The sequence below is a fragment of the Methanocalculus pumilus genome, assembly GCF_055382585.1.
Genome location: NZ_AP042393.1, coordinates 509,113 through 622,061 on the forward strand (window position 1 = coordinate 509,113; position 112,949 = coordinate 622,061).

Annotated in this window: 119 protein-coding genes and 1 tRNA gene (1 of these 120 running past the window's edge); 62 read left to right on the forward strand and 58 right to left on the reverse strand. The window is 51.0% G+C overall.

What is annotated here, in order from left to right; genetic code table 11:
• The 4 genes from fdhF (ACZ44I_RS02720) to ACZ44I_RS02735 form a co-directional block, all read left to right on the forward strand.
• Positions 1-452, forward strand: the 3' portion of a protein-coding gene (fdhF, locus tag ACZ44I_RS02720) for a formate dehydrogenase subunit alpha (protein WP_460373882.1). Its footprint begins 1,612 nt before the window's first position; the window shows 452 of its 2,064 coding nt (coding positions 1,613-2,064); its start codon lies beyond the left edge, outside the window; it ends in the stop codon at positions 450-452.
• 5 nt (positions 453-457) lie between these two features.
• Positions 458-1,609 (forward strand): Coenzyme F420 hydrogenase/dehydrogenase, beta subunit C-terminal domain, encoded by a 1,152-nt coding sequence (locus ACZ44I_RS02725; protein ID WP_460373880.1) that lies wholly within the window; start codon positions 458-460, stop codon positions 1,607-1,609.
• A 453-nt stretch (positions 1,610-2,062) separates the two neighbouring features.
• Positions 2,063-4,126 (forward strand): formate dehydrogenase subunit alpha, encoded by a 2,064-nt coding sequence (gene fdhF / locus ACZ44I_RS02730; protein WP_460373878.1) that lies wholly within the window; start codon positions 2,063-2,065, stop codon positions 4,124-4,126.
• A gap of 5 nt (positions 4,127-4,131) precedes the next feature.
• Complete coding sequence (locus ACZ44I_RS02735; protein WP_460373875.1) at positions 4,132-5,373, forward strand: Coenzyme F420 hydrogenase/dehydrogenase, beta subunit C-terminal domain; 1,242 nt, start codon at positions 4,132-4,134, stop codon at positions 5,371-5,373.
• A 129-nt stretch (positions 5,374-5,502) separates the two neighbouring features.
• Here the strand turns inward: ACZ44I_RS02735 and ACZ44I_RS02740 are convergent, their stop codons facing one another.
• The 33 genes from ACZ44I_RS02740 to ACZ44I_RS02900 form a co-directional block, all read right to left on the reverse strand.
• Positions 5,503-7,323, reverse strand: a complete 1,821-nt coding sequence (locus tag ACZ44I_RS02740) for a molybdopterin-binding protein (RefSeq protein ID WP_464551664.1) — start codon at positions 7,321-7,323, stop codon at positions 5,503-5,505.
• Positions 7,324-7,346: 23 nt separating this feature from the next.
• Entirely contained in the window at positions 7,347-8,555 is a 1,209-nt protein-coding gene (locus ACZ44I_RS02745; protein ID WP_464548973.1) for a molybdenum cofactor synthesis domain-containing protein, read from the reverse strand.
• 115 nt (positions 8,556-8,670) lie between these two features.
• On the reverse strand, positions 8,671-9,486 hold the full coding sequence (locus ACZ44I_RS02750) for an ABC transporter permease (protein ID WP_464548971.1): 816 nt from the start codon (positions 9,484-9,486) through the stop codon (positions 8,671-8,673).
• 6 nt (positions 9,487-9,492) lie between these two features.
• Positions 9,493-10,308: a molybdate ABC transporter substrate-binding protein gene (gene modA / locus ACZ44I_RS02755; protein ID WP_464548969.1), complete on the reverse strand. Its 816-nt coding sequence runs from the start codon at positions 10,306-10,308 to the stop codon at positions 9,493-9,495.
• A gap of 359 nt (positions 10,309-10,667) precedes the next feature.
• Positions 10,668-11,726: a tungstate ABC transporter ATP-binding protein WtpC gene (wtpC, locus tag ACZ44I_RS02760; RefSeq protein WP_464548967.1), complete on the reverse strand. Its 1,059-nt coding sequence runs from the start codon at positions 11,724-11,726 to the stop codon at positions 10,668-10,670.
• A 216-nt stretch (positions 11,727-11,942) separates the two neighbouring features.
• Positions 11,943-12,626 (reverse strand): sulfate/molybdate ABC transporter ATP-binding protein, encoded by a 684-nt coding sequence (locus ACZ44I_RS02765; protein ID WP_464548965.1) that lies wholly within the window; start codon positions 12,624-12,626, stop codon positions 11,943-11,945.
• Positions 12,619-13,443 carry an ABC transporter permease gene (locus ACZ44I_RS02770; protein ID WP_464548963.1) on the reverse strand — a complete coding sequence of 275 codons (825 nt, stop codon included), beginning with the start codon at positions 13,441-13,443 and terminating at the stop codon, positions 12,619-12,621. The genes ACZ44I_RS02765 and ACZ44I_RS02770 overlap by 8 nt, the downstream gene beginning before the upstream one ends.
• Before the next feature lie 17 nt (positions 13,444-13,460).
• Positions 13,461-14,306 carry a molybdate ABC transporter substrate-binding protein gene (gene modA, locus ACZ44I_RS02775; RefSeq protein ID WP_464548961.1) on the reverse strand — a complete coding sequence of 282 codons (846 nt, stop codon included), beginning with the start codon at positions 14,304-14,306 and terminating at the stop codon, positions 13,461-13,463.
• 237 nt (positions 14,307-14,543) lie between these two features.
• Complete coding sequence (locus tag ACZ44I_RS02780) at positions 14,544-16,346, reverse strand: formylmethanofuran dehydrogenase subunit B (protein WP_464548959.1); 1,803 nt, start codon at positions 16,344-16,346, stop codon at positions 14,544-14,546.
• Positions 16,347-16,411: 65 nt separating this feature from the next.
• Complete coding sequence (gene tsaA / locus ACZ44I_RS02785) at positions 16,412-16,948, reverse strand: tRNA (N6-threonylcarbamoyladenosine(37)-N6)-methyltransferase TrmO (RefSeq protein ID WP_464548957.1); 537 nt, start codon at positions 16,946-16,948, stop codon at positions 16,412-16,414.
• Positions 16,949-16,972: 24 nt separating this feature from the next.
• Positions 16,973-17,857: a 4Fe-4S binding protein gene (locus tag ACZ44I_RS02790; RefSeq protein WP_464548955.1), complete on the reverse strand. Its 885-nt coding sequence runs from the start codon at positions 17,855-17,857 to the stop codon at positions 16,973-16,975.
• Positions 17,858-17,879: 22 nt separating this feature from the next.
• Positions 17,880-19,235: a hypothetical protein gene (locus ACZ44I_RS02795; RefSeq protein ID WP_464548953.1), complete on the reverse strand. Its 1,356-nt coding sequence runs from the start codon at positions 19,233-19,235 to the stop codon at positions 17,880-17,882.
• 23 nt (positions 19,236-19,258) lie between these two features.
• On the reverse strand, positions 19,259-20,005 hold the full coding sequence (locus ACZ44I_RS02800) for a SagB/ThcOx family dehydrogenase (RefSeq protein WP_464548951.1): 747 nt from the start codon (positions 20,003-20,005) through the stop codon (positions 19,259-19,261).
• Between the two features lie 78 nt (positions 20,006-20,083).
• On the reverse strand, positions 20,084-20,887 hold the full coding sequence (locus tag ACZ44I_RS02805; protein WP_300328390.1) for a formylmethanofuran dehydrogenase subunit C: 804 nt from the start codon (positions 20,885-20,887) through the stop codon (positions 20,084-20,086).
• Between the two features lie 8 nt (positions 20,888-20,895).
• Positions 20,896-22,602, reverse strand: a complete 1,707-nt coding sequence (locus ACZ44I_RS02810) for a formylmethanofuran dehydrogenase subunit A (protein WP_464548949.1) — start codon at positions 22,600-22,602, stop codon at positions 20,896-20,898.
• 2 nt (positions 22,603-22,604) lie between these two features.
• The gene (locus ACZ44I_RS02815; protein ID WP_464548947.1) at positions 22,605-23,978 is read right to left on the reverse strand and encodes a formylmethanofuran dehydrogenase subunit B; all 1,374 of its coding nucleotides are present in this window, start codon (positions 23,976-23,978) and stop codon (positions 22,605-22,607) included.
• A 2-nt stretch (positions 23,979-23,980) separates the two neighbouring features.
• Entirely contained in the window at positions 23,981-24,394 is a 414-nt protein-coding gene (locus ACZ44I_RS02820; protein WP_464548945.1) for a molybdopterin dinucleotide binding domain-containing protein, read from the reverse strand.
• Between the two features lie 14 nt (positions 24,395-24,408).
• Positions 24,409-24,831 carry a hydrogenase iron-sulfur subunit gene (locus tag ACZ44I_RS02825; protein WP_464548933.1) on the reverse strand — a complete coding sequence of 141 codons (423 nt, stop codon included), beginning with the start codon at positions 24,829-24,831 and terminating at the stop codon, positions 24,409-24,411.
• Positions 24,832-26,853: a 4Fe-4S dicluster domain-containing protein gene (locus ACZ44I_RS02830; RefSeq protein WP_464548931.1), complete on the reverse strand. Its 2,022-nt coding sequence runs from the start codon at positions 26,851-26,853 to the stop codon at positions 24,832-24,834.
• An 8-nt stretch (positions 26,854-26,861) separates the two neighbouring features.
• Positions 26,862-27,779, reverse strand: a complete 918-nt coding sequence (gene hdrB / locus ACZ44I_RS02835) for a CoB--CoM heterodisulfide reductase subunit B (protein ID WP_464548929.1) — start codon at positions 27,777-27,779, stop codon at positions 26,862-26,864.
• Complete coding sequence (gene hdrC / locus ACZ44I_RS02840; protein WP_464548927.1) at positions 27,779-28,360, reverse strand: CoB--CoM heterodisulfide reductase subunit C; 582 nt, start codon at positions 28,358-28,360, stop codon at positions 27,779-27,781. Before hdrC (ACZ44I_RS02840) ends, hdrB (ACZ44I_RS02835) begins: the two co-directional genes overlap by 1 nt.
• A gap of 9 nt (positions 28,361-28,369) precedes the next feature.
• The gene (locus tag ACZ44I_RS02845) at positions 28,370-29,545 is read right to left on the reverse strand and encodes a 4Fe-4S binding protein (RefSeq protein ID WP_464551663.1); all 1,176 of its coding nucleotides are present in this window, start codon (positions 29,543-29,545) and stop codon (positions 28,370-28,372) included.
• Positions 29,546-29,577: 32 nt separating this feature from the next.
• Positions 29,578-29,859 (reverse strand): 4Fe-4S binding protein, encoded by a 282-nt coding sequence (locus tag ACZ44I_RS02850; protein WP_464548943.1) that lies wholly within the window; start codon positions 29,857-29,859, stop codon positions 29,578-29,580.
• Positions 29,860-30,305: 446 nt separating this feature from the next.
• Positions 30,306-31,106 carry a formylmethanofuran dehydrogenase subunit C gene (locus tag ACZ44I_RS02855; protein ID WP_464548941.1) on the reverse strand — a complete coding sequence of 267 codons (801 nt, stop codon included), beginning with the start codon at positions 31,104-31,106 and terminating at the stop codon, positions 30,306-30,308.
• Between the two features lie 12 nt (positions 31,107-31,118).
• On the reverse strand, positions 31,119-32,828 hold the full coding sequence (locus tag ACZ44I_RS02860) for a formylmethanofuran dehydrogenase subunit A (RefSeq protein WP_464548939.1): 1,710 nt from the start codon (positions 32,826-32,828) through the stop codon (positions 31,119-31,121).
• Positions 32,829-32,834: 6 nt separating this feature from the next.
• A complete protein-coding gene (locus tag ACZ44I_RS02865) occupies positions 32,835-34,148 on the reverse strand; it encodes a formylmethanofuran dehydrogenase subunit B (protein WP_464548937.1) in 1,314 nt (437 codons plus the stop codon).
• A gap of 9 nt (positions 34,149-34,157) precedes the next feature.
• Positions 34,158-34,559: a molybdopterin dinucleotide binding domain-containing protein gene (locus tag ACZ44I_RS02870; RefSeq protein ID WP_464548935.1), complete on the reverse strand. Its 402-nt coding sequence runs from the start codon at positions 34,557-34,559 to the stop codon at positions 34,158-34,160.
• A 15-nt stretch (positions 34,560-34,574) separates the two neighbouring features.
• Complete coding sequence (locus ACZ44I_RS02875; protein ID WP_464548933.1) at positions 34,575-34,997, reverse strand: hydrogenase iron-sulfur subunit; 423 nt, start codon at positions 34,995-34,997, stop codon at positions 34,575-34,577.
• Complete coding sequence (locus tag ACZ44I_RS02880) at positions 34,998-37,019, reverse strand: 4Fe-4S dicluster domain-containing protein (RefSeq protein WP_464576572.1); 2,022 nt, start codon at positions 37,017-37,019, stop codon at positions 34,998-35,000.
• 8 nt (positions 37,020-37,027) lie between these two features.
• Positions 37,028-37,945: a CoB--CoM heterodisulfide reductase subunit B gene (hdrB, locus tag ACZ44I_RS02885; RefSeq protein ID WP_464548929.1), complete on the reverse strand. Its 918-nt coding sequence runs from the start codon at positions 37,943-37,945 to the stop codon at positions 37,028-37,030.
• Positions 37,945-38,526, reverse strand: coding sequence for a CoB--CoM heterodisulfide reductase subunit C (gene hdrC / locus ACZ44I_RS02890; RefSeq protein ID WP_464548927.1), 582 nt, complete (start codon positions 38,524-38,526; stop codon positions 37,945-37,947). Before hdrC (ACZ44I_RS02890) ends, hdrB (ACZ44I_RS02885) begins: the two co-directional genes overlap by 1 nt.
• A gap of 9 nt (positions 38,527-38,535) precedes the next feature.
• Entirely contained in the window at positions 38,536-39,711 is a 1,176-nt protein-coding gene (locus ACZ44I_RS02895) for a 4Fe-4S binding protein (protein ID WP_464551662.1), read from the reverse strand.
• Between the two features lie 32 nt (positions 39,712-39,743).
• Positions 39,744-40,025: a 4Fe-4S binding protein gene (locus ACZ44I_RS02900; protein ID WP_464548925.1), complete on the reverse strand. Its 282-nt coding sequence runs from the start codon at positions 40,023-40,025 to the stop codon at positions 39,744-39,746.
• A gap of 512 nt (positions 40,026-40,537) precedes the next feature.
• Between ACZ44I_RS02900 and fhcD the strand changes: the two genes are divergently transcribed.
• The 10 genes from fhcD (at position 40,538) to ACZ44I_RS02950 (ending at position 50,231) form a co-directional block, all read left to right on the forward strand.
• Positions 40,538-41,419: a formylmethanofuran--tetrahydromethanopterin N-formyltransferase gene (gene fhcD / locus ACZ44I_RS02905; RefSeq protein ID WP_464548923.1), complete on the forward strand. Its 882-nt coding sequence runs from the start codon at positions 40,538-40,540 to the stop codon at positions 41,417-41,419.
• Between the two features lie 244 nt (positions 41,420-41,663).
• Entirely contained in the window at positions 41,664-42,554 is an 891-nt protein-coding gene (gene mmp11 / locus ACZ44I_RS02910; protein WP_464548921.1) for a methanogenesis marker protein 11, read from the forward strand.
• Positions 42,536-43,507 carry a radical SAM protein gene (locus ACZ44I_RS02915; protein WP_464548919.1) on the forward strand — a complete coding sequence of 324 codons (972 nt, stop codon included), beginning with the start codon at positions 42,536-42,538 and terminating at the stop codon, positions 43,505-43,507. The genes mmp11 and ACZ44I_RS02915 overlap by 19 nt, the downstream gene beginning before the upstream one ends.
• Positions 43,504-44,781, forward strand: coding sequence for a thiamine pyrophosphate-dependent enzyme (locus ACZ44I_RS02920; protein ID WP_464548917.1), 1,278 nt, complete (start codon positions 43,504-43,506; stop codon positions 44,779-44,781). Before ACZ44I_RS02915 ends, ACZ44I_RS02920 begins: the two co-directional genes overlap by 4 nt.
• Entirely contained in the window at positions 44,762-45,892 is a 1,131-nt protein-coding gene (locus ACZ44I_RS02925; protein ID WP_464548915.1) for a homocitrate synthase family protein, read from the forward strand. Before ACZ44I_RS02920 ends, ACZ44I_RS02925 begins: the two co-directional genes overlap by 20 nt.
• Positions 45,889-47,106 (forward strand): 3-isopropylmalate dehydratase/homoaconitate hydratase family large subunit, encoded by a 1,218-nt coding sequence (locus tag ACZ44I_RS02930; RefSeq protein ID WP_464548913.1) that lies wholly within the window; start codon positions 45,889-45,891, stop codon positions 47,104-47,106. The genes ACZ44I_RS02925 and ACZ44I_RS02930 overlap by 4 nt, the downstream gene beginning before the upstream one ends.
• The gene (locus ACZ44I_RS02935; RefSeq protein WP_464548911.1) at positions 47,103-47,570 is read left to right on the forward strand and encodes a LeuD/DmdB family oxidoreductase small subunit; all 468 of its coding nucleotides are present in this window, start codon (positions 47,103-47,105) and stop codon (positions 47,568-47,570) included. Before ACZ44I_RS02930 ends, ACZ44I_RS02935 begins: the two co-directional genes overlap by 4 nt.
• Positions 47,567-48,370 carry a DUF7714 family protein gene (locus ACZ44I_RS02940; protein ID WP_464548909.1) on the forward strand — a complete coding sequence of 268 codons (804 nt, stop codon included), beginning with the start codon at positions 47,567-47,569 and terminating at the stop codon, positions 48,368-48,370. Before ACZ44I_RS02935 ends, ACZ44I_RS02940 begins: the two co-directional genes overlap by 4 nt.
• The gene (locus tag ACZ44I_RS02945; protein WP_464548907.1) at positions 48,367-49,329 is read left to right on the forward strand and encodes an isocitrate/isopropylmalate dehydrogenase family protein; all 963 of its coding nucleotides are present in this window, start codon (positions 48,367-48,369) and stop codon (positions 49,327-49,329) included. The genes ACZ44I_RS02940 and ACZ44I_RS02945 overlap by 4 nt, the downstream gene beginning before the upstream one ends.
• 59 nt (positions 49,330-49,388) lie before the next feature.
• Entirely contained in the window at positions 49,389-50,231 is an 843-nt protein-coding gene (locus tag ACZ44I_RS02950; RefSeq protein ID WP_464548905.1) for a deoxyribonuclease IV, read from the forward strand.
• On the opposite strand, the gene ACZ44I_RS02955 is transcribed toward ACZ44I_RS02950, so the two are convergent.
• The gene (locus tag ACZ44I_RS02955; RefSeq protein ID WP_464548903.1) at positions 50,228-51,358 is read right to left on the reverse strand and encodes a hypothetical protein; all 1,131 of its coding nucleotides are present in this window, start codon (positions 51,356-51,358) and stop codon (positions 50,228-50,230) included. The genes ACZ44I_RS02950 and ACZ44I_RS02955 overlap by 4 nt on opposite strands.
• Before the next feature lie 212 nt (positions 51,359-51,570).
• Here ACZ44I_RS02955 and endA point away from each other — a divergent pair, with 212 nt between their 5' ends.
• The 4 genes from endA to pheT are packed head-to-tail and all read left to right on the forward strand — an operon-like array spanning position 51,571 to position 56,904.
• Complete coding sequence (endA, locus tag ACZ44I_RS02960) at positions 51,571-52,584, forward strand: tRNA-intron lyase (protein WP_464548901.1); 1,014 nt, start codon at positions 51,571-51,573, stop codon at positions 52,582-52,584.
• A gap of 10 nt (positions 52,585-52,594) precedes the next feature.
• The gene (locus ACZ44I_RS02965) at positions 52,595-53,845 is read left to right on the forward strand and encodes a tryptophan--tRNA ligase (protein WP_464548899.1); all 1,251 of its coding nucleotides are present in this window, start codon (positions 52,595-52,597) and stop codon (positions 53,843-53,845) included.
• Between the two features lie 3 nt (positions 53,846-53,848).
• Positions 53,849-55,285 carry a phenylalanine--tRNA ligase subunit alpha gene (gene pheS, locus ACZ44I_RS02970; RefSeq protein WP_464548897.1) on the forward strand — a complete coding sequence of 479 codons (1,437 nt, stop codon included), beginning with the start codon at positions 53,849-53,851 and terminating at the stop codon, positions 55,283-55,285.
• 2 nt (positions 55,286-55,287) lie between these two features.
• On the forward strand, positions 55,288-56,904 hold the full coding sequence (pheT, locus tag ACZ44I_RS02975; protein WP_464548895.1) for a phenylalanine--tRNA ligase subunit beta: 1,617 nt from the start codon (positions 55,288-55,290) through the stop codon (positions 56,902-56,904).
• 7 nt (positions 56,905-56,911) lie between these two features.
• On the opposite strand, the gene hisF is transcribed toward pheT, so the two are convergent.
• Complete coding sequence (gene hisF / locus ACZ44I_RS02980) at positions 56,912-57,718, reverse strand: imidazole glycerol phosphate synthase subunit HisF (protein WP_464548893.1); 807 nt, start codon at positions 57,716-57,718, stop codon at positions 56,912-56,914.
• A gap of 96 nt (positions 57,719-57,814) precedes the next feature.
• Here hisF and ACZ44I_RS02985 point away from each other — a divergent pair, with 96 nt between their 5' ends.
• Positions 57,815-59,038 carry an adenosylhomocysteinase gene (locus ACZ44I_RS02985; protein ID WP_464548891.1) on the forward strand — a complete coding sequence of 408 codons (1,224 nt, stop codon included), beginning with the start codon at positions 57,815-57,817 and terminating at the stop codon, positions 59,036-59,038.
• A 6-nt stretch (positions 59,039-59,044) separates the two neighbouring features.
• Here the strand turns inward: ACZ44I_RS02985 and ACZ44I_RS02990 are convergent, their stop codons facing one another.
• Positions 59,045-59,896 (reverse strand): DNA-3-methyladenine glycosylase family protein, encoded by an 852-nt coding sequence (locus ACZ44I_RS02990; protein WP_464548889.1) that lies wholly within the window; start codon positions 59,894-59,896, stop codon positions 59,045-59,047.
• Between the two features lie 2 nt (positions 59,897-59,898).
• Positions 59,899-61,938: a restriction endonuclease subunit S domain-containing protein gene (locus tag ACZ44I_RS02995; protein WP_464548887.1), complete on the reverse strand. Its 2,040-nt coding sequence runs from the start codon at positions 61,936-61,938 to the stop codon at positions 59,899-59,901.
• A 70-nt stretch (positions 61,939-62,008) separates the two neighbouring features.
• On the opposite strand from ACZ44I_RS02995, the gene ACZ44I_RS03000 reads away from it, so the two are divergent.
• On the forward strand, positions 62,009-62,614 hold the full coding sequence (locus ACZ44I_RS03000; RefSeq protein ID WP_464548885.1) for a hypothetical protein: 606 nt from the start codon (positions 62,009-62,011) through the stop codon (positions 62,612-62,614).
• A 4-nt stretch (positions 62,615-62,618) separates the two neighbouring features.
• Here the strand turns inward: ACZ44I_RS03000 and ACZ44I_RS03005 are convergent, their stop codons facing one another.
• Positions 62,619-62,801 carry a hypothetical protein gene (locus ACZ44I_RS03005; protein WP_464548883.1) on the reverse strand — a complete coding sequence of 61 codons (183 nt, stop codon included), beginning with the start codon at positions 62,799-62,801 and terminating at the stop codon, positions 62,619-62,621.
• 123 nt (positions 62,802-62,924) lie between these two features.
• Here ACZ44I_RS03005 and ACZ44I_RS03010 point away from each other — a divergent pair, with 123 nt between their 5' ends.
• The 3 genes from ACZ44I_RS03010 to ACZ44I_RS03020 are packed head-to-tail and all read left to right on the forward strand — an operon-like array spanning position 62,925 to position 65,946.
• Positions 62,925-64,214: a phenylacetate--CoA ligase family protein gene (locus tag ACZ44I_RS03010; protein ID WP_464548881.1), complete on the forward strand. Its 1,290-nt coding sequence runs from the start codon at positions 62,925-62,927 to the stop codon at positions 64,212-64,214.
• Entirely contained in the window at positions 64,214-65,515 is a 1,302-nt protein-coding gene (locus ACZ44I_RS03015) for a phenylacetate--CoA ligase family protein (protein WP_464548879.1), read from the forward strand. Before ACZ44I_RS03010 ends, ACZ44I_RS03015 begins: the two co-directional genes overlap by 1 nt.
• A complete protein-coding gene (locus ACZ44I_RS03020; RefSeq protein WP_464548877.1) occupies positions 65,515-65,946 on the forward strand; it encodes an ACT domain-containing protein in 432 nt (143 codons plus the stop codon). The genes ACZ44I_RS03015 and ACZ44I_RS03020 overlap by 1 nt, the downstream gene beginning before the upstream one ends.
• A 2-nt stretch (positions 65,947-65,948) precedes the next feature.
• Here ACZ44I_RS03020 and ACZ44I_RS03025 read toward each other — a convergent pair whose 3' ends face one another.
• From ACZ44I_RS03025 to cobT, 10 genes are all read right to left on the reverse strand, one after another.
• Positions 65,949-66,290, reverse strand: a complete 342-nt coding sequence (locus ACZ44I_RS03025; protein WP_464548875.1) for a P-II family nitrogen regulator — start codon at positions 66,288-66,290, stop codon at positions 65,949-65,951.
• Positions 66,287-67,021: a DUF1538 domain-containing protein gene (locus ACZ44I_RS03030; RefSeq protein WP_464548873.1), complete on the reverse strand. Its 735-nt coding sequence runs from the start codon at positions 67,019-67,021 to the stop codon at positions 66,287-66,289. Before ACZ44I_RS03030 ends, ACZ44I_RS03025 begins: the two co-directional genes overlap by 4 nt.
• A complete protein-coding gene (locus tag ACZ44I_RS03035) occupies positions 67,018-67,710 on the reverse strand; it encodes a DUF1538 domain-containing protein (RefSeq protein ID WP_464548871.1) in 693 nt (230 codons plus the stop codon). Before ACZ44I_RS03035 ends, ACZ44I_RS03030 begins: the two co-directional genes overlap by 4 nt.
• Positions 67,711-67,863: 153 nt before the next feature.
• The gene (locus tag ACZ44I_RS03040) at positions 67,864-69,150 is read right to left on the reverse strand and encodes an orotidine 5'-phosphate decarboxylase / HUMPS family protein (RefSeq protein WP_464548869.1); all 1,287 of its coding nucleotides are present in this window, start codon (positions 69,148-69,150) and stop codon (positions 67,864-67,866) included.
• Between the two features lie 63 nt (positions 69,151-69,213).
• A complete protein-coding gene (locus ACZ44I_RS03045) occupies positions 69,214-69,747 on the reverse strand; it encodes a nitroreductase family protein (protein ID WP_464548867.1) in 534 nt (177 codons plus the stop codon).
• Positions 69,748-69,773: 26 nt separating this feature from the next.
• Positions 69,774-70,748 carry a DUF3821 domain-containing protein gene (locus ACZ44I_RS03050; RefSeq protein WP_464548866.1) on the reverse strand — a complete coding sequence of 325 codons (975 nt, stop codon included), beginning with the start codon at positions 70,746-70,748 and terminating at the stop codon, positions 69,774-69,776.
• A 60-nt stretch (positions 70,749-70,808) separates the two neighbouring features.
• Positions 70,809-72,014, reverse strand: coding sequence for a TraB/GumN family protein (locus tag ACZ44I_RS03055; protein ID WP_464548864.1), 1,206 nt, complete (start codon positions 72,012-72,014; stop codon positions 70,809-70,811).
• Positions 72,007-72,549: a YkgJ family cysteine cluster protein gene (locus tag ACZ44I_RS03060; RefSeq protein WP_464548862.1), complete on the reverse strand. Its 543-nt coding sequence runs from the start codon at positions 72,547-72,549 to the stop codon at positions 72,007-72,009. The genes ACZ44I_RS03055 and ACZ44I_RS03060 overlap by 8 nt, the downstream gene beginning before the upstream one ends.
• On the reverse strand, positions 72,537-73,091 hold the full coding sequence (locus ACZ44I_RS03065) for a GMP synthase subunit A (protein ID WP_464548860.1): 555 nt from the start codon (positions 73,089-73,091) through the stop codon (positions 72,537-72,539). The genes ACZ44I_RS03060 and ACZ44I_RS03065 overlap by 13 nt, the downstream gene beginning before the upstream one ends.
• A gap of 37 nt (positions 73,092-73,128) precedes the next feature.
• Positions 73,129-74,139 (reverse strand): nicotinate mononucleotide-dependent phosphoribosyltransferase CobT, encoded by a 1,011-nt coding sequence (gene cobT, locus ACZ44I_RS03070; protein WP_464548858.1) that lies wholly within the window; start codon positions 74,137-74,139, stop codon positions 73,129-73,131.
• 39 nt (positions 74,140-74,178) lie between these two features.
• Between cobT and ACZ44I_RS03075 the strand changes: the two genes are divergently transcribed.
• Positions 74,179-74,613, forward strand: coding sequence for a phosphatidylglycerophosphatase A (locus ACZ44I_RS03075; protein ID WP_464551661.1), 435 nt, complete (start codon positions 74,179-74,181; stop codon positions 74,611-74,613).
• Positions 74,610-75,332 (forward strand): adenosylcobinamide-GDP ribazoletransferase, encoded by a 723-nt coding sequence (cobS, locus tag ACZ44I_RS03080; protein ID WP_464548857.1) that lies wholly within the window; start codon positions 74,610-74,612, stop codon positions 75,330-75,332. The genes ACZ44I_RS03075 and cobS overlap by 4 nt, the downstream gene beginning before the upstream one ends.
• Before the next feature lie 16 nt (positions 75,333-75,348).
• On the opposite strand, the gene ACZ44I_RS03085 is transcribed toward cobS, so the two are convergent.
• Positions 75,349-75,654, reverse strand: a complete 306-nt coding sequence (locus ACZ44I_RS03085) for a hypothetical protein (RefSeq protein WP_464548855.1) — start codon at positions 75,652-75,654, stop codon at positions 75,349-75,351.
• 159 nt (positions 75,655-75,813) lie between these two features.
• Between ACZ44I_RS03085 and tuf the strand changes: the two genes are divergently transcribed.
• The 3 genes from tuf to ACZ44I_RS03100 are packed head-to-tail and all read left to right on the forward strand — an operon-like array spanning position 75,814 to position 79,078.
• Positions 75,814-77,091 carry a translation elongation factor EF-1 subunit alpha gene (tuf, locus tag ACZ44I_RS03090; RefSeq protein WP_464548853.1) on the forward strand — a complete coding sequence of 426 codons (1,278 nt, stop codon included), beginning with the start codon at positions 75,814-75,816 and terminating at the stop codon, positions 77,089-77,091.
• Positions 77,092-77,119: 28 nt separating this feature from the next.
• Positions 77,120-77,428 (forward strand): 30S ribosomal protein S10, encoded by a 309-nt coding sequence (gene rpsJ, locus ACZ44I_RS03095; RefSeq protein ID WP_255333248.1) that lies wholly within the window; start codon positions 77,120-77,122, stop codon positions 77,426-77,428.
• A gap of 18 nt (positions 77,429-77,446) precedes the next feature.
• Positions 77,447-79,078, forward strand: a complete 1,632-nt coding sequence (locus ACZ44I_RS03100; protein ID WP_464548851.1) for a flippase activity-associated protein Agl23 — start codon at positions 77,447-77,449, stop codon at positions 79,076-79,078.
• Between the two features lie 280 nt (positions 79,079-79,358).
• Here the strand turns inward: ACZ44I_RS03100 and ACZ44I_RS03105 are convergent, their stop codons facing one another.
• Both ACZ44I_RS03105 and ACZ44I_RS03110 read right to left on the reverse strand, forming a co-directional pair.
• The gene (locus ACZ44I_RS03105; protein ID WP_464548849.1) at positions 79,359-80,471 is read right to left on the reverse strand and encodes a hypothetical protein; all 1,113 of its coding nucleotides are present in this window, start codon (positions 80,469-80,471) and stop codon (positions 79,359-79,361) included.
• A 10-nt stretch (positions 80,472-80,481) separates the two neighbouring features.
• A complete protein-coding gene (locus tag ACZ44I_RS03110; RefSeq protein WP_464548847.1) occupies positions 80,482-81,642 on the reverse strand; it encodes a tubulin/FtsZ family protein in 1,161 nt (386 codons plus the stop codon).
• A 122-nt stretch (positions 81,643-81,764) separates the two neighbouring features.
• On the opposite strand from ACZ44I_RS03110, the gene ACZ44I_RS03115 reads away from it, so the two are divergent.
• The 13 genes from ACZ44I_RS03115 (at position 81,765) to ACZ44I_RS03175 (ending at position 91,504) form a co-directional block, all read left to right on the forward strand.
• Entirely contained in the window at positions 81,765-82,994 is a 1,230-nt protein-coding gene (locus tag ACZ44I_RS03115) for an FAD-dependent oxidoreductase (RefSeq protein ID WP_464548845.1), read from the forward strand.
• Positions 82,991-83,707, forward strand: coding sequence for a dolichyl-phosphate beta-glucosyltransferase (locus ACZ44I_RS03120; protein WP_464548844.1), 717 nt, complete (start codon positions 82,991-82,993; stop codon positions 83,705-83,707). Before ACZ44I_RS03115 ends, ACZ44I_RS03120 begins: the two co-directional genes overlap by 4 nt.
• Positions 83,691-84,662 carry a lysylphosphatidylglycerol synthase transmembrane domain-containing protein gene (locus tag ACZ44I_RS03125; protein ID WP_464548842.1) on the forward strand — a complete coding sequence of 324 codons (972 nt, stop codon included), beginning with the start codon at positions 83,691-83,693 and terminating at the stop codon, positions 84,660-84,662. The genes ACZ44I_RS03120 and ACZ44I_RS03125 overlap by 17 nt, the downstream gene beginning before the upstream one ends.
• A complete protein-coding gene (locus ACZ44I_RS03130; RefSeq protein WP_464548841.1) occupies positions 84,649-86,643 on the forward strand; it encodes a DUF2298 domain-containing protein in 1,995 nt (664 codons plus the stop codon). Before ACZ44I_RS03125 ends, ACZ44I_RS03130 begins: the two co-directional genes overlap by 14 nt.
• 124 nt (positions 86,644-86,767) lie before the next feature.
• On the forward strand, positions 86,768-87,136 hold the full coding sequence (gene rpl7ae, locus ACZ44I_RS03135) for a 50S ribosomal protein L7Ae (RefSeq protein WP_292736721.1): 369 nt from the start codon (positions 86,768-86,770) through the stop codon (positions 87,134-87,136).
• Between the two features lie 7 nt (positions 87,137-87,143).
• Positions 87,144-87,353 (forward strand): 30S ribosomal protein S28e, encoded by a 210-nt coding sequence (locus ACZ44I_RS03140; RefSeq protein WP_211530851.1) that lies wholly within the window; start codon positions 87,144-87,146, stop codon positions 87,351-87,353.
• 5 nt (positions 87,354-87,358) lie between these two features.
• Positions 87,359-87,550 (forward strand): 50S ribosomal protein L24e, encoded by a 192-nt coding sequence (locus tag ACZ44I_RS03145; RefSeq protein WP_464548838.1) that lies wholly within the window; start codon positions 87,359-87,361, stop codon positions 87,548-87,550.
• 7 nt (positions 87,551-87,557) lie between these two features.
• On the forward strand, positions 87,558-88,007 hold the full coding sequence (gene ndk / locus ACZ44I_RS03150; RefSeq protein WP_464548836.1) for a nucleoside-diphosphate kinase: 450 nt from the start codon (positions 87,558-87,560) through the stop codon (positions 88,005-88,007).
• Positions 88,008-88,073: 66 nt separating this feature from the next.
• Positions 88,074-88,727, forward strand: a complete 654-nt coding sequence (locus ACZ44I_RS03155; protein WP_464548835.1) for a MarC family protein — start codon at positions 88,074-88,076, stop codon at positions 88,725-88,727.
• Positions 88,724-88,933 (forward strand): hypothetical protein, encoded by a 210-nt coding sequence (locus ACZ44I_RS03160; protein WP_464548833.1) that lies wholly within the window; start codon positions 88,724-88,726, stop codon positions 88,931-88,933. Before ACZ44I_RS03155 ends, ACZ44I_RS03160 begins: the two co-directional genes overlap by 4 nt.
• A 1-nt stretch (position 88,934) precedes the next feature.
• Entirely contained in the window at positions 88,935-89,708 is a 774-nt protein-coding gene (locus ACZ44I_RS03165; RefSeq protein WP_464548831.1) for a nitrilase-related carbon-nitrogen hydrolase, read from the forward strand.
• 39 nt (positions 89,709-89,747) lie between these two features.
• The gene (thrC, locus tag ACZ44I_RS03170) at positions 89,748-90,953 is read left to right on the forward strand and encodes a threonine synthase (protein WP_464548829.1); all 1,206 of its coding nucleotides are present in this window, start codon (positions 89,748-89,750) and stop codon (positions 90,951-90,953) included.
• Positions 90,890-91,504, forward strand: a complete 615-nt coding sequence (locus tag ACZ44I_RS03175) for a DUF5803 family protein (RefSeq protein WP_464548827.1) — start codon at positions 90,890-90,892, stop codon at positions 91,502-91,504. Before thrC ends, ACZ44I_RS03175 begins: the two co-directional genes overlap by 64 nt.
• 82 nt (positions 91,505-91,586) lie before the next feature.
• Here the strand turns inward: ACZ44I_RS03175 and ACZ44I_RS03180 are convergent, their stop codons facing one another.
• The 5 genes from ACZ44I_RS03180 to ACZ44I_RS03200 all read right to left on the reverse strand — a co-directional run bounded on the left by ACZ44I_RS03180 (position 91,587) and on the right by ACZ44I_RS03200 (position 95,387).
• On the reverse strand, positions 91,587-92,468 hold the full coding sequence (locus ACZ44I_RS03180) for a thiamine pyrophosphate-dependent enzyme (protein WP_464548826.1): 882 nt from the start codon (positions 92,466-92,468) through the stop codon (positions 91,587-91,589).
• Entirely contained in the window at positions 92,469-93,623 is a 1,155-nt protein-coding gene (gene porA / locus ACZ44I_RS03185; RefSeq protein ID WP_464548824.1) for a pyruvate synthase subunit PorA, read from the reverse strand.
• Complete coding sequence (locus ACZ44I_RS03190) at positions 93,623-93,883, reverse strand: 4Fe-4S binding protein (protein WP_464548822.1); 261 nt, start codon at positions 93,881-93,883, stop codon at positions 93,623-93,625. Before ACZ44I_RS03190 ends, porA begins: the two co-directional genes overlap by 1 nt.
• A complete protein-coding gene (locus ACZ44I_RS03195) occupies positions 93,883-94,428 on the reverse strand; it encodes a pyruvate ferredoxin oxidoreductase subunit gamma (RefSeq protein ID WP_464548820.1) in 546 nt (181 codons plus the stop codon). Before ACZ44I_RS03195 ends, ACZ44I_RS03190 begins: the two co-directional genes overlap by 1 nt.
• 77 nt (positions 94,429-94,505) lie before the next feature.
• Complete coding sequence (locus ACZ44I_RS03200) at positions 94,506-95,387, reverse strand: methanogenesis marker 12 protein (RefSeq protein ID WP_464548818.1); 882 nt, start codon at positions 95,385-95,387, stop codon at positions 94,506-94,508.
• 38 nt (positions 95,388-95,425) lie between these two features.
• Between ACZ44I_RS03200 and ACZ44I_RS03205 the strand changes: the two genes are divergently transcribed.
• From ACZ44I_RS03205 to ACZ44I_RS03215, 3 genes are all read left to right on the forward strand, one after another.
• Positions 95,426-96,361: an NAD-dependent epimerase/dehydratase family protein gene (locus ACZ44I_RS03205; RefSeq protein WP_464548816.1), complete on the forward strand. Its 936-nt coding sequence runs from the start codon at positions 95,426-95,428 to the stop codon at positions 96,359-96,361.
• Between the two features lie 192 nt (positions 96,362-96,553).
• A complete protein-coding gene (locus ACZ44I_RS03210) occupies positions 96,554-96,802 on the forward strand; it encodes a type II toxin-antitoxin system HicB family antitoxin (protein WP_464548814.1) in 249 nt (82 codons plus the stop codon).
• Positions 96,803-96,806: 4 nt separating this feature from the next.
• Positions 96,807-97,034 (forward strand): type II toxin-antitoxin system HicA family toxin, encoded by a 228-nt coding sequence (locus tag ACZ44I_RS03215; protein ID WP_464548812.1) that lies wholly within the window; start codon positions 96,807-96,809, stop codon positions 97,032-97,034.
• A 72-nt stretch (positions 97,035-97,106) separates the two neighbouring features.
• On the opposite strand, the gene ACZ44I_RS03220 is transcribed toward ACZ44I_RS03215, so the two are convergent.
• Entirely contained in the window at positions 97,107-97,988 is an 882-nt protein-coding gene (locus tag ACZ44I_RS03220; RefSeq protein ID WP_464548810.1) for a DUF368 domain-containing protein, read from the reverse strand.
• 56 nt (positions 97,989-98,044) lie between these two features.
• Here ACZ44I_RS03220 and ACZ44I_RS03225 point away from each other — a divergent pair, with 56 nt between their 5' ends.
• The 6 genes from ACZ44I_RS03225 to ACZ44I_RS03250 all read left to right on the forward strand — a co-directional run bounded on the left by ACZ44I_RS03225 (position 98,045) and on the right by ACZ44I_RS03250 (position 102,888).
• Entirely contained in the window at positions 98,045-99,232 is a 1,188-nt protein-coding gene (locus tag ACZ44I_RS03225; protein ID WP_464548808.1) for a cofactor-independent phosphoglycerate mutase, read from the forward strand.
• 134 nt (positions 99,233-99,366) lie between these two features.
• Positions 99,367-100,014 (forward strand): hypothetical protein, encoded by a 648-nt coding sequence (locus ACZ44I_RS03230; protein WP_464548806.1) that lies wholly within the window; start codon positions 99,367-99,369, stop codon positions 100,012-100,014.
• A 16-nt stretch (positions 100,015-100,030) separates the two neighbouring features.
• Entirely contained in the window at positions 100,031-101,155 is a 1,125-nt protein-coding gene (locus ACZ44I_RS03235; RefSeq protein WP_464548804.1) for an ORC1-type DNA replication protein, read from the forward strand.
• An 85-nt stretch (positions 101,156-101,240) separates the two neighbouring features.
• Positions 101,241-102,185 (forward strand): methenyltetrahydromethanopterin cyclohydrolase, encoded by a 945-nt coding sequence (gene mch, locus ACZ44I_RS03240; RefSeq protein ID WP_464548802.1) that lies wholly within the window; start codon positions 101,241-101,243, stop codon positions 102,183-102,185.
• Positions 102,186-102,331: 146 nt separating this feature from the next.
• Positions 102,332-102,405 (forward strand) — tRNA-Val (locus tag ACZ44I_RS03245).
• A 309-nt stretch (positions 102,406-102,714) separates the two neighbouring features.
• A complete protein-coding gene (locus tag ACZ44I_RS03250; protein ID WP_464548800.1) occupies positions 102,715-102,888 on the forward strand; it encodes a hypothetical protein in 174 nt (57 codons plus the stop codon).
• On the opposite strand, the gene ACZ44I_RS03255 is transcribed toward ACZ44I_RS03250, so the two are convergent.
• Complete coding sequence (locus ACZ44I_RS03255) at positions 102,866-103,801, reverse strand: SDR family oxidoreductase (RefSeq protein ID WP_464548798.1); 936 nt, start codon at positions 103,799-103,801, stop codon at positions 102,866-102,868. The two genes, ACZ44I_RS03250 and ACZ44I_RS03255, sit on opposite strands and share 23 nt — an antisense overlap.
• Positions 103,802-104,010: 209 nt before the next feature.
• Between ACZ44I_RS03255 and ACZ44I_RS03260 the strand changes: the two genes are divergently transcribed.
• From ACZ44I_RS03260 to ACZ44I_RS03315, 12 genes are all read left to right on the forward strand, one after another.
• Positions 104,011-105,276, forward strand: a complete 1,266-nt coding sequence (locus ACZ44I_RS03260) for a UDP-glucose dehydrogenase family protein (protein ID WP_464548796.1) — start codon at positions 104,011-104,013, stop codon at positions 105,274-105,276.
• Positions 105,277-105,406: 130 nt separating this feature from the next.
• On the forward strand, positions 105,407-105,583 hold the full coding sequence (locus tag ACZ44I_RS03265; RefSeq protein WP_464548794.1) for a hypothetical protein: 177 nt from the start codon (positions 105,407-105,409) through the stop codon (positions 105,581-105,583).
• 22 nt (positions 105,584-105,605) lie between these two features.
• Positions 105,606-106,061 (forward strand): hypothetical protein, encoded by a 456-nt coding sequence (locus ACZ44I_RS03270; RefSeq protein WP_464548793.1) that lies wholly within the window; start codon positions 105,606-105,608, stop codon positions 106,059-106,061.
• Positions 106,062-106,142: 81 nt separating this feature from the next.
• On the forward strand, positions 106,143-107,348 hold the full coding sequence (locus tag ACZ44I_RS03275) for an RNA-guided endonuclease TnpB family protein (protein WP_464548791.1): 1,206 nt from the start codon (positions 106,143-106,145) through the stop codon (positions 107,346-107,348).
• A gap of 195 nt (positions 107,349-107,543) precedes the next feature.
• Positions 107,544-108,413: a UTP--glucose-1-phosphate uridylyltransferase GalU gene (gene galU / locus ACZ44I_RS03280; protein WP_464548789.1), complete on the forward strand. Its 870-nt coding sequence runs from the start codon at positions 107,544-107,546 to the stop codon at positions 108,411-108,413.
• Positions 108,410-109,378: a GDP-mannose 4,6-dehydratase gene (locus tag ACZ44I_RS03285; RefSeq protein ID WP_464548787.1), complete on the forward strand. Its 969-nt coding sequence runs from the start codon at positions 108,410-108,412 to the stop codon at positions 109,376-109,378. Before galU ends, ACZ44I_RS03285 begins: the two co-directional genes overlap by 4 nt.
• Positions 109,379-109,689: 311 nt before the next feature.
• The gene (locus ACZ44I_RS03290; protein WP_464548785.1) at positions 109,690-109,902 is read left to right on the forward strand and encodes a type II toxin-antitoxin system HicB family antitoxin; all 213 of its coding nucleotides are present in this window, start codon (positions 109,690-109,692) and stop codon (positions 109,900-109,902) included.
• Complete coding sequence (locus ACZ44I_RS03295) at positions 109,886-110,122, forward strand: type II toxin-antitoxin system HicA family toxin (RefSeq protein ID WP_464548784.1); 237 nt, start codon at positions 109,886-109,888, stop codon at positions 110,120-110,122. Before ACZ44I_RS03290 ends, ACZ44I_RS03295 begins: the two co-directional genes overlap by 17 nt.
• A 686-nt stretch (positions 110,123-110,808) precedes the next feature.
• A complete protein-coding gene (locus ACZ44I_RS03300; protein ID WP_464548782.1) occupies positions 110,809-110,931 on the forward strand; it encodes a hypothetical protein in 123 nt (40 codons plus the stop codon).
• Entirely contained in the window at positions 110,928-112,049 is a 1,122-nt protein-coding gene (locus tag ACZ44I_RS03305; RefSeq protein WP_464548781.1) for a PDDEXK nuclease domain-containing protein, read from the forward strand. The genes ACZ44I_RS03300 and ACZ44I_RS03305 overlap by 4 nt, the downstream gene beginning before the upstream one ends.
• Positions 112,046-112,291, forward strand: coding sequence for a type II toxin-antitoxin system MqsA family antitoxin (locus tag ACZ44I_RS03310; protein WP_292735507.1), 246 nt, complete (start codon positions 112,046-112,048; stop codon positions 112,289-112,291). Before ACZ44I_RS03305 ends, ACZ44I_RS03310 begins: the two co-directional genes overlap by 4 nt.
• Positions 112,292-112,346: 55 nt before the next feature.
• The gene (locus ACZ44I_RS03315) at positions 112,347-112,685 is read left to right on the forward strand and encodes a hypothetical protein (protein ID WP_464548779.1); all 339 of its coding nucleotides are present in this window, start codon (positions 112,347-112,349) and stop codon (positions 112,683-112,685) included.
• The last annotated feature ends 264 nt before the right edge of the window (positions 112,686-112,949 follow it).

A 112,949-nucleotide genomic window follows, 5' to 3' on the forward strand; every position in this document is an offset into this window, starting at 1 on the left:
CGATCCTGCACCGTGAAAAGTTCTCTTCAGCAGACGGGCTTGGCGCCTTCTTCGGTATCGAATACCGCGAACCAGCCGAAGTTGCAGATGCCGAGTATCCGTTCACCCTGATGACCGGCCGGATTATCTTCCACTATCACACCCGGACACAGACTGACCGGTGCGCCGCACTGCATTATGATGCACCGGAAGGCTTTATCCAGATGAATGTGGAGGATGCCAAACGGCTGAACATCAAAGATGGTGAGAAGATCCACATCCGGAGCCGTCGTGGTGAGACCGATACCATTGCCCATGTCGGCACCGATGTTGCACCCGGCGTTCTGTACATGTCAATGCACTATGGCAATGCTCCTGCAAACAAACTGACCAACACCGCTCTTGATCCGCTCTCGAAGATGCCTGAGCTGAAACACTGTGCTGTGGCTATTGAAAAGATTGAGGAGGCCTGATTACGATGGTAGCAAAAGGCGATATGCTGTATGCATGGACACCCGATTCCGGCCTTCTTGAGAAAGCCGAATGCGGTGGCGCAGTCACAGCACTCTTAAAGTATGCCCTTGAGAACAAGATCGTTGATGCGGTTCTTGCCATTAAGAAAGGGGCTGATCTCTATGATGCTGTGCCAACAATCATCACCAATCCCGAAGAGATCGGCGGATCAGCAGGATCACTTCACTGCGGAACACTTCTTGTCTCGAAGCTGATTACAAAATATCTTGATGGAGCAAAGAACCAGAAGCTCGGTATCACGGTAAAAGGATGCGACCTGATGGGTATCATTGAACTTGCCAAAAGAGATCTGATCAACCTTGACAACATCATCATGATTGGTGTCAACTGTGGTGGGACAGTTAATCCTGTAACTGCCCGAAAGATGATCGGCGAGAAATTTGGTATCGATTCAAATACTGTTCGCAAGGAAGAGATCGACAAGGGCCAGTTCATCATCGAGTATGAGGGCGGTCACAAGGGCATCTCCATCGACGAGCTTGAAGAAGAGGGATATGGCCGGAGAAGCAACTGCCGCCGGTGTCTCTATAAGATCCCCCGTCAGGCCGATCTTGCCTGTGGAAACTGGGGCGTCATTGGTGACAAGGCAGGAAAGGCTACTTTTGTCGAGGTCTGCTCTGATAAGGGTGCAAAACTCGTTGATGGTGCTGTAAAGGCAGGTGCTCTGGAAACCTCGGCAGCAGATCCAAAAGGCCTTGCAATCCGTGCCAAAGTCGAAGGAGCAATGCTGAAACTTGGTGAAAAGTGGAGAAAGCATGATTTCCATGCCTTATCAGAGAATCTGTGGGATACCATCAGAGATGAAACATCCCGGTGTATCAAATGCTATTCCTGCATTGACAACTGTCCGGTCTGCCAACCGATTTCAATTGAACTTACTTCTGGGACGACTATGGTTCCTGTTGGCCAGCTTCCCCCGAAGCCGATGTTCCATATGCGCAGGTTTGCCCATATCTCTGATTCCTGTGTGAACTGCGGCCAGTGTGAGGAACTATGCCCGATGGAAATCCCACTTGCCCTCTTCTCCCATGCGATCAGGGTAGAGGCGGATGCTACATATATTCCAAAATTCGGTGAAGCACCATATAAAAATTAGGTGCCTGTGCGAAAAAAAGAAAATGGTTCCCGGGATTTTTCCCGCATATTTTTTATAAAATTAAATTAATACTCATATCCGGCCAGATAACAGAGTTTTCTGGTTGTATCCGGATTTCTTCTTCAGGTCTGCAAAATCCAATTTGAATCTCTTATCTCTTGTATTATTCTCACATTAAGGCTTTTTGGGTGCTATGAATGGATTGAAAGCGCTCTCATACCGATCCTATATATAATTATGGTTATTGTTTTATATTTTGGTTTTGCGCGGCATTGTATGGTTTAAAAAGCGAAGCGGGTGAGAAGTCAATCGAAGTTGAAAATGTTAATCAAATCAATTGAACTTATATGAATATTCTGGTACTTTATGTTTATATATTCAAAGAATAGAGTTATACTTGATCTCAAAGGGTGTCCCATCGGTGCCTGAAGATCAATAGAACGGAGAATAGGCATGAGTGATAATACAGAAATGATGAGGTATGTCCCAACCACCTGCCCCTATTGCGGTGTTGGCTGCGGACTGAACCTCGTTGTGAATAATGGGAAAGTTGTCGGTGTCGAGCCTTTTAAGCGCTCACCTGTCAACGAAGGCAAACTCTGTCCAAAAGGTATGACCTGCTGGGAGTTTGTGCACAGCCCTGACAGGCTGACAAGCCCGTTGATCAAGAAGGACGGGAAGTTTGTCGAAGCGAGCTGGGACGAGGCACTTGATCTCGTTGCCTCGAAGTTCACTGAGGCTTATGAGAAGGGAGGGCCCAAGGCTCTTGGTTTCCATGTCTCGTGCCGGACACCGAACGAGGAGTGTTATGCACTTCAGAAACTGGCTCGTGTTGCGTTCAAGACGAACAACATCGACAACTGTGCCCGTATCTGCCATGGTCCGTCTGTTGCCGGATTATCTCTTTCCTTTGGTTCAGGTGCTGCCACCAACCCGTTTGAGGACGTTCTGAACTCCGATCTGATCTTAATGGTTGGATCGAATGCAGTTGAAGCCCACCCCCTTGCCGGGAGGCGTATTGCCCAGGCAAAATTAAAGGGCATTCCGATCATCGTTGCTGACCCCCGGTTTACCCCTACCGCCCGTCTGGCAGATGAATGGCTTCAATATAATCCCTCGACCCATATTGCGCTGATCAACTCGATGATGTACTGGATCATCAAAGAAGGAAAGCACGACAAGGAGTTCATCGAGAAGCGGACGAAAGGATTTGAAGACCTGAAGAAGACCGTTGAGCAGTATGCGGATGTCGAGTCTGTCACCGGTGTACCGACTGAGAGGGTCAGGGAGCTTGCTCTGAAGTATGCTGCCGCAAAGAATGCAGTCATCATCTACTGCCTTGGTATCACTGAATTAACCACAGGAACAGACAACGTCCGTTCTCTTGGGAACCTTTCGATGCTCTGCGGCAATATCGGCCGTCCCGGCGTCGGTGTAAACCCGCTCCGTGGCCAGAACAATGTGCAGGGCGCCTGTGACATGGGGGCATATCCGAATGTCTTCTCAGGATACCAGAAATGCGAGGATGAAGCTACCCGGAAGAAGATGGAGGAGCTCTGGGGTGTCACCGGACTTGCATCTGAATATGGTGTCACGCTCACCGAGCAGATCACCCAGTGCGGGGACCCGATCAAGGCGATGTACATGTTCGCTCTGAACCCGGTCGTCTCGTATCCAGATTCAAACCATGTGATGCGTTCGCTTGAAAAGCTTGACTTCCTGGTTGTGCAGGATATCTTCTGGACCGAGACCTGCGAGTTTGCGGATGTTGTTCTTCCCGGTGCCAGCTTTGCCGAGAAGGATGGTACCTTTACGAGCGGTGAACGCCGTATCAACCGTGTGAGAAAAGCAGTTGATCCCCCCGGCAATGCAAAAGCTGACTGGGAGATCTTTGTGATGCTTGCAGAGAAGCTTGGCATCCATGGCTTTGACTTCAAATCTGCCGAGGATATCTGGAATGATGTCCGGCGAGTCACCCCGTCTATGGCTGGTATCAGCTATGCCCGTATGGAGAAACCCGAATCGGTTCACTGGCCGTGTCCGGCAGACGATCACCCGGGCACCCCGATCCTGCACCGTGAAAAGTTCTCTTCAGCAGACGGGCTTGGCGCCTTCTTCGGTATCGAATACCGCGAACCAGCCGAAGTTGCAGATGCCGAGTATCCGTTCACCCTGATGACCGGCCGGATTATCTTCCACTATCACACCCGGACACAGACTGACCGGTGCGCCGCACTGCATTATGATGCACCGGAAGGCTTTATCCAGATGAATGTGGAGGATGCCAAACGGCTGAACATCAAAGATGGTGAGAAGATTCACATCCGGAGCCGTCGTGGTGAGACCGATACCATTGCCCATGTCGGCACCGATGTTGCACCCGGCGTTCTGTACATGTCAATGCACTATGGCAATGCTCCTGCAAACAAACTGACCAATACCGCTCTTGATCCGCTCTCGAAGATGCCTGAGCTGAAACACTGTGCTGTGGCTATTGAAAAGATTGAGGAGGCCTGATTACGATGGTAGCAAAAGGCGATATGCTGTATGCATGGACCCCGGATTCCGGCCTTCTTGAGAAAGCCGAATGCGGTGGCGCAGTTACTGCACTCTTAAAGTATGCCCTTGAGAACAAGATCGTTGATGCGGTTCTTGCCATTAAGAAAGGGGCTGATCTCTATGATGCTGTGCCAACAATCATCACCAATCCCGAAGAGATCGGCGGATCAGCAGGATCACTTCACTGCGGAACACTTCTTGTCTCAAAACTTGTGAAGAAATACCTTGATGGTGCTTTTAACATGAAACTAGGTGTCACAGTGAAAGGCTGTGATGCAATGGCGTTTTATGAACTGGCAAAACGCAATCAGGTAAACCTTGACAACATCATCATGATCGGTGTCAACTGTGGTGGAACTGTTCCACCGGTTCTTGCCCGGAAGATGATTGCTGAAAAGTATGAGGTTGATCCAAACTCGGTCCATAAGGAAGAGATCGACAAGGGCCAGTTCATCATCGAGTATGAGGGTGGCCACAAGGGTATCTCCATCGACGAGCTTGAAGAAGAGGGATATGGCCGGAGAAGCAACTGCCGCCGGTGCAAGATGAAGATCCCCCGTCAGGCCGATCTTGCCTGCGGAAACTGGGGTGTCATCGGTGACAAGGCAGGAAAGGCTACTTTTGTCGAGGTCTGCTCTGATAAGGGTGCAAACCTCGTTGACCGTGCTGTTAAGGCCGGCGCTCTGGAAACCTCGGCAGCAGATCCAAAAGGTCTTGCAATCCGTGCCAAAGTCGAAGGAGCAATGCTGAAGCTCGGGGATAAGTGGCGGAAGCATGACTTCGAAGCACTTGGAATCGGTCGTGAACGCCTTCAGTTCATCATGAAGGAGACCTCACGGTGTATCAAATGTTATGCCTGTATTGAGAACTGCCCGATCTGTTACTGTGTCGAATGCAGTACCAAGAAACCGTATCTTGTCAAGCCAGGCCAGATCCCGCCGGACTTCATGTTCCATATGATCCGGTTTGCCCATATCTCTGACTCCTGTGTGAACTGTGGCCAGTGCGAAGAGAACTGCCCGATGGAGATTCCAAATACACTCTTCATGCACGCCCAGCAGGTTGAACTGGAGAAGATGTACGGCTTTACTCCGGGTATCAACATGGAGCCTCCGGTTCTTGCTTATGCTGAAGAGAAAGTCGAGCGGAAGCGTCTTGATGACACCGGCTCAGACCAGATCTTTGACAATATCTTCAGAGAATAACTGCAATGGAGAATGGAGAAAAACTCCAATATTTTTTCACCGTTTTCTTCACGTTGGTTTGATTAGTAGAAGAGCAAATTGTTGATCTTCGTTTACGAACAAGGGCACCATTCTCTGGTATGTTGTCGCTTACCGGATCTCCTCGATAGTACCTGTCCCGGACGTATCATAACCGGCATCATGCAATTGCTGGATGAGTGTGCTCGTGCGTACTGACTCAATGAGTTGCTGAATTCTGTAATCCTCAGAATGGCCCTTCATCAGGAGGATCTCAAACTGTTTGGTTTCGAGAGGTGTAAAGCAAAGGTTATGGAGATCAGCTGTCTTTTGATCTCCAATACATATATCGGCAAGATTTTGCCGTACTGCTTCCGCCGGCGTTTGTCTTTGTGTGATCTCTTTATCGGTTATGGTGACCAGATTGTGGGCATCAAACCTGGTATGAAGATGGTGAAGAAGAGTTTGTGGCAATACCTTTTCTGTATCCTCAATAAACCGTATTTTATCTGATCCAATGGTATCCAGTGAATTACATGAGAGAATTCCATACTGCTTTTGTGCAATGTGGAGTGTGGCAAGTTCTCCCTTGTCAAAATAATCGGTAATATAGGGTATCTGTGCACAGCCTGATGATCCATAAAAACTGAGCGGGGTTGCATGGCAGGCTTTTTTTCGGAGTGAGAGTATCCCTCCCAAAATGCCAGAATTCCTCACATACAATGAAATGTGTCTGTTGCTGATACAATTTGAAAGCCAGTCGAGGTATGGATGATATTGGCCGGATAATAGTAAGCTCCGTTCAACTTCGCTTCGTTTACCGGTAAGATGAATATCGACGATACTTCCTGCCTGATACCCTTCGATATGTTGTGGAATATGGATGTATCCATTTGCAGTAAGTGCTGATCGTTGCATACCCGGGGCTCTTGAGAGGGGAGAAGCAACCATTTCATTATTGAGGTTTCCAATGATAAGTGGCACAAACTCATCAAATCCTGTCTCTGATGTAATTGCCTGTGTCAGGCGAACAGTACATTGGTTATCATCATTACCTGACATACCCCATTCAGTGCAAAGGGGGATAACAAGTTCTCTGAGGACTGTCTGGGCAGCTTGTGGAGATCCCGGGAGTCCGATGACCGGTTTCCCGGAGACTCTGCCGATAATTGTTGGTTTGCCTGGTATCATGGCAATACCGTGGACAAGAATCTCCCCGATTTCTGTTAGTATCCGGGCAGTGTAATCCCGTGATCCGGCGGAGGTGCCGGCAGAAATGATGATCAGATCATTCTCTGAAACTGCCTCTTCTATGGCATTTTTGATGCTTTCTGGTTGATCTCCTGTGATGGGATAGCGTCTGCATGCTACCCCGATTCCGCTGAGCCACACGTCTGCCATCACCGTATTGCTCTCAACAACCTGCCCCGGACCCGGGATCATTCCGGAAGAGACGAGTTCACTTCCTGTTGGGATCAAACCGACAGAAATGCTCGCAACATCAACTGATGTAATGCCATAGGTCACAAGGGGGGCGATATCGTATTTTCGGATACAATGGCCCGATGGCAGGATCATTCTCTCTTTCTGTATCTCAGATCCCATCTTTCTGATATTCTGCCCCTGAAGTACGGTATTTCTGGTGAAGAGGTTCCCATTGTCTGAATATACATCTTCAACTGCTATAACTGCGTTATATCCAGGTGGAATGCTGTTGCCGGTATTGACCCAGACTTCGCCACATAACATGACAGGGTTTCTATCTGATGCATCAGCAAAGTCTTCCGCAGATACTGCATATCCATCCATTGTAGATACATCCGTGTTTGGAACGGTGAAAGAAGAATAGAGTGGTTTTATGGTGAGTCTACCTCCTGATTTAGTTACAGGGATCGCTTCACTTTTTTCAGGATGGCAAAAGCTCTTTTTAAGGATATTTAGCGCTTCCTCCATGCTGGTAAGTGAGAGGTACCGTTTCACCAGTAGATCACCTCAACCCCTTCACCAGCTTCTATTCCTTCTTTATCCTGTGGAATGCGAATGAAACCATCACTTTCCACAAGTGTTCTCACAAGCCCGGATTTTCCGGGAAGAGGGGTGATGGTATCTCCGCTTCGTGCAACCCTGAACCACTCTTCTCTTCCACGCTCGGAGGTGATGTTCTCCTGTAATCTGCCATATCCGGTAGCAGGCCTGAATCTGGTGGTGCCGGAAAACTGTGCAATCATAGGAGTGGCGAGCACATTCAGCACGATATAGGTGGATGAGGGATGTCCCGGGACTCCGATAACAGGCTTTCCCCTGCATGTACCAATGATTGTCGGTTTTCCCGGTGCAAGAGCAAGCCCGTGGGCGAGAATCTTTCCCAAACGGGTAATTATTGATGCGGTAATATCCTTTGTATCCTTGGAACTTCCGCCTGATATCAGGACGGCATCACATTCATCAAGAGCCGTTGAGAGGATGGAATACCCTTCTTCAGGATCGTCCCTGACAATCCCGTACATCTTTGGTATGCCGCCGTGTTCTGTTAGAAAGGCGGCAATAACCCAGGAATTTACGTCTCTCACTTCCCCTCTGCGAGGATTTGCTGTTGTTTCAACCAATTCTATCCCTGTCGAGATAATTCCAATAACGGGCTTTCTTATGACCGGAACCGAAAAGACTCCGCTCGCAGCCAACACTCCAATCTCACGCGGGGAGATGGTGGTTCCCTGCTGAATGAGTCTTTCACCAATTCTGAAGTCTTCATCCGGGAGAAGAACGTTTTCGTTTGGTTTTACGCTTTTTGTGATGACTACCCGGGGTCCTGCCCCCTCGGTATATTCAACCATCACAACTGCATCAGCACCACCCGGTAACTCCGCACCGGTTGGTATATACATACATTCGCCCTCATTGATGGTTCTGACTTCATTTTGAAAACCCATTGTGGTGGGTCTGAGTTTTTTCAGGATTGCGGGGGATACTTCAGAGGCAGTTCTTATATCCTGTGATCGAACCGCATATCCGTCTTTTATCGATCGCCTGAAACCAGGTATATCTTCGGATGAGGTGATATCGGATGCTGTGACACGGCCAAGGCTTTCCAGTAATGGTACTGTTTCCAGGTCTAATGTTGGCGTGATAGTCCGGATTATGTCTATTGCTTCATCAACCCTAATTACTTCAAAGAACAGAACCATCCGAATACACCTGTTGATAATATATTTCTATTTACTAATGTATATTGTTTATGATAAGGTGTGAACAATACCACTCCCTTTTATATGAGTCTTTGTATTTCGGGAGTGTTGATCCTCACCAATGGGTGGACTTGCCGTTTTCCAGATAATCAAAGATGATAAGGACGACAAGGGAGATACCCATAAGTATTGTAGCGGCGGCGATCGCCATATTCAGATCTCCTGTAGACATATTGATGAATAGGGCAATTGGAAGCGTCTCGGTTTTCATCTGTGTTGCACCGGCGAGCATCAACACTGCGCCAAATTCTCCCATCGCTTTTGACCATGTGATAACGGTTCCGGATAGAATCCCTCTTCGTGCCATCGGAAGCGTAACTCTCCAGAAGGCTCCGGCATCAGTGCATCCAAGGGTTCGTGCAATATGTTCGTATCGTGGATTGATGCCGGAAAAAGTTCCGTTGAGCACTCTGATGAGGTATGGGACATTCACAAAAAACTGTGCGACAATGATACCAAGAGGAGTGAATATGACATGCACTCCAAAATCCTCAAGCACTTTTCCAGCCGGGTTTGTGGCGAAAAACATCAATAAGGCTATGCCTGCTACGAGTGGCGGGAGGGTGAGAGGTACATTGGTTACGGTACTCAAAATCCGTTTCCCTCTAAAATCGAAACGTGCAAGTGCATAAGCTGCCGGGATTGCAGCGCAGAGGCAGAGAGCTGTGGAGATGAGTCCGGTGAGTACGCTCAGTTCTATTGCAAAAAGGATCTCATGGTCAGCCAGGTTCCTGATCAGATCTCCTGGCTCAACGGACCAGATGAGGTTTCCAAGGATGATAACCGTGCTGATTGAGATTGAGAGTATTATAATAATGAAAATAAAACGGAGATTGGATTTCATCTCTGGTGCATGCTCCACTTCTTTCATCTGTTATTATAGTGAAATGGTGCCGTACTGCGGATCCGGATAGGGAACGAAGTTATGATCGGCAAATATTTGTTTTCCTGTATCTGATAAAACAAATTCAAGGAATATCTCTGCCATGTCTTTTTTCTCAGAAAATGTCAAGACACTGATAGGAATGACAGAGATAACATTATCCTCATTTGATAATCTGATGCAATCCATGGTTTCGGGATTAAAGAGATCCTCCATCATGATCGCCACATCGGCAGTACCCAGAGTGATATATGTGACGAGCTCATTGACGGTGGCGGTTCTGGCGACGACATTTTTATTCACTTCCTGAAGAATCCCCTTATTTTGAAGAATTTTATTTGCCTGCTTTCCAACAGCTGTTGCATTTGCATCTCCTAATGCAACTTTAATGCCTGGTTTGCCAAGATCTTCGATTGATCTGATCTGAGCCGGGTTTCCTTTAGGGGTGACGATAATCGGGACATGGTATGCAACAAGCTCACAATCGGTGACAAGCCCCTTCTTCAATGCAGCCTCATATGCTGGCATGCCGCCTGCAATAAAGAGATCTCCTTTTTGTGTAATCTCCATCTGGGGTAGCAGTGTTCCGCTTCCTCCGAAACTATATTCGATTGTCACTCCATGTTCTTCTTCAAATGCTGTCTTGATGGCTTTCATCGGAGCACTCAGTCCGGCGCCTGAATAGACAAGGAGTGTCTGCTCGCCGGATGAGCTTTCATGTTCCTGTGAGAACGCTGTGAGGCATCCTGCAGAGAGGGACAATCCCATTAACAGCAGGATTACAATAGATGCAATTCGTTTGTTATTCATAAGGATCTCGTCATTTCTTTAAAATTTAATGTTTTCTATATGATATTTATTAATAATATTCATTTAACCTGGTTAAGAATAATGAAAGAAGGAGATCGTGTCAGTTTATTCAGATCTTTTCAGATTCTGTTTTGGTGTTGGGGGTTAATTGAACCTTCAATTTATCCTGATAAAAACTACCCCCGCGCGAACCAGTCATTCATGATCATTTTGCCCGGATTTGATCTCAGAGTGATCTGAATCCGCATCATCCAAAAAGTGTACAAATAACCTGTTTCTGAAGAGCTGGTCTCCTTCGATATCAATAAAAAGTGGAGGGCAAAGTATACTGCCTGTGGCTCATGTTTATTTCTCTTTGGTTAGGCTCCTTTCCCGGAAAATATATGCACAGACGTTGCTTTGAATGCAATGAAGACCGAATCGCCGGTGGTAAGATTTGCCTCTTCAAAGCCCTGCCGTGTGATTGCAACAACACATTCGACTCCGATGTCAACAATAAGCCTGTTCATCGCACCGCAATGGTGGACTTCGCGGATCGTTCCGGAAAAAGTGTTCCTGACAGGAGAAGCAATAGGCGTTGTTGAGACCAGGATCTCTTCCGGGCGAACCGAGATATACACATTTCCCTCCTCTTCTGAGTGTGCCCTGATCACAATGTTTCCAATTGTGACATGGGCAATTCCATTCTCAACGATTGATGTTCCTTTGAATATGTTGGTGGCACCAACAAATTCTGCGACAAAATGGTTCTTTGGCTTTCTGAAGATCTCATCTGGTGTCCCTACCTGAATGATCCTCCCTTTATTCATGATGGCAATACGATCCGCGAGATCGAAGACCTCCTCGAAGTTATGGGTGATATGGATAATGGTTGTTCGTGTGATCCTGTGGAGGGATCTCAGTTCTTTCCTGAGCATTTCCCTGGTCTTTGCATCAAGTGCGCTGAGTGGCTCATCCAGAAGGAGCGCCCGGGGTTTCATCACCATCGCCCGTGCAATAGCTGTCCGCTGTTGTTCACCTCCGGAGAGTGTATCTGGATAACGGTTGAGAAGGTGGTCGATATGGAGTATCTCCGCGTACTTCAACACCGCCTTTGCTATCTCCTCTGTAGGAACCTTCTTTGATTTCAGTCCGAATCCGATATTCTCCCTCACTGTGAGGTGAGGGAAGAGCATGTAATCCTGATAGACCATACTAATATTCCGGTTCTTTGGAGGTTTGTGTGTAATGTCATTGCCTTCCAGTAGGATACTGCCGCAATCAGGCTCATAAATACCTGCAACAGTTTCAAGAAGGATTGTTTTTCCCGCTCCGGTCGGACCAAGGATCACAATATACTCTCCTTTTCGAATATCAAGAGAGATGGAATCAAGGAAGAATTCCCCCATATCCTTGGATATATCCTGTATCTGTAGCAAATACTCCTCCTTACAACTGGTGGATCTTCCTGTACCGTTCAGAGATTGAGAGCGAAACGTTTTTGATGGTGATCAAAGTTGGTGTTCCTGTTGATCATCTGGCTTGGGAATCCAGGTGTTTCTCTCCTCATAAACTATATGTGGGTTTATCTTCGATATGGTCCGGGTTATCCATATCTGCCGGTATTCTCGAATTTCCGGCAATTGCGTCTGCTTTCATGCGGCATTATCAGAATATCTGCAAATATTATCATCCTCAAAAATCCGGCCGCGATCGATGACGCAGACGGAATCGCCCACTGCTTCAGCATCGCCGGGATTATGGGTTACCAGCAGGCAGGGAATATTCTGCTCACGTACACAGAGAGAGATCCACTCCCTGACAGCAATCTGGTTTTTTTGATCAAGTGCGGTAAATGGCTCATCAAGCATCAGGAGATCCGGTTCGATGACCATGGCACGGGCAAGGGCGACACGTTGCATCTGCCCGCCTGAGAGGTGGCCTGCATGGACTGTTGCAAGATCGGATATGGCAAGGCGGTCCATCCATTCGTCTGTCCGATTGGTTAGTGTCTGAGAATCGACGCGACGGGCTCTCAGTCCGAATGCGACATTATCATAGACACTCATATGCGGAAACACTGCTGCATTCTGAAAGACATACCCGATATTCCTGTTCTGTACCGGACAATTGATCTTTGACTGATGATGATAGAGAATCTTCTTTTTGGTTTCTATCATTCCGGCATCCGGGGTGAGCAGTCCTGCTGTCAGCCTTAGAACAGTCGTTTTTCCGGCACCGTTTCCACCCATCAGAACCATGATCTCCCCATCTGCAACCTGAAGGGAGAGATCAAGGGTGAAATCCCTGAGTTCTTTTCTGGCAGCGAATTTAAACATTGTACCTCCATTTCTCGGTCAGTAGTCTGACAGTCAGCATGATTGTAAGTGATATCGCTACAAGCAGAACTGAGATTGTGATTGCCACATCGAAATCTCCCTGCATAGCAGCATATATGGCAAGGGGCATCGTCTGGGTAATGCCGGGCAGATTTCCTGCGAACATAATGGTTGCCCCAAATTCCCCGAGTGCACGGGCAAATGTCATGATCGCGCCGGAGGTGAGTCCGGTTGCACAGAGTGGCAGAATGATGAAGAGAAATGTCCGCAGGGATGATGAACCAAGTGTCTTTGCCGTCTCTTCGTATGCAGGATCCAGCTGTTCGAAGAGTGCTTTTGCCTGCCTGATGTAGAATGGTGAGGCAACGAAGATCTGTGCCAGAATAACGGCGATGGTCGTGAATGCAATATCAATTCCGATCATATTCAGGTACTTCCCAAGGAGCCCGGTTCTCCCAAAGAGGAGGAGAAGTGCAAGACCAGCCACTGCCGGAGGAAGGACAAGGGGGAGATCGATGAGTGTGTCAACGAACGATTTTCCCAGGTAGCATGTTCGGGAATGAAAGTAGGCAGCCGGTGTTCCTATCAGAATCACGATGGCCATTGAGATGATTGATGTCGTAATGCTGAGCCAGAGCGCTTTTTGTACGGTTTCATTCGGGATATAGGTGATCAGCAGTTCAGGTGTAACCCGTAGCAGAAGGGCGATGAGAGGTAGCGAGAGAAAGAGGCAGACAATAAGAATGAGGAATGCACCAACTCCCCGCCCAAACCATATCTCCATTGTCAGCCGCATAACATCAGGTCTGTTGTTCATTCGAACGTAATCAAAAATCAGGTGGTGGAGATTGATGTAAAGCCATAATCTTTCAGGATCTTCTGCCCCTCATCTGAGAGGATAAACTCAATGAACATCTCACCTGTCTTTTTATTTGTGCTGTCTGTCAGAATACCAAGGGTATAAATCTGGAGTGCATTGTATTCCCCGGGGATCGGAATGAGTTCAAGACTGCCGGTTTTTGCTGCACTGAACGATGATTCGTACACAAATCCTGCATCCACCTCACCGAGGCTGACCTTGGTTACAACACCCGGCTCGGTTGTCTCGTAGGTGACAACATTCTGAAATACAGCGTCTTTCCATCCATCAGGAGTATCAGGTGAAGCGGACAGCTTATCGAGAACAATACGGGTATTGATACCTACCGGCACCTCTTCGGTTCCCATGGCAATCTTTAGTCCTGGCCTTGTGAGATCAGTGTACGATTGTATATTCCCTGGATTTCCTGACGGAACAATGATGACGATATAATTAGAAGTAAATTTTTTGACGGTATCATTTACCAGGTATCCTCCACCCATTAACTCATTTGTATAGCGGGTTGAAGCTGACATGAAGACATCGGCGTAAGCTCCCATTTGGATCTGGTTTTTAATGGTCTGGGTTCCTGCGAGATTAAACGTGATCTTTGTACCGGGATACCTGCTCTCAAATTCACTGCCGAGATCTTTTGATACTCCGGTCAGTGATGCTGCTGTATATACAATCAATTCTCCCTGTGCTCCAGTTTCAACTGGCTTCTCTTCTCCCTGTATTCCGGTACATCCGGCAATGATGAGGGATGCTGCCAGAAGAATGAGTATAAGGAGGCAGGTGTTTTTGTTCATTATTTTTAACATAATCCATATGTATCAATTTAGTTGTAATAAATTTTCTTAAATGAATTAAATATTTATTTATATTAAGTGAACGTTGTTTACACAAAATCCGATGGTTTCCATTGGATTTGTATAGTGTTTGTTGTTGATTGGATGGGGTGAATGAATGGGTTAAATGAATGTGGTTATTTTTTTCATCAGATCCGGTTTGTGCATGTTCGCATACCAGAGCCGATCATATGCAGAAAAATGAGTATTTCATGATTCCGACAGGTGGGGGCGGCGGCCATCATCAACCGGTATGACTGTGGATTGGGCATCGATCTCTGAAGCTTGAGTAGCTGTTTGTTGTGCATTTTCCTCCTGTATTGCTTTTAGGATCCGTCTGAGTAATTCAGCATCATCGGGTTGGATGGAGTCCATCACCTTTTTGACCATGAGCGGTACAGTATCCATCCGGTATGCAATTCCCTCCGCATCAACTCCTGTCATCGCAACCGGTATGTGAAGGGTGGCAACAGCTGTACTCATTATCGGGAAGGGGTCGATAACAATTGTTGGGATTGTTGCAAGGTGTTCATTACAGGCTCGTGGGAAATGGGCACCCGGATCGCTTCCGATGATCACACATGCATCAACCTCTTTCCTTGCGAGCAGATCAATGGCAGAGGTTTCACCGGGATTAAAATAGGTGACTCCCCGGGCAAAATCAACAGCATACGGATACCCGGTCAGGAAAGTAAAAGTCTGATTGGTTCCATTGACATTCCAGTGGCCACGCATCGGGGTGAGAGTATATTTTGTGTGCCGGTTTAGTTCATCAATGAGTTCGATTGCGTTTCTGACATTTTTATATTTTCCCCTGGATTGAGTTAGTCCGATACCGGTGAAAAATGCTCCGAATTTTGCGTTGAGTAATGTCCGGGCGAGGTTGATTAATGTATCTTTTGGAACCCCGGCAACGCTGTCAGGAAGAACGCCCTCTTTCCCAAGGATAATGGCCCTGAGGGCAGAAAATACTGCATAGTCACCACCGGATTTTATCTGGATGAATTCATCGGCAACCTTTGCAGTTTCGGACTCCCTCACATCGACGACGATTATTGTTCTGTCACAACTGGCATTTTCCAGAAAGTGGCTGTCAGAAAAGGTTGAATATCGGCTTAAATGCCGTGGATGGGCTGCAAGTGGATTGGCACCCCAATAGACGACAACATCAGCACGGTGACGCACCTGACCAAGCGTACATCCGGGATGCCCAACCTCCTGGATCGCCATTATTGAAGGGCCATGGCATTCAGAAGAACAGTTATCGATGATGCCTCCGATACATTCTGCAATTTTGATGCCCGCACATTGCGCCTCACTGTGTGTTCCACTCCATCCAAAGAGCAAAGGCCGTTTTGCATTCCTGAGAACGTCTGCTGTGTATTGTATCGCCTCCTCATAGCTGGTCTCTTCCCATGCGTCTCCAACCTTTTTGATTGGTTTCATGAGGCGATTTTGAGCTAAGAATTTGGCATTTCCAACAGAACAGGCATTTTGACAAGCCACAACGCGGTTGTTCTGAAGTGTCAGTTTAATATCGTCGCAGAGGCACCCGCAAAGAGGGCATGTAACGTCCTGTACTGTTGTTGTGCCTTCAGGAGAGATGGTTGGACATCCACTCGAAGGCTGGTCATATCTGATTCCCCCCTCCTCCTCAAGCAGATCCCATGCGGATACCAGTTCTTTTGATGTTGGCCGGATCTCCACCATGAGTGTTTTAAAATCGGGGGCGCCGACCGAGTGTGTACCCGGGGGCAGGATAAAATTTGCATATGGACCACATGGGAGAAAAACCTCCCCTGGGGCAACATCCGGAGATGCAACAGTTTTAAAAACGGTTTTTCCAGTGACTGTCTCTATCTCGACATTATCTCCATCTTCAATCCCCATATCGAAGAGATCAGCCGGGTGTATGAAGCAGAGTGATGTCTGCTTGGAGTATTCAGAACTCTCTTTATAATACAGTTGTTCCCCCTGTTTGATCGTTCTCCCACTGTTCATCATCATTTTCATGTTTTTCCCTCGAAAATGCCCCCTCTTCATCGCATATAATGAAAAAGGAGAGTGTCAGTAGAGTATCAGCCGATATTCGTTCGCTTGCGATTCCTCAGCTCTTTTGGAGTGCAGTTCCAGTCAGAAATCTCATCCAGATGCTGGCTATCGACCCATCCGCTTGATACCTCTTCACGGTTATCAAACTGGTGGACATACGGCTTGATATCAAGGAGGGGTGTCCCATCAAGGATATCAACGCCCTGTATCCGCAGTATATTTCCTTTGACTTCAAGCAGTCGGACTATTGAGATTCCAATTGGATTTGGCCGCTTGAAATGCCGGATTGCAAAGATGCCTCGTGCATGTTCATTGTCGAGAAAGGGCCGCTGTAAGAGGGAATATCCATCTGCCCTGTCAAAATGGTACAGGAGAATGAGGTGGCTGAACGATTCGATCTCAGTCAGCCCCTCTTCAAACTCCGGTAAGAGTTCAATCGTTCCAATGGCATTATTAAAAATTCCCTGGATTGGTGTTTGTTCCTGTTCGGTGAACTCTGTTCTGACAACACCGATTGGGCGATAGATAACCTCTCTGTCTCTGATTTGTTGGTTGTTGTTCATATGTACACCTCTTTTGTGTGTTGTTCATTCTGTTGTGAATGATGGAAAATCTCGCTGTATCCGGTTTTGAAAATCTGTAAATTTCATGGCATCCATCTGATTTGTAAGAATCTTTCCGCTATAGGCAAATCTGTATATCCAGTCAATAACCCGTTCCACAACAGCTACAGCCTTTTCTTCCGAATCCACCACAATAAGCTCCCTTCCCTGCACCATATGGCGTCCCCGCCGTCCTCCCACTGTGATCATATACCGGGGGGGGTGGCCTTTGATGATGTGGAACGGGCAGGAGTCAATGCACATTCCACAGTTCACACAGAGTGATTCGTCCAGGTGCAGAGAACCATTGACCATTATAATCGCTTTCTCTTTGCAGGTATGTGCACATGTCCCGCATCCCGTGCATAATCCCTCGTTCCGAATCGGAGTGCGAAGACCGGTGATGCCGATCTCACTTGCCCGTTCGCTTGTGCAGCCGTTTGGGCATGAAGAGATGGCGATACGAACCCTGATTGGCATATCCCGCCCATGATGATTTTTATCAAGCTGGAATAGGATATTTCGTGTATCAATGATGGAAAAACGGCATCTGTCAGTCCCCGGACAGGCAGTAATATTCACAACCTCTTCATATTCTGCCCCTAGGAACACCTCTTGTTTCTCAAGATCCCTGAGAAGTCCGGGGATTTTATCAGATGGGACGTGGGGTATTTCTATTGTCTGGCGTATCGTCAGGTGAACAGTATCAATACCAATTTTTTTAGCGGCTTTTCCTACTGCTACCAGCTGATCAGGGGAAATGATTCCCCCTGGTATTCGGAGACGAACTATCCGGCATTCTTTATTCAGCTCGGATATAACTCCTCCACTTTTTTCAAGTTTGTTTTCGATCTCAGGTCTGACTGACATGGTTACCTCGTGTGTTGTTGTATCAGAGTTGTTCTTTGGGATTGAGGGGAGATAGTGTATGAACCGGCATAAGCTCACGGAATGTCATGGTTTCATCCATTGTCTTTACGAGATCATCGATCTCACTCATCGGGATTGGGCGATAGCCAATCATTTCAGCGCTCACGTTGATTGTTTTTGTTTTTGGATTGAAGAAAGGATACCGGGTAAGATCCTTGTTATGTACATGACCATGAATCACCCATCCATCAAACGGCCTGATGAGCTCCTCTGGATCGTGAATAAAAAGATATGGGATCTCCCGGTATTGCATAAGAAGGCAATGAGACATAAATGGCCGGTAGGGATCGTGGTTTCCTTCAAGAAAGCTTATCCTTCCATTCAGCTGGTCAAGATAATATTCGGCCGGGTTCAGACTCTTATAGGCAAGATCTCCAAGGAATAGTACTCTGTCGGTCTTTTTTACGGTCCAGTTCCAGTTCCGGATGAGAATACGATTCATCTCTCCGGGATCACTCTGTAAAAACGGTCGCTTATAGCGGGGAATGCTGTTTTCATGACCAAGGTGGAGATCACTGATCGTGAAGATCTCTCCATCATCCCGTTTATGCGGCCTTGTTATCTGATATCCCCTTTGAATTCTATATTCCCGGAGGGTTCTGCGTGCGTTTTTTCGTTGAACAGCCTGAAGAGGTGTGAGCCAGCGATCAAGTGGCAGATCGTATTCAGCAACAGTTTTCCTGTCCCTCCGCAGAACCATCCTCAGAATGTCAATCCGGACGGGCTTGCGAGGAAGATCATGGGGATAGAGAGTACGTGCATCTCCGGATTTCTTTCTGCTTTCTGCTATTCTGTTTTTTACCCTTTTATTCAGGCGAATTGCTACTCTCACGTCATTTTCAGGCACTAATGGCGGGATGGTTGTCATAGTTGCAGGGATTCCTGATACCATTGCATCCGCAAATGTATTCCCTCCGAGACTTATCGGTATTGTCCGGGAGAGATAATAGAAAAACGAACGTAAGCCTGGATTTGGGTGGAAAAGATAGAAGGAAACACTATCCTCTCCGGAAACAACAGGAGTTTCAAATGCCGATACCTGAATCTGTCCGGATCTCTGGCATGCATATGAAACAGCGATCATGATATCTTTCAGACTGCACCATTCATCTCCTGAGATAACAGCTCCGACAAGATAGGGATGTTGATCCGATCTCCTGCATAATCCGGAATCTCCACCCCACCATTCGAGTGCTCCAGGCAGCTTGGCATGCGGGATACCAAGTCGTAGATCCAGCTGGAACTTCTCATTTTCCCTCGTATTGGAAGCTATGCCTTGAATTTCAGAAATATTTGTATCGCTTGTTCCGCTGATCATGATCGGTCTGTCTTTGCTAAATCCTAATATTCAGGAACCGTCTTTCCGACTGCAGCTATATAAAGTGGCCATTCTGAATTTGGATCATTACCTATCAGCTGTGTAACCATTTGATCGTGGAAGAGATCGATTGGATGGACTTTATAATCGATACTTGCAGATGCCATAATCAGGGCCTGGCAGACGTGTCCTGCTTCAATCAGGACATTCCGGTATCCTCTGTTACCAAGTGCCCATACTGATCGGTAGGGAACTGCTGTCCAGATGAAGGTCACCGGAGCACGGGTGATCATCTTGAAATTCATGCTGGCAGTACCCATGGCAAATGGGAGGTCAGAATCCTCTCTGAGTAATACAATCTGATGTTTTGAAGGTATATACTGGTACAGGCCTGTTGGAATCCCCTCAATTTCCCCGGCAACAAAATAGGTATTTATCGGGTACCGTCTCCCGGATGAGGGTACATTTCTTATTATTGTCTCCCTGTCCTGAACAGTTTTAACTCCCTGCATACACCAGAGCAGGTAGGAGAGTTCCTTCAGGTTCATGGACGATCGTGAGAAGAACTCGACAGGCTCCCAATATTCAAGTGCATCCCGTGCAGAAACCTCCGGGAATTTGATCCGTTTTGGACTTGGCAGTTTTATTATCTTTGCATCTTCTGGAATGGAATTTTCCTTTCGCGGCTCTGGAACTCTCAATATCATATCAAATGTTGAGAAGTCCGGATAGCTGGTATTTTCCATGAATTCTTTCCCGGGATTGGTCATAGATCACCTGATTGCTGGTTGATTTGTTTTACTGTATTGAGGGGGAAACCCTCGGATTTTGTTAAAAAAAGTGTATGTTCAAGCTTCCTGAACATAGAGATTTGCATACACTTCCTTTCCCTTGGATTTCGGATGGCGTTCTCCGAGATCGCCTATATAATGGGTGAAGGTTGCCTCAGTTCCATCTATCTTCTGCTCGACAGAACCCACTTTTTTGAATCCCGGGAGCATGTACTGGACAGATCCAAGGACATAAATGTCTCCTTTTACCATCTGCCCTCCTACACGCCCCTGGACATTGCCTTTGATGACAACTGTTCCACCTTCTGCGTGGGTTGAAACATGGATGAAGGCATCTTTCTCGATGATGATGGTTCCCCCGAGCATAAATGTCCCGATGTCATTTCCAGCGCTTCCCCTGATTCGGATTGTTCCTCCCCTCATGCCGCGCCAGTCGCCACGATATGCGCACCCGACATGGTTCTGGGCGTTGCCTTCGACAACGATCTCTCCTCCTTCCATTGCAATGCCGCAGAATGAGTCAACATTCCCCATAACATGGATCTTTCCACCTTTCATCCATCCGCCGACATACATATCGGCGTTTCCCTTTACAGTGATGGATCCGGCAGTCATTTTGTTGCCGATATACTTAATTCTGGAACAATCTCCATCAATGAGTATAGCCGTCTCTTCAGCCGTGTTTCCGGACTGCCCGGCGATCTCAAAGTAATCACCAAGTGTTACTTTTGTTTTTCCCTCATGTGCATCCAGATCTGCAATCTGCTTCAGCGACTTTCCAGCGAACGCATCAGGGGTGATATTATAGCACTCAAGATAGAGTTCAGGCACTTTCGTTGGTTTTAATGTAATCTGAGCCATAATGCACCTCAGGCCTCCACATCAAATTCTATCACGTAGGGGTTTGGAGCCAGATAATCCCGTACCTGGTACGTGTCAGATCCAACGGTATAGTCCTTCAGGAATTTATCCTGAATATCCCGTATGACCTGCGGATTCTCTGCAACATTCGGCTTCACCCAGATCGTTCTCTTGTTGCCATGGCTGACGATATCGCCATCCTTCACAATAATCTCTCCGGATTTGATGAACCAGCATGCCCGGGCAAAAGCGTTCTCGATTGCTTCCGGATCAGATGGCATGTCCTTAACATTCAGGTCAAAGATACCAACATTGGCATCCATTCCCACACCAAGCCCGCCGAACATACTGGAGAGACCAAGTGCCTTCGCAGGGCCGGCTCTTGTCATCTGGGCAATCTCAAAGAGTGAGAGTTCCCTGTCTATGGAATGGATATTTGTTGCATCAATTACCTTGTCGGTATACTTGAATGATTCGAGGGTCTCTTCCCTGGCCTGCTTGCTCATCAGCCATTTGATGATCCGTGGATAACGGGTGAAGGGACCAGCATTTGGATGATCAGTGGTGATGAATGTCCGCATTGGATCAGCGGCATACAAGCCCATCTCAAGGCCGATTGCCCACTGGATGCCACTTACTTTGATGTTCTTGTCATAGACATAGGGAACAACTCCGGCGGCAGTCTCAACCTCCACATCGGTATTTGCCCATTTCAGATGGTTTAAGTTGGTGATGTGGTGCTCAAATGGTCCGTCGGCGGTCATGGTTGTGGTTTCATCAAGTGTCACACAGCCAAGATCAATGCTGATATTCTTCTGCTTGTTGACATAATCCATGACTTCCCGGGCTTTCGACTCGAAAGTCCCCCAGGAGTCTCCACCATATGAATGGAACTGGATGTGGGTGGAATGCATAACAGTGTCGCGTCCAAAGTTATTCTTTGCCGCAACCCCTTCTGCAAGACGGAGTGACTCCAGGGTAATCTCGTAGTTACCGGGATTTCCAAGATCGTTCTGGTGTATATGCATCGAATGTGGCAATCCAAGATACTCGTTTGTCTTCATCAGGCCGGTGATGATCTCAGCCGGAGTGATATCAAAGTACGGTACCGGATCGTTAAGAGTCAGGCAGTTTAATCCCCAGGCCCATGCTGCTGTGCCGCCGGGGTTGACGACTTTTATTCCATACCCTTTTGTCGCCTTGAGAAGCCATGCAATATAGGCTGCGGTATTCTCGATCTCGCCGTTTCTCAGATATTCAAACACAAACCAGTTGTTTGCAAAGACCGGAAGTGCTGCCTGATCGATAATTGGCGTATCATGAATTTCCTCATGCACGTGAGGTGAATGGAGCGGGGGCATTGCAGCCTCCATAACGAAGGCATATCCCATCCTCGCATAGTCATACCCGGTTTTAAAGGTGCTTGGAATCGAAAAACCACTCTCCATACGGTAGTTTTTCTGGGCATGAGGGCTCTTGAAGAGTTTATCCTCAGGCCTCATCAGGCGGCCGACATTCACTTTTGGTCCTGCAACATGGGCGTGGATATCCACGCCACCGGCCATTACCACCTTTCCACTGGCATCAATGACCTTTGCATTTGATCCAACACTCTCAACAATCTGACCATCCTTAATGGCGATATCTGTTACATCTCCATTGATGTTGCGGGTCGGATCAATTACAAATCCATTTTTGATCAGTATTTCCGCCATATTTACTGCTCCGCATTGGTTGCTGCCTTCGCATGATCTTTTGCAAGGAGCCAGATTGGTTCGGTCTCGGTGAGTTCGCACATCCGTTCATAGACTCTGTCGAACAGTTCTTCATCGCTTGGAACTCCCTCGGGTCCGTCAACGACCTTCTTGAACTGGATTGGAACGTTATCCATCCGGTAGACAACTCCTGGCTCTTCTACCCCGACAACCCGGACAGGGATATGAAGATCAGAGATCTCACTTGCCATGCAGATGTTTGGATCGACGGTGATAAACGGATGCTTCTTCAGCTGCTCGACGGCTCGAATCGGGAAATGTGCCCCTGCATCTGTTCCGACATTCACAAAGCAGTCAACCTCGCCTCTCATTGCAAGATCAATGGAACTTGTCTCACCCGGATTCATGTGTGCATGGGTTCCCTTGGAGAGATCGATACAATATGGGAAGCCAAACTGCCATGACCATACCTGGCCGGGTCCTGCAATGTTGTAATGTCCACGCATTGCCATAATCGAGGCCTTTGTATGGGCATTCAGGTCACGGGTCAGGCTGATTGCAATATCGACATTATGATTCCTCCCATCAGTATGGGTACATCCCATCCCGAAGAAGATCATGACGAAACGGGCGTTCTTCATGACTTTAGCCGCATCCACAATTCTTTTCTTTGGGATTCCGGCAACTTCATCAGGGATGTCATGTCCGCGGATTACGGTCCTGAATGCATCAAAGAGGTCATAATCCTGCCCCTGCTTCACCATCAGATGGTGGTCAGCCAGTTTGGCCGTCTCAGTCTCCCTTGGATCCACGCTGATAATAGTCCGGGTCATCTGGCCTTTGGCAGTAAAGGTTCCTCTTGGGAAGATTGAATATCTGGAGGTGTGGCGCGGGTGGGCATGCATCGGATTGCAGCCCCAGAATACGACCACATCAGCCCTGTTCTTTACTTCTCCAAGGGTACAGCTTGGGTAGCCGTTGTCAAAGATGGCAAGGAACGAAGGTCCATGGCAGATCGAGGCACAGTTGTCAAGGACCGCCCCTCCTTTTTCTGCAACACGCGCAACTGCACTCATACCCTCGCAGTTTGTCGATCCAAAGCCGTAAATAAGGGGCTTCTTCGCGGCGAGCAGTGTCTTTGCGGTATAATCGATGGCTTCATCATATGAAACTTCCTTCATACTGCCATCAGGCTGCCTCATTCTGGGCAGCTTCGGACGGCTGGGGCTTTGGGCATGGTGGAAGATTTCATTTCCAATTGCACACGCATTTCGGGTTTCAAGGACTCTCTTTCCGTCATCAGAGACAAGAACTTCTAGGTCATCACAGGATGCCCCACAATAAGGGCATCCGACCTGGGTGATCCATTTTGGCATAGTTAATTACCTCCTTTCCAGAGCCCGACAGCCCCCTGAACAAGTTCGAGAGCCGTCTTCACTTTTTCATTAATTGCGGGTTCGATTGTCACCGGAAAACCACTGTACTGTGGTGTTCCGGTTGACTGGGTTCGGGGGGGTACTACCTGATTTGCCCATACTCCCTGTCGGATATGTGCAAGTCCGGGAGGGCAGAACTGCGTCGGTTCAATTGCCGTCACAATGACTTCCCCCACCTCGCTCTTCACAAGGACATTGGTATTTTTCCATATGCCGAGTTTCTTCATATCCTCAGGATTCATCTCAACAATCGAACAGGCCTTGAAATATTCTGGAGTGGTCTTCCCTTTTTCCATGGCCACTCCCTCTTCAATGGATCGCTGTGTGATCATATTCAGCACGATCTTTTTCGTCATATTTCACCCTCCCTCTACTGCCGAAACTCCTTCAGCGGGCTTGGCCCGAGTTCTGTTACTGTCCTGACGACATCTTCTACGACCTTTGCCCACTTTGCACCCTCAGATGCCGAGACAAATGTCATTCTGAACCTTTTGTCTTCGATACCCATGTTCTTGAGGACACTCTTTATGAGGAACATCCTCTTTGCCGCCTTGAAGTTCCCTTCAAGGTAGTGGCAGTCACCGAAGTGGCATCCTGAAACGAGCACACCATCTGCACCGTTTGCAAACGCCTTCATGATGAAGAGGGTATCGACACGCCCGGTACACATGACCCTTATCGTCCTGATATCGGGTGGGTATTGTGTCCTTGCACTTCCTGCGAGGTCTGCTCCTGCATAGGAACACCAGTTGCAGATGATGCCGAGAATCTTTGGTTTCCATTCATCAGTCATTTACTGCTCACCTCCAAGGAGGAACGCATCAATCTGTGCAACAATCTGTGGTGTAGCAAAATGCTGCATCCAGATAGCACCACCCGGGCAGAACCCTCCGCAGGTCCCGCATCCTTTACATTTCGCTTCTGTGACCTGCATCACGGTTCGTCCGTTCTTCTCGACGAGATCAAGTGCCGCATATGGGCAGAGGTTCACACACATCCCGCATCCTGCACACTTCTCTTCAATACACATGGCAAAGTATGGTTCGAGCTCGACCTCTCCGACATGAATCGGAATCGATGCTGCTGCTGCTGCTCCTTCTGCCTGTGCCACGGTATCGGGGATATCCTTTGGTCCCTGGCAGACCCCTGCGAGGAATACGCCTGCTGTGGTTGTTCCACAGGGGTTCAGCTTCGGGTGAGCCTCGAGGAGCCATCCGTCCATGGACTGTGACACACCGAAGAGGTGGCGTACATGGTTTGTCTCTTCCGTTGGCTGGACCGCAGATGCCAGTACAACCATATCGAGTTCGATATCGACCGGCTGGCCAAGCAGCGTGTCTTCAGTGAGAACATGTGGGTTCTTCGTGATTGGATCCTCTTCAATCTTGGCCACACGTCCCCGGATGAACTTCGCTCCCTCATCCTGGATACGGTAATAGAACTCCTCGTACATCTTTCCAAACGATCGGATATCCATGTAGAAGAGATACGACTGTGATCCGGGAATCTTCTCATGCAGCTGATGTGCATGTTTCAGCGAATACATACAGCAGAACCTGCTGCAATATGGCTTGCCGATCCCGGTGTTGTCACGTGACCCTGCACAGAGGACAAACCCGATCTTCTTTGGTGTCTCTCCATCGCTCGGCCGTATCACCTTGCCGCCGGTTGGTCCGGACGCACAGATGAGCCGCTCGAATTCGAGTGAAGTGATGACGTTATCATACCGTTTGTATCCCCACTCGGTCTTCTTCTCGATCGGGAAGAGTTCGTATCCGACTGCAAGCACAGCGGTACCGACCTTGACGGTGACAAACTCGTCTTCCTGTTCGAGATCGATCGCCTTCTTCTCGCCGCAGATATCAACACAGAGTTCGCATTTCACACATGAATCGAAATCTATCGTGTAGATAAGCGGTACAACCTGCGGGTGGTAGATATAGATCGCCTTTCTGGGTGCCATCCCCATCTCGAACGGATTCGGCTTGATAACGGGACAGACCGCATCACAGTCTCCGCATCCGTTGCATCCTCCACCGACGATCCCGCGTGCCTCAGCCTCGGCCGGTGTGAGGACACCTCGTGCTTTCTTCCTGAGTGTGATATCGAAGTTGCCGATGTATCCCTCGACCTTCTCGACCTCGGTATACGTCATCAGCTCGATGTTTGGGTGCCTGCCGACATCCACCATCTTGGGTGTCAGGATACACTGTGAACAGTCGAGTGTCGGGAACGTCTTGTCGAGTTGTGACATCCTGCCGCCGATTGTGGGTGCCTTCTCGATGAGATAGGTCTTGATCCCCGAGCTTGCAAGATCGAGTGCTGCCTGGATACCACCGACACCTGCGCCGACAACCATTGCGGAATGCTCGACCGGTACCGACTTTGGGAACAGGTCTTCAAGGAGCGATGCCTTGGCAACTGCCATCCTGATCGCATCCTTTGCCTTATCCGTTGCTCCCTGGCGGTCATGCATATGTACCCACGAGTTCTGTTCGCGGATGTTTGCCATCTCGAACCTGAACGGGTTCAGTCCACCCTCTTTTGTCGCGGTACGGAACGTCGGTTCGTGCAGCCGTGGTGAACATGCCGCAACGACAATCCCGGTGAGATCATGTTCTTTGATCGCATCTTCGATCTTCTTCTGGCCGGGTGTCGAACACATGTACTGGTATTCGTCTGCCAAAACGACATTTGGAATCGTCTGTGCAAAATCCTGCAGTTCCTTGATATCAATGGAACCAGCGATGTTGGTACCACAGTGGCAGATATACACACCGACTCTTGGTTTTTGTGATTTTGTTTCATCAACCATAGTACACCTCACTGGAGTTTGTTCAGGAAAGGTTCACAGGAGATCCCATGGAGATCAAGTGCAAGATCCTGCGGGCTCATCCCCTGTGCAAGGCCGAGCAGTTCGTTGTAGTGGAGAACAGGAATTTTCCATTCAACACCGAACTTCTCTTTGATCTCGATCTGACCACGGTCAAACTGAAGCTGGCAGAACGGGCAGACCTCGGTTATTGCGTCGGCTCCCGCCTCGTTCATGTTGATCAGCTTCTCGTTTGTGATGTCAAGTGCATGTGCAATATCATATCCACGCACACCGCCACCGGCACCACAGCACTGCATCTTGTTCCGGTACTGCACCGGTTCTGCACCCAGTGCAGCAACAAGCTCCTCCATCCACATCGGGTTCTCGGTATCGCCGACACCTTCCGCTTCAAACTCACGCTCTTTGCGTGGCTTGAGCAGGTGGCATCCATAATGGACGGCAATCTTCACTCCTTTGAGTGGTGTTGTGATACTGTCTGCGAGCTTTGCCACGCCACAGATCTTCTCATCATAATAGATCTCGGCAAGGTGGCGGACATTGATCGTTCCCTTGAACTCCATGTCGATCTCTTTCAAGACCTCGTTGACGTCATCGCGGAGTTCGTCATGGTGTTTGAGTTTGTGGTTTACTTCCCAGATTGACTTGTAACATCCATTGCAGATGAGTGCGATATCGGTATTCATCTGCTCTGCAAGGACAAGGTTGCGTGCAGCCATTGCGTACCATACTTTGAGATCGATCGAGCCGAATGCTCCCGGTGCAGGACAGCATGATGCGCCCTTCAGTGGGAGGAGTTCGATCCCGAGATTTCTGCTGGTTTTAATGGCTGCGGACTCGATACCGGGATACCGGTTCGGTGCGATACACCCGAGGAAAAATGCGTATTGGTGTGTCTTTCCTGACATTACTGACCCTCCGCCAGAATTTCATCTGCTTTATCTTTCAGGCCGTAGTGGTCGAGAATCTTCTGGATACCCGGTATAAACTCAGCATATTTTGCTGTGGTCTCCGGCTCGGCTTCAAGTCCGAGTCTGACACGTGCTGCACGGTTCACATCGTTATTGGGGACACCATGTCCTGTCTTGTATATGAACTGGACGGTGTTTAAGAAGTTCCGTGGCACAATCTCGCGTTTGAATGCCAGATTTCTCATTGCCATGATAATATCGGTCGGTGCGATATCCCGTGGACACCGGTCGGTGCACGAATAACAGGTTGTGCAGAGCCAGAGGTCCGGGTCGGTGAGCGAATCGTTCTCGAGCCCGAGCACTGCCCGCCGGACAAACTTCCTGATCCGGTATGAGCTTCTCGGTGCCGAGGGGCATGACCCTGTACAGGTGCCACACTGGTAGCACATGTGTGCAATTGTCATCCCTATCTTCTCGACATTCTTGAGAAAATCAGGTGATGCATCTTCTGTGCGGTAATACCGGTCTGCCAGACGGACAGACAGGTTTTCATCGGAGTAACCCTTTGCTTTTGCCATAATGAAACCTCACGCCGTCTCCAATGCCTTCAGCTGGACTTCTCCGGCCTTATCTGCATCTTCACGCACCTGTGATGTCCGTGGAGTCAGAAGCTTCGCTTTGATCTTGTTGAACAGGTCGGTCTCTTTTCCTTTGACCCGGATGCCGGTCCGCCTCAGTATAATAATATCCTCGCCGGGACAGGCATTGACACAGGCGCCACAGAACATGCAGAAATCCTTGTTCACTGCAATGACGGGTTCAAGTTCGCGTTTCAGATCCTTTGCGGGCCTGGGTGTCGGCAGATAAATCGCATTACAGGGGCAGACCTCGACACAGGTTGAACACCCGGATGGGCATTTCTCTGCATTGAAGGTGATATCTCCCTCGAAGATCTTCTCGACAGTGATCGCCTCTTCCGGACAGTTCTGTGAACACCAGGTACAGGTACAACAGTCCTCTTGGACAATTGCAACCTTACCGGGCAGTTTCTTTGACTCGACTGTCCTTTCGACGGTGATTGCCTCTTCCGGACATGCCTCGACACAGACCTTGCAGGCGTCGCAGAGATCTTCATCCCAGACAACCTCGCCATCCACGGTTCCGGTTTCTGCCGTGAAGGGTTTGTGCTTGACATCGATTGCGGGACAGAGTGCACCACAGATGCCACAGTAGTTGCACTTCTCGTCATCAACCACAAACTCGGTCTTTGCAGTGAGTGCATTCTGCCGAAGAAGCCCTTCGTCGTCTGCTCCTTCAAATAATGGAACATCGCGGTCGATCGCTTCTCGTGGACAGACCTCGTCACAGATAGTACATCGGACACATTTCTCGTCATCGATCGTTGTGACCATATCGTACTCTGGGAACCCTTCCTTCTCAAGAATCGGGAGTTTCTCTTCGCCGTCTATCTCCAGGCTCAGCGCATTGAACGGGCACATAATGACGCATACGCCACAGTACGAGCATTTCTCCGCCTCGATGCTAACTGGTGCATCATCGACGGTTGAAACTACTCCTCTGCGAACGGCGCCGACCAGTCCCAGAGAGATTGCCTCTTCCGGACAGGCATCGACACATATGCCGCATCCCGTGCAGGTTTCGCTGTCTAAGATCAGGTGGTTGGTCTGTTTCAGGAGTCTCTGCTCCATTACGACCCTGACACCTTCTCTTGTCCTGGAGAATTTTGGAAACAAATTGCTCATAGCCATTGATGAATCCCTCTCTTCTCCTCCATTTAGTGGTGAGCTCCGACACCCTCAACAGGTGCCCGGTTCGTCTCCCACGGTCCTACCAGTCGAATGACATCGTAAGGACATGCCTCAACGCACACGCCGCATCCGGCGCAGAGCTCGTTATTGACGTCAAGAACAATCGCCTTTCCGTCCCGGACACTGTAGATCTTGTCGTTGGTGACAGGATCAACTGTGTACAGCTCCAATGCGTTTACCGGGCATGCAACAACACAATTGTTACAACCAGTACAACGCTCCAAATTGATATGCATTGCAAACGCCATGCTATCAGCACCAGCCTTTCTATCGATTTTAATCGATTACTGATCATGTTGTGGGATAATACAGATAAATCTTCGTGATCAATTTAGAATATAAGTTAACTATATCTAATTAACTAATTTGAACTCAAAATCTCTATTTGGAGGTTAATATTGGTTAAATGATGGCTGTATTAAGCCTGAATCCAAAAATGTTAATGGTGTAAAGTTATTATTTCATATGACTGTATGGTTAATTATTAATATTTGATAAAATGTACCGTCACTATTCTGTAAAAGGATTGATTAAATTAATTTAATGGGCTTTTTGCCGAATTTAAATTTTTATTGTTTCATAAATATCGATGTCCTCCAGTTCTCGCGAATTGTGTGGACAAAGAGGGCAGTGATTATAATCCCCAAAATGAGTGATTTTATCGTGGAAAAGTAAAAAAATTGGGTGTAATTATTTATTTCTTGATATAGATCTTGCCGTAGATCATCTTGCCCTTGGACTTTGGGTGCCGTTCGCCAGTGTCGCCGATGTACTCCGCGAACGTTGCTGTGACTCCCTCAACCTCAAGCTCGACATCACCGACATAGTTGAAGCCCGGCATCATGACATCGACGGATCCGAAGAGATAGATCTCTCCCCGAACCATCTGTCCGCCAAGGCGGCTCTTGGCATTGCCTTTGATGACAGTCTTTCCGCCATCTGCATGGGTCATGACATGGACATCGACATTGCCGTCGATGACGATCTCTCCGCCCATCATGTAATAACCGATGTCGGATCCTGCATTGCCTTTGACGTGAATCCGTCCGCCCTGCATCCCCCTCCAGTCACCACGATATGCGGCGGCGAGGTAGTTGCCTGCATCGCCTTCGACGATAATCTCTCCGCCCTTCATGGCGGTTGCGGCAAAGTGGCCGATATTGCCTTTTGCAGTGATCTTTCCGCCGATCATCCAGGCACCGACATACATGTCGGCATTGCCGTTGATGACAACTTCACCGGCACTCATGTGTGCGCCGATGTACTTCACCTTGGTAAGATCTCCGTTCACAACGACTTTCGTCTCTGCTGCGGTTGCTCCACCGCTTCCGGTGACAGTAAAGTAGTCTCCGACCTTGCAGGTTGTGTTTCCCATTGCAAGGGGAAGTGCAGCGATATCATCGGCCTTCCTGCCCGCAAGTGCATCGGGGTTGAAGACCTCAGCCTCAAGATACAGCGGGGGCTGTTCTTTGATGGTTAATGTTACAGTATCCATTCTTCACCCACCTCACTGTGTTGCATCGATCTCGAATACGTACGGGTTTGGCACATAGTGGTGTGCATAGACCTCGTAGTTCTTCTGGGAGACTGTGTAGAACTTGTTGAACTTCAGGGCGATATCGCGCTCGACCTGCGTGTTCTCATTCGTCTTCACATCCACCCAGAGTGTTCTCTTGTTGCCGTTGGAGACGATCTCGCCGTCATTGATGATCAGCTCGCCCTGCTTGAAGAGGAACGCAGCATTGCTAAATGCCGTCTCGATTGCTTCGGGATCAGATGCTGTCTCGGGGTTGTAATCGTAGATGGCGACATCGCCGCAGAGTCCGGGTGTCAGTGAACCATACATATGGGAGAGGCCCAGTGCCTTTGCCGTTCCTGCACGGGTCATCATCGCGATCTCATAGAGCGAGAGTTCGCGATCCATCGTGCTCAGGCCGGTTCTGTCACGGACCTTGTCCTCGTTCTTCATCCCCGCAAACACCTCGTCACGGGCCTTTGCGCTCATCAGCCATTTCATCACGCGGGGATACCGGGTGAAGGGACCTGCATTCGGATGATCGGTCGTCATGTGGAACCGCATGGAATCCTTTGCAAGGAGCGCGATCTCAAGACCGATCGCCCACTGGATACCGCAGACAAAGACATCGGGGCTGTAGACATACGGCACAACACCGGAGCCCGTCTCGAGCTCGACATCTGTGTTTGCCCATTTCAGGTGGTTCAGCTCACAGAGATGGTGTTCAAACGGACCGTCAGCAGTCATCGTCGTCGTCTCATCCAGCGTCACAAACCCGATATCACAGGTGATGTTCTTCTGAGAGTTGACGTAATCGGCGATTTCTTTTGCTTTTGACTCGAAATCGCCCCAGGTGGTACCGCCATACGAATGGAACTGGATATGGGTGTGGTGGAGCACCTGTTCACGACCAAAGTCGTTCTTCGCCGGGATACCTTCAGCAAGTTTCAGGGTATCAAGGGTGGTCTCGTAGTTTCCGGGGTTGCCGAGATTGTTGCCGTGCACATGCATGCTGTGCGGGAGCCTGAGGTATTCGTTTGCATCGATTAACCCTTTCACAATCTCAGCAGGGGTGATATCAAAGTAGGGTACCGGGTCATGGACACTTGTACAGTTCAGACCCCAGCCCCAGGCTTCGGTACCGCCGGGGTTGACGCATTTTATCGCAAAACCCTTCGTCATCCGAAGCAGCCATGCGATATATGCCGCAGTGTTCTCAGCTTCGCCATTTTTGAGGTATTCGAGGACAAACCAGTTGTTCCCAAACACCGGGTAGGCACCCTGGTCAATGATCGGGGTATCCCGCATCTCTTCATGGACATGTTTTGCATAGAACGGGGGCATCGCCGCTTCCATGACGGTGGTATACCCCATATCTGCATATTTGTAGCCTGTCTTGAAGACGGTCGGTACCGAGAACCCGCCGGACATCCGCTTGATGCCCTTGCCGGGTTCGTAGGTTGCCTGTCTCTTATCTTCAGGACGGAAGTTCCGGCCGATATTCACCTTCGGTCCGGCAACATGGGCATGGATATCCACGCCGCCAGCCATCACGGTCTTCCCGGCAGCATCGATCACCTTTGCTGAAGCGCCGACACTCTCGACAATTTTTCCGTCTTTGATGGCGATATCTTTCTTATCTCCGTTGATTCCCTGGACCGGGTCGAAGACAAAACCGTTTTTGATAAGGTATTCTGCCATTGTGGTCTACACTCCCTTGCATTTCCTGACTTCAGCGAGCACCATCTCGAGGAACTCCTGGTCGGTGAGCATGCCTTCCGGCGGGTCAACAACCTTCCTTGACTCGATCGGGACATTGTCCATACGATAACAACAGCCACCAACCTCGACACCGACGAAGGCGACCGGTACATGGAGTTTACAGACCGCGGTCGTCGGGGTGAGGTGGGGATCGATTGCAACTGAAGGCAGCTCTGAGATCTTCTTCACTGATCCGATCGGGAAGTGTGCGCCGGGATCTGAGCCGAGCACAAAGACTGCATCAACCTCACCCCTGACCAGCAGATCATTTGAACTGGTCTCACCGGGGTTATACCGGGCAATACCGCGTGACAGATCAACACAGAACGGGAACCCGTACTGCCAGCCGAGCACTTCGCCGGAGCCGGTAACGTTGTAGTGGCCCCGCATCGGCATGATGGCGGCTTTTGTGTAATCATTTAAGTCACGGGTGACTGAGATTGCCATATCGATGTTGTGATTCTTTCCAAGTGACTGGGTCACACCCATCCCGAAGTAGATGATCACAAACCGGCCGCTCTTCAGGAGATCGGCTGCTTCATAGATCTGGTCTTTTGGGATGCCTGCAACGAAATCAGGCAGCTTCTCGCCACGGAACGCGACACGGAGCGCCGAGAGGAGTTCGTAATCGCGGCCCTGCTCAAGCTGGAGATGCACATCGGCAAGCGATGCGGTATCGGTCTTCCTCGGGTCAATCACAAAGACTTTCCTGCTCTTTGACCCTTTCCCGGTGAAGAATCCACGGGGATAGACCGAGTATCTCGACATGTGCCGGGGATGAGCATGTGCCGGGTTGCATCCCCAGAAGACGACACGGTCGGCACGGTTCATTGCCTCGCCGAGTGTGCATGAGGGAATTCCGACATCCTGGACGGCGATGAGCGAGCTGCCGTGGCAGACGGTTGCGGTGTTGTCGACGATACCGCCGACAGCTTCTGCAATCGAATGGCCGACACTCTGCGCCTCGCAGGAGGTTGAGGACCATCCATACATCAGGGGTTTCTTTGCTTCGCAGAGGATCTTTGCGGTATATTTTGCCGCTTCCTCGTAGGAGACCTCTTTGGTGGTTCCATCTTCCTGCATCATCCGGGGCCGGGTGATCCGGTCCTCGGCCTGCGAGTGGAGGAACTTCTCTGCACCGATTGCGCAGGCATGATAGACCTCGAGGATCTTCTTGCCGTCGTCACTCAGCTCGACCTCAAGGTCGTCGCAGAGTGTCCCGCAGAAGGGGCATATTACATCAGATACGATATTTGCCATAGACTTTCCTCACACCTTGAGTCCGCATGCCTTGCGGACAAGTTCCTGGGAGTCAAAGATCGGCTCGTTGGTTGCTACTTCGACTTCAATAGGAACTCCCTTGAATGTCGGCATACCCATTGAGTAGGTATTTGGGTCAACAACCATGTTTGCCCAGGGTCCCATCGGAATATAAGCAAGGCCAGGGTGTGGACCCTGGGTTGCCTCGACAGCCTTCACGATGACAGTTCCAAATTCGCTTGTAACGCGGACATTGGTGTTCTTCCAGACGTTCAGCTTCTTCATGTCGGAGGGATCCATCTCGATGATGCCGCATGCCTTTGTATAGGCCTTCTTTTCTTTGCCGCCTTCCATCGAGACACCCTGCTGAATGGTACGTCCGGTGATAAGGTTCAGTAAAATCTTGGTCACGCTTACTCCCTCCCTCTACTGCCGAAACTCCTTCAGCGGGCTTGGCCCGAGTTCTGTTACTGTCCTGACGACATCTTCTACGACCTTTGCCCACTTTGCACCCTCAGATGCCGAGACAAATGTCATTCTGAACCTTTTGTCTTCGATACCCATGTTCTTGAGGACACTCTTTATGAGGAACATCCTCTTTGCCGCCTTGAAGTTCCCTTCAAGGTAGTGGCAGTCACCGAAGTGGCATCCTGAAACGAGCACACCATCTGCACCGTTTGCAAACGCCTTCATGATGAAGAGGGTATCGACACGCCCGGTACACATGACCCTTATCGTCCTGATATCGGGTGGGTATTGTGTCCTTGCACTTCCTGCGAGGTCTGCTCCTGCATAGGAACACCAGTTGCAGATGATGCCGAGAATCTTTGGTTTCCATTCATCAGTCATTTACTGCTCACCTCCAAGGAGGAACGCATCAATCTGTGCAACAATCTGTGGTGTAGCAAAATGCTGCATCCAGATAGCACCACCCGGGCAGAACCCTCCGCAGGTCCCGCATCCTTTACATTTCGCTTCTGTGACCTGCATCACGGTTCGTCCGTTCTTCTCGACGAGATCAAGTGCCGCATATGGGCAGAGGTTCACACACATCCCGCATCCTGCACACTTCTCTTCAATACACATGGCAAAGTATGGTTCGAGCTCGACCTCTCCGACATGAATCGGAATCGATGCTGCTGCTGCTGCTCCTTCTGCCTGTGCCACGGTATCGGGGATATCCTTTGGTCCCTGGCAGACCCCTGCGAGGAATACGCCTGCTGTGGTTGTTCCACAGGGGTTCAGCTTCGGGTGAGCCTCGAGGAGCCATCCGTCCATGGACTGTGATACGCCAAAGAGTTTGCGTGTCACATTGGTCTCTTCGGTTGGCACGACTGCTGATGCCAGTACAACCATATCGAGTTCGATATTGACCGGCTGGCCGAGGAGTGTATCTTCGGTCATGACGTAGAGATTCTTGTTGATGGGATCCTCTTCAATCTTGGCCACACGTCCCCGGATGAACTTCGCTCCCTCATCCTGGATACGGTAATAGAACTCCTCGTACATCTTTCCAAACGATCGGATATCCATGTAGAAGAGATACGACTGTGATCCGGGAATCTTCTCATGCAGCTGATGTGCATGTTTCAGCGAATACATACAGCAGAACCTGCTGCAATATGGCTTGCCGATCCCGGTGTTGTCACGTGACCCTGCACAGAGGACAAACCCGATCTTCTTTGGTGTCTCTCCATCGCTCGGCCGTATCACCTTGCCGCCGGTTGGTCCGGACGCACAGATGAGCCGCTCGAATTCGAGTGAAGTGATGACGTTATCATACCGTTTGTATCCCCACTCGGTCTTCTTCTCGATCGGGAAGAGTTCGTATCCGACTGCAAGCACAGCGGTACCGACCTTGACGGTGACAAACTCGTCTTCCTGTTCGAGATCGATCGCCTTCTTCTCGCCGCAGATATCAACACAGAGTTCGCATTTCACACATGAATCGAAATCTATCGTGTAGATAAGCGGTACAACCTGCGGGTGGTAGATATAGATCGCCTTTCTGGGTGCCATCCCCATCTCGAACGGATTCGGCTTGATAACGGGACAGACCGCATCACAGTCTCCGCATCCGTTGCATCCTCCACCGACGATCCCGCGTGCCTCAGCCTCGGCCGGTGTGAGGACACCTCGTGCTTTCTTCCTGAGTGTGATATCGAAGTTGCCGATGTATCCCTCGACCTTCTCGACCTCGGTATACGTCATCAGCTCGATGTTTGGGTGCCTGCCGACATCCACCATCTTGGGTGTCAGGATACACTGTGAACAGTCGAGTGTCGGGAACGTCTTGTCGAGTTGTGACATCCTGCCGCCGATTGTGGGTGCCTTCTCGATGAGATAGGTCTTGATCCCCGAGCTTGCAAGATCGAGTGCTGCCTGGATACCACCGACACCTGCGCCGACAACCATTGCGGAATGCTCGACCGGTACCGACTTTGGGAACAGGTCTTCAAGGAGCGATGCCTTGGCCACCGCCATTTTGAGTGCATCCTTTGCCTTATCCGTTGCTCCCTGGCGGTCATGCATATGTACCCACGAGTTCTGTTCGCGGATGTTTGCCATCTCGAACCTGAACGGGTTCAGTCCACCCTCTTTTGTCGCGGTACGGAACGTCGGTTCGTGCAGCCGTGGTGAACATGCCGCAACGACAATCCCGGTGAGATCATGTTCTTTGATCGCATCTTCGATCTTCTTCTGGCCGGGTGTCGAACACATGTACTGGTATTCGTCTGCCAAAACGACATTTGGAATCGTCTGTGCAAAATCCTGCAGTTCCTTGATATCAATGGAACCAGCGATGTTGGTACCACAGTGGCAGATATACACACCGACTCTTGGTTTTTGTGATTTTGTTTCATCAACCATAGTACACCTCACTGGAGTTTGTTCAGGAAAGGTTCACAGGAGATCCCATGGAGATCAAGTGCAAGATCCTGCGGGCTCATCCCCTGTGCAAGGCCGAGCAGTTCGTTGTAGTGGAGAACAGGAATTTTCCATTCAACACCGAACTTCTCTTTGATCTCGATCTGACCACGGTCAAACTGAAGCTGGCAGAACGGGCAGACCTCGGTTATTGCGTCGGCTCCCGCCTCGTTCATGTTGATCAGCTTCTCGTTTGTGATGTCAAGTGCATGTGCAATATCATATCCACGCACACCGCCACCGGCACCACAGCACTGCATCTTGTTCCGGTACTGCACCGGTTCTGCACCCAGTGCAGCAACAAGCTCCTCCATCCACATCGGGTTCTCGGTATCGCCGACACCTTCCGCTTCAAACTCACGCTCTTTGCGTGGCTTGAGCAGGTGGCATCCATAATGGACGGCAATCTTCACTCCTTTGAGTGGTGTTGTGATACTGTCTGCGAGCTTTGCCACGCCACAGATCTTCTCATCATAATAGATCTCGGCAAGGTGGCGGACATTGATCGTTCCCTTGAACTCCATGTCGATCTCTTTCAAGACCTCGTTGACGTCATCCCTGAGTTCGTCATGGTGTTTGAGTTTGTGGTTTACTTCCCAGATTGACTTGTAACATCCATTGCAGATGAGTGCGATATCGGTATTCATCTGCTCTGCAAGGACAAGGTTGCGTGCAGCCATTGCGTACCATACTTTGAGATCGATCGAGCCGAATGCTCCCGGTGCAGGACAGCATGATGCGCCCTTCAGTGGGAGGAGTTCGATCCCGAGATTTCTGCTGGTTTTAATGGCTGCGGACTCGATACCGGGATACCGGTTCGGTGCGATACACCCGAGGAAAAATGCGTATTGGTGTGTCTTTCCTGACATTACTGACCCTCCGCCAGAATTTCATCTGCTTTATCTTTCAGGCCGTAGTGGTCGAGAATCTTCTGGATACCCGGTATAAACTCAGCATATTTTGCTGTGGTCTCCGGCTCGGCTTCAAGTCCGAGTCTGACACGTGCTGCACGGTTCACATCGTTATTGGGGACACCATGTCCTGTCTTGTATATGAACTGGACGGTGTTTAAGAAGTTCCGTGGCACAATCTCGCGTTTGAATGCCAGATTTCTCATTGCCATGATAATATCGGTCGGTGCGATATCCCGTGGACACCGGTCGGTGCACGAATAACAGGTTGTGCAGAGCCAGAGGTCCGGGTCGGTGAGCGAATCGTTCTCGAGCCCGAGCACTGCCCGCCGGACAAACTTCCTGATCCGGTATGAGCTTCTCGGTGCCGAGGGGCATGACCCTGTACAGGTGCCACACTGGTAGCACATGTGTGCAATTGTCATCCCTATCTTCTCGACATTCTTGAGAAAATCAGGTGATGCATCTTCTGTGCGGTAATACCGGTCTGCCAGACGGACAGACAGGTTTTCATCGGAGTAACCCTTTGCTTTTGCCATAATGAAACCTCACGCCGTCTCCAATGCCTTCAGCTGGACTTCTCCGGCCTTATCTGCATCTTCACGCACCTGTGATGTCCGTGGAGTCAGAAGCTTCGCTTTGATCTTGTTGAACAGGTCGGTCTCTTTTCCTTTGACCCGGATGCCGGTCCGCCTCAGTATAATAATATCCTCGCCGGGACAGGCATTGACACAGGCGCCACAGAACATGCAGAAATCCTTGTTCACTGCAATGACGGGTTCAAGTTCGCGTTTCAGATCCTTTGCGGGCCTGGGTGTCGGCAGATAAATCGCATTACAGGGGCAGACCTCGACACAGGTTGAACACCCGGATGGGCATTTCTCTGCATTGAAGGTGATATCTCCCTCGAAGATCTTCTCGACAGTGATCGCCTCTTCCGGACAGTTCTGTGAACACCAGGTACAGGTACAACAGTCCTCTTGGACAATTGCAACCTTACCGGGCAGTTTCTTTGACTCGACTGTCCTTTCGACGGTGATTGCCTCTTCCGGACATGCCTCGACACAGACCTTGCAGGCGTCGCAGAGATCTTCATCCCAGACAACCTTGCCATCCACGGTTCCGGTTTCTGCCGTGAAGGGTTTGTGCTTGACATCGATTGCGGGACAGAGTGCACCACAGATGCCACAGTAGTTGCACTTCTCGTCATCAACCACAAACTCGGTCTTTGCAGTGAGTGCATTCTGCCGAAGAAGCCCTTCATCGTCTGCTCCTTCAAATAATGGAACATCGCGGTCGATCGCTTCTCGTGGACAGACCTCGTCACAGATAGTACATCGGACACATTTCTCGTCATCGATCGTTGTGACCATATCGTACTCTGGGAACCCTTCCTTCTCAAGAATCGGGAGTTTCTCTTCGCCGTCTATCTCCAGGCTCAGCGCATTGAACGGGCACATAATGACGCATACGCCACAGTAGGAGCATTTCTCCGCCTCGATGCTAACAGGTGCATCATCGACGGTTGAAACTACTCCTCTGCGAACGGCGCCGACCAGTCCCAGAGAGATTGCCTCTTCCGGACAGGCATCGACACATATGCCGCATCCCGTGCAGGTTTCGCTGTCTAAGATCAGGTGATTGGTCTGTTTCAGGAGACGCTGCTCCATTACGACCCTGACACCTTCTCTTGTCCTGGAGAATTTTGGAAACAAATTGCTCATAGCCATTGATGAATCCCTCTCTTCTCCTCCATTTAGTGGTGAGCTCCGACACCCTCAACAGGTGCCCGGTTCGTCTCCCACGGTCCTACCAGTCGAATGACATCGTAAGGACATGCCTCAACGCACACGCCGCATCCGGCGCAGAGCTCGTTTTTGACGTCAAGAACAATCGCCTTTCCGTCCTGAACAAGGTAGATCTTGTCTTTTGTGACCGGATCAACTGTGTACAGCTCCAATGCGTTTACCGGGCATGCAACAACACAATTGTTACAACCAGTACAACGCTCCAAATTGATATGCATTGCAAACGCCATGCTATCAGCACCAGCCTTTCTATCGATTTTAATCGATTACTGAAATGGTTGTTAGATAAGATAGATAAACTTTCTTAATTCATTATACTACAAACATTCCTGATAGTGAGTTGATATTAATGGATAGTGGTTAATAATGCCACTGTGAAATGGGACAGACTCTGAATGAATAGCATATTCTATGCGCTTTTCCGGTTTTTTTATACTGTTGTTATTATACTGGGATGCCGCCCATCTCTCTCATTTATATCTTTAAATTATGCTTATTTTGCGAAAACATTGTATTGTGAAGGATTCTTTTTGCTTCAGATCAGATAGTTCTATTAAATAATATATCGATAATTTACTTAAAATTTTTATCCGTTCGCTGTCTTCCTGATTGACACATTTTTTACTATCTCCCCCTTCTCTGTTCCAGATACATGTTTTTCAAACTGCCAGATGGGGTGCCGGATGAAAAAGAAATCTTCTTATATCCATCTCCCTCACATACTCATATAGAAGGTGTTTCTATGGAATACAACGGTGTCATCATCGACAATACCTACGCAGAGGGATTCCCCACCTGGGTCTCCCGTGTCATAGTAACAGCAGTCACAAAGGAATGGGCATACAAGGCAGCAGTTGAAGCAACCGGTTTTGCCACATCAACGATCGGATGTCCTGCAGAGGCAGGCATCGAGCGGTTCGTTCCTGCCGACGAAACTCCTGATGGACGGCCGGGATATGCAATACTCATCTGTGTCGGTAAGAAGAAGCTCAAGGAACAGCTTGTTGAGCGTATTGCAGAGTGCATCCTTACCGCACCAACAACTGCTGCCTTCAACGGGCTTGATGCCGAAGAAAAACTTCCGGTAAAGCTCCACTTCTTTGGAGACGGCTTTGAATCCAAAGTCACCGTCGGTGGCCGCGAATGCTGGTCCATTCCGATCATGGGTGGTGACTTCATTATTGAAGAGGAATATGGAGCAGTCAAGGGTGTTGCAGGTGGGAACTTCCTGATAATGGGAGAGAACCAGATGAGTGCACTCGTTGCAGCAGAAGCAGCAGTTGATGCTATCGCGGATGTGCCGGGTGTCATCACTCCGTTCCCGGGCGGTGTCGTTTCCAGCGGTTCAAAGGTCGGAAGCAACAAATACAAGTTCATGGGAGCATCCACAAACGAGGCATTCTGCCCGACAATCCGTGAGAAGGTTGAAGGTACCGGTGTTCCAGCCGGAATCGGTGCAATCTATGAGATAGTCATTGATGGTGTTGACGAAGCCTCAGTGAAAGCGGCAATGGCAGCCGGTGTGAAAGCTGCCTGCAAGGTGCCTGGTGTGAAGCAGATTACAGCCGGAAATTATGGCGGCTCTCTTGGACCATTCAAGTTCCAGCTTCACGAACTCTTCTAATCTTTTTTCTCCCGTCTGCGATCGATCACCTTATATTCTGTTGCAGCCGATTATCCTGTTAACGAAAATTTCGGTTGCAGGATATGTGCCTATCTCACTCACTCCACCAGTTATTCAGCCCTGGTTACCAGTTCACTGAGGTATCCGTTTGTATCGGATGGATGGGATCTCTACACCTGTGTAGCATGTATAATAGGAGTATATCGTCTTTCATGTATTTTCCAGATAGGTATGGCGGGTTTTTATGAAGCATACTCATGATCCCTATTCGATAATTTATCCTGAGATCCTTGCGATCGCATCAGATGATGGTACAGCAGTTGAGCTTATCGAGCGGTTTGACTGTATCGGCGGTGCAATGTGGGTGAAGCGACATTATGGACAGAGCCCTCTTGTGCAGCAGGTGCGGACAGTCGGACAGACAACCCGGTATCTCCTCTCTCCCGGAGCAGTCGATCTCGACCTTGTTGGATCCCGATTTCCGGCAGGGATCGCCCGGGTGGCGGTATCTGAGAACGAGATCGGTATCACCTATCTCGGCATGGGTGGTGGCGGTGTTGGGGCATCCATCTGCCGTGCAAACGCGACCGGGGTGATCCGGTCGGAATCAGATCCCTGCGGGGGTGGGAAGGTGGCTGGCTCACGGATTGTGCTACCAAGGCTTCAACGTCTCATCATCGGTGTAGATGATACTGATACGCCGGAAGCCGGTGCCACCTGGACGCTCTGCCATAATATTGCCCGTTCTATTGAGGACGAGAAGACCCGGTATCTCTCCCACACAATCGTACAGCTCTACCCAGTTGTATTCAGGACAAAGAACTGTGTTGCGGTGGCATGCGAGTTTGCGACATCGGACCCGGCCGGATGCATCGATCGCTTCGAGAAATTATTGCGTGAACATACCCTCTCGGATGAGACCGGTATGGCCGCATACACCGGATTTGATCCCTCCCCTCTTGAAGAGTACGCATGGAAGGTAAAGCGGGGCGAGATCACCCGTTCTGAACTGGATACTCTTCTTCCCCTCCTTGATGTCCGGCTCTCCGGCCGTGGCCTGATCGGTGCGGTTGCAGCGATCCCGTTTATAACCAGATTTGAGGAGGCTTTGGAATTATGCGATGGGTCGAACTGAAGGCGGAACTCCTCGCCATCGGTTCATGCAGGCTCACCGGAGTGGATGCATCCGGCTATATCGAATCTTCCGCAGCAGGTCCCGGAGCCGGGGGTGCGGGCTCGATCTTCTTCTCTAAGGGTGGGAAACGGGTCAGGCTGTCTGTCTCTTCAGACTCTCCTGTTGAAATCAGGCACGACGGCGATGGGCAGGTTCACCTTGTGTTTGGCAACATAGAAACAACCGGTATCCTTGAGCAGCCTGCCCTTCACTGCCCGCGCCAGGCATATATCACCGTTTCCGGCCGGTGCATCTTCTCCTGCAGGTACTGCCCGGTGCCGCTCAACGAGGGGCGGGTGAAAACTCCTGAAGAGATTGCAAAGATGATTGAATCTGCCAGGGATCGGATCGATGCAATATCAATCACAAGCGGGGTTGTCGGTTCCATTGAAGACGAAGAGCATCGGGTAACTGAGGTGCTGAAGCGGATCGGAAAACAGGATGTACCAATCGGGGTTTCGATCTACCCCACCCCCCATACTCCCGATCTTCTCTATTCCGAAGGTGTCAGCGAGGTGAAATTTAATCTTGAAGCGGCAACACCCGCACTCTTTGGGGAGATGTGCCCCGGACTCTCATGGGATGAAATCATCGATTCGCTTGACAGCTCCGTTGCCCTCTTCGGACGTGACAGGGTCTACTCGAATGTGATCCTCGGTCTTGGCGAGACTGATGAAGAGATGGAAAGCTGCATCCGGCTGCTTACAGGACGTGGTGTCATTCCGGTCATCCGGCCGCTCACCCCGGCAGTAGCAGTTGCATCATACAGGCGGCCGTCAGCCGAACGCCTGCTCAGAATTGCTGATGTCCACTATGATGCCCTGAAGAAAGCAGGTCTGGATACAACAAAAGCCCGCACGATGTGCACGTATTGCACAGGCTGTGATATTGTTCCCGGGAGGGATTATGAATGAAAGGATATGAAGCCGTAGCAGAAGCCCTGAGAGATTGTGTTGATACCATCTATACCGTACCGGGGTATCCGGTGACAGAGATTGGTGATTGTGTCTCTGCCCTGATGGTCATAAACGAGAAGACCGCCCTTGAATATGCACTTGGAGATTCTCTCTCCGGGCGACGTTCCTGTGTGATTGTGAAACATGTCGGGATGAATGCCCTCTGCGATCCCCTTATCAATGCGACAACACAGGGCCTTGTATCCGGCGTTGTCATCATTGCTGGTGACGATCCCGAGGCTTTATTCTCCCAAAATGCCCAAGACTCCCGGTATTTCGGCGAACTTGCACAATGCCCGGTGATCGAGCCTGATAGAGAGACACTATCTGCTGCCGTAGCAGCTGCTTTTGAGGCATCAGAACGTTTCTCACGGGTGGCTATTCTCCGCATCACCCCAACCCTCCTGAACGAGGAGATCCAGCCGATAGAAGCAGTCCAGATGATACGGCATGGCAGGCTTGCCGATTCTGATCTCACAATCGCAGGCCGGATTACCAGGGCTGATAAGGGGACTGCCGGACTCTTTGCATGGGCAGAGCGCTCACCACTCAATCGGATCAAAGGCGGTGCCAAAGAGATCGGCGTTGGCGCAGTCGGGGGTGAGTCTCATATTGCAATTCCCTATCCGCCCCCCCCGGTCCCGGCCGGATCACGGATCATCGAGATCGGAAGGCCATTTGTGAGGGAACACCAGCAGCTGCTCCCCCCACAGGCAGGACGTTCATTGGAGCGTTTCACCGATCGTGGGTTTTTCCGGACATTCTGTTCCGGCTGCCCCTTCAAACCACTCTTTTCGCTTATGAAAGAGCGGAAGATGCAGGTGATCCCGGATATCGGATGCTCATTCCTCCTGATGAATCCTCCGTACTCGCTCGGTATTGCCAGCTATTGTCTTGGCTCGTCTATTGCCGTTGCCGCACAGAGTACAGGGGTTGCTGTTATCGGTGACGGTGCTCTTCTCCACTCCGGCATAAACAGCCTGATCGACTGCAGGGAGAAGGATATTCCTATTCTGTTAATCGTCCTTGCCAACAGCCGGATGGCAATGACAGGAGGCCAGTTTGTCCCTGATATCAAACCATATCTGTCATGGGCGGATCCACTTGAGATCCCGGCAGAAGATACTGAAAGCCTCTCAGAAGCGTTATGTATTCCGGAAACCGGCCAGAAGGTGATCATTGTCCGTGGAAGATGCCCGGAGGAAGCAGCATATGAAAAAGTGGAATGTTGAGATCTGTGATGTAACCCTCCGGGATGGCGAACAGACCCCGGGTGTATCGTTCTCTTCGGAAGAGAAATGCCGGATCGCCGATCTCCTTGATGAGATCGGTGTCGATGTCATTGAAGCCGGTTTTCCGATAGTCTCTCATAACGAAGCGGGGTGTGTCCGTGATCTCTCCCATATGGGTCTTGATGCACGGATCTGCTGCCTCTCACGGGCACTGAAGGCGGATGTGGATTGCGCTATCGGGTGCGATGTCGATATGATCAGCATCTTCATCGCAACGTCAGACCTTCATATGCGGATCAAGTACAAAAAACCCCGTGAAGAGGTCCTCGAACAGGCACTCAGAATGGTTGAGTACGCCCATGATCATGGTATCCAGGTGCGTTTTGCCGCAGAAGATGCTTCAAGGACAGATATCGCATTTCTCCGTGAGATGTATCTGAAAGGTGCCGAATATGGAGCAAATTATGTCTCTTATGCAGATACGGTAGGCTGCCTCACACCTCTTGAAATGGCAGGCATAATAGAATCCCTCGTTGTCGATCTTCCGATCCCGCTCTGCATCCACTGCCATGATGATATGGGCTGTGCTGCTGCAAATACCATCACTGCTGCTGAACGGGGGGCATACCAGCTTCATACGACTGTGAATGGTATCGGGGAGCGGGCAGGAAATGCATCACTTGAAGAAGTGCTCTGCGCCCTGCGATTCAAGGGAGGTGTTGATCGCTACGATCTCTCACACCTCCTGAAGCTCAGCAGGGTGGTCTCAGATGCGTCCAAAATACCGGTTCCAAAGATAAAATCGATTGTTGGAGAACATGCCTTTGCCCATGAATCCGGGATTCACATCGCTGCACTCATTGAGGATTCATCAACGTACGAGTATATCCATCCCAACCTGGTTGGTGGGGAACGGCATTACCTTCTCGGTAAGCATACCGGCAAAAAAGCGATTGCACATATTTTACAGTCAATGGGGCATGATCTTGGGGAAGAACAGATCTGCTGGATTCTGGATCAGGTGAAGGCGAGGGGCGAGCACAAATGCTGCATCACTCATGATATCCTCCTCCAGCTTATTCATCAGGCTGAACTGGAGGTTCTCGCATGACTCAGACGCTCACTGAAAGGATTCTTGGTGGAAGTGCCGGAGAATACGTTGATCGGAGGGTGGATCGTGCGTATGTACATGATGGTACCGGTATCCTCACCCTTGAGGCATTCCGTTCGATGGATGTTCCGGCTGGCATGAACCCGGAGCAGATCTCGGTTCTCTTCGATCATATCTGCCCTGCAAATACCGGGCTCACCGCTGACCTCCAGCGTGAACTCAGGCAGTATACACGCTCTGTAGGAATGCAATTCTCTGACTGCGGTGGTGGCATCTGCCACCAGATTATGAGTGAGGGGTGTATCCTTCCCGGTGAGGTGGTGGTGGGAGCTGATTCCCACTCCTGCACGGGAGGAGCATTCGGTGCCTTTGCCACAGGTGTCGGTGCAACCGATATGGCCGCGATCTGGGCCTCTGGTGAGACCTGGTTCCGTGTGCCTGAGACGATCGGCATCACGCTTGAGGGAATGCTTTCCGGTGCCGCAGAGGCAAAAGATCTCGCTCTCTCTGTTGTGTCGTGTCTTGGAATGGAAGGTGCGACATACTGCGCCCTTGAATATAGGGGCGAGGGTGCTGCAACACTTCCTATGGAGGATCGGCTCTGCATCTGCAACATGGGTGTTGAGACGGGAGCAAAGAACGCGATCTTCTCTGCTGATCCCATCTGCCGGGAATACCTTGGGTCATATGGACATTCAATCGATCTCCAGATCCCTTCAGACTGTAGCTACCACAGGGAGGTGACAATCGATCTCGATGAAATCGTTCCTCTCGTCGCCCCTCCCCACAGGGTCGACTCGGGCCGGCCGGTCGCTGATCTCGCAGGAACCGAGGTGGATCAGGTGCTCCTTGGCACCTGCACAAACGGGCGCTACAGCGATCTGAAGAAATTTTCAGATATCGTCCGTGGCAGGCAGGTGAAGGTACGGACAATAGTCGTTCCTGCATCACGGGATGTGCTTCTTCGTGCCACACGGGATGGTATCTTTGCCGATCTCATTGCTGCTGGCTGTATAGTGATTTCTCCCGGATGCGGCCCCTGCCTTGGTATGCATAACGGTGTTCTTGGGGATGGCGAGGTCTGTCTCTCCACTGCGAACCGCAACTTTAAAAACCGGATGGGAGTTGGAGGCTTGATCTACCTTGCCTCACCATCCACCGCAGCTGCAACTGCACTTGCCGGATGCATCACTGATCCGGAGGTGCTGGTATGATTACAGGGCAGGCTGTCTGCCTTGGACCAGATATCGACACTGATCTCGTCATTGCCGGACGGTACCTCAGGACAAAGGATCGGTCTGTCTGGGGGGCACATGTCTTTGAAGATCTCGATCCCTTGCTTGCCGGTAGATTATCCGGTGCGGTCATTGTTGCCGGGAGGAACTTCGGGTGCGGCTCATCACGCGAACAGGCAGCCGTTGCGCTCAGGGAAGCTGGTGTCGTTGCAGTCGTCTCCCCTCTCTTTGCCCGCATCTTCTTCAGGAATGCAATCAATGTCGGCCTGCCGGTGCTTGAGGCGGATCTCGCCTGCCGGGATGGCGATCAGATCGCAATCAACCTCGATGAAGGGGTGATAGAGGTGGCAGGGACCCGCTCTTCCTTCACCCCGCTCTCGCCCCGGATGCGTGACATTCTGGATGCCGGGGGTCTGGTCCCATACTGGAGGGGGAAGGCATGATATTCCCGCCTGAATGCAAGGTGGTCGGCCATGCCTTTGAAAAGCCTGTCGGAGACAAAGTATACTTCCTCTCCGAATACCTTGTCCGGCGGGTTCGGGACGGGTTTGAACTTCTCAAGGTGACACCTGATCCCGATGGCACCGGAATGATGCGGAAGATCCTCCATGAGGAGGTGCTCGCAACCGTAGACGAGACAGTAATGTACTCTGAACGGGTGAACCAGCACAATCGTGCGGGTATGGTCAGGCGTGCCCTCTCAACAGGAAAACGCTGCACGATCTTTGGGGCAATGGACGAACATATGAACTTCGTCCTGGATCCCGATCTCTCTCTCTTTGAAACTGTGCATGTCTATGATATCAGGCCCCCACGGGCCAATCTCTCGGTGACGATCGAGAGCCTTGAAGAAGAGGGGCTTCTTGGAGAGCTGAACTGCGTCTTTGATCATCATGTCCGGGATATCTCCAGAATTGATGCCGATGTCTTTCCCTGTCGGGCAGGAGGATTTGAGAAGACCCTTGACATGGATCCGATGGAGGGAGGGGAGCGGGTGGCAGGCTGCCTGACCGGAAGGCAACTCTATCAGGAGTGTTATGGAAACAACTTCACTTCCATTGATATCTGTCCGCTCTCCTCTGTATCGCAGGAGCCATTTATCGCACGATGCTGCAGGAAGGAACGGAGTGGGGTAGGGATATATAATGGCTATTTTGGTGCGGTCGTCCACTGGGGTGCATCACCGAAGATGGTTCTTGATGCAGTCTATAAGATGATGGAGCTCTGGAGAAGGAAGCAATGACCAAAATAGCACTCGTGCCGGGCGATGGGATCGGGCAGGAGGTGATCCCGGTTGCCTGGGATATCATAGAATCGCTCCACCCGGAATTTGACTCATTTGAGGTGGAGGTCGGATATGCCAGATGGCAGAAGAGTGGTGTCGCGTGCACAGACGATGATATCACTGCATTGAAAAGCGCAGATGCGATCCTTTTTGGTGCGATCACCACGCCCCCGGATCCCTGTTACCAGTCGGTCATCCTCGGAATCCGGCAGGCACTTGATCTCTATGCAAACCTCCGTCCGGTGAAGGGTGAATTGTTTGATATCATGATCGTGAGGGAGAACTCCGAGGGTCTGTACTCCGGTATCGAATGGCGGGAGAAGGATCGCGCCTGCACCGTCCGTGTCGTCTCGGTTGAGGGGAGCAGGCGGATTGCACGGGCCGCAATCAGGCTTGCAGGGGAGCGCGGCTGCCTCCTGACGATCGGGAACAAGGCAAATGTCATCAAATCCGACGTGCTCTTCCGTGATATCTGCTGTCATGAAGCAGCAAAAGCAGGCATCTCCTTTGAGGCATGCTACATCGATTCACTTGCCCTTGACGTTCTCGTCCATCCTGCAAGGTATGGTGTCATCGTTACCACAAACATCTTCGGGGATATCCTCTCTGACGTTGCCGGGTATCTTGTAGGCGGATTGGGGATGCTCCCCTCGGCCAATATCGGGGATCGATATGCGCTCTTTGAACCGGTACATGGATCGGCACCGGATATCGCAGGGCAGGGAATTGCAAACCCGGTTGCTGCGATCAGGAGCGGTGCCATGCTCCTTGAACACCTCGGGTTCCGGGATGATGCCGGGCATATCGAAGCTGCCCTCCAGGCTGTTATCCGGCGCGGGATCAAGACTCCCGATCTCGGAGGGACTGCAACCACGGAATCATTTGGGGAAGCAGTAAAAGACGAGCTTGGGATCTGATCCCGGGCGGACTGCCTTTTCCCATATCTTTTCTTCATCTGCCGGAGTAGTATACCAGTATGGTAACCGTCGGCGTCCATGTCTCGATCGCAGGCTCGATCGACCGTGCCGTATCCCGCGCTACCGAGCGGGGATGCGACACCTTTCAGATATTCTCACGCAATCCCCGGGGCTGGAGCTACAAACCCCTGACCGATGACTCTGCCTCCGTCTTTATCAAAGCAATGCAGGAGTCGGAAATCGGTCCTGCTGTTGTCCATATGCCGTATCTTCCTAATTTCGCCTCTGAGAAGGAGAACATATACTCCCAATCGGTTGAGAGCCTCTCGGTTGAACTATCGAGGTGTGCCGCTCTCCAGATCCCGTTTCTGGTAACGCACCTTGGGCATCATGGCCCTTTGGGAAAAGAGGATGGCAGACGGCGGGTGGCTGAGGCGATCAATTTCGCACTTGAAGATGCACCTGAAGGGGTCTTCCTTCTCCTTGAGAATACTGCCGGGGAGAAGAATTCGGTCGGGAGCGATCTTGCGGATATCGGGGATATCATCGGAAAAATCCAGGATCAGAAGAGGATAAAAGTCTGTTTTGATACCTGCCATGCCTTTGCGGCAGGATATGATCTCAGGACACCTGATCTTGTTGGAGAGACATTTGATCGGTTTGATTCTGAGATCGGTCTCGATCTCCTCTCGGTCATTCATCTTAATGATACAAAAGGAATACTTGGATCCGGTCTTGACCGGCACGAACATATCGGCCTTGGCCAGATTGGGGAGGAGGGGATCCGATCCATCCTCCATCACCCCCGCCTCCGGACCCTCCCTTTCATCATGGAGACTCCGGAGGATGATACCCGTGATGACATCGGCAATATCGCCAGAGTCAGGGAACTGGCGGGTTAATCTCTTTTTCTTTTACATATGATGGCGGCTGCAGCGAGCGTTCCAAAAGCAGCTGCAAGGATGCCAAAGCCCGGGGATTCTGTTGGTTCTGGTTCTTCATCTGGTTTAAAGACGAGTAGCCAGCCCTCCACATCTCCGGTATGGCGGGACCATCCCCCAACTGCAACCCTGTTCCCGGAAAGAGTTGTCACCGCTGTGAACCTTCCATCATTATCAAGCATGCGTTCAGACTCGATAACTGTGCCATTAGAACCAAGAATGGCGATAAAGGGGTTTGATGGTCCGGTTGCACCAGCAACCAGAAAATGTTCCCCAAACGGTGCAATTCCATAGGTCGCATATCCCTGGAGTTTTTCTTCCCAGATCAGATCTCCATCCTCTGAAACCCCAAGTGCCCATGCTTCACCTTCGGAATAGCCATATGGGTGGGTTCCACCAACGATCAGATACCCGTTATCCATTCTGGTGATCGCAAAGAGTGAACGTTCATCAAATATCTCTCGCCATTGTATCTCACCGGAAGAATCAATCTTTGTCAGGTGACCGTATCGGACGTTAATTGTTTCAACAGGATCTCCGGTATTGCCAACCAGAAGAAACCCACCATCATCTGTCTTTAGCATATCATGAATCGATACTCCATCATAGGTGGTTACGTCCAATAGCTCTCCATCCGGGCTATAACTGGTAAGAAATCCACTGATTTCCTCGGGATCATCAGCAGGTGACCAGGTCCACCCTGCGAGGAGAATCTCCTCATCCTGTACAATGATTGTTGCAGGTGCATCTCCAACAAGTTTTTTATTCCAGATGAGATCGCCATTCTGATCGAGCATCATCAGGTAGCCGGCTCCAGTCATTGCTGCAGTGGGGCTGTCAGGGTTAACCCATTCGTCAACTGAGGCAACTATTATTCTGCCATCCTCAAGCTCATGTAGTGCAACGATCCGTTTGCCTTTGTACGTATCTGACCAGATTCTGTTCCCCTCTGAATCAGCCTTGAAAAGAAACGCCTGTTCTTCCCTATCTGATCTGTATGCATGACCTCCGATCAAAAAACCCCCGTCATTTGCTTCTTCGATTACAAAGATGTCCGTATATGTAGCGAGGGAATAGGTTATATCCATCTTTTTTTCCGATAAAAACTCTCCTGCAGTTACTGATCCGAATAAACCGGATATGCATACTGCCAGGAGGAGCGCCCATCCTGCTCCTCGCAGGATTTTTTCCGTTCCATTCATGGTATCACTCTATTACAGTATACTATTCTTCAGAATCTAAGAAAGCGTTTCTTCTTCAGAAGTGTGTTTATCTTGGATCACCACCAATACCAGAGGCAGTGAAGGCAACATTTGATGGAACATCTATCCGGACAGGGCCAGATGGCATATCACTCTATGAGCAGAGCGGGTACGGGCGCACCGGCGAATCAGGGCTTACCCTCTCTGTTGAGGAGGCACTCTACCTCATCCAGCGGGGCAAACTGGATGTTGAAGGCTATGATTTCGATTCACTCCTGATGCAGTCGTTGAATCATCCGGAGACCGGAGCAAATTTTCTCAGATCCTTTATTGTATATCGTGACATCCGCGAACGGGGATATGTCATCCAGCCGGGCCCGCATGACTTCCGGGTCTTCAGGCGTGGCCAGCGGCCGGGGAAGGGGACGACCCAGTACCTTATTCGTGTCCTCTCCGAACGGGATCCGGTTGCTTTTCCGGTTCTCATCCGCGAAGTGGCAACCGCCGAGCATATGAGGAAGAATTTCCTACTTGCAGTTGTCGATGATGAAGAGGAACTGACCTACTATGATATCAGGTTTCACCGCCCCAAAGCCCGCGATGCTACACCTTTTGAATCAGGGGTTGTTGCTGTTCCTGCGGGCTCGTCCGCCATGGTCTTCGGGGAAGGAGCTGCTCTCCTTGAGAAACAGTGGTTTGGAACACGCCTCGATCAGGATCGGCTCATCCTCTCTCCACCTGAGGTACTGTATCTCCTTGATCAGGGGACACTTACCCTCTCAGAAACAACAATCGATCGATCCACCTATTTTGTATCTGCCCTCTGTTCCGATGATGAGCTGAAGGAGAAGCTCACTGTCTATTCCAGGCTCAGGTCGCTTGGGTACACCCCAAGGACGGGCTACAAATTCGGCCACCATTTCAGGGTTTATACCGAGAGCAATACCCACTCAGAGATGCTTGTCCACGCAATCAGGGAAGGTGCCGAGATCCCGATATCCACCATCTCACGGTCAGTCAGGATGGCCCATAGCGTGAAAAAGAAGATGTTGTTTGCCTGTGTACAGAATGAAGAGATCGTGTACATCGAGTTTGCACGGATAAAGTTGTGAGAGTACCGTTATGGAATCCGGAATAAACCCCTGGTCAAGCAACCAGAGCGTTGATATCGATCGCCTCTTTGCTGAATTTGGGATCGCACCAGTTGAAGATGTGGTAAAGATACTGAAGAGCCAGCCCCCATTCTTCCGGCGGAAGATTGTTGTCGGTCACCGGGATTATGGTCCGATTGTTGATGCGATCATCTCCGGCTCCCGGTTTAATGTAATGACGGGGTTCATGCCATCCGGCCATCCCCACCTCGGTCACCTGATGGTGATGCGTGAGGTGGTCTGGCATGTCGAACAGGGGGGATCCGGGTATGTTGCAATCGCAGATCGCGAGGCGCATGCGGTCCGCGGCCTCTCGTGGGATGCCTGCAAACAATATGGGCGTGAATATCTCGAATGCCTCTATGCACTCGGCTTTGAAGGAGTAACTTACTATCAGAGCGAAAACGAGCGGCTGAAGGATCTTGCATTTGAAGCGGCAATTAAGATCAACTTCTCGGATCTCCAGGCGATCTATGGATTCTCACAGGAGACTGCGCTTGCCCATGCAGACTCGGTTGCCACACAGGTTGCGGATATCCTGTACCCGCAGCTGATGGAAGGACCAGCGCCAACAGTTGTTCCGGTCGGAATCGATCAGGATCCGCATATGCGGCTCACCCGTGATATCGCACATAAGATGCGATGGTTCACGGTGCTGGATCAGGGTGCTGTCATCAGTGTCAGGTCAAAGAATGCCCCTGTTCATGCAATGGATGCGATTGCTGCGGCATTCCCCGGATCAAAACGGTATGAGGGGCATGTTGATATCCCCGGTGCAGACTACCTCTCTGTCTCTGAGAAAGTCCGTGCAATTGAGGTTGCGGAAGGCGGTTATGGCTTCATCACCCCCTCCTCGACGTACCACTCCTTCATGCAGGGACTGCAGGGGGGGAAGATGTCAAGCAGTGTGCCTGATTCTCTCTTCTGGTTCGATGAATCCGATTCTGATGTGAAACGGAAGGTGATGGGAGCCCTCACCGGAGGAAGGATGACGAAAGAAGAGCAGGTCCGGCTTGGAGGGGAGCCTGACAGCTGCCCGGTCTATCTCTTAAATCTCTTCCATATGGTTCCAGATGACGAAGAACTCCTTGATATCCGGACACAGTGCCTTTCAGGCTCACTCCTCTGCGGTGCATGCAAGAAGGCAACATTCGAACGGGTGAAAGAATTCCTCTCGGACTTCAAAGAGAAGAGGGATGCTGTCTCCCATATGGTGGTGTAATAGATGGAACTGACCGCAAATGAAAAACGCCTTCTGGCCGTGCTTGGGGAGCATGGCTCAGCAGAGGCATCGATCCTTGCAGATGAGCTCTCAACAGATGCCGCGGCAGTTGTTCAGTGGGCACACCTTGCCGCAGGCAGAGGACTTGTCCAGGTTAACCGCGAGGTGAAGGAAGAATTCCAGCTTACTGAAGAGGGAGATGCTTATGCCAGAGATGGTCTTCCCGAACGGCAGGTCGTCGAGAGCATCGTTGGAGAAATCCCGATGGGAGAACTCTCCCGGCACCCTCTTGCAAAGGTGGCAATCGGCTGGATGCGGAAGAATAACTGGATCACAATAGATCGCGGGATCGCAAAGAAGGCTGATTCAACTCCTGAGAGCACTGAAGAGCTTGCACTCAAAAAGATTGCTGCTGGTGTTACGGATCTGGATGACTGCGGTGAGCTGAAATCACGGGGTCTGGTCACCGTGCATGAGCAGGTGCGATGGATCATTGAGATCACACCCGATGGCAGGAAACTTATTGATGCAGGAATCGATCTCCGTCCTGAAGTTGGTACGCTTACCCGTGAGCAGATCCTCTCAGGTTCCTGGCGAAATGAAGCGCTCCGCCGCTACAGCCTGGCTACCCCTCCAAGAAGAATATATCCCGGCAAACCGCATCCATATCGCCTGATACTGGACGAGGTGCGAACCCTCCTCCTTGAAATGGGATTCTCGGAGTTTTCAGGAAACATCGTCCAGAGCGTCTTCTGGAACTTCGATGCCCTCTTTCAGCCGCAGGACCATCCTGCGCGTGAGATGCAGGATACCTTCTACCTTGATCTCACCTCGCCTCTCCCGGATGGATGGGAGAAGATACGTGATATGCACGAGCATGGTGGTAGCACATCATCGACAGGTTGGGGCGGCTCCTGGGATAAGACGAAGGCTGAAGGCTCTGTTCTCAGAACCCATTCAACTGCCCTCTCGATCCAGTATCTCGCAGCACATCCGGAGCCCCCGGTTAAGGCCTTCTCCCTCTCACGAGTTTATCGGCGTGAATCAATTGACCCAACCCACCTTGCCGAGTTCGAACAGCTTGAGGGGATCGTGATGGATGAGGGTGTCACCTTCAGCCATCTTCTCGGGTTCTTAAAAGAGTTCTATCACCGGATGGGGTTCCCGGATGTCAGGTTCCGGCCTGCGTACTTCCCCTACACGGAACCCTCTGTCGAGCCTGAGGTCTGGGTAGATGGCCTTGGATGGGTGGAGCTTGGAGGTGCAGGGATCTTCCGTGAAGAGGTGACCTCGCCGTTTGGGATCACACATCCTGTTCTTGCATGGGGCCTTGGCATCTCGCGAGTTGCGATGCTCCGGCTGGGCTTGAAAGATCTCCGGCAGCTCTATAAGAGCGATATCGACTGGATCCGAAATACTCCCTCATACCGGAGGATCTAGGAATGGCAATTATTACACTGAATTATGAGTATCTCGAGCGCCTCACAAAAACCGATAAGGATACGATCCTAAAAGCCCTGCCGATGATCGGATCTGATATCGAACGGATTGAAGAGGATCATGCCGATGTCGAGTTCTTCCCTGACAGAACCGATCTCTACTCAGTCGAAGGGGTTGCACGGGCAATGCGGGGCTTTCTCGGGATCGAGACAGGGCTGCCCGAATACCCGGTTCTGGAATCTGAGATTACATTCTCTGTCGATTCCGGCCTTGCCGGGATCCGCCCGGTGCTTGGATCGGCGGTGATCCGAAACCTCCGTTTTGACGATGCCTCGATCGAATCGGTGATGGCGCTCCAGGAAGCGTTACACTGGGCGATTGGGCGTGGGCGATCCAAGGTTGCAATCGGGGTTCATGATCTCTCAACGGTACAACCTCCATTCAGGTACATTGCATCTCCACGTGATCGGCAGTTTGTGCCCCTCGATTATACCGAGCCGATGACGATGGATCAAATCTTATCCGTTCATCCAAAAGGAAGGGCATATGCAGGTATTGTCGAGCATTTCGACCGATTCCCATTGATCGTCGATGCGAACGATCAGGTTCTCTCATTTCCCCCGATCATCAATGGGGAACTGACACGGGTCACGTCAGATACCACCGATATCCTCCTTGATGTCACCGGCACCGATGAGAGGGCGGTACAGAATACGGTAGCGATCATCTGCTCTGCCTTTGCAGAAGCCGGCGGAACGATTGAATCGGTCACAATTGACGGGCAGAAGACCCCCTCGCTGGCACCGGTTGAGCGGATTATTGACTGTGATGAATGTGCACGGCTCATTGGTGTTCCGCTCACACCGGAATCGATCGTTCCGCTTCTTGAGAAGATGCGTTTTGGAGCTGTTCCTCTTGAAGGATCAAAGGTGCGGGTAACCATCCCCTGCTATCGGGCGGATATCATGCATGACTGGGATATCTTTGAGGATGTTGCCATTGCATATGGGTTCGACCGGTTCCCGGCTACTCTTCCCCCCACCTTCACCATCGGAACAGAGGACCCCATAAGCCGCCTTGCCCGTATTGTCTCCGGGATTGCAATTGGTCTTGGCTACACGGAAGTGATGCCGTTTACCCTGACAAACGAACGAGTCAGCTATGATCAGATGCAGCGGCCACGATCTGATGCTGCACTGAAGGTGCTCCACCCGATCTCAATCGAGAACACCATCATCAGAACCGATCTCCTGCCGATGCTCCTTGAGATCCTTCAGCTGAATAAACACCGTGAACTACCTCAACGGATCTTCACAGTCGGTGATGTGAATGATGGTGCGCTCACCTACCAGAAGATGGCATGCGCTGCCATCCATCCCGCAGCGGACTTCTCAGAGATCTATGCGATTGTGGATGCAATTCTGCGGGAAATGGGTATTGACAGACTCACCATTGCCGAATCTGAGGATCCTGCTTTCCTTTCAGGAAGGCAGGGTGCTATCATGAATGGATCGGAAAAAATAGGCTGTTTCGGGGAGATTCACCCCGATGCAATTGTGGCATTCGATCTCGAACATCCGGTGATCGGGTTTGAGATCGATCTGAGACCGTTCCTATGATTGTATATCAGAGCCGTACCGGGACTCCCCGGCCGGCAAGATACTCTTTTACATCCCTGATTGTGAATTCGCCAAAATGAAAGACAGATGCAGCAAGGCAGGCATCGGCTTTCCCGAAAACAAACCCATCATAGAAATGTTCAAGTGTCCCCACCCCTCCGGATGCAACAACCGGGATATGTGTTGCTGATGCAACAGCTTCGGTGATTGGAATATCAAACCCTTCTTTGGTGCCGTCCGTCTCCATCGAGGTGAGCAGAATCTCACCTGCGCCCCGTTCTTCTGCCTCCTGCGCCCACTGGATTGCATCGATCCCGGTTGGCCTGCTCCCGCCATGGGTTACAACCTCATACCAGCAGGTGGAACCATCCGGCAGACGAATCTCTGTTCTCCCGTCCTGATGCTCGAAATTTCTCCGGACATCCATTGCGAGCACAATGCACTGAGTCCCAAATGCTGTTGCACCTTCTGATATGATCGTTGGATTGAGCACTGCTGCTGTGTTCATCGAGACCTTATCTGCTCCCGCCCTGAGAATGGCGGTGATATCCTCTGTTCTGCTGATCCCGCCCCCGACTGTGAGGGGGAGGAAGAGTTGATCTGCGGCGCGGGAGATGAGATCGATGATCGTCTTCCTCTTCTCTTTCGAGGCTGTGATATCGAGGAAGACGACTTCGTCTGCCCCCTGTTCATTATAGCGTGCCGCCAGCTCAACCGGGTCCCCGGCATCCCTGAGCCCCTCAAAATGTGTCCCTTTGACGACCCTTCCGTCCTTTAAGTCAAGGCATGGAATGATCCTGCGTGTCAGTGCCATCAACAGACTATATGTCGCATCCGGTTATCAAGCGTCTGCTTTCTTTCGGGGTTATTAAGAGATCTTGCGTCCAACTGATACTGACAGGGTTATACTATGCATACTGGTGAAGCAAAGATCCGCTGGGCGGAACAATATATGCCGGTTCTCGGCGAGATCCGGGAGAGGTTCATCAAAGAACAGCCGCTGAAAGGCATCGTGATTGGGATGGCTCTCCATGTCGAGGCAAAGACTGCTGTTCTTGTGAGAACGCTTGTTGCCGGAGGTGCCGAGGTGCATATCACCGGTTGCAACCCACTCTCAACACAGGACGATGTTGCTGATTTTCTCAGGGAATCCGGTATCCACTGCCATGCAAAGCGTGCCTGTTCCCTTGAGGAATATTATGCGGCAATCGACCAGGTACTTGATGCAAAACCATCTATTACCATCGACGACGGGATGGACTTAATCCATCGCCTCCATACCGGCAGGCGCGATATCCTGCCTCATGTGCTCGGTGGCTGCGAGGAGACGACAACGGGTATCCACCGCTTAAAGGCAATGGAAAAAGAGAAGAAACTCCTCTTCCCGGTGGTTGCTGTCAACGATACGCCGATGAAGCACTTCTTTGACAATGTCCACGGCACCGGAGAGAGCGCGCTGACTGCGATCATGGCAACAACAAACTGCATGATTGCAGGAAAGCATGTGGTTGTTGCCGGATACGGATACTGCGGCCGTGGCCTTGCTACAAAGGCGCGGGCACTGGGTGCACGGGTGATTGTGACAGAGATCGATCCACGCCGTGCTCTCCAGGCGCATTTCGATGGTTTTGATGTGATGACGATGCGTGAAGCTGCACCGATTGGGGAGCTCTTTGTCACAACAACCGGCAACTTCGGTGTCCTTACAGAATCAGACTTCACACTCATGAAGAATGGGGCAATACTCTGTAACGCAGGCCATTTCAATGTCGAGATCGATATCGGGTATCTTGAAACAAATGCGGATTCCATTGCACGGCGTGATGGGATCGACTCGTATACATTTGGCGATCGGACCCTCCATGTCCTTGCAGAAGGGCGTCTTGTAAATCTCGCTGTCCCGAAGGGAATGGGCCACCCGATCGAGGTGATGGATCTCTCCTTTGCGGTGCAGGCTTTATCGACTGAGTATATGGTGAAGAAAGGGCGTGATCTGGCACCCGGTGTTCACGAGGTACCGACTGCAATCGACGAGCAGATCGCAAAGATCAAACTCGCAGCACTTGGATGCGCAATCGATACCCTCACCAAAGAGCAGGCGGATTACATGTCCTCCTGGGATGTCGGAACATAATTCCCCTCACTTTTTTCGTATCTCCTGAATCATCTCCCGTGCGGCAAAGAGATATTCCTGGGCATAGCCCGCATTGGGGCCGAAGATCCGCCGGGCGGCATCTGCAATTCTGTCATATGAATATCGTTTATCTTCTTCAAGGTAGTGTGTACGCATGATCCGGTCGATCCAGACATCCACCGGGACAGCCTCAAACCGGTGGAAGGCAAAGAGGAGGATACAATCCGCAACCTTCTTCCCGACACCAGGAAATCCGAGAAGTTCTTTTCGCGCCTCCCTGTACGGGAGAGTAGAAATCCGCTCCACCCACTTTGGATCGGCAGATACCATTGTTGCGGTTCCGCAGAGGTATTTGTCCCTGTATCCGACGCGGCAGCTCCGTATATCGCAGAGTGGGGATGCAGCAAGCTTTTCCGGGGAGGGAAAGGCAGCGCGCCCATCCTCGATCCTCTCTCCAAATTTTTCGCAGAGGAGTTTTAAGCGTGTTTGAATCCCCGGAATATTCGCAAATGTTGCCACAATATAGGAAGCGGTACACTCCCATGCAGGCTGCCGGATGATCCGAAGACCGTATGCGGAATCGATCGCCTGCAAAAGGATCGGATCGTCAGGAAAGCCGGCAAGTATCTCTTCAAGATCCAGTTCCAGATCAAAATAGCTGATGATCTCTTCTTCTGGTGCTCCTGAGAAATGAAGGAGATCTCCATCCTGCCTGATCCGGACAGGCTTCTGGTCAAGAATCCCGCACCACCAGTCCCCCCGTTTCTCCCACAGGAATACCTGCCCGCAGGCAAGTGTCCTGTCAAGATCGAATGGGAGGGCATCTCCTTCAAGCCGGAGCGTTCTGTATGGTGGCACCTCTACTCCCCGGTGATCAGTCCACAATCTTTGAGCATTTCATATACCTCTTCATCCTCTTCTTCAAACTCAGATTCGGCTTCATAATGGTATGATATCCACCGAACCCGCATCCCCTCTATCCGGTTATAGAAGTACCAGGCGGGCTCGCCGGTTTCCGGATGAAAGATCAGGCGGAAGAAGGGGAGGATCTTCATCGGCTCTCCACCCCTCCCCGAATAGAGGTAGAGGGATCCCAAATCAAGGGGGATGAGTGAGGTGATACTCATACCCGGAAACCGAGCCCTTGTTCCGGTGACGGACTGCACCTGGCAGGAGAAGATCCCGTCCCGGTAAACAGCTGCGCCGGGAAGAATAACCTGCATATTCTTGAAACGATCCCTGATACCTTCCCGGAACCGTTCAAGGAGTCTCTCCAGCGTGGCAAGCTGTTCTTCATCATCTCTCTTTCCTGTGATACCCCCATGCCCTTTCCAGTCGTTTCTCAGATCGGCAACTTCGTCAAGAAGGGCAAAGAGCCTCTTGCTCGTCACCATGTCGATGAATTCACGGTCAGGGTTGCCAAAGAGCCTTGCCATCTCGTCATACCCGTTATCTCCTGCGATCTTCTTTCGTACCTGCCGGGCGGCTCTCCGGCAGAGGATGATCCAGCTGCGGAAGGTGGCATTTCTGTAGGTATCACGGAACTCCGGATTCTCATCCAGGAGGTCGAACTCTTCTCCTCTCAGGATCGGATCAAGTGCTGAGAGAAGAATGGCAGCGATAAACTCAGCAGATGCCTCAAAAAAATGGAGGAGGTGGCTGACCTTCTTAGCAGGAGTCTCTTCTGCATGATAGATCCAGAGTATGGATGCGAGTGGAAACGGGAGAGTCTCCATCCATTCGATGATCCCCTCCCCTTCTCTCAGTCTTTCGAGCTGGCCAAGCACCGATCGCGTGGAGTGTGGGCGCCTCCAGAGTTCTCTCTGGATCGATCCAAGCCGATCTCTTGCCGACTCGATCGAGGCGTTGATAGCAATCACCTCTGCCTGGATCTGCGGGGGTGGGAGGTAGATCTCTGTCTCTGCAAGAGTGCTGGCGAAATGTTGAATTGTTCCGGATCTTCTCATCATAAGCTCGCGGATGGCCCGGCCAAGTGCTGTCTGGAAGAAGTGTATCAGGTATTCAGGCTCGACTGTTCCGGTGCGGAGCAGGATGCATGCGGCATCTGAAGGGGGGACGCTCAGATCTTCATGCGAGATAACCGGAGGTGCAGCCGGTGAATAAGGCAGGTAGATCCTCCTACCGGCATCCTGTAGTGTTCCGCAGGCACCAGTTGAAATCGACCTTGTGATACCCGAGAATGGAACACGGGGTGCTCCATGCTCTTCTGCCAGTTTGCTGATACGCTCTTCAAGGAGTATCTCATGCAGGCTTCTGTACCCGGTTCTTCTGATGAAAAATCCTAGCTCAGGTCTTTTTCCATTCTTCTGATTTTGAAGATTCTGAAGGAGGATCCTGTGTCGTTCAACATCAGGGTTGAGTTCTCCTGCCATGATCATCTCTCTCTCCCCCCTCCGGATGATGATGAGCAGCTCTTCTTCCTTCTCTGCCTTTAGCGAGGAATCCAATCTCAGGGTAAGTGCCGCCTCGCAGAAAAATCCCGATTCTGAGAGCTTTTGGATTATCCTGCTCTCCCGAAAGAACTCCGTGTGAACAAGAGCAATAAGAGCCCCGCTATCTGAGATACGGCGTGCTGAGGTGAAGAGCAGATCAAAAACTGAGGCAGGTTTCCGGGGGAAGAGCAGAACAAGATCGAATACACGGGTCCAACCATTAAGAATTAAAATGGGATCCCCCCAGATGACTTCTATTCCATCCGCTGATCCGGCTGCCGGGGTATCGGTCATTGCGACTGCTTCAGTTGCCCCGATTCCTTCTTTTACTCTGGAAAGCAGCTCGATATTATCTGGGTATAGGGAGAGGATTGAATGGTAATTTTTTCCGGATGCATATGAGGTGATGAATGTGGTGATCCATTCAGGGGTGTCCATTGGTATCATATTCTGCCTGTCACCTCATCAAACCCTGCTGAAGAGAATACTTATCTTCTGATACTGCTCATCTGCCAGTATGAATCGCTTCCATATTATTGGATTATTTATTCTCATTGCCTTCTCTGTATCTGCCGGATGTACCGGCATTCTCCCGGTGCAGAATGATCCTGGTGAACAGATCCCGGCAACCTCGTATCCCACTGCGTATGAGCCTCAACAGGGTGACCCTGCTTCGCCGGAGCCGGGATATGCTCAGTCGAATTCTCCTTCTGCTGGTGGACTCAGTTCCATTGTCCGAATGAACGTATGGGCTGAGACACTGGATTGTGATGGCTTCCATAACATGGATGGGCTGGTTGTCAAGTACTGTTTTTTAGATTCCATGAACCGCCCTGTCAGTTTTGATGGGACATCCATATCCATGCAGGTTACCGTATACACTCCGGAAACTAACCGTCAGAATCAACAGATATCTCCAAAAATGCTCTACCGGGGATATGCCACAATTACCCGTTCAATTCCTGAAGGGAATTATCCTCTCCGTGGAATATGGATTCCCTATAGTGAACTCTCCCTTGCCGATTCCGATCGTGGCATCGGAAGAATCCATGTCAGGGCAAATCTGCCAACCGGAGTTGTTCTTGAGGCAGAAGAGAAGTATATCTGGCCTGCGGTCAGATAACCTCTCACTCTTTCATTATGAAGAACCCGATCACGGAGAGGAATAAGCCGATAAGGACGGCGATGATCCCAAGCGATCCTTTCAGCACCACGATCACCTCGGGGATGTACAGGTAAATCCCATATCCTCCGAGAAGAATAAGTACAATTCCTGCGATAAGGCTTCCAAGCCCTGCTTTATCGACCATATGTATCATATTTTCGTTCTTTTTGTAGCATATAAACATTGTTCAGATACTCCATGTGCCGTGTCAACATCTGACAAAGTCTAATGCGTCATACCGCAAACAAGACTTCATACAGGGATAGCAATGTTCTGGAATAAAGAGATGGAAACCCTTCGTGGAAGAGACCTCGAAGAACTCCAGTTAAAAAGGTTGAAATGGACGATTTCGCAGGCTGAAAAAGTTCCCTTCTTTAAAAACAAACTCCGCGCGGAGGGTCTGTCTGCTGATTCAATCCATACTCCCGATGATGTCAGGAAACTGCCCTTTACCTATAAAACCGATCTTCGTGAGGGCTATCCGTTTGGGTTCTTTGCTGTTCCAAGGCGGGATATTGTCCGGATTCATACGACATCCGGCACAACCGGCAAACCGACTGTTGTCGGATATACGCGCCATGATCTGGCGGCATGGGCAGATCTGATCGCCCGGAACCTGACGATGGTGGGCTTAACACCTGAGGATACCTTTCAGAATGCAGTAAATTACGGTCTCTTCACAGGCGGACTTGGCTTCCATTATGGCGCGGAACTGATGGGAATGATGGTGATTCCAAGCGCCACCGGAAACACAAAACGCCAGATCGAGATGATCAACGACTTTGGAGTTACATCAATCCATTGCACACCCGGATATGCTCTCCATATCACCGAAGTGATTGAGCAGATGGGCACTTCACTTCCCACGCTCAGGATCGGGGTCTTTGGGGCAGAGGCGTGGTCTGAGACGATGCGGCAGGAGCTTGAGTCACGCCTCTCGATTAATGCCTATGACAGTTACGGGATGAGCGAGATGTTTGGACCCGGTGTTGCCTTCGAGTGCCCGGAACAGAATGGCCTTCATATATGGGAGGACTGTTTCCTCTCCGAGATCATTAATCCAAAGACCGGGGAGACCCTTGGACCCGGTGAGAAGGGTGAGCTTGTGATCACCTCCCTCTCAAAGGAGGCGATGCCGCTCCTCAGGTACAGGACCGGCGATATCACCATGATCCTTGAGGATGACTGCCCCTGCGGACGGGGACGGCGTATCGCACGTATTATGGGGAGGAGCGACGATATGCTGGTGATACGCGGAATCAATGTCTTCCCCTCCCAGATCGAGCATGTGCTCCTTGGAATCCCCGAGGTGGGTGATCAGTATATGGTATATGTTGACCGGAAAAACCATCTTGATGAGATGACAATCGATGTTGAGATGAACCGCCAGGCGTTCTCGGGTGAACTGGATGGTCTCGTCGGCCTCCAGATGATGATCTCACGGAAGCTGCATGATGCACTCTCTCTCAGAACCACTGTCCGGCTTGTGGAACCCGGATCGCTGCCGCGGTTTGAAGGAAAAGCCAAACGTGTTGTGGATCGGAGGGGTGATCTCTGATGCATTCCTGGGATCCGCGGATCGAGGAGATGCCAAAAGCAGAACTCGAAAAAGTCCAGTACCGGTTCCTGAAGACCCTCGTATACCGGTTGTACAGCTTCTCGGATTTCTATCATGCCCGGATGAAGCAGGCAAACGTTCATCCCGATGATATCAAAACACTTGCGGATATCCGGCTTCTCCCCTTCATGTACAAAAGTGACCTCCGGGACAATTACCCGGACAAGCTCTTCTGTGCTCCACAAAACGAACTTGTCCGGTACCATGTATCATCGGGAACAACCGGCAAACCGACGGTTGTCGGATATACCCAGAAAGATCTTGACCTCTGGACGACATCCCTTGCACGTGGACTCACCTCCTGCGGGATTGGGAAAGGGGATGTGATCCAGGTCTCCTATGGGTATGGACTCTTCACCGGGGGGCTTGGCCTGCACTATGGTGCCGAGCGGATCGGGGCAACGGTTCTTCCAACCAGTGTCGGGAACACCGAGCGGCAGATCGAACTGATGCAGGACCTAAAGGCGACCGCCATCGCCTGCACGCCATCGTACCTGATCCATATCGGCGATGCGGCCGAGCGGATGGGGGTATCGATCCAGAAGGATACCCAGCTCAGGTCAGCTATCATCGGTGCAGAACCCTGGTCAGAGACGATGCGAAACCGGATCTACGAGACGATGGGTGTCCGCGCCTATGATATCTACGGCACAAGCGAGATATCGGGCCCGATGTTCTCAGAATGTTCTGAACAGAAGGGAATTCATATCTGGGGTGATATAGCAATCCCCGAGATCATCGATCCGGAGACTGGCGAGCCGCTCCCGCCCGGTGAACATGGCGAGCTCGTCATGACCGTCCTCCAGAAAGAGGCACTTCCGATGATCCGGTACCGTATTGGGGATCTGACACAGATTCTGGATGAACCCTGCCCCTGTGGCAGGACACATCCCCGTATTAAGCGGATCTCCGGGCGGGTTGATGATATGCTGATCATCCGGGGCATCAATGTCTTCCCCTCAGCCGTTGAGCATGCGATCTTAAGCATACCGGAGTTATCAGGCCATTTCATGATCGAGGTCGATCGGAAGGGATCACTCGATGATATGCTTGTCCGTGTCGAGATGGCACCGGAGGCATTATCTGATAAGATCAATGATCTCATCAACATCAAACGAAAGGTTGAGCATACCTTGAAAAACGCCCTGAATGTGGCGGTACAGGTCGATCTCTCTGAACCGGGATCATTACCCCGGTTTGAGGGGAAAGCAAAACGTGTCATCGACAGGAGGGTATTCTGATGCAGGGAGACTATATCATCAAACAGATCTCCATCTTTTCGGAGAACAAACCCGGGCGGCTCGCGGCTATCGCAGAGGCGCTCGAGAAGAGTAATGTGAATATTTATGCCTTTTCAATTGCAGAGGCAAACAGTTTCGGGGTTGTCCGTGCACTCGTTGACAAACCCGATGATGCCCGATCTGTCCTTGAAAAACTCGGGTTTGCCGTCCAGTTCACCGATGTGATTGCTGTTCGAATGAAGGATGAGCCTGGAGGTCTCCATGCGGTGGCACAGATCCTCGGTGATGCCGGGATTAATATCGAGTATGCGTATGCTTATTCCGGCAGAGAAGCCGCGGTGCTGATTCTGAGGGTGAGCCAGGCCGGTGAGGCAATCTCAAAGATTCAGGCAGCAGGCGGCTCCCTCCTGAGAGAGAGCGATCTTGGGTAGTCCTATTCCTCCTCTTCTTTTGTGAACATATGGACGCGGCCTGCGACTTTGTCGAGATTGATGACAAAGGCGATCCCGTTGCCCGGTTTATCAAGTTCCGCTGCCGATACGATCGCCTCAAGGATCGTATCGGTCTGCTCGGGACTGACGATTGTCAGGATAATCTCCTTTTCAGGTTCAATCCTGATCCCAAGCAGTGTCTGCATCTCATGAATGCCGGTTCCACGACCGGGAATAATGGTGCCGCCTGATGCACCTGCTCTTCTGGATGCCTCGATCACCTGTCGTGACCAGCCTTTTTTAACAATTGTTACAATGAGTTCTTTATAGCCTTCACAGATCATGATGAATTCACCTTTTTGATTCTGAAGTAGATCCCAAGTACTAGAATGGAGAGGATTGGGGCAAGGGCGATTAACGCGATCAGTCCGAAACCGTCGATGATCGGATCCCGCCCTTCAATTCCTGCTGCAACACCAACAGCAAGTGCCATTAGGAAAGTGACTGCCATTGGTCCTGTTGCAACACCGCCTGAGTCAAAGGCGATTGCAACAAAGTCCCGATCCGAGAGCCAGAGGAGGATGATGGCAATTGCATATCCGATAATTATGAGGGGAAGAAACGAAAACCCGATGACGATCCGCGCCATCCCGAGTGCAACGGCGATCCCAACACCGATGGAGAGGGTATAGAGGATCAGTGTTCCCCTGATAAAACCGCTTGAGGATTGTTCAACCTGGGTACTGAGGATTCGGACTGCAGGCTCAGCATAGGTTGCCAGCATTCCGAGAATGAATCCAAACGGGATGAGAATCCATGCTTTCCCAATAGCGCTGAAGAATGATCCGATCGCATCTCCTGCCGGGATGAATGCGATATGGACGCCCTGGAGGAAGAGGATCATCCCGATGAGGGTGAAGAAGATCCCTTTAAAGAGGTTGATCACATGCCCCATCGGGAGTTTCAGGTACGTCACCTGAAATAGGATGAAGAAGATTGAGAGTGGGATGAGTGCAATGACTGCATCCTGGATGACTTCCGCAATACCGTTGAATATGACGAGTTCGGCTATCATACCAGAATCCCAAGGAGCATAATGCCGATGATCGGGCCGATTGACGCAAGTCCGATTAAACCGAATCCGTCTGTCAGTGCTGATCTACCGGCAAGAACAGAGCTCAGGCCGATTCCAAGAGCGAGGATGAAGGGGACTGTGAGCGGTCCCGTCGTCACCCCCCCTGCATCAAAGGCGATCTGCAGGTAATCTGCCGGAGTAACTAATGCCAGAAGGATCACAAGCAGGTACCCGCCGGTAAAGAGCCAGGTAATGGGAACACCAACGACGATCCTGAGCATCGCAAGTGCGACGAAGATCCCAACACCTGCTGCAATTGAGAGGATCATCGGATCGCGTGCGATTCCACCATTTGAGACCATCTCGACCATATTCGTCAGCACACGCACATCCGGCTCTGCGACTGTTGCAAGGAACCCGATTAAAAAGGCAACAAAGATTACAAGGTAGATTGATCCGTGTTTTGGAAGGTCAGATCCGATCGCCTCACCCATCGGAAGAAGACCGTTATTCACCCCAATCAGGAAGAGAGTAATGCCGGCAGTGAGCATGATGACTCCCAGGCAATAGTTGACCAGATCTGAAACTGGTGAACTGGTGAGAACTGCAAGGACGATCAATACGATGAGGGCAATGGGTGCCACTGCCTGAATGACCTCTTTTAATGTTTCACGCCCTTCACTCAACATTCCTGTTCCATCCTGCCCGTTCCTTCATGAGCCATACTGAAACCGGATGCCAGCCATCGCATGTATCGGAAAAAAACCTGTATCCGGGTATGGATGTATATTCACTCTGAAATCGTAAAAAACAGGTGGTTGTCAGGTATTGTAGGCAGATGTTTACTGCTTCTCCCACCTGAGCAGATCCATCACAACCGAGAGGGTTGATCCCCTCCGTATCTCTTCGCGGAGCCGCTCTTCGGTTTTAAAGACCTCAACTGCGCGGCGGCTGATCTCATAGGCATGCTCCTTTGGAATGACGACGACACCGCTTGCATCCCCAATGATCCAGTCCCCCGGACGAACCGCCTGTCCACAGCACCGGATCTCAGGATTGATCTCACCAAACCCTTTCGGCTCACCGGCATTTGGGACTGCTGCTGTTGCATAGATGGGAATTGTCATTTCGAGGATATCGTCAAGGTCGCGGACCGCCCCGTCGATGATAACGCCAGCAACACCCTTATTCTGGCATGAGAGTGTTGCCAGTTCTCCCCAGGGGGCGATGGTTCTGTCCCGGCTGTTATTGATCACGATCACATCCCCCGGTTGTGCATGGTCAATTGCCTCAACAGGCTTTGCCCAGTCTCCGGCAAAGGTCTGGACGGTGACTGCCCGGCCGATCATCTTCCCCTCTCCCGCATACCGTATGAGTCCGCTCATTGCGCCTTTTCGGTGCATTGCATCTGAGACATTTGAGGATGAGACAAGCGTCAGCATCCGCCGGATCTCCTCATTCCGATCGACCTTCCGGAACGTGGCCTTCACCGGCGTATCGATTGCAGATCGGATCTCCCTGGTCGATCTGGTTACATCGGCTGATCTGATGATTGCACCGCCGATGATGACAATCGCCGCCCCATGTGCAACTGCCTGCGCTGCCCGCGCCGCATCAAGCCCTCCGGCAGCGGCAATCGGGATGGAGACTGCTCCGGTGAGTTGCTCAAGTAAGTCGAGAGAATCTTTCCCGATCATCTGCTGATCGATCCCGACATGGGCATTGATGATATGCACACCCATCTCCTCGAGCTCACGGGCGCGGGCTACGGGATCTGCGACATTCATCATATCCCCCATCAGCCGCACCCCATAGAGATCTGCTGCCTTCACCGCCTCCCTGATGACCGCATCATCGGATTCGGCCAGGATGCAGATGACTTTTGCGCCCGCTTTTGCTGCCATCTCAACTTCAAGCGCCCCGGTATCGCTGATCTTCATATCGGCAATGATGGTGGTATCGGGATGGTGTTTTTGTATCTCCGAAACAGCGCTCATCCCCTCGCTCTTGATGAGCGGTGTTCCGATCTCGATCCAATCGGCTCCACCGGCAATTGCTTCGTCAGCAATCGCATAGGCGCGGCTGAGATCGAGGATATCAAGTGCAACCTGAAGAATCGAGGATTTCATACTTTACAATTGTGGTCTTCATCCGGCTTAAAAGCTGTTTAAAAGAGAGAGGGCCGGATCAGATCACTCGGATCCATACCGGTCTGTGAAGGTGATATCAGAGAGGTTCTTCTTCTTTGCGAGGACAAACCCTTCAGTCTCTGCTTCACCTGCGGCAATCAGCGAGATGAGCTTGTAATTGTCCGGAACACCGAGGAGTTTTCTGATCGGCTCTGCATACTCTTTCCCTTCCCCTGCAACCCAGCAGGATCCGATACCATATCCAGTCAGGGCAATGAGGATGTTTTCTGTTGCAGCACAGCAGTCTTCAACCACATACTGCTGGTCGCGCTCGCCAAAGACGGCAAAGCAGACGGGTGCCTCGGCGATAAACTTACCGTTGGTGGCGAGGTTTGCAATCTCCTCCCTGAGCGCCTTGTCCTTGATTGTTCCAAAGAGCCAAGGCTGGATATTCTTTGCAGATGGAGCAGATTTTGCACATTCAAGGACTTTCCTGATGATCTCGTCCGGAATAGGAGTGTCCTTGAAGTGCCTGATGCTGTGCCGTGCCTGAATGATGGTGACGCCGAAATTGGCGATGTTTTTATTCTGGATCATAGTAGATCAGAGTGCTTTTCTCAGGGTTATTTGTTACGCAGGTGGAGGCGGGTGATCAATGCAAGTGCACCGAGGGATGTTGCCAGGGCAAGAGGTGCTGCGGTTGGTTCAGGAATGGGTGTAGCAGTAGACTCCTGTGTTGCAACGGGCGTTGGAGCGGGTGTTGGTGTTGCCACAGTGGGAAACGGTGTTGCAAGAGTTGTGGGTTTGGGTGTTGGGATTGGTGTCTGCGTGGAGGCAGGTGTCGTGGTTGTAGTCTTTGATAGTGAAACCGTCTCACTGAGGGGAGTTATTGTTTTTCCGACGACATTGTAGTTGTCTTTCATGTTATTGGCATTGCAGAAGGCATAAAAATCATAAACGCCGCGTGAGTATCCTGCATCCGGATACCAGACCGGTCCGGTCATGTAGGGATTTCTATCAACTGCAAAAAGGAGGGGTGTTGCAACACCTGCACGGTTTGTTAAGGTAGAATATTCTATGCCATCTTTTTGGTTGACACGCACCTCTATTGGTGCTCCGGCAACCCCGGGGCGTACTGCCATTGCATGCAGATTTGTCTCAATACGGAACTGAAGTTCAAAATCCATCGGCACCCAGAGCCCTGTCCTGTCTATCTGCCCATAGTCAACATCATAAACCCTTATCCCAAGGTTTGGATCGGCTACAATAATTGCCGGACTGTTGGTTCCCATATTGTACCATGTTCCGGTTTTCCCCTGGAATGTCTGAGGTGCTACATAGAATGAAGTAGCATCACTTACCTGAATGGTTATGGTAGGGCTGCCTGTGGTGGGTGATCCCCCTGCTGCAAACCACCCGAGGGTATCCCCATCTGCAACACCGCATGCAGTAATGTCGAGCCCCTCTTCACCAATAAATACCGTACCGCCAGCTGGGATGTCAGATATGGCGGCATGTGCCGGGGTGATGAAGAAGAGGGCCAGAATGAAGATACACCCAAAATGGATGATCCTTCTCAGTATTTCTCTCTGTATCATATCCGATCAATGGAGGCTTCAGACTCTTGATAGTTTCTAAGGTGGGGGTATCGGGTCTCTTTAGAAAAGGCCCAAAATGGTCGACCATATATTCGAGAAACCTTCGGTGATCAAAACCGTCGGATCGATCCCAAGCAGCGGGAAGATGAAGATGAAATAGAGGAATGTCCCAAGCGTGCTCCCGACATTTGCGAGTGCTGCGACAAGCACAACCCGGAAGAGGGGTATCCCGCTCATCTCGGAGATGCTCTCAGCGGAACTGATGGCTTTAAAGTCGGATACTGCGGGTTTCCTGATCTTTGCCTCGACAATTGCGGCAAACCATCCGGCAGCAAGCAGCGGATTGAGGGAGGTGAGCCATGCAGCTGAGAAGGCGACTATGGCAGAGATGGGGTGTCCCCGTGCAAGGAGGGTTCCAAGTGCTGCCAGTGTCCCGTTGATGATAACCCACCAGGCAAATGCGGTGATCAGAACATCGGTTCCGACACCTGAGAAGAGGATTGCAGTGATGAGGGAGAGGAAGAGGATGAGCACACCAACCCCGATGATCTTTCCCCAGGGACGGCGGCGGATCTCAGCGGTGAGTGACTGTAGTGAGGGAAGGGTTTCCGGATTGCTCAGGTATCTGGTAACGCCCGCAAGATGCCCTGCGCCGATTACTGCCAGGACACGCTCCTCACCCTTTAGGAGTGGAATGAGGCTCTGGGCGAGATAGGCATCCCGCTCGTCAATGAGGGCTTTTGCTCCATTTGGAGAGAACCTCCGGAACTCTTCAAGCGCAAGGGTGACAATATCCTGATCAGTCAATGAATCAATATCCAGCTCTTCGCCGGAAACTCCCGTGACAGAGATGGCGAGGGCATAGATCATCCTGAACTTTTCCCTGATTGTCATCCCGCTCCAGAACCGGGAGAGGGTGATCCTGATATCCCGATCGATGAGGGCGACCCTGATCTGCTTCTCCTCGGCAAGGCGGATCGCCTCTTTCATCTCGGCACCCGGTTCGATGCCGACGTTCATACCGATCTTTCTCTGGACATAGGCGAGCACCCACTGGATGAGCATCTGGGTCATGTTACCGGATTGAAGGATATCGGATATCTTTGTTTCCTGAACCTCATTCTCCTGCTGTTTTAATGCTGCATAGCGTGGCGCATCCAGCTCCACAGCAATGATGTCGGGTTCGAACTCAGCGATGGCTGCAGTTACCTCATCGATACTCTTCTGCGAAACATGCGCAGTTCCAACAATCCTCAACTCACCCATGAATACTCCACATTCCTCTGCTGTCAAAGACAACATTTTTTCCTACAGGGATTGTATGAGAGGAGAAGATCTTCAGAACGGCGTTCTCCTCCTCATCTTCTGCTTCCTGCCTCTTCAGGAGGCATGAAGCGAGTGCGTCTGCCTCTTCCGGAGTAATCTCCTCCCCGATCCCGGGACATTCGGAGATTGTTATCGTATCGCCGTCAAGTGCAAACGGGTATGTCCGGCAGATCCATGGTCGTGCAGAATAGATAGAGCATCGCCCATCTTCATCCAGAAAGATGCATCTTCCGTCCTCATTCTTCAGGCACCACTCGAAGGTAAACCATCCCCCTTCAACTGACTCGATGTATTCGGGATATGGCACAACAATCCCGTCCCTCTCCAGTCCGGTAGCTTCAATGATCCAGTCAATCTCGGGAGGCGAGACGATCACCCTGCTCGTTTGCTCATCACCCCGGCAGCATGCCCCGCATTGCAGGCACTGAAAGCCGTTTGTCCTGATCTTGTGGCTGATAGCTTCTATTCTGTGCATATCCTGTTGAAATTCTTGTAGATCAGAGATCCATTCTCAGTATGGCTCACTTCCGGATGCCATTGCAGGCTAAAGATCCGTTTTTCAGTGCTTCCCATCGCCTCGACTTTGCAGATCGATGAGGTGGCAAGGATCTCAAAATCTTCCGGTGCCCGCTTCACCTCATCGGCATGGGATGCCCAGACATGAATGGTGTCGGGGTATCCTTTGAGTATGCTGCTATGGTTTTGGATCGTCACATCAAGGCCACCATATCCTCCGCTCTCTCCAGGTCCGATCTCGCCACCGAGTGACTGCGCGATCAGCTGGTGGCCGAGGCAGATGCCAAGAACCGGCAGATCGAGTTCAAGATAGTCGGGACAGCGCCCAATCCGGTCGATGCTTGGTCCCCCTCCGAGAATGATCCCCCGGCACCCTTCCTCAACTTCAGACGGTAAAGTCGTATTTGGGATCATCTTCACCTCAATATCGAGGTCGCGGAGCATCCTGTGGATGAGGTGATTGAACTGCCCGTAATTATTGATGACAAAGAGGGGTTGCATATTCTGCTTAGTATTGGCTCTTACCCCTCTTATCTCTTCAGGAATATGCGGATATTGTCTGGAGAATCGCCTCCCTGATCCTGGATGGTGAATGGCCAAGTGTTGCGGCAAGGAACATCGCGCCGCCTGCCCCCATTCCTTCCTTCACCTCCCCGATACAGTATCTGGCAAGTCCGCTATGGCCGAGTTCTCCAAAATCCGGATCGACATAGATTGGAGTAACGCCGATTGCGTCTGCTGTCTCGGGGAAGTTTGCCGATGGATCGTCGCGGACATAGACTGTTGTGACAACACGGGGAATGTGCAGACCAAGCCCTTTGGCAACAGCAGCAACAGAAAGCATCTGTGTGCCCCCGGCAAGAACCACATCACCTGAGAACCCTTTGATCATGCCGCAGGCAACCGGCATCATCGGATCTCCTGTTGCCGAGACGATATCAAGCGGCTCTGTTATCCCCTCGTCTCTCAGTCGTCTGGTGATCAATTCAGCAATCTCCTCCTTCTGTGAATGCGGATTTTGAATCATGCTGCTTGAGACCCGGGCAGGGAATCCAAGGGCGCGGAGGACACAGAGTGCTGTGGTGGTTCCCCCCGGGACACATTCCCCTATCACCAGCATATCCGAGAGGTTTGAGAGGAGGGATCCAAGCTGCTCCCCTTTGAGATATAGTGACTCTGCATCCGGGACAGCCGCCCCTTTGCGCGGATCTCCTCCGCCTCTTCCATAGAAATCAAACGTGGGAATTGTCGGGGGATGTGCGAGCCCGGCATTAATGAAGAAAGGGGTGAGCCCTGTCAGCTGCATCATCGCGCGGGTGATTGTGGCAGGTGTCGGGCAGCCGGTCGGGGTATCGGGGCGGATCGGCATACTGGTGATCCTGCCATTTACGATCAGTTCAGAATCGAGAATCGGGGTGAAGAGGGTCTTCTCGGGTGAGGGTCCTGCACCGGAGATACCGGGAACTGTTGAGAGCATGGTATTTGCAAGTATCGGGGCAAAGACCGGTCTTTCTGGTGAATAGCTGATATCCTCTGAAAGAAACGCCATATACGTTAAGTATGGTATGCTTCAAAGATAATGATCGCTATGTTTGAGATCGAAGAACGCCTGGGTCGCGCAGGTGTTTTGATGGATGCGATACTGGATGCCGCAATGGAGCTGTATGTCCCCCATGGGCTCTCCCCAGAAGACGGACGTTTGCAGCTTGAACAGAATATAAGGCGCGCATTTGCAGATCCGAATGTCTCTGCACTGCTGCTCTCTGCGATCCTGCTTGAGGATGAGCTGTATGCGAAGAGAAAAGACTCTGAGATTGCTGACGATCCGGTATTTCTCCTGGCTGATGAGATCATTGGAATGGCGATAGCAGAGGTGATTGCAGGTACCTATGCCCGGTTTGAGTTCACCCGGTATGATCAGAAAAAACCGGGGATTCTCTCGACACTGGGTCCCTTCCTCGATGATGCCGTTGCGGGACTTATCGCCGGATGCACCTCAAAACTCTATAGTGATAGTCAATGAGCCTCATCGAGGGGATCCGGGCACTGCTCCAGTTTACGACGATCCTCCCTATCGGGAGATCGGCTGATTTTGATGCATTTGCCACCCGTTCATATCTCTACCCGGTTGCCGGGTACCTGATCGGCGGGCTGGCGGCGATCCCCCTGTTCTTCATCCCTTATCCCCTTGCAGCAGCGGCTGTCGCCCTCGGGCTCCTGCTTCTTCTCTCGGGCTGTAACCACTTTGATGGTCTCCTTGATCTCGGTGATGGCCTGATGGCTCATGGGAGCAGGGAAATACGAATCCGCGCCCTTACTGATCGGCAGGTTGGGGCGGGTGGGGTTGCCCTTGGCCTCTCCATCACGCTCATCTCGTTTGGCGCACTTGCATCACTTGCAATCATACCGATTGCGGTGCTGATAGCGGAGGTTGCAGCAAAAGCGTCGATGGCATCACTAACCTGCATTGGGCGGCCGTTTCGGGAGGGTATCCACAGCTATCTCTTCTGGCGCAGCCGCCCATGGTTTGTAGCAGTTGCATGGCTGCTGACCCTTCCGCTCTTCCTGCTCCCCATCCCTCCAATCGCAGTGGTCTCAGCACTATTTGGTGCATCGGCTACCACATTGTTTCTGCTCTTTTCCGGAGAGCAGTTGTTTGGCGGGATCAATGGTGATCTCGTCGGGTCAGCAAATGAGATCGTCCGCGCTGTGGTTCTCCTCTCACTGCTGATAGCGCTGTAAATGATCCCGGGCTGGTTTACCGTACCCAGAACGGATGAAACCCTTCTCCCTTTTCATCATTACATTCTATTGCATTGGCCGATGGATTGGCGACAATGGTGTTGAACATGGTCTGGGCAGTCAGAAGTTCAAATGCATTCCCCGATCCGCGCCCCTGCTTTTTGAACTCCTGCGCATAGGGGTTGGGGACGAGCCGCTTTCCATCCATAATGCCTGCACAGTGGATGCAATGAACACATCTGGTATGGATCGATACTTCTTCAGTCGCGCACTCGACTGTGATACGGTCATTTTTGCCTCGAATGAACGGTAATGTCTTCATCAGGTGAGGATAGGTGTGGATAGTTCATCATTGTATCGCTTCTTTTGGGAATTAACCCAAATTAAGAGAAATATTTTATATAGTTCTCTTTCCAATCTAGTATACTCGCATTGGACTGAATGTACGCATGATTGTCCTTGAATGAGTGGAGGATTGAGAATGGCAGCAGAAAAGCCACACATGAATTTAGCCGTTATCGGCCACATTGACCACGGGAAGTCAACCACTGTCGGTCGCCTTCTCTATGAGACCGGCAGTGTGCCCCAGCATGTTATTGATGGATACAAGAAAGAAGCAGAGTCAAAGGGCAAGGGTTCCTTTGAGTTTGCATGGGTTATGGATAACCTCAAAGAGGAGCGTGAGCGTGGTATCACGATCGATATCGCCCACAAGAGGTTCGACACTGCAAAGTTCTACTTTACCGTCGTCGACTGTCCTGGCCACCGTGATTTCGTCAAAAACATGATCACCGGTGCATCACAGGCAGATGCCGCAGTACTTGTTGTTGCAGCGCCTGACGGCCCGATGGAGCAGACAAAGGAGCACGTCTTCCTTGCACGGACACTTGGTATCAACCAGCTGATCATTGCTGTCAATAAGATGGATGTAGTGAAATATGATCAGAAGCGGTTTGATGAGGTAAAATCACAGCTCTTTGATCTCATCAAGATCGTTGGATTCAAACCCGATGATACCATTGTCATCCCAATGAGTTCATTCACCGGCGTGAATGTCTCCAAGAAGTCCCCGGAGACCCCATGGTATACCGGCCCGACACTTCTTGAAGCACTCGACACCCTGAAAGAACCCGAGAAGCCAACCGACAAGCCGCTCCGTCTCCCGATTCAGGATGTCTATACCATCTCCGGTATCGGAACCGTTCCAGTCGGCCGTATCGAGACCGGTATCCTGAAGAAGGGAATGAAGGTCTCGTTCATGCCCGCTAACAAGGAAGGCGAGGTTAAATCCATCGAGATGCACCACGAAGAGCACGCACAGGCTCTCCCCGGTGATAATGTCGGTTTCAACGTCCGTGGTATCGCAAAGAACGATATCCGCCGTGGCGATGTCTGTGGTCCGGTTGATGCACCCCCGACAGTGGCAGAGGAATTCACTGCACAGGTTGTTGTTCTTCAGCACCCAAGTGTCCTCTCTGTTGGATACACTCCGGTCTTCCACTGCCACACCGCACAGGTTGCATGCACCTTCCTTGAGCTTCAGAAGAAGCTCGACCCAAGAAGCGGTCAGGTCAAGGAAGAGAACCCTGCTTTCCTCAAAGCTGGCGATGCTGCAATTGTAAAGATCGTCCCCACCCGCCCACTCGTCATTGAGAAGGCAAAGGAGCTTCCGCAGCTCGGCAGGTTCGCTGTCCGTGATATGGGATCCACCATTGCTGCAGGTATTGTTCTCGATATCAAACCAAAGCAGATGAGATAATTCTCATCTTTTTTTACGGTGACTCCCTATGCAAAAAGCCAGAATACGCCTTACCGGGACCGATTATAACAAACTCGAGTCGGTCTGCTCCCGGATTCGTGAGATCGCCGAACGAACCGGTGTCAATCTTGCAGGTCCGATATCGCTTCCAACGAAGCGCCTCGTTGTTCCTATCCGGAAGAGCCCTGATGGAGAAGGAACAGCAACCTGGGATCGCTGGCAGATGCGTGTTCACAAACGCCTCATCGATATCGATGCAGACGAGCGTGCACTCCGCCAGCTGATGCGAATTCAGGTACCCAAGGACATCGGCATTGAGATTGTCCTTGAGGGCTGATCATCGTGAGATAGCGGCATGAAAGCCGCATCAGATACCCAATTTTATCATCGGCTCCTCCAACCGGAGTCGCTCTTCATTTGTATTCTTCTGGCAACCCTGATCCTGCGGTTTGCATTTCTGGATCTGAAGTTATATCACCATGACGAGGCGGTACATGCCTGGTTTGCATACCAACTGCTGACAAAAGGCACCTATATCTATGATCCAGTCTTCCATGGACCCTTCCTCTTTTATGTAACCGCAGGTCTTTTTTCGATCTTTGGGGATTTTGATCTTGTCGGCCGGCTCTTCCCGGCACTCCTTGGAACCCTGCTTGTTGCACTTGTCTATCCCCTTTATAGAATGGGATATCTTGATGGGAAGCAGATGCTTGTTGCGGCATTATTCCTGGCACTCTCTCCGAGCATGGTTTATTTTTCGAGATTCCTCCGAAATGATATCTTCATCGCGTTCTTCTCGCTTCTGCTGGTTGTTGCCGCCCTTGCGTACTTCAACTCAGGGAAGCTCAGGTTTGCCCTTGTTGCAGGGCTTGCAGCAGCCCTTGGGATGTCAAGCAAGGAGAATATGCCGATCGTCCTTGTCATCTTTGGAATATATCTCCTCTATTGCCTATGGACACGGCGTCTTGTCTTCCCCCGGACGTGGAAGAGGGATATCCTGCTTTCAGCAGCTCTTGCAGGGGGCATTATTGCCCTCTTCTACTCGTCGTTTGGAGCACACCCGGAGATTGTCCTGCAAGCCGGCCAGATGGCAATCTCCCACTGGACCGGGATGCATGAGGTTCAGCGGCTTGGTGGACCATGGTTCTTCTACCTGATACTCTTCGTCCTCTATGAGGTGCCGATCATCCTGCTTGCAGGCATGGGTCTCTTTGGATTTATCGCCGCAAACACGACGTCCCTGAAACTGCATTCAAATGATCCGGAACGCAACTCAGGAACCGGGGATAAGTCATCGGCATCTCCCTTCTCCTCAACTGTGATTGAACGTATATCATCGTCCCTCAGGCGGCCTGATCCCGGTGTCGCTTATGATCCAAAGACAGAGTTCATCAGGTTCTCTATCTGGTGGATGATTGCATCTCTTGCCGTCTATGCCTATATCGGTGAGAAAGTCCCCTGGCTCATCCTGCACCAGCTGCTCCCGATGGTCTTTGTTGCTACTTTCAGGCTTGACCGCCTGAAGATGGTTATTGTGGCAGTGGGTGCCGTCTTCCTCCTCGGAATGACGCTTCATGTGGCATTCACTCCCGGTGATATCGCCGAGCCGATTGTACAGGTGCAGAACTCTGAAGATCTCCGTCTTGTTATGCAATGGATGGATGAATCGGATCGGATTGCTGTTGCCACAGATACCATATGGCCGCTCAACTGGTATTATCGCGATGCGGATCGCTGGTCAAAGATCACGTATTTTGGAGGGAAGTCCAACAAGGGCTCCCTCATGGCAGGAAACTTTGACCTGATCATCACTCATGACCAGGATAGTTATGATGACATCCCTGGATTTGAGAAGACGACCCTCAAACACAGCTACTGGGTAACCTATTATGAGGTGAAGGGAGATCTTATCCGGTATTATTTCACCCGTCATGTTGAAGTGGGGAGTAAGCGCTATGATATATTCAGATCTGCTGCTTCTGTCTGATGGGTTTTCTCATCCGGAATGTTGTTGATTGCTTCCCCTCCTCTCTCTCTCTCTCTCTCTTCTTACCTTCATTTTGGTCGAAACAACCTCAGGAGAACAAGAAAACTTCACTATTTTCTCACTGGATATATCGTCCGTATGTGCAGAAATTCCATCCAATGATACCAGTTCTTGAGAATCCGGAGAGGTATAACAATACTGGAATAGTCAGTTTTCTCTATTTGGTAATGAAAAAGAGGTGCAGGTATTATTGAAATGAGTTAAAAATAGGTTGGATTAATTATCCAAGCTCATCCCATGCATTTCGTTTCTTCATAACGACAAATCCAATCACGATGATGGCAATCGCACCAAGAATAATCCAGAGGTATGGCTGACCGGGATCAACAAAGACGGGGAGTGATTCGACCTGCTCCTGCAATTCCCGTGCTTCGGCAAGAACACTCTTTCCCTCCGCAAGGGCATCGTCTGCCTGCCGCTCTGCCAGAGCCAGGTTGTTTGTATCATAGTTTCCCTTTGCAGTATCAATCTGGTTCTTGACACTCTGCCGTTTTGATGAGAGTAATACCACACGTGCGTCAGATCCCATGCTTTTATTCGTGGTAAAATAATTAAGCACTCCATCAATCTCTGCAAGAGTGCTCTCTGCACTGGTGATCGCGTGCTGAACAACTGCCCGCTCAAGGAGCGCCCGTCCATCAGCTATTGCGGCCTGTGCTGAATTCAGGTTTGACTGGGCGAGTCCCGCATTGTTACCTGCTACTTCAGCACTCTGCAATGCAGTCTGGGCAGTGGTGTATTTTGTGTATGCTTCGGTGGTGTCAGCACCCCGTGCTTTTGCCTCATCTATCTCATTCATAAATATTTGAAGTTCTGTTTTTGTTGAGGCAATTTCTGTTTGTACTTCTGCCGGGTTTATCACTTTTTTAGTGAAGAGCTCCTCCCCATTCGGTCGAACATTATCACTTGAATCAAGCTGGCGAATGCGCATGACTGTCTTATCTGAGGTTGCTGAAACGTCAGGTGCCACGCCCTCAAGGCTGACACGAACTTTTAATTCGCTTGTTGAGGGATATTCCAGGTCAAAACCTGATATTCTAACCGTTCTACCACTCTCAACAGGACGGGGATTTTCAATACTGTTCAACACAATAGCGATATTCCACTTGGGAGAATCCAGATCTGTATAGAATTGTAGTGTGTCTGATCCAGGAAATGTTGTTCCGGATGCAGATATGAAGTTTGTTATTGTCGTTTCGATGTTCACTCTCGTTCCTGGAGTGAGATCTCCTGTTGGCAAGCCTGTTGGGGGCTGTACGGTGATAGCTGTTGCAGAAACAGCACAGAGTGCACAGCAGGCGAGCAGTATAGTAAGTAGTACCCGTATCTTCATCTTCATCTCCTCATTCAAAGAGCGGATCGATCGCATCCTCAAACATGGTCGATTGCCTGTCTTTGGATTTTATAACGTCCTGTTTTGTTTCTTTAGCCACTTCAAGGAGTTCGGTAATCCGTGGGGCATTCCCGATGGTCGCAAGGACGACCACAGCGGCGATATAGTTTGATTCAAGCGGGTAGTCGCCTCCACGGACCTCAACCCCTGCGATGTTCTCTTCCACCCAGGATTTGGATTTCTCAACACCCTTCCTGTCCATCTCGTCAGGAGGTCCTGCAACAAGAACCAGCGCCCGCTCGGCTGTCGTATAATCACAGGGGAGTGTCAGTCTGCCGAGCATGGCTCTTCTGACAAGTCCGATGATCTTTGCTGATTTGTCCTCGCCGGTGAGGGCACTTTCAGCCTTATCTTTCTTGCCAAATCCCGCAAAGAGACCTTTCTTTTGCTTGCTTTTGGTGATCACGTCAGAAATGGCGTACCCGATAGTGGATATTCCGCCTCCCCTGAGCGTGTTGATGATCTCTGAAGAGTCAACGACCATCTCGCCGACGCCAAGTTTTCCGACCTCGCCAGCGCGGAAGAGAACGCCGAATCTCCTGACAAGTTCTTCATTCAGCCGCTCATAGGCACTCTTGACACTTTCTCCTTCATTCTTCCATGCACTGTTGTCGAAGATGAAGGTGTTGTCGGCTTCATTTACGAGTGTGGCAAGACTGCGGGCAGCATTGTATGAATAGAGCCGGCCTTCTTCAGGTGCCGGGATCATACCAAGTGCATAGACCGGTTCACGATAGATGCGTTTTAAGTGTCGGCAGAGCACCGGAGTGCCACCGGATCCGGTACCTCCACCAAGCCCTGCGACGACAACAAAAGCATCGATATCATGTGTTCCGCGAGTGTCGATCGCATTAATGATGGTGTCTATCTCATCTGCCGCAATTTTTGCGCCGGTTACATTGTCTGTTCCAACACCATGCCCCTTTACAACTGTCTGGCCAATGAGGAGCCTGTCTTTCATTTCTATATGTTTGAGGCCCATAAGGTCGGTTCTTGCCGTATTAACGGCAATACCGCGGAAGCTGCCCTGTTGCAGTTTCCTGTCCTGGGCAAGAAACATATCGACAATTTTGCCTCCTGCCTGTCCAAATCCAATGAAAAATACCCGCATTTAGATGACACCATCCACACTAATGGTTTTACCTTTAGTATCTCCTGTATTTATGGCTTCTTAGTTTATATGATGGAAAGATTCAAAAACTTTCTTATGCTCCCTGATATCACATAAGATGCATGCATATTTGCGTAATCGGTGGAGGACTCACCGGGCTTTCAGCTGCACTTCGCCTTTCAGGGAATCATACGGTGACGCTTCTTGAGATGAGCGAAGATCTAGGAGGATGCCTCTCCTCCTATAATCTCCCCGATTATGCTATAGAGTCACTGTATCATCATTGCTTCTCAGGCGATTCCCACCTCCTCTCTCTTCTTGATGAACTTGATCTTCTCCGGGATCTCGAGTGGCAGAAAGGGAGCACAGGATATGTGGAAAATCAACGGATTTACCCCCTTACAACACCCCTCCAGATCGCCCGGTATCCTCTCCTCTCTTTTTTTGAGAAGATCCGGCTCGCCTTCTTTGTCCTCAGGTCCAGATCCGTAGATCGTGAGGAGCTGGATTCCATCTCTGCCCGGGAATACTGTATTGATCGCCTGGGTGAGCGGATCTACTCTTCCTTCTTTGAACCATTGTTGCGATCCAAATTCGGGGATCAGAGAGATGAGGTATCTGCTGCCTGGCTTGTGAGCCGGATTGCGATCAGATCGGATCGCGGCCCCGAAGGTGAGCGGCTGGGGTATCTGAAGGGCGGCTTTATCCGGCTGATCGATGGCCTTCTCCTGCGCCTGAATGCAGGAGGATGCAGGGTTGTGACCTGCCATCAGGTTGTCTCTGCAACTCCTGACGAAGGGGGCTGGATTGTGGATGGCACCCGGTATGACTGTCTCATATCGACCCTTCCTCCACAGGAGACTGCACGAATATGCTCCATCCCGCTCACTCCTCTTCCCTACCAGGGTTCCGCCTGCCTCACCCTTGCTACCTCTTCTGATCCGACCGATGGCATCTACTGGGTCAATATGGGTGATCCTGCACCATATGGGGCGGTCATAACCCATACCAACCTTGTTCCATTTGATCGGTACGGTGAGCATATCGTCTACATTGCCTCGTACTTCTCAGGTGATCCCCCGGAAGACTGCGAAGAGGTCATGTTATCTGACTTCTGCACCAGATTTGAGATCCCGCGTGAGCATATTCACTGGCATCGCCTCAGGATCGAACCATTTGCAGGTCCGGTCTATGTGACCGGATATAAATCAATGATCCCGGATCCAAACCCGGCGCCCGGCCTCTTCATTGCCGGGATGTTCTCTCCTGAGAATTATCCTGAACGGAGCATGGAAGGATCAATCCGGGCAGGCGAGGAGATAGCCCGGCGTGTGATGGAGTGGTCGGATTGACGGGGTGTGAGGTAACAGCGGTCATCCCTGTCTATAATGATCGATCTGCACTCGAAACTGCCATTCCCGAATCTATCCGCAGGCTTGAGGAGATCACCGGTTCTTTCGAACTGCTGGTGGCAGAGGATGGATCAGATGACGGGAGTGCAGAGCTTGTTCTTGAATGGGAAGGGCGTGATCCCCGTGTCCGCCTCCTCCATTCAGATGAGCGGCTTGGGCGGGGAAGGGCGCTCACCCGTGCCTTCCATGCCTCAAAAGGCCGTATCTTCTGCTACTTTGATGTTGATCTTGCCACCGATATGGCTCACCTGAGGGAACTGGTTGATGCAATCCGTTTGGGGTGTGCTGTTGCCACCGGCTCACGCCTGATGCCGGAATCCAGAATCGATCGGGATAGCAAAAGGGAGATTGCAAGCAGGGGATATAACGCCCTTGTCAGGATGATCCTTGGGAGCCGCCTGTATGATCACCAGTGCGGGTTCAAGGCATTCTCACGTGAAAGTCTTGAAACACTCCTGCCATCTGTGCACGCACCTCACTGGTTCTGGGATACGGAACTACTCGTGCTCGCACAACGACATGGATTTCGTGTCTGTGAATTCCCTGTCAGGTGGCAGCAGGGAAAGGGCACAACCGTGAAACTCTCTGATGTAACAGGGATGGGATCAGAGATCCTCAGGCTCAGGTGGCGTCTTTATGCTGAGAAAGATTAGTACCGTTGTCGTCTCTACCCTGATTGCAGTTGCGATCATCGTATTTCTCCTCTCCCGCGTCTGGGACGATCTCCTGATCACAGCAAGGGAAGCAGATCCACTCTATCTTCTTCCTGCTGTTATTATCTGTCTGCTCGCATGGTACCTCAGAGGAGAACGGTACCGCTTTATTCTGATGCGCCTCTCTCTTCAGGTCGGAACCATATTTTCAATAGCCTGCATCTTTGTCTCCCAGACAGCAAACCTGATCATCCCCGCACGGCTGGGTGATCTGATCCGTCTTCTTATCCTCAAACATGAGAAGGGGGCTACTTATACTGTCGGTTTTTCCTCGGTTCTCACCGAACGGGTCTTTGATATTCTCACTATTGCCCTCATTGGTGCGATCGCGCTCCCCTTTGTTGTTGGCCAGGAGCCCTGGTTCTCGATGCTTATTGGCCTTGTCCTTATTCTCGGTCTTCTTTTTGGTATTGTCCTCGTCTTTTCGGGGAAATTCTCATCAGAGAACCGGATACTGGCAAAAGTGATCGAGGTTCTCTCACAGATCCGATCGGTATCCCAGACCCCGCGGGCACTCCTCCTCCTTCTTCTCTCCTCTCTTATCATCTGGATCATAGACTGTCTCGTCTGTATGATGGTTGCTCTGATGTTTGGTGAATCTGTCTCCTTCATGGTGGTCGTGCTTGCGATCGTCATCGGCAACCTGGTGAAGGCAGTGCCGATAACCCCTGGTGGTATCGGCACCTACGAACTGGCGCTTGCGATGACGTTTGAGCTTGCAGGTGTCTCATCAGGAACTGCGGTTCTCATTGCCATTATCGATCATCTCATCAAGAATGTGGTGACTCTTGTCGGGGGTGTTGCCTCGATCTACTACTTCGGCAACTGGACCGTCTCACTCCTGAAACGGGCATATTCAGGAGATATAAAGAAGGAGATCTATGGTCGGCATTGAGGTGCAGATACAAACTGTTCTTCTCTGGATTCTGGTTCTGAAGCTCCTCCAGATCTCTCTCTATCCCTCTCTCAGGGGGTCACTTGGGGATCTTGCATATCCTCTCTCCTATCCCCTCTCGCTCCTCTGCTTCTCACTCATATCCTGGTATCTCGGCTATCTTCATCTCCCGGTAGCCATTGCCGCAGTCTTCTTTGTTCTTCTGTGTGGTCTGATGATGATCCGGCGGGAGTATAGGTGGTCGGATCTGTTGCCGCAGCTTATCTGGGATGGCGCATTTCTTCTTGGCTTTCTTTATATCCTCTGGGTTCGTTTCTGCAATCCGGCGATCTCATTTGCCGAGAAGTTTATGGATCATGCATTTCTTGCCTCGGTTATGAGAAACCCGGTTGTTCCGCCTCTTGATCCCTGGTTTGCGGGTGGTGATCTCTCAGTCTATTACTATCTCGGCCACTGGTTCTCCGGGGTTCTTGGGATTATTGCGGGTGGCGAGTCGTCAGTTGTCTTCAACCTGATGCTCCCAACCATTGCAGGAATGGCTGTTGTATCGGCGGTTGCATGCGGATACCTGCTGCTCCCAAAATACCAATGGCTCCCGGCTCTCATTCTTCTCATCCCAAACCCCGCCGTTCTCTGGCATCTGATCGCTCGCACACCACTTGCCTCGATACCCTGGGAGAGTACCCGGGTTATCGCCGGAACAATCAATGAATATCCCATATTCTCTTTCTTCTGGGGGGATCCGCATGCGCATATCCTCGGTATCTTCAACCAGATCCTCTTTGTCACCCTCTGCCTGGTGATGTACCTCAGGTATGGTGATCTGGATATGAGGGAACGGCTTATCCTGGCTGCCCTCCTTGCCCTGTCACTTGGGACGATGCCCGGACTGAACTCCTGGGATGTCCTCGTCTATGCCCCCTTCTACTGCGGTGTGGCGATTCTCACCGCACTCCGGTATGCAAAGCAGGATCGTCAATCCTTGCTTCCGCTTCTGCTGGTGCCGCCGCTCTCCATTCTTGCCTATGCACCGCTTCTCCTCTCCATCGAGGGCTCAGGGATCCTTGGGATTGGAATGGTACCTGAAGGGAGTGCGATCACCTCGTTCCTTCTCGTCCATGGCTTCTTCATCGGGGTCTTTCTTCTCTATGGCTGGCGCGTGCTGTACCGGTACCCATGGCTGCTTGTTGTTCCGGCAGCAGGATTTGTCGCAGGTTATGGGGCAGCAGGTATTGCCGTATTTACAGCTCTCCTGATCGCACTTCGGCGGGAATGGAGGGGGGAAGATACCCTGGCAGTTGCCGGGCTTCTCATCATCACATTATGTGAGCTGATCTACCTGAAGGACAGCATGGGTGCTGACTATTTCCGGATGAATACGGTCTTTAAATTCTATATGGGTGCCTGGGTGATGATGGGGCTTGCAGCGTCTGTCATCGCCGGCCGATGGCTTTCATCTCTCCAACTTCCGCGCACTATCCCCTTGTCTCTGAAATGGATATGTATCTCCGGGGTGGTGTTCTGCCTTCTCCTGATCCCGGCCTTTATTCCCCTTACCTATGGCTATGGGTCGGGTACCCTTGATGGCGCGGCCTGGCTGGGAGGCCGTCATCCCGGTGATGCGGCCGCAATCCGATACCTCGGCTCTCTTGAAGGCGATCTCCTGATCGTTGAAGCTATTGGAGAAGATTACACCTATGCCAGCCGCATATCGTCCTTTACAGGCATTCCAACCATCCTCGGGTGGCCCGGCCACGAGGTTGTCTGGAGATCAGATGATGGATGGTACAGTAAGCGAATAACAGATGTCAGGACACTCTATGAGGATCCTGGGAAGAGCCCTGCGCTTCTTCAGGAATATGGGATCACCCATATCGTTGTCGGAGCGTTTGAAGAAGAACACTACCAGGTCAACCTCCCCAAAAAAGGTCTCATTCTTCTCTTTGATGAGGGGGGTACAGCAGTCTATCAGGTGGTCTGATCGGTCTTGCAGACGAACCTTTATCCCCCTTCTCTGTGTAATAATATGGTTACGCCAGCATCGGTTCTTATACCGCTGATGAGTGATGAAGGAGGAGCCAGTCTTCTCCTGAATGAGGTGAGCTATGTCAAAGATGTACCAACAGTTTGAAGTCCCCGAAGAGCTTCAGAACAATGCACTTGAAGCACTTGAACTTGCACGGGACACCGGAAAGATTAAGAAAGGATCCAATGAAGCAACAAAAGCTATTGAGCGCGGTATTGCCCAGCTTGTTCTGATCGGCAGTGACGTAGAGCCCGAAGAGATCGTGATGCATCTTCCGCCGCTCTGCGCAGAGAAGCAGATACCGTTTATTTTCATTAACAAACAGGCCGAGATCGGTGCCGCCTGCGGCCTTGATGTCGGATCAGCTGCTGTTGCAATTGTCAAATCCGGCAAAGGCAAGGATATTGTCGAAGAGCTTGTGAAACAGGTTGAAGCACTGAGAGGCTGAGTCTTCTATGGCTGATAATGGAACGCCGGCAGAAGTCATTGAAGTGATTGGTCTTACAGGGATGCACGGAGAAGCATCCCAGGTGAAGTGCCGTATCCTCGATGGCCCAAACAAGGGGCGGATCATCACCCGGAATACATTCGGGCCGATCCGTGAGGGAGATATCCTCATGCTCCTTGAGACGGAACGTGAAGCAAAGAAGCTATCGAGGCGGTGAAGCCGATGGTTGAGAAGTACACCTGCAGTTTCTGTGGAGAACAGCTCGAGCCTGGAACCGGCAAACTCTTTGTACGGAAAGATGGTGCAGTCTTTTATTTCTGCTCCTCCAAGTGCCAGAGCAACTACCGGCTCCGCAGGGTCCCACGCCGCGTCGAGTGGACTGCAATGGGCCGGAAAGCCCGTGGCAAGGAGTGATTTCCTAATGGAGCGCTCCTTTGTGATGGTCAAACCCGATGGCGTCCAGCGCGGACTGGTCGGTGAGATCATCTCCCGCTTTGAGAAGAAAGGTCTGAAACTGGTCGCAGCCCGCTTTGAGGCGCTTCCGGATGATCGTGTCCAGGAACAGTACCGGGAACACCTTGAAAAACCGTTCTTCCCTGGTCTGAAGGCCTATATCACAAGCGGCCCCGTCTTCCTGATGGTCTGGGAAGGAAAGAATGTTGTCCCAATCGTCAGGCTTCTGGTTGGTGCAACCAATCCGGCAGAGGCGCTTCCCGGTACTATCCGTGGCGATTTCGCCATTGATATCGGGAGAAATGTCATCCATGCCTCGGATTCTGATGCATCGGCAGAGCGCGAGATCAAAATCCACTTCAATGACACTGATCTAACCGGATATGCTGCTCTTGCTGAACCGATGATCTACGAATAAACCAGAATCCCTACACACTCTTTTTTCGACCCACAATTGGCTTAAGGGAAGAAGATCTAAATTCTCATGATGGTCGATCTACTGACCTTTATCCTGCTGTCATTCTCATCCATCTTCATTGTCATCAACCCGCTTGCCGTCACGCTCATCTATGTGACTCTGACCGACTCGATGGATGCAGCTGCACGGATACAGGTGGCATATGAGGCGAATCGTGTTGCCCTTATAGTTATCCTGGTCTTCGCTGTAGCGGGGGGGGCGATCCTTCAGATCTTTGGTATATCGCTTGAGGCATTCCGTGTTGCAGGCGGCATCCTCCTCTTTGGCATAGGGATGGAGATGGTCTATGCGAAGACTTCACGGACAAAGATGACAGCGACCGAGAAATATGAGGGGATAGATGCCGATGATATCGGTCTGGTTCCTCTTGCGATCCCGATGATAGCCGGTCCCGGGACGATCACGACCGTCATTGTGCTGATGAACGAGTCACAGGATTTTGGAGTCATAGCAATGGGTGCGATTCTGGTCCTCTGCCTCCTTGTCATTCTGGTGAATTATTATATGATGAAGCATGCTGATATAATCACAAAATATGTCGGGCCGCGGGAGTACCGTGTCATTGGCAGGCTGATGGGTATGATGCTGATCGCAATTGCTGTTCAGTTCGTCATTACCGGACTTCAGCAGGCCTTCCCGATTCTTGTTGGAGGTCTATGATGGTACACGTTGACAGTTTTGATCTCTTCTTCCTCTTCATGGGTCTCTGCATGATAATTGGTGCAGTTATCGTCGGCCTGATGACACTTGGGTATCATATCTCATTTGCTCCGATCGTCCTCTTTGTCATCGCCATGCTGATAGCAATGGTTGCGATCGTTGTTATTCTGAAAGGATATGCCGAGCAGACCGGCAAGGGTGAATAGTGTGAAGATCTGTTGTGCCCAGCTCGGCTCAGTTCCGGAGGCACCAGATACAAATCTTGCCCATGCAGACGATGCCATACGGAGTGCAGTTGCATCAGGTGCTGATCTTGTTCTCTTTCCTGAACAGTATGCAACCGGATGGGATCCTGCCTCAACCAAGTATGCCGAGGAGGAAGGGGGTCCGATCGAGTCTGCCTGGTGTCAGATGGCCGAAGACCACGGAGTCTGGATCGTGGGTTCGCAGAGGACACAGTCACCGGATGGTATCCGAAATACAGCTCTTATTGCAGCTCCTGATGGCTCTGTGCATGCACGCTATGCAAAGACTCATCTCTTCAGGTATGCAGGCGAGGATCAGTATTATATGCCCGGAGACACCCTCTCGGTCTGCTCCTGTGACGGGCTTGTGGTCGGCCTTGCCATCTGCTATGACCTGAGGTTTCCCGAACTCTTCAGGCGGTATGCCGATCTCGGGGTTGAGTGTATGCTGGTTCCGGCAGCGTGGCCATGCAGCAGGATTGATGTCTTCACACTTTTTCTGCAGGCCCGTGCAGTTGAGAACCAGTACTATGTTGCCGGTGTCTCCCCCACCGGAACAACCCCAATCGATCACTACTGCGGAAGATCGGCAATTGTTGATCCCCTCGGAAAAACCCTCTGCAGCGCAGGCGGGGATGAGGGTTGTATTGTAGCAGAGGTGGATGCTGACTATGTTGCATCAGTCCGGAGACGTTTCCCTTTCCAGGATGATGTACGGTATGATCTCAAGGCCTGATACCCTCTCCTTATTATCTTTCGGCTCGAATCTGTAGATATGCATCGTCTCGTCTGTATCCATTGCAAAAAGGAATATCCTCCCGATTCTGTGGTGTATACCTGTTCTGCATGTGGACATCTCCTTGCGGTGGAGTATGATCTGGATGAGATCTCAATCTCCAGATCAGATCTCAAAACCCGACCCCTTTCAGTCTGGCGGTACCGGGAGCTGCTCCCGGTTGAAATTCCTCCGGTAACACTCCAGGAAGGAGGCACTCCTCTCTACCATCTGAAACGGATTGGGGAATCGCTTGGTCTTCCGCATCTCTATGCCAAGCATGAAGGGATGAACCCGACCGGCTCATTCAAGGACCGGGGCATGACACTTGGGGTTTCAATGGCGCTTCAGCTCAATATGAAGATGGTCGCCTGCGCAAGCACCGGCAATACCTCAGCCAGCCTTGCTGCCTATGCTGCCCGGGCCGGGATCCCGGCAGTGGTCCTCCTCCCGGCAGGAAAGGTTGCAATTGGAAAGATTGCACAGGCACTGATGCATGGTGCGCGGGTTATCTCGGTCGCCGGCAATTTTGACCGCACCCTCGAGATGGTCCATGAGCTCTGCATCTCGCATGGGATCTATCTTTTAAATTCTGTAAACCCCTATCGGCTTGAAGGGCAGAAGACGATCGGATATGAGGTGATTGATCAGCTTGGATCTCTTCCTGACCGGCTTGTCCTTCCTGTTGGGAATGCCGGTAATATCTCAGCTGTGCATAAAGGTCTCACAGAGTGGCAGTCACTCGGCTGGATTGACTCCCTCCCGATGATGACCGGTATCCAGGCAGAAGGGTCAGCCCCGGTTGTCCGTGCAATCAAGGGCAATCTCCCTGAAGTCGTACCTGATAAAAACCCGGACACTGTCGCAACCGCCATAAGGATTGGTGCTCCGGTCAATGGGGAGAAGGCACTTCGGGCAATCCGGGAGACCGGAGGCCTTGCCGAATCCGTCACCGATGCAGAGATCCTCTCAATGCAGCGGGATCTTGCACGGATGGAGGGGATCGGGGTCGAACCTGCATCTGCGGCATCGGTTGCCGGGATAAAGAAACTGGTAGAGATGGGTGCAATCGATCCGGATGAACGAATCGTATGTGTCGTGACAGGCCACCTGCTGAAAGATCCAGAGACGGTGATTCAACAATGCAGTCCACCAACCGAGATAGATGCCACCTTACCTGCCTTGCTCTCTGCCTTGCAGCTCTGATCCTGGCATCGCCTGCCTTTGCGCAGAATGCCACGTTCTCGATTTATGAGAACGCCAGTGGCTACTCTGCTTCAGTGGAAATAACCGGTGCAGATAGTTACCAGTTCACAGAACCCGGGTACCTTGGTGAGGCAGTTCCTATCTCCGTCCGTGAGATACGGGTTATGGGTGTTTACGGCGAGGTCTCCTATGATGAGCAGAGGAATTCTGTGATCACCTTTCCAGAGGGAGATTATATCATCGCATATGAAGGGGATCTCGATGGCAACTCGTTATCTGTTCTCTTCACAAAGCCGTATAATGTGACGGTATATCTTCCGGATGTCTATTTCGTAGACAATCCTCTCCTTGGCTATGTAAGCCAGGGGGGAAGTGTGCTTGTTGGGGAGAACCAGACAACAATCCTCTGGGAGAGTACCCGGTATGCTGAGATCAGGTTTTATGACGAACAGCGGTTTGTGATCCTCTCTGCATTCGGGACGATCTGGGTTATACTCATGATCATTCTGCTCTTTGGCTACTATTTGATGCGGGTGGCATCCCGGGAGTAGGCTCTCTCCCTCTTTGTTTTTTAGGTTCTCCCTCAGTATGTTCTATTTTTGAGGGGATTGTGGCGAAAGAGATAAAAATAGGTTAGAGATCGATTCCAAACTTTTCTGCATTTCGATCAGCGATCGCCTGTATTTTTGCGATCTCTTCTTCGTTCCTCTGTGGTTTGAAGAGGTGGCGGAATCGTTTCTGGACAGAGAGGTATTCTTCGACTGGTTTTCGTTTTACTTTCTTGGCTTTCTTAACAGTGCCATCAACCATCTCGTAGTTGACCCAGAGTCCTGTCTCAACCGCCAGTTTGCCGACTTCAAGGGTCTTACTCCCCTCAAAACCCCATCCAGTGCAGCAGGGGGCATGCACCTGGATGTAGCAGGCACCTGGTGTGTTGACTGCAGTTTCGACCTTCTTCATGAGATCGGTCGGGTATGCCATGGTCGCTGTTGCAACATAGGGTGCACCATGGGCAGCAAGGATTGCAGGAACATCCTTCTTCTGATGCTTGTTTCCCATGGAACAGGATCCCGCCGGGCTTGTGGTGGTGCTGGCATCAAAGGGTGTTGCACCGGATCGCTGGATGCCGGTGTTCATGTACGCCTCATTGTCATAGCAGATATAGGTGATATCGTGGTTCCGCTCAAAGGCGCCGGAGAGGCAGAGCATCCCGATGTCGACGGTTGCTCCGTCCCCCCCGATGATAATGACCTTCTCCTTTCTTCCCTGTCTTTTCAGTGACGCTTCGACTCCTGAGGCAACCGCACTTGCATTCTCAAAGAGGGAATGAATCCACGGAACCTTCCAGGCAGTCTCAGGGTAGGGTGTTGAGAAGACCTCAAGGCAGCCGGTTGGAGAGACAACGATGGTGTTTTCGCCTGCCCCTTTCAGGATCATCCTGACTGCACTTGCTGCTCCGCACCCTCCGCAGGCACGGTGGCCGCACTCGAACAGCTCTAATGTTTTATCAACCATTTACAACAACTCCTCGCGCAGTCCATAGAACATATCGCCTGATCCCTTCTCGGCAAGATCCACGATTGCTTTGATATCCTTCTTCCGGATGTCCCGTCCTCCGAGACCAAGGACGTACCCAAAGACATCGATTGATGAGCCATAGAGTGCATCCCTCACCTCAAGTGCAACTGCACCTTTTGATCCAAGAGAGACATTCTTGTCAAGCACCGCAACAGTTTTGATGTGGGAGAGAGCGCTTGCAATCTCCTCGTCAGGGAATGGCCTGTAGCAGCGGATCTTCAGGAGTCCGACCTTTTTACCATCGGCACGCATCTCATCGATTGCGTCCTTGACGGTTCCGCAGATCGAACCCATTGCAATGATGGCTGTCTCTGCATCTTCAAGTTTGTAACCCTCAATGAGTCCGGAATAATCCCTTCCGAACTGCTCTTTAAAGAGAGAGCCATATTTCCGGATCGCCTCTTTTGTACGGAGCATCGCCCGCTGGTTCTCGTACCTGAATTCAAGGTAGTAATCCGGCGTTGCGTACATTCCAAACGATATCGGGTCCTTTGCATCGAGTTTCTGGTATGGGTTGAATGCCGGGAGGTAGGCATCGACCTCCTCCTGTGATGGCATGTCAACCGGCTCATAGGTGTGGGTAAGGATAAACCCATCAAAACAGACGAATGCCGGGAGGAGGATCTCGTGATCCTCACAGACTCTGTATGCCAGAATATGGAGATCAAGTGCCTCCTGGTTGTCTTCTGCATAGAACTGGATCCAGCCTGAATCACGGAGTGCGATTGAGTCCTGCTGATCATTCCAGATTGAGAGTGGTGCGCTCAATGCGCGGTTTGCGATCGTCATCACGATCGGAAGGCGCATCCCTGCAACATTGAAACAGACCTCAAACATCAGGGCTAGGCCCTGTGAGGTGGTTGCCGAGTAGGTGCGGGACCCCGCAGCAGATGCACCAAGACAGGCGGAGAGTGCTGAGAACTCGCTCTCAACACAGATATATTCAGACTGAAGACGACAGTCAGCCACCATCTGTGCGAGCGCCTCGACGATATGGGTCTGGGGAGTGATCGGGTATGCGGCGATCACTTCCGGACGACAGAGCCTTGTTGCCTCGGCAACTGCGTGTGATCCCTCAAGTATCTCTTTCATTATTTCTCCTCCTTTTCCATCGTGATCGCATCTCCGGGACACTCTTCTGCACAGAGGCCGCAGCCTTTGCAGTAGTCGAGATCTGGAATATACTCTTTCTCTCCCTTCACCTCGATACAGCCTTCAGGACAGATCAGCGTGCAGATCCCACAGCCGGTACATTTGTCCTTTGTAAAGATCGGGTAGAAGACTCGCCAAGAACCTGTTTTGTTGTCACGCCCTCTGCCGGGCCGGGCAGTGCATCCGATATTGAGCGGCATTATGCGCTGCCTCCTTTAATCATCTCATATGCCCTCTGTGAGGCCTTGATATTCGTATCGGCGAGTTTGCCATCGAATCGTCCGCGAAGTGCGTCTTCCAGTGCGGAAAACTCAATTTCACCGGTTGCGGCGGCAAAAGCACCCATCAGGGCAGTGTTTGTGATCGGAAGCCCGATCTCTTCGAGTGCGATTTTGGTTGCATCGATTGTAATTGTCGAAACACCCTCAGGAGCAGAATAGCCGCCGGTTTTTTCCGTATTGATAATGGCAATTCCTCCCGGTTTCATTCCTGCAAAGACATTGATGTCCGCAATCAGCGTGCTGTCCTGCACGATGATGTAGTCAGGTTCGTACACCTGGCTTCGGAGCCGGATCTTCTCGTCACTAAACCGAACAAACGCCTGCACCGGAGCGCCACGCCGTTCGACACCAAAAGCAGGAAAAGCCTGGGCAAAGACTCCGCCCTGAAACGCGGCAACTGCGATGAGTTCTGCCGCGGTGACGGAGCCCTGTCCTCCTCTTCCATGGATGCGTAATTCTCTCAAGAAAAACCCCATATAATCTTACACGATTAATCATATATAATTACGGCATGGGGGATTCAAATTCGGTGAATGACTTTTCAGATCATATCAAAATTGACCGGGATTCCGAGAATCTCTCTTTTTCCTCGGGCAATATCCCTTGCAATCATTGAGAGCCCGCGTGCTGCTGCCCATTCGTCATAGATGGAAATTTCATGTCCAATGAGGGATCGCACCTCTTCTGCTATCATCGGAGCGCAGGATCCTGCAAGTGCTACTAGCGCATCTTTTGCAAGGAGGAGCATGGATGCGATCTCCATTGCGGCAAAGAGTGCCACTGTTTTCATCTGAAGATCGATTGGCATGGTATAGCTGACCCCTGCCTGCATGAATGCCTCGTTTGCGGTCTGCTGGTGGCTGTCGATCCGCCGTATTGCATCGACATCGAGTGCTCCATGGAGGGTGCCGGGGGCAAAGATGCAGGCATCGAATGCTCCGATGATTCTTTTGTTTTTTACAAGGAGGGTGACGGTATTTGAGCTGGTATCGGAGACAACAAAGGTCCCGCCCAGATCCTGTGAAACCAGGTACGCAATCCCGATCTTCTCGGGGCTCGTCTGATGTGAATAGATCTTGAATCTTGGATCGGTATCAGACCCACGGTGAATCCCCGGTATTGCAACTGCCGGAATGCCGGATCCCGCGACCTCGTCAAAGACACGTGTGCCGCCGCCGACATGCTCGCCTGCCCCCTCCCGGGTTACAATTCCGCGGTTAGTGAGGTTTTGAACCGGGGTTATAGCGGTGAAATTATCCCCCATCGAGTAACAGAGTGCGATCCCCTCTATCTCATCAAGGGGGCAGAGCCGCATGAGATCATGGATTGTAAAGGATCTTGCCTCACTCCGGCTCATTTTAAACTCGGCGCTCTCAGATGCAAACCGGATTGCTGTTGTTCCGTGATCGATGCCGATGAACATACCGGTACTTAATTGTCTGGCCAACCTATTAGTGTATAATGTTCAGTGTCGTGACCGGTGGTGCCGGATTTATCGGATCTCATCTTGTTGATGCGCTGGTTGAGCGGGGAGATCGTGTCTGTGTGATCGATTCGCTCTCAGCAGGGAGCCGTGAGCATATCAAAGGGCATATCGATTCGGGAAAGGTTGAGTTGATCGAAGCCGATCTTCTTTCCGGCGATTGGCAGGGTGCCTGCAGGGGAGCAGATCGGATCTTTCACCTTGCCGCTGATCCCGATGTCCGGGGGAGTGCGGCACATCCGTTCCCTGTATTCGAAAATAATGTCACTGCCACTATCCACGTCCTTGAGGCGATGCGGGAGCATCAGATACCTGAGATCGTCTTTACCTCCACGTCAACTGTCTATGGCGAGGCATTGGTTATCCCAACACCAGAGGACTATTCGCCGATGGTGCCGATCTCGGTCTATGGTGCAAGCAAGCTCGCGTCTGAAGCGATGATCTCGTCGTACTGCCACACCTACCAGATGAAAGGATCGGTCTTCCGGTTCGCCAATATCATCGGTCCCCGGAGCAACCACGGGGTGATCTTTGACTTCATCAGGAAACTCAAGAGTAACCCGGAGAGGTTGGAGATCCTGGGTGACGGAACCCAGACTAAATCTTATCTCTCGGTTGCTGCCTGCGTGGACGGGATGATCTATGCCTCAGAGCATGGGCCTGATCTGTATAATGTCTATAATATCGGTTCTGATGACTGGATCGATGTCGTCTCGATAGGAGAGATCGTTGTCTCCGAGATGGGACTTACTGATGTTGAATTTGCCTTCACCGGAGGGGATCGCGGCTGGGTCGGGGATGTCCCGAAGATGCTCCTCTCTGTTGAGAAGATTCAGGGGCTTGGATGGAAGCCGGGTATCGGATCTGAGGCTAGTGTCCGTGAGGCGGTTCGGGCTGGGCTGTCTGAATTGTGATTGTGTAATCTCTGTCCCAGACAATTCCCATTTTAACCCTCATCCCTGACCATAATTCTCTATCCCAGTCGGAACGTATGGTGGCTACGTATAATGAGTAATTACACGTCGATGGAATACGACTCATGCAAAGATTGTATATAAATAAAAGAAATATGATATCAGAACAAGCGTGAGGCTCAGGAAGATACAATGTCCGAATACATGCTCTCAATTACTATCAGGAAACTTGATGAAGGGGGATACCTGGCAACAAGTGACACTATTCAGGGACTTATTGCTCAGGGAAGGACCATCAGTGAAACCATGGAGATCGCTCAGGATGTCGCCCGCAAACTGTTAGAATCTTATCTTGAACATGGTGACCCACTGCCAGAACATCTTGTTTCCTCAACAAAACTAATTAAAAATGTTAAGATTCCTGTCATGGTAACGGTATGATCAAATGACCAGGCTTCCTTCACTAACCGCCCGTGAAGTTATCCGAAAGTTAAAAGCTTCAGGTTTTGTATTTGATAGACAGGCAAAAGGGAGCCATGAGATCTGGTATAATCCTGTTACAAAACGAAGAACCGTTGTTCCAAATCATTCCGGTATGGATATTCCAAAAGGTACTCTGCGGGCAATCATTCATGAAGCTGGGTTGACTCTAGAGGAATTTGCGCGATTATAAATCCACTTTTGGATAAAAAACCATTGGTGCATCCAATTCTTTTATATTCTGGATGAAGATTCCTGCCTTCCCTCATTTTTTGTGAACAATAGTATCCCTCTTTTTCCGCCTCATCTGCTCAACTGCGGCGATCAGGATGACGCCAGTCGTACACGCGATGAGAACCTCTGGTGTGAATCCCCCGGCCTCCCCGATCCGCTCAAACAATGTCCGGGTCGATCCGAGCATCAGGCCGGTCAGGAAGGCGAGCAGAATGGCGGTATAATGATCCAGGAGGTACCGGAGCGCCCGCGAGAAGAGGAGGATGCCTATTGCCCCTCCTGCGATGAAGGTGACGATCTCAGGGAGTGAGATCTCCCGGATTGCCTGAAGAAGATACTCATACTGGCCGAGGATGAGGGTGAGGTATGCACCTGATATCCCGGGGAGGATCATCGCACAGAGGGCGATCATGCCGGTTAGAAAGATCATCGGGAGAGAGTGGCCAAATGATCCGGGGGGGATGCTCCCGATCAGGTATCCGACACCAAAACCGACACCAATGAAGATGATGGCACTTTTTCTGGCAGACTCGATCTGGATTGCGATCGCAACGGCAGATGCTACGATGATCCCAAGAAAGAGCCCGAATGCCTGGCCCGGCCAGGTCTCAAGGATATGCAGGATCGCCCGTGACATCAGGAGGGCGGCGGTGCCGATCCCGGCAAGCAGGATGATCAGGAAGAGCGGATCGGCTGCCTGAACATCATCTTTGAACCCTCTAATATCTCCCCGTAGAAGCCGGATCGCGGTATGCGGGCGCACAGCGGCTATTGCATGGACGAGCCGCCCGTAAATGCCGGTGATAAATGCCATGGTGCCGCCGGAGACGCCGGGCACGATGTCGGATCCGCCCATGATGAGGCCGCGGAGAAAGATTCCGGCTGCTTCACGGATTGAGATGTCAGGTTTCACAGAGTAGATCATGTGCGCTCAAGAGACTATTAATGATACTCCCGGCAGATCTACTAATGATGCATCTGGAGGAAGTAGAGGGAATGAAGAGGAAATGCCTCCTTATCCTTGGGGATGGGATGGCAGATGAGCCGATCGAAGCACTTGGTGGGTTGAGCCCGCTTGAGTATGCCTCGACCCCGAACATGGATACCATTGCCCGGGATGGAACTATGGGCCTGCTGGAGACAGTACCTCCGGGTTTTGAACCGGGATCTGATGTTGCGAATCTCTCTGTCCTCGGCTATGATCCGGCCCTCTACTATACCGGGCGCGGTCCGCTGGAGGCGGCTTCGATGGGTGTTGCGCTTGCAGAAGGCGATATCGCATACCGTTGCAACCTGGTGACGATCCGGGACGGGGTGATGGAGGATTTCTCTTCCGGTCATATCTCAAGCTCCGAGGGAAAAGAACTCTTTGTCTCGCTTCAGAAGGAGCTTGATGACGTAACCCTCTACCCGGGGATCAGCTACCGAAACCTGCTCGTCTTTCATCATGGGAGCGGGGCATCCTCCACCCCTCCGCATGATATCGTCGGGCAGCCGATCGATTCCTATCTGCCGACAGGAGCAGATGCGGATATCCTGCGTCATTGCATGGAGGTCTCAGCAGAGGTCTTTGCCGGCCACCCGGTGAATCTGAAACGAATTGAGAAGGGACAATCTCCTGCAACCTCCATCTGGCCATGGAGTGGTGGGCAGACTCCGAAAATTCCGTCATTTAAAGAACAGTACGGGAGATCCGGCGGGATGATCTCAGCAGTCGATCTCCTCTTTGGAATTGCGACAATTGCCCGCATGGAGGTGATCAGGGTTCCCGGAGCAACCGGGTATCTCGATACCGATTATGAAGCCAAGATCCGGTATGCACTGGATGCGCTGAAGCGGCTTGATTTCGTGTACGTGCATGTCGAGGCTCCTGACGAAGCCGGGCACCTCGGGAGCCTTGAAGAGAAGGTGAAGGCGATCGAGCGGCTGGATGAAGTAATCGGCATCGCGCTTGCGGAATTTGATGGCATCATTGCCGTTCTCCCCGATCATCCGACTCCGCTTCGCGTAAAGACGCATACCTCCGATCCTGTTCCCTTTGCGGTCCTCGGAAAAGGGCAGGATGAGTGCGGGAGCTATTCGGAGCGGGAAGCCGAAAAGGGCTCATACGGGCTGATCAGGGGGCCGGAACTCCTGCCTCTTCTCTTTTCAGAATAGGTGGCATCAGATCCCTGCGTCATCATCCGGGATGTCAGCGGGGGTAACTCTCATCATCTGCCACTTTTCTATGTGCGTTTGGATGGGATGGTTCTTCCGCAAACCATATTCCTCTGCGGGGGGATAGTGATTGTATGGGTACACGCAGGCAGATGACGATCGGCATCACGATCAACCTGGATAATTACGAGAATATCAGGTTTGATGTGGCCGGTGAGGTGGAGTCGGATGAGGATGCCACAGAACTCATCGCATTTCTGGATGGTGTGCTCTCCGGTATCGGGCGTGATGATGAGGCGACGAGAGAGCGCGTCGATCATTACCGGAGCCGGGTCTTTGGCTCTCGTCTCCGGGATGAGCCTCCATCGGAAGAACTGACTATCGGTATTGCTTCATGTCCGGTTCCCGGGGATGAATCATATAGTGAGGAGGAGCCGGATCGCGATCTCTCCGGCGTGGATACACCCGAGCCGCAGCCTCCATCACCTGATTATCCGCCTCTGGAAGAGCCGGATTCCGGGGAGAAATCGGAGATTGGGACGGCGGTGCCTCCTGAAGACACTATCTCCCCTGTTGAACCGGAGCCCGTCCCGGAGGCTGCATCTCCTGTTGATCTGGCATCGTCACCAGAGGGTGCTGCTCCTCCTGCCAGTAGGGCATCACCGGCCGGTAAGCCCTTTGTCTGTGAAGCCTGCGGCGCGGAGGTGAACAAGGTCCAGCATGATGTGAGCCATCTCTTTATGAACAAGACCCTCTGTAAAACGTGCATGAACCGGTCGTGACCGGGGGCTGGTATTTTTGACAAAGAAGCTGCTGATGTGGGATGAGACCCTCTTCCGGGATCTGACGGTCTTTGAGATCGATTTTGTTCCAGACGAGTTCCGGTTCCGGGAAGAGCAGCTTTCTGCTCTCTCATTTCAGATCCAGCCAGCGCTTCGTGGGGGTCGGCCGCTCAACTCCCTCTGCCGTGGGCCCCCCGGGACCGGGAAGACCACATCGATCCGGAAACTCTTCGAGGAGATTGAGGAGAATACGAAAAAGATTGCCTGTGTCCATGTGAACTGCAAGATCGACAACACCCGGTATGCGATCCTTGCCAAGGTCTATAAGCGGCTTGCCGGACATCAGCCGCAGCCGACCGGGACCAGCTTCAAACAGGTCTATGATGCGGTCTGCCGCCTCCTCCAGAAAGAGGATCTGACGCTGATTATCTGCCTGGATGATGCAAACTACCTGCTCTATGAAAATGAGATAAACAATGTCCTCTATCCTCTGCTCCGTGCACATGAGGAGTATGAGTCGGTCCGGGTGGGAGTGATCGTGATCTTCTCGGATATGGATGTTGATTTTTCAAAAGTCTTTGAGATCCGTGTAGCCTCAGTCCTCCGGCCGACCGAGGTCTTCTTCTCTCCCTATTCTGCTTCGGAAGTGGAAGAGATCCTTAGAATGCGGGTGGGTCAGGGGTTCTATCCCGGTGTTCTGTCCGAGGAGATGCTCCAGCTTGTTGTTGATCAGACGATGCGGGGCGGAGATCTCCGTGTCGGTATCGATCTTCTGAAACGGGCCGGTCTCCTGGCAGAGCAGGATGCGCGCCGTTCTGTCTGCCGTGATGATATCTGCCGTGCCTATGAGGTCTCAGAACGGTTCCATCTCGTCTCCCTCATCAGGTCGCTCCGGGATGATGAAAAAGCAGTTCTCCGCGTGATCGCTTCAATGTCAGAGGGGGAGTCGGGGATGTCCGCGGGGGAGGTACATGTTCGGGTGAAAGAGGAGATGGGGATCGGCTATACCCGGTATTATGAGATCGTTCAGAAACTGGACACGATCAGGCTGATCAATCTGGATTACCGTGCGGGCCGCGGCCGGACCCGGGAGATTGGCCTTCGTTTTGAACCTGAGATGGTGCTCGCAGAGCTTGGGTAGGTTTCAGATGGCTTGGATAGTTTTCAGATAATTTGGCAACTCTTATCTATTCTCCCCAACTCATAATTGATGCTAGAGGGATTGTATGGTTAGTGTAAATGAACTTGGATTGGATCTTTTTGAAGAGCTTGTAGAAATTTCAGATCTCCTGAATGTCGCGTACCACGAACTGGATAATGGATCACGGATCGTCGACTGCGGTGTTTCGGTTCCGGGCGGGTATGGTGCCGGTGAATACTTCACCCGTATCTGCATGGGTGGACTCGGCGAGGTCTCGTATCGCATGGGTGAGATCGGTTCCTTCCCCCAGCCTTTCATTGATATCAACACGGATTTCCCCGCGATCTCCTGTCTTGGTGCACAGAAGGCCGGCTGGACGATCAAATCCGGGAACTACTTCGCAATGGGGAGCGGTCCTGCCCGTGCTCTCTCACTGAAGCCGAAGCATACCTATGAAGTGATCGAGTACGAGGACGAGTTTGATGTTGCTGTCATCTGCCTTGAGTCGGACGTCCTGCCAAACGGTGACGTGATGGAGAAGATTGCAGAAGGCTGCAATGTCGAGGTTGAGAATGTAGCAGCTGTTGTTGCACCGACCTCCTCGATTGTCGGCTCGATCCAGGTCGCCGGCCGCTGTGTTGAGACCGCAGTCTACAAGCTGAATGAACTTGGCTTTGACACCAAGAAGATCATCTCCGGGTTTGGAACAGCTCCAATCCCGCCGGTACGCGGCCCGAAACTTGCGATGGGTGTTACAAACGATGCCACCATCTACCACGGACGGATCTGCCTGACGATGAATGCGCCTGAGATCAAAGATTATCTCGAAAAGATCCCAAGCAACACATCAAAGGGATATGGCAAGCCATTCAATGAGATCTTCAAGGAAGCCAACTACGACTTCTACCAGATCGACACCTCACTCTTCTCACCAGCAGAAGTGGTGATCAATGAGCTTTCAGAGGGTGTAGTCTACCACGTAGGCAAGGTCAACCCTGAAGTGACCCTGAAATCGTTTGGGTTACTCTGAAGTGGGTGTTCTGGTAATGAGGGGAGGGTCTTCCCCTTTTCTCTTGCCAGTTTATCACCGCGAATTGTTCAGATGGATCTTCTCAACGAGTGCATCTGATCGGCAGGCTTTAAATCAAAAAAAAAGCAATATATTCAGGAACAACAGGGCTTGTGGTCTAGCTGGTTATGACGTCGCCCTTACACGGCGAAGATCTCCGGTTCGAATCCGGACAGGCCCATCATATTCTTCGTTCTTTTCGTGATTCGCTGTCGTAAAGGTCGTTATTTGTAACTCGGATATCGAAACATTCGTTTTAAGCGCATTTATCGCAGTATCGAGGAATCGAGATACGTTAAAACCTTCTTTCTTGATGAACTCATGATGATCAGGATCTATACTGAGAGTGATCCTTTTCCGTATTCTCTCCGTTAAAGGGCATTTTTCCGATTTAGCCTTTGTTTTCATTTCCTTTTCTCCTGTGCGTACATGTGCGTACACATGCGTATACGAGGATCTGTTGAGATATAAGGAGACGACTCTGCAATCAATGGAGATGATTGAGGAGATGGTTCTTTGTCTGGTGGGTGAACCGGGATGTCTCCTGATTGTTGGAGGTGGGATGAGAGATTGGGTAAAAAGGAAAAAATTCCGGATATTCTCCGAAGAGTTCTTTGATATTAGAAAAAGAGATGTCTTGACTATAACTCAATATGTTCCCTAAACCACGCCACTGTCTCTCGCAATCCCTCTTCAAGCGTATATTCGGGAGCATAGCCAAATGCCGCCTTCGCCCGTGAGATGTCGGCGAGTGAGTCCCTGATATCGCCTTCGCGCGGTTGTTCATAGATGATTGGTTGATTGCTGCCCGTGATCTCCATAAGGGTTTCTGCCAGTTCACTAAGGCTGATCCTTCTTTCACAGGCGATGTTGTAGACGCCGGTTGCATCACTCTCCATTGCTTTTCTGTTTGCCTGGACGACATCTGCGATGAAGGTGAAGTCCCGTGTCTGCTCTCCATCCCCGTAGATGGTTGGGCTTTCGTTCTTCAGGAGTCGTGTAATGAACTTCGGGATAACAGCGGCATACTCGGATGCCGGATCCTGCCGCGGACCAAAAACATTGAAGTACCTCAGAAAGACCGTCTGGATGCCATAGAGTTCGGTGAAGACTTTTCCATAGTACTCATCAGTCAGTTTTGTGACAGCATAGGGGGAGAGTGGGTTTGGCGGCATGGTCTCAACTTTTGGGAGAATGGGGGTGTCGCCGTAGACAGATGAGGATGAGGCGGCAACGACTTTCCGAACGCCGTTTTCTTTCGCTGCGACGAGGAGCTGGAGGGTGCCGGTGATATTGGCTTCGTTTGTGGTGATTGGATCCTTTACCGAGCGGGGGACTGAGGGTATTGCTGCCTGGTGGAATATGCCGTCCATGCCTTCTGTAATCTCGTGCATCAACTCTGGATCGGTGATGCTCCCGTTGATGATGGTGACGTTCTTATGGTCTTTGAGATGATCGATGTTCTCTTTTCTGCCGGTGGCAAGGTTATCTAAGATTGTGATCTCATGGCTGTCTGCGAGATGGTCGGCGAGGTTTGATCCGATGAAGCCGGCACCGCCGGTGATGAGGTAGCGCATGGGTATTCTATTGATCGGGGTGGATGATGAGGGTTGCTTTTTGGATGGGTTTTATTTCTTCAGGGTGCTCATTCTACGGGTCAAACTATCGGTCTGGCGGTCTCTTCTGAATAGGTGGCAGTCCCTTTGTCTGGGAAAAGACGGTATCTACAAATAATAATCTCCCGGATAGTATGGTAGTGAGTACGAGTAATATTCGGTGATTTGCTGTGAAAATATCAATTCTTGGAACCGGCTATGTCGGTGCGGTGACCGGTGCCTGTTTTGCAGAGCTTGGAAATGAGGTCACATTTGTCGATATCGATCCCGCAAAACTCGATTGCATAAGAGCCGGCCGCTCCCCTATCTTTGAACCTGGGCTCGATGAGCTGCTGACAAAGAATCTTCATAGAATCTCAGCCACTACAGATACTGCACAGGCCATCCGCGACACGGACGTCACCTTCATCTGTGTTGGGACACCCTCGAACCCGGATGGCTCAATCGACCTTCGTTACATCGAATCTGCGAGCCGGGATATCGGGCGGGTGCTCCGGGAGAAAGAGGGCTGGCATATTGTTGTGATGAAGAGCACGGTAGTCTCAGGAACGACGAAGGGAATCGTTCGTTCGACACTTGAAGAAGCATCCGGCAAAGAGGCATTCCGTGACTTCGGGCTTGCGTCAAACCCAGAGTTTCTTAAGGAGGGATCAGCGCTCACAGATGTCTTCTCTCCTGATCGGATCGTGATCGGTGCAGAAGATTCACGATCTGGTGAGGTCCTTGAGACCCTCTATACCACCTTTGACTGCCCGAAGCTGGTCGTGGCAATCCCGGTTGCCGAGATGATCAAGTATGTGAGCAATGCATTTCTTGCAACCAAGATCAGTTTTGCAAACGAGATCGGCAACCTCTGTAAATTGATGGGTATTGACACTGCAGAGGTTTTCGCCGGGGTGGGGCTGGATGCCCGGATCAACCCGGCCTTCTTCAGATCAGGGATTGGGTTTGGCGGCTCCTGCTTCCCAAAAGATGTCCGGGCACTGATCGCACAGGCCGAGGCTGCCGGTCTTCATCCGAAGATTCTTTCGAGTGTTATTGCAGTGAACGAAGACCAGCCCTTACGGCTCCTTAATCTTCTGAAGAAACATATCCCGGATCTCAAGGGGAAGAGGATCGGGGTGCTCGGCCTCGCCTTCAAGCCGGATACCGATGATATCCGGGAGAGCCGTGCGATCCCAATCGTCTCTGCACTACAGGATGCGGGTGCAGACGTGATCGCCTATGATCCCCTGGCCATAGCACACTTCCAATCACTCTTCCCGGAGATTTCCTATGCCTCGTCTGCTGATGAGGTGCTCGAAAGTGATGCTATCCTCATTATAACTGAATGGAAGGAGTTTGAAGCACTCGATTATACGGGGAAGCTGGTAATCGATGGCAGGCGGCTTCCGAAAGCAGCGATTGGATCGATCTATGAGGGGGTCTGCTGGTAATTCGTGATTCGGTCTTGTATCGTAACCAGGCTCTTAATTGGAACGAGGGTCAAAGCGAGTAGACAGTGAATTTTTCCAAAGAATTATCTGGTTTCTCTATGATATATGAGTTAGAAGGAGCAGGAGAAACATGACGGAGAAGAAATTCAATCCCGAAGATGTAATCGGGAAACCCTACAGGAGAGGGATGTTACCCTACGGTGGGGGAGTTGCCAGAGGTAGGATCTCGTTTGCGGTGAGTGAGGAAGAATACCTCGAAGATATGAGGCGCCTACGATCGGTTTTGAATACCCCTTCCGATCGCTGAAAGGCATCACCTGCAGGAATACATGACCAAGCCAACTATTTTTCTGGATACACCGATCTTCTTTACCTGCGCTGAAGAGACGCGATCAAGAACTACTCTGCAACATGCTAAAAATGCCGGGTATTTGATTCAAACCTCCATATCGGTTCTTGGTGAAGCCTTCATCCAGATGCATGAACACGAAAAAGGGCTTGAGTATATCACCAGTATGAATCAGCTCCTTGATGAATGGAATATCACAGTTCTTTTTCCAAATGATTCTGTCCGGATCCTCTGCTTCAAGATGGGAGAGGAAGAAGTTGACACCCGGATGATCCGTGAGCCGACCGATCGCACCCACCTTGCCTATGCGATGGCCTATCACTCAGATTTTTTTCTGACATCAGATCGAAACCTGATCAGATACAGGATTCCATCCTCTCTCGAAGCGATCGGGTTCTCAAAACCCGCCTGCCTGCCACTTGAGGATTTCAACTAAAATGGCAAGGAGTCCCCTTCCTTTAGGTAGGGGAGGAATTGCCTCAGATACCTTTATATAGTCACTTGAAAATTATACTATATGCAACAAGTGAAAACCATTCCGTTAAAGTTGTATAATTACGGGGGAGAGTTAAACGCTCTCGTCCAAAGTTATACATCAGGGATGAACTATGTTTCCACTGTTGTATATGAACATGGTAAGCCTATGGGTTCTGACAAAATCCAAAAACGGGTTTATCAGGACGTACGAAACCTCGGATTACTCAGCCAGATGACCTGTAATATCTGCCGCCAGGTAGCAGGAACCTACAAAACCTTGAAAGAACAGATTAAAACAGGTCAGGCAGAATGGCAGGAGATCCAATACCGTCCCACAAATGTAACCTTCTCATATAGGCGGGATTTTACTATCACGAAAGAATGGGTAAGCATCACCACATTGGATGGTCGAAAAAAATATCCATTCCACATGTATTCTTCTGCCGAACAGTATTTTGACGGTTCATGGGAATTTACCGCATCGAAACTTGTTAAACATAAAGACGGCTATTATTTCCATCTCTCCGTATCCAGGACCATCCCCGATCCCCCCGAATTGGATACAGCATCCACATTCATGGGGGTTGATGTTGGAATGAACTGGTTAGCCGTCGTCAACACCACAGACAACAAATGCAGGTTTTTCTGCGGTGGAGAAGTCAAGAACCTCAAAAACATCTATTCATCCATGCGAGCAAGGTTACAAGCCAAAGGCACTTTATCTGCAAAACGAATGTTGAAACATATATCAGGTAAAGAAAGACGGCTCATGGCAAATATGAATCATAACGTGTCCAAAGAGATTGTTCAGTTTGCACTCGATAATAATGTTAATTGTATCGGATTAGAAGATTTAACAGGCATCCGTACAAACACCATCCACAAAACCCGTAAAGAAAACAGGTATCAGAAATCATCGTGGTCATATTATCAGTTACACTTTATGATCGAATACAAAGCGAAAACCGCGGGTATTCGTGTCGAATATATTGACCCTCAATATACTTCGCAGACATGCCCACGATGTTATCACATTAACAAATCGAACCGTAATGGTTTGTCTTTTACGTGTAAATGTTGTGGATATACGTTACACTCTGATCTTATCGGTGCAAGGAACATCGAATTGCGAACACGTGATTCCAGGTATATCCTGGAATCACAGGGGTGTGAAGTCAGCCACCCAGACGAGTGTCCTGAATTTTTGCAGAGCCTCAAGCCCCGTCCTTTAGGGCGGGGTAGTTGACAAATGAGATGCTCATGAAGGTGCGTGATCTCTCATATGAATGGGATACAACAAGAAGTTCTGTCAGGGGGATCGAGTGATGGAAATGATGCTTTATAATAGTATATCTGCTCATGAACAGTCAGATCGTGAACTGTCATATCCTTCACCATTAGCTCCTGCACCTTCAGCCTATTCACCGGAGGTCTTTCTCTTATGACCGTCAAAAAAGCCGTCATCCCGGCAGCAGGACTCGGCACCCGGTTTCTTCCGGTCACGAAATCGATGCCAAAAGAGATGCTCCCGATCATCGATGTCCCGGTGATCCACTATGTCGTCCAGGAGGCGCTTGCGTCAGGGATTGACGACATCATCATCATCACCGGCCGGAGCAAGCGGGCGATCGAGGATTACTTTGATGACTCGCCGGAACTGGAGATGCATCTTGCAAAGAATCCGAAGAATGCCGGCCTGCTTTCGATGGTCCGGGATATCTCCTCGCTTGCCGATATCCATTATGTCCGGCAGAAGGAACCGCTCGGGCTCGGCGATGCAGTCCTCCGGGCCGAGAAGCATATCAGCGGCGAGCCGTTTGCAGTTCTTCTCGGTGACGATATCATCAAGAACACCACACCCTGCACCCGGCAGCTGATCGATACCCACAACCGGTACCGCTGCTCGGTGCTTGCGGTCGAGACTGTCACTGACGATATGGTCTCAAGTTACGGTATCATCAGAGGAAAGCCCCTGGAGAACTCCCTCTCGCTCTTAGAGGATATCGTGGAGAAGCCAAAGCTTGAAGATGCGCCATCACGGATGGGTGCCATCGGCCGGTATGTCTTCACGCCTGAGATCTTTGACTGCCTCCACACGACAGAGCGGGGCGTCGGCGGTGAGATCCAGCTGACCGATGCGATCCGGCTTTTGAATGGAAGGCAGAATATCTATGCATACGAGTTTTCGGGGCGGCGGTATGATACCGGGGATCGGATGGGGTACCTTGAGGCGATTATTGATGTTGCACTGGAACAGGATGATCTGCGGGAGGAGTTGATTGCGTATTTGAAAGGGGTTGTTGAAAGATGAATGATGAGATGAAAGCCCTCGTCACCGGCTGTGCCGGGTTCATCGGGAGTACGCTCACCGACCGGCTGCTGGCAGACGGCTTTGAGGTGATCGGGATCGACCGGTTCTCAGACTATTATGACCGGGAGCTGAAGGAACAGAACCTTGCCGCTGCCTGCTCCCACCCCCGGTTCACCCTCATCGAAGCGGATATTGTTGAGATGACCACCTTCCCCGCAGTCGATTATGTCTTTCATCTAGCCGCCCAGGCCGGTGTCCGGGCATCCTGGGGGAAGAGCTTTGCTATCTACACCCGCGACAACATCCAGGCGACCCAGCGGCTGCTGGATTTCTATGCAACAGATGTTGGTGCTTCTTCAAAGCTGAAGCGCTTCGTTTATTCATCCTCGTCATCAGTCTATGGTGATGTCCCGCTCCCGATGCACGAGGAGCTGATGCTCCAGCCCGTCTCCCCCTATGGTGTCTCAAAACTCGCCGCCGAGCACCTCTGTTACCTCTACTGGAAAAATTATGGGGTGCCGACCGTCTCACTCCGCTACTTCACGGTCTATGGGCCCCGACAGCGGCCCGACATGGGGATCAACAAGTTCGTGCGGGCGATTCGTGCGGGCGATCCGATCACCATCTATGGAGATGGTAGTCAGACCCGCGACTTCACCTATATCGATGATGCGGTCGAGGCGAATGTCGCGGCGGCTCTCTGTGACGCCAACAATAGTGATGTCTGTGGTGAGACCTTCAATATCGGCGGCGGCAACCGGATCAGCGTCCGGGATCTAATCGCCGCCATTGAGGGTGCAACAGGCAAAACGGCGAGGATCGAGTATGCCGAAGAGCAGAAGGGTGATGTGCAGGATACCTGGGCAGCTGCTGCGAAGGCAAAGCAGGGCCTTGGGTGGTCTGCGAAGGTGCGTATTCACGAGGGGCTCAGGCGTTATGTGGCGTGGATTGATGGCGGGCTGTAAAAAGCGGGTGCCCTGGGGCTTTTCCAGGATTTAAAGGAATTCAAGCCCTCGTTTGTTTACCATGAATTAAACCGACCCCTCGCTTCTCCGGGGGGCACCGCCTACCCTCCTACCCCCTCATTTTCCCGGAGTAGGTGACCTTTCGGCCACCAGGCGGGGGTGGTGTCGGGTTTCGTGCTTCCCCGTAGCTCTCCTCAGAGTGATGCCAGGGCACCGGGGTTTGTCGGAGAATTGAGAAGAGCGAAACAGCCATCACGGGTAGCGATACGGTTATCTTGATTTGGGATGATGCTATTCTGGTGAAGATACCTATGAAAACATTGACAGCCCTGGTTTACAAAGAGGAAGGGGTCTATGTCGCTGAGTGTCCTGAGGTTGGAACTGCCAGCCAGGGGGATACAATTGAGGAGGCAGTGGCAAACCTGAAAGAAGCTACCGAGTTGTATCTTGAAGAATGCCCTCTTGAAGCAAGGCACCGACCCATTCTCACCACATTCGAGGTGGCAGATGGGATTCAGGCTTAAACCTGTCTCGGGTGAGAAGGTAATCAAAATACTCTCAAAAGAATATGGTTTTTCGGTGAGTGGACAAGCAGGAAGCCATGTAAGGCTCTCTAAATTGACGGTTGAAGGCAAGGTAGTGACAGTTGTGCCATTACATGCTGAGCTGAGAGTGGGAACCTTACGTAATGTTCTGAAACTGGCTAAGATTGATCCAGATGACTTTGCTTATCACCTGTATTAAGTCTTAATCTCTCCCTATTTGCCCTTATATGATCCGTAAAAACGGTTTTAGCGCGCTCTGCCACCCCCCCCACGTACGAAAAGAAGAACACCACCCACCTGCAATCGCTAAAGTACTATCTCTCATACCGCACTTCTTTGGGCTTACCCTCACCCGCACCCGGTACCGGCGCCCCCCACGATTTATCCGGACCGCCCCTGCTATCCTCATTCCCCCTTCAGGTGAAGGGGGCAGGGGGTTTGCCTACAGTAAGGATGTCGTAGGACAATAATTCCTCAAAGGAAACGATCGCTGCCTGTAAGCGCTTGTCTGTGAAGGATGATCTGCCGGTATAGGCTGCCGAATTGAGATTGACTCCTCGCCCCTCCGGGGGGCACCGCCTACCACCCACCCCCTCCGGTTCCCGGGTAGGCGGCCTTCGGCCACCAGGCGGGGCTCGCCGCCCCGCCGAGAGGATAGCAGCGCTTCGCGCTTATGCTGTTGTACTGGATCGCCGTCAGATGCAGAAGGTCCTTGGAGATACCGGATCTCAGTTCATCAAGAATGGGCAAGGAGACTCCCTGCGCAATCGGGGGAGTAATTGCCTCCTCTCTGAGCATTACACTTTCGCCCTACGTTCCTCTTCTTTATAACCGGTGAGAAATAGAGTATATCTTTAATGGCACTGCGAGACATTCGGGCTGAGCGTGAAGAACCCGAATCTCCCGGAAGAGGAGCCGCTCAGAAGTCCGGAGGAGATCCTTTCCGAGATGGAGAGGCTGGACGCCGAGACGAACGCCGTGTTGAAGACAATTAAGGATCTATTATGACGGAAGATGAGAGTTCATCCCCGTCTGTCCTGTCGGGCGGGGAGTATGCCGTATGGCTTGCGGATATCAAATCGAGACTGCGTCAGGCCCAGCTTAAAGCGGCTGTCTCGATGAACACCGCCCTTTTGGAGTTCTACTGGCAGCTGGGTGCTGAGATTGTTGAAAAACAGCAGTCCGCCGCATGGGGAAGCGGATTTCTGGCCCGGCTGAGCCGTGATTTAATGAAAGAATTCCCTGAGATGAAGGGATTTTCCAAGGGGAACCTGAATTATATCCGACGGTGGTACCTGTTTTACGGTAGCGAGGTATCAAATTCAGTCACATCCTGTGACCAAGTTGAGCCGGGTGTTCTGCCTGCCGCTGCCAAAGACCAAAAAGTGGCACAGGCTGTGCCACTTTTGACGCAGATCCCGTGGGGGCATAACCGGGTGATCATTTCCAAATGCGGCTCAGTAGATGAAGCCCTCTTCTATGTCAGAAAAACGATAGAGAACAACTGGAGCAGGACTGTTTTAACGCACCAGATTGAAAGCGGTCTCTACCGACGCGACGGGAAGGCAATTTCCAATTTCTCTGCAACCCTTCCCGCACCGCAGTCTGATCTGGCACAGCAGATAATCAAAGACCCCTATAAGTTTGATTTTCTTTCCCTCTCACCTGAATATACCGAGAGAGAACTGGAACGAGGTCTTATTGAGCATATCACCCAGTTCCTGCTGGAGCTTGGGTCAGGCTTTGCCTATGTTGGGAAGCAGCGGGTGCTCACCGTTGGAGAGCGGGATTTTTTCCTTGACCTGCTCTTTTACCATACCCGGCTGCACTGCTATGTGGTCATCGAGCTGAAGACCGGAGACTTTGAGCCCGAATACGCGGGCAAGCTCAACTTCTATCTGAAGGCGGTGGATATGCAGCTGAAGACGGAAAAAGACGCACCAACGGTCGGCATCCTTCTCTGCAAGAATCATGACGCCCTTGTCGTCGAGTATGCCTTGAGCGACATCAGAAAGCCCATAGGAGTCTCGGAGTATGAGCTGGTCCATTCCCTCCCCGACGACCTGAAGGACAGTTTCCCGACGGTCGAAGAGATTGAGGAAGAGTTGAGGAGGCTTGAGGGATGAATCCTGAAAAATGCAGCTTCTGCAAAGGAACCCTTACATTAGGAACAACCGAATTTATTGCCAGGGTTCAAAATGAAGTTATTGTCATCCGGGATGTTCCAGCATATGTCTGCAGGCAGTGTGGTGAAGCATACTTTTCAGCTGAAACATCACGAAAGATCGATATCGTGATGGAAGCTGTGCATCAGGGCACCATCTGTTGCCGCCCATTAGCAGCAGGCGAGATTACCTTACCGGCATAAAGCAACACCCCCGCCCCTCCCCTGACATGATCCGGGGCAGCCCGGGGCTTCTTCTGTGTGTGGGTGGCTTCTGTTCTCGTGTCTCCCCGCCTCATATCCCTCGTCCACCCTCTTCCCCTACACATCCTGTTCCTACACCTCCTTCTACGAGCAGCTCCGGTCACTTGAGAGCTACTCTCTCATCAGGATCACCAGCGTTCAGGGGCGGGGGAAGACGAGCGCCATCACCCTCCGGTATGCGGCAGCTGACGTGAAGCGGCTCTGTGAGAGCGAGATGGAGAGGCAGGGGGTGTGCCGGGGCGATGAGGATTGCAGGAGAGATGATGCGGAGCAGGAGAGCAGATCTGGTCAGAGAGATGGGAGTTGTCTGTACCTATTTTTCTGTGAGGGATGATCTGCTGGTACAGGTGGCCGGGTCACCTATTCATGGTTATAGCCGGGGGCGTTCACTTCCATCATGCTGACCATTCAGCTGAATCGAAGGATCAGAAGTATGGATAAGAACCGACCATCTGCGTCCCCGGCTCCGGGGATGTCGAATCTCCGTTCGCCTTCGGATGTGTGGAAACAGGCTGGATGATCGGCTCTGATGTCGATCTGAACTCCATCTCCGGTATATCAGGTGTGTTTTCATCGTACGGACTTTATTCCTGCCTGT

Excerpts from the sequence above, each read along its gene's own strand:
- ACZ44I_RS03285 (WP_464548787.1), top strand. The coding sequence starts at position 108,410 with ATGAATGATGAGATGAAAGCCCTCGTCACCGGCTGTGCCGGGTTCATC.
- ACZ44I_RS03010 (WP_464548881.1), top strand. The coding sequence starts at position 62,925 with ATGTTCTGGAATAAAGAGATGGAAACCCTTCGTGGAAGAGACCTCGAA.
- hisF (WP_464548893.1), bottom strand. The coding sequence starts at position 57,718 with ATGGCACTGACACGCAGGATCATTCCATGCCTTGACTTAAAGGACGGA.
- ACZ44I_RS03250 (WP_464548800.1), top strand. The coding sequence starts at position 102,715 with ATGGAGATGATTGAGGAGATGGTTCTTTGTCTGGTGGGTGAACCGGGA.
- ACZ44I_RS03190 (WP_464548822.1), bottom strand. The coding sequence starts at position 93,883 with ATGCCGCTCAATATCGGATGCACTGCCCGGCCCGGCAGAGGGCGTGAC.
- pheT (WP_464548895.1), top strand. The coding sequence starts at position 55,288 with ATGGCAATTATTACACTGAATTATGAGTATCTCGAGCGCCTCACAAAA.
- ACZ44I_RS02915 (WP_464548919.1), top strand. The coding sequence starts at position 42,536 with ATGCGATGGGTCGAACTGAAGGCGGAACTCCTCGCCATCGGTTCATGC.
- ACZ44I_RS03025 (WP_464548875.1), bottom strand. The coding sequence starts at position 66,290 with ATGATCTGTGAAGGCTATAAAGAACTCATTGTAACAATTGTTAAAAAA.
- thrC (WP_464548829.1), top strand. The coding sequence starts at position 89,748 with ATGCATCGTCTCGTCTGTATCCATTGCAAAAAGGAATATCCTCCCGAT.
- hdrC (WP_464548927.1), bottom strand. The coding sequence starts at position 38,526 with ATGGCAAAAGCAAAGGGTTACTCCGATGAAAACCTGTCTGTCCGTCTG.
- ACZ44I_RS03125 (WP_464548842.1), top strand. The coding sequence starts at position 83,691 with ATGCTGAGAAAGATTAGTACCGTTGTCGTCTCTACCCTGATTGCAGTT.
- ACZ44I_RS03180 (WP_464548826.1), bottom strand. The coding sequence starts at position 92,468 with ATGGTTGATAAAACATTAGAGCTGTTCGAGTGCGGCCACCGTGCCTGC.
- ACZ44I_RS03065 (WP_464548860.1), bottom strand. The coding sequence starts at position 73,091 with ATGCAACCCCTCTTTGTCATCAATAATTACGGGCAGTTCAATCACCTC.
- ACZ44I_RS02930 (WP_464548913.1), top strand. The coding sequence starts at position 45,889 with ATGACTCAGACGCTCACTGAAAGGATTCTTGGTGGAAGTGCCGGAGAA.
- ACZ44I_RS02940 (WP_464548909.1), top strand. The coding sequence starts at position 47,567 with ATGATATTCCCGCCTGAATGCAAGGTGGTCGGCCATGCCTTTGAAAAG.
- ACZ44I_RS02965 (WP_464548899.1), top strand. The coding sequence starts at position 52,595 with ATGGAATCCGGAATAAACCCCTGGTCAAGCAACCAGAGCGTTGATATC.
- ACZ44I_RS03115 (WP_464548845.1), top strand. The coding sequence starts at position 81,765 with ATGCATATTTGCGTAATCGGTGGAGGACTCACCGGGCTTTCAGCTGCA.
- ACZ44I_RS02765 (WP_464548965.1), bottom strand. The coding sequence starts at position 12,626 with ATGTTTAAATTCGCTGCCAGAAAAGAACTCAGGGATTTCACCCTTGAT.
- ACZ44I_RS02935 (WP_464548911.1), top strand. The coding sequence starts at position 47,103 with ATGATTACAGGGCAGGCTGTCTGCCTTGGACCAGATATCGACACTGAT.
- ACZ44I_RS02925 (WP_464548915.1), top strand. The coding sequence starts at position 44,762 with ATGAAAAAGTGGAATGTTGAGATCTGTGATGTAACCCTCCGGGATGGC.
- ACZ44I_RS02780 (WP_464548959.1), bottom strand. The coding sequence starts at position 16,346 with ATGAAAATGATGATGAACAGTGGGAGAACGATCAAACAGGGGGAACAA.
- ACZ44I_RS03050 (WP_464548866.1), bottom strand. The coding sequence starts at position 70,748 with ATGATACAGAGAGAAATACTGAGAAGGATCATCCATTTTGGGTGTATC.
- ACZ44I_RS03100 (WP_464548851.1), top strand. The coding sequence starts at position 77,447 with ATGAAAGCCGCATCAGATACCCAATTTTATCATCGGCTCCTCCAACCG.
- ACZ44I_RS02815 (WP_464548947.1), bottom strand. The coding sequence starts at position 23,978 with ATGCCAAAATGGATCACCCAGGTCGGATGCCCTTATTGTGGGGCATCC.
- ACZ44I_RS03230 (WP_464548806.1), top strand. The coding sequence starts at position 99,367 with ATGGGTACACGCAGGCAGATGACGATCGGCATCACGATCAACCTGGAT.
- ACZ44I_RS03045 (WP_464548867.1), bottom strand. The coding sequence starts at position 69,747 with ATGATCCAGAATAAAAACATCGCCAATTTCGGCGTCACCATCATTCAG.
- ACZ44I_RS02880 (WP_464576572.1), bottom strand. The coding sequence starts at position 37,019 with ATGGTTGATGAAACAAAATCACAAAAACCAAGAGTCGGTGTGTATATC.
- ACZ44I_RS02900 (WP_464548925.1), bottom strand. The coding sequence starts at position 40,025 with ATGGCGTTTGCAATGCATATCAATTTGGAGCGTTGTACTGGTTGTAAC.
- ACZ44I_RS03200 (WP_464548818.1), bottom strand. The coding sequence starts at position 95,387 with ATGTTCATCGGCATCGATCACGGAACAACAGCAATCCGGTTTGCATCT.
- ACZ44I_RS02850 (WP_464548943.1), bottom strand. The coding sequence starts at position 29,859 with ATGGCGTTTGCAATGCATATCAATTTGGAGCGTTGTACTGGTTGTAAC.
- cobT (WP_464548858.1), bottom strand. The coding sequence starts at position 74,139 with ATGGCGTTTCTTTCAGAGGATATCAGCTATTCACCAGAAAGACCGGTC.
- cobS (WP_464548857.1), top strand. The coding sequence starts at position 74,610 with ATGAGCCTCATCGAGGGGATCCGGGCACTGCTCCAGTTTACGACGATC.
- fhcD (WP_464548923.1), top strand. The coding sequence starts at position 40,538 with ATGGAATACAACGGTGTCATCATCGACAATACCTACGCAGAGGGATTC.
- rpsJ (WP_255333248.1), top strand. The coding sequence starts at position 77,120 with ATGCAAAAAGCCAGAATACGCCTTACCGGGACCGATTATAACAAACTC.
- tsaA (WP_464548957.1), bottom strand. The coding sequence starts at position 16,948 with ATGAACAACAACCAACAAATCAGAGACAGAGAGGTTATCTATCGCCCA.
- ACZ44I_RS03145 (WP_464548838.1), top strand. The coding sequence starts at position 87,359 with ATGGTTGAGAAGTACACCTGCAGTTTCTGTGGAGAACAGCTCGAGCCT.
- ACZ44I_RS02865 (WP_464548937.1), bottom strand. The coding sequence starts at position 34,148 with ATGGCAAATATCGTATCTGATGTAATATGCCCCTTCTGCGGGACACTC.
- ACZ44I_RS03020 (WP_464548877.1), top strand. The coding sequence starts at position 65,515 with ATGCAGGGAGACTATATCATCAAACAGATCTCCATCTTTTCGGAGAAC.
- ACZ44I_RS02810 (WP_464548949.1), bottom strand. The coding sequence starts at position 22,602 with ATGGCGGAAATACTGATCAAAAATGGATTTGTAATTGATCCGACCCGC.
- ACZ44I_RS02725 (WP_460373880.1), top strand. The coding sequence starts at position 458 with ATGGTAGCAAAAGGCGATATGCTGTATGCATGGACACCCGATTCCGGC.
- modA (WP_464548961.1), bottom strand. The coding sequence starts at position 14,306 with ATGTTAAAAATAATGAACAAAAACACCTGCCTCCTTATACTCATTCTT.
- porA (WP_464548824.1), bottom strand. The coding sequence starts at position 93,623 with ATGAAAGAGATACTTGAGGGATCACACGCAGTTGCCGAGGCAACAAGG.
- ACZ44I_RS02820 (WP_464548945.1), bottom strand. The coding sequence starts at position 24,394 with ATGACGAAAAAGATCGTGCTGAATATGATCACACAGCGATCCATTGAA.
- ACZ44I_RS02845 (WP_464551663.1), bottom strand. The coding sequence starts at position 29,545 with ATGAGCAATTTGTTTCCAAAATTCTCCAGGACAAGAGAAGGTGTCAGG.
- ACZ44I_RS02830 (WP_464548931.1), bottom strand. The coding sequence starts at position 26,853 with ATGGTTGATGAAACAAAATCACAAAAACCAAGAGTCGGTGTGTATATC.
- galU (WP_464548789.1), top strand. The coding sequence starts at position 107,544 with ATGACCGTCAAAAAAGCCGTCATCCCGGCAGCAGGACTCGGCACCCGG.
- ACZ44I_RS02950 (WP_464548905.1), top strand. The coding sequence starts at position 49,389 with ATGGTAACCGTCGGCGTCCATGTCTCGATCGCAGGCTCGATCGACCGT.
- ACZ44I_RS02735 (WP_460373875.1), top strand. The coding sequence starts at position 4,132 with ATGGTAGCAAAAGGCGATATGCTGTATGCATGGACCCCGGATTCCGGC.
- mmp11 (WP_464548921.1), top strand. The coding sequence starts at position 41,664 with ATGAAGCATACTCATGATCCCTATTCGATAATTTATCCTGAGATCCTT.
- ACZ44I_RS02995 (WP_464548887.1), bottom strand. The coding sequence starts at position 61,938 with ATGATACCAATGGACACCCCTGAATGGATCACCACATTCATCACCTCA.
- ACZ44I_RS02855 (WP_464548941.1), bottom strand. The coding sequence starts at position 31,106 with ATGGATACTGTAACATTAACCATCAAAGAACAGCCCCCGCTGTATCTT.
- ACZ44I_RS03155 (WP_464548835.1), top strand. The coding sequence starts at position 88,074 with ATGATGGTCGATCTACTGACCTTTATCCTGCTGTCATTCTCATCCATC.
- ACZ44I_RS03055 (WP_464548864.1), bottom strand. The coding sequence starts at position 72,014 with ATGGGTGAGTTGAGGATTGTTGGAACTGCGCATGTTTCGCAGAAGAGT.
- ACZ44I_RS03270 (WP_464548793.1), top strand. The coding sequence starts at position 105,606 with ATGACCAAGCCAACTATTTTTCTGGATACACCGATCTTCTTTACCTGC.
- ACZ44I_RS03130 (WP_464548841.1), top strand. The coding sequence starts at position 84,649 with ATGGTCGGCATTGAGGTGCAGATACAAACTGTTCTTCTCTGGATTCTG.
- ACZ44I_RS02955 (WP_464548903.1), bottom strand. The coding sequence starts at position 51,358 with ATGGATATAACCTATTCCCTCGCTACATATACGGACATCTTTGTAATC.
- ACZ44I_RS03295 (WP_464548784.1), top strand. The coding sequence starts at position 109,886 with ATGGGATTCAGGCTTAAACCTGTCTCGGGTGAGAAGGTAATCAAAATA.
- ACZ44I_RS03255 (WP_464548798.1), bottom strand. The coding sequence starts at position 103,801 with ATGCGCTACCTCATCACCGGCGGTGCCGGCTTCATCGGATCAAACCTC.
- ACZ44I_RS03140 (WP_211530851.1), top strand. The coding sequence starts at position 87,144 with ATGGCTGATAATGGAACGCCGGCAGAAGTCATTGAAGTGATTGGTCTT.
- ACZ44I_RS03215 (WP_464548812.1), top strand. The coding sequence starts at position 96,807 with ATGACCAGGCTTCCTTCACTAACCGCCCGTGAAGTTATCCGAAAGTTA.
- ACZ44I_RS03030 (WP_464548873.1), bottom strand. The coding sequence starts at position 67,021 with ATGATAGCCGAACTCGTCATATTCAACGGTATTGCGGAAGTCATCCAG.
- ACZ44I_RS03310 (WP_292735507.1), top strand. The coding sequence starts at position 112,046 with ATGAATCCTGAAAAATGCAGCTTCTGCAAAGGAACCCTTACATTAGGA.
- ACZ44I_RS02895 (WP_464551662.1), bottom strand. The coding sequence starts at position 39,711 with ATGAGCAATTTGTTTCCAAAATTCTCCAGGACAAGAGAAGGTGTCAGG.
- ACZ44I_RS03210 (WP_464548814.1), top strand. The coding sequence starts at position 96,554 with ATGTCCGAATACATGCTCTCAATTACTATCAGGAAACTTGATGAAGGG.
- pheS (WP_464548897.1), top strand. The coding sequence starts at position 53,849 with ATGGAACTGACCGCAAATGAAAAACGCCTTCTGGCCGTGCTTGGGGAG.
- ACZ44I_RS02860 (WP_464548939.1), bottom strand. The coding sequence starts at position 32,828 with ATGGCAGAATACCTTATCAAAAACGGTTTTGTCTTCGACCCGGTCCAG.
- ACZ44I_RS03060 (WP_464548862.1), bottom strand. The coding sequence starts at position 72,549 with ATGCACAGAATAGAAGCTATCAGCCACAAGATCAGGACAAACGGCTTT.
- ACZ44I_RS02740 (WP_464551664.1), bottom strand. The coding sequence starts at position 7,323 with ATGGAGGAAGCGCTAAATATCCTTAAAAAGAGCTTTTGCCATCCTGAA.
- ACZ44I_RS03205 (WP_464548816.1), top strand. The coding sequence starts at position 95,426 with ATGTTCAGTGTCGTGACCGGTGGTGCCGGATTTATCGGATCTCATCTT.
- tuf (WP_464548853.1), top strand. The coding sequence starts at position 75,814 with ATGGCAGCAGAAAAGCCACACATGAATTTAGCCGTTATCGGCCACATT.
- ACZ44I_RS02985 (WP_464548891.1), top strand. The coding sequence starts at position 57,815 with ATGCATACTGGTGAAGCAAAGATCCGCTGGGCGGAACAATATATGCCG.
- modA (WP_464548969.1), bottom strand. The coding sequence starts at position 10,308 with ATGAATAACAAACGAATTGCATCTATTGTAATCCTGCTGTTAATGGGA.
- ACZ44I_RS03265 (WP_464548794.1), top strand. The coding sequence starts at position 105,407 with ATGACGGAGAAGAAATTCAATCCCGAAGATGTAATCGGGAAACCCTAC.
- ACZ44I_RS03015 (WP_464548879.1), top strand. The coding sequence starts at position 64,214 with ATGCATTCCTGGGATCCGCGGATCGAGGAGATGCCAAAAGCAGAACTC.
- hdrB (WP_464548929.1), bottom strand. The coding sequence starts at position 37,945 with ATGTCAGGAAAGACACACCAATACGCATTTTTCCTCGGGTGTATCGCA.
- ACZ44I_RS03000 (WP_464548885.1), top strand. The coding sequence starts at position 62,009 with ATGAATCGCTTCCATATTATTGGATTATTTATTCTCATTGCCTTCTCT.
- ACZ44I_RS03275 (WP_464548791.1), top strand. The coding sequence starts at position 106,143 with ATGCAACAAGTGAAAACCATTCCGTTAAAGTTGTATAATTACGGGGGA.
- ACZ44I_RS02770 (WP_464548963.1), bottom strand. The coding sequence starts at position 13,443 with ATGAACAACAGACCTGATGTTATGCGGCTGACAATGGAGATATGGTTT.
- ACZ44I_RS03175 (WP_464548827.1), top strand. The coding sequence starts at position 90,890 with ATGCAGTCCACCAACCGAGATAGATGCCACCTTACCTGCCTTGCTCTC.
- ACZ44I_RS03075 (WP_464551661.1), top strand. The coding sequence starts at position 74,179 with ATGTTTGAGATCGAAGAACGCCTGGGTCGCGCAGGTGTTTTGATGGAT.
- ACZ44I_RS03040 (WP_464548869.1), bottom strand. The coding sequence starts at position 69,150 with ATGAAATCCTCGATTCTTCAGGTTGCACTTGATATCCTCGATCTCAGC.
- rpl7ae (WP_292736721.1), top strand. The coding sequence starts at position 86,768 with ATGTCAAAGATGTACCAACAGTTTGAAGTCCCCGAAGAGCTTCAGAAC.
- ACZ44I_RS02790 (WP_464548955.1), bottom strand. The coding sequence starts at position 17,857 with ATGTCAGTCAGACCTGAGATCGAAAACAAACTTGAAAAAAGTGGAGGA.
- ACZ44I_RS02750 (WP_464548971.1), bottom strand. The coding sequence starts at position 9,486 with ATGAAAGAAGTGGAGCATGCACCAGAGATGAAATCCAATCTCCGTTTT.
- ACZ44I_RS03005 (WP_464548883.1), bottom strand. The coding sequence starts at position 62,801 with ATGGTCGATAAAGCAGGGCTTGGAAGCCTTATCGCAGGAATTGTACTT.
- ACZ44I_RS03105 (WP_464548849.1), bottom strand. The coding sequence starts at position 80,471 with ATGAAGATACGGGTACTACTTACTATACTGCTCGCCTGCTGTGCACTC.
- ACZ44I_RS02800 (WP_464548951.1), bottom strand. The coding sequence starts at position 20,005 with ATGACCAATCCCGGGAAAGAATTCATGGAAAATACCAGCTATCCGGAC.
- ACZ44I_RS03225 (WP_464548808.1), top strand. The coding sequence starts at position 98,045 with ATGATGCATCTGGAGGAAGTAGAGGGAATGAAGAGGAAATGCCTCCTT.
- ACZ44I_RS02825 (WP_464548933.1), bottom strand. The coding sequence starts at position 24,831 with ATGACTGATGAATGGAAACCAAAGATTCTCGGCATCATCTGCAACTGG.
- ACZ44I_RS02945 (WP_464548907.1), top strand. The coding sequence starts at position 48,367 with ATGACCAAAATAGCACTCGTGCCGGGCGATGGGATCGGGCAGGAGGTG.
- ACZ44I_RS03160 (WP_464548833.1), top strand. The coding sequence starts at position 88,724 with ATGATGGTACACGTTGACAGTTTTGATCTCTTCTTCCTCTTCATGGGT.
- ACZ44I_RS02805 (WP_300328390.1), bottom strand. The coding sequence starts at position 20,887 with ATGGCTCAGATTACATTAAAACCAACGAAAGTGCCTGAACTCTATCTT.
- ACZ44I_RS03110 (WP_464548847.1), bottom strand. The coding sequence starts at position 81,642 with ATGCGGGTATTTTTCATTGGATTTGGACAGGCAGGAGGCAAAATTGTC.
- fdhF (WP_460373878.1), top strand. The coding sequence starts at position 2,063 with ATGAGTGATAATACAGAAATGATGAGGTATGTCCCAACCACCTGCCCC.
- ACZ44I_RS03290 (WP_464548785.1), top strand. The coding sequence starts at position 109,690 with ATGAAAACATTGACAGCCCTGGTTTACAAAGAGGAAGGGGTCTATGTC.
- ACZ44I_RS02745 (WP_464548973.1), bottom strand. The coding sequence starts at position 8,555 with ATGGTTCTGTTCTTTGAAGTAATTAGGGTTGATGAAGCAATAGACATA.
- ACZ44I_RS03305 (WP_464548781.1), top strand. The coding sequence starts at position 110,928 with ATGACGGAAGATGAGAGTTCATCCCCGTCTGTCCTGTCGGGCGGGGAG.
- ACZ44I_RS02920 (WP_464548917.1), top strand. The coding sequence starts at position 43,504 with ATGAAAGGATATGAAGCCGTAGCAGAAGCCCTGAGAGATTGTGTTGAT.
- ACZ44I_RS03035 (WP_464548871.1), bottom strand. The coding sequence starts at position 67,710 with ATGTTGAGTGAAGGGCGTGAAACATTAAAAGAGGTCATTCAGGCAGTG.
- hdrB (WP_464548929.1), bottom strand. The coding sequence starts at position 27,779 with ATGTCAGGAAAGACACACCAATACGCATTTTTCCTCGGGTGTATCGCA.
- ndk (WP_464548836.1), top strand. The coding sequence starts at position 87,558 with ATGGAGCGCTCCTTTGTGATGGTCAAACCCGATGGCGTCCAGCGCGGA.
- ACZ44I_RS02795 (WP_464548953.1), bottom strand. The coding sequence starts at position 19,235 with ATGATCAGCGGAACAAGCGATACAAATATTTCTGAAATTCAAGGCATA.
- mch (WP_464548802.1), top strand. The coding sequence starts at position 101,241 with ATGGTTAGTGTAAATGAACTTGGATTGGATCTTTTTGAAGAGCTTGTA.
- hdrC (WP_464548927.1), bottom strand. The coding sequence starts at position 28,360 with ATGGCAAAAGCAAAGGGTTACTCCGATGAAAACCTGTCTGTCCGTCTG.
- ACZ44I_RS03085 (WP_464548855.1), bottom strand. The coding sequence starts at position 75,654 with ATGAAGACATTACCGTTCATTCGAGGCAAAAATGACCGTATCACAGTC.
- ACZ44I_RS02875 (WP_464548933.1), bottom strand. The coding sequence starts at position 34,997 with ATGACTGATGAATGGAAACCAAAGATTCTCGGCATCATCTGCAACTGG.